Origin of the sequence: Planomonospora corallina (genome assembly GCF_042650625.1) — a bacterium.
In the GTDB taxonomy this organism is placed as follows: domain Bacteria; phylum Actinomycetota; class Actinomycetes; order Streptosporangiales; family Streptosporangiaceae; genus Planomonospora_B; species Planomonospora_B corallina.
Window position 1 is genome coordinate 604,504 of sequence record NZ_JBHSBM010000011.1, and the last position, 82,727, is coordinate 687,230.

An 82,727-nucleotide genomic window follows, 5' to 3' on the forward strand; every position below is an offset into this window, starting at 1 on the left:
CCCCCGCCCGGCCCATGCCCGGCCCGTGTCCGGTCCGCCGGCCGGCCTACGCACGGTCCCCGTGTCCGGTCCGCCGTCCGCCGCCCGTGTCCGGTCCGCCGCCCGTGTCCGGTCCGTGCCCGCTCACCGCCGGGCGGCCGGGGAGTCCTCCGCGTCGGGGTCGCCGCGCCAGGTCCACCAGGAGTAGGCGGCCGGGACCACTCCGGACAGGACGGCACCGGTGATGATGACCGGGACCAGGGCGGACAGGGGGAGCAGGAAGGCGAAGGCGAGCAGGAGCAGGCCGAAACCGACGAAGAGCCATCCGGCCAGCCGGTGGGTGCGCCGCCAGGACCGCTCGCTCTGCAGCGTCCAGGGGGTGCGCACGCCGACGACCCAGTTGGCGCGCGTCTTGGGCAGGTAGTTGCCCAGCACCACCAGGAGCAGGCCCACCCCGGCGATGGCGATCCGGGGGGTGGGGATCCCGCCGCCCGTGGCGTTGATGATCTCGGCCGCGTGCAGGCCGGTCATCAGGACAAGCACGCCGAGCCAGGCCGCGGTGTAGGCGCGCGCCGAGCCCGCCAGGCCCTTCTGCCGGGGCAGGACGAGCGGCAGCACGGCCATGAGCACGCAGATCCCGGCCATGACCAGCGGAAGCGTGAGGAGGGCCTCCGTCTTGCTTCCGTAGCGGTCCACCTCCCCGGCGCCGTTCCAGTGCATCGGGATGCGCGCGCCGTCGGGGATCGTGCTCCAGCCCCAGACGGACAGGCCCGCCGAGACGAGCAGCGCGACGGCGCTGCCGATCAGTCCGGGGCGCAGGTCGATGCGCTTGTCGCCAGAGGTGTCAGAGGTGTCATAGGTGTCAGAGGTGTTCGCCGTCATCGGTCGTCGTCCTTCCGTTTCCGGTGGGGGCGGAGGGCGGCGAGGGCTGGACGGGGTCGTCCGCCGCGGCCTGGCCGATCTTGAAGAGGTCGAGCAGTGCGCCCAAGGACTCCTCCAGCAGGGACAGGTGGAGGTGGTAGACGATCGAGGTCCCGTGGCGCTCGCCGTACACCAGGCCGGCCTCGCGCAGGATGCGCAGGTGCCCGGAGAGTGTCGGCTTGGCGATGTCGAAGTGCGCGGCGATCTCACCCGCCGGCAGGTCGCCCTGCCGGAGCAGCGCGAGGATCCGGCGGCGCGTCGGGTGCGCCAGTGCCTCGTAGACCCCGTTCATCATTCATTCCTTAATTAGCTAATAACCGAATTATAGGACATGACGGTCGTAGGCGTTGATCACCACCGTGGTGGGCGTCGCCGGGCTCGCCGTCACGGCGGCCTCGCCCGCGGTCTCCGACGGCCTTCCGGGCGTCCGGGCGCGGTGGTCCCGCTGAACGCCCGCCGGACGGGACTCAAGCCTGGGTCAGGCGGGTGCCGCGCTCGGTGCGCAGGTGCAGGGCCGTACGGCCGTCGCGGCGCGTCGTCACCAGGCCCGCCTGGCGCAGCGCGCCCAGGTGCTGGGAGACCGCGCTGGCCGTGATGCCCAGGTGCCGGGCCAGCTCCCCGGTGGGACGCGGCTCGCCGAGCGCCTCCAGCAGCGCAGCCTTCGTCCGGCCCAGCACCGCGGCCAGGCCCTCGGGCAGCGGTTCCGCGGGCTCCCAGAGCGTGCCGAGCCCGCGGGCCGGGTAACGCAGCGACCCGGCGGCCAGCGGCGCCATGTCGATGCAGACGTACGGCCAGCAGAAGATCGTCGGGAAGAGCACCAGGCCGTGCCCGCCCAGGTCGAGGGTGAAGGAGCCGGGCTCGCGCCGCCCGCTCACCACCAGGTCGCCCTCCCGCCAGGTGATGTCCTCGTGCAGGGCGGCGAACAGGCCCTCGACGCCGTGCTCGGCGAGCGCGCGCCCGGTGCTCGAGGTCGGCGAGCAGGATCGCCCGCATCCGCCCCCAGTGCGGGGCGATCAGCCGGTCGTGGTGGCGCTCCAGCGCCCGGGCCAGCCGGTCCAGGACCGCCGCCGGGTCGGCGCGCAGGTCCGGGCGCATGCCCGCCCCGAAGACCCCGTCGAGTTCGGCGTGGAAGTAGTCGTGCGGGGCGTCGCGCACCCGCTCCAGCTCCTCGGCGAAGCCGGGCGCCGGGCCGTCCGGCGGCGGCAGCAGGAAGGCCGGCACGCAGGCGGAGACCAGTTCGGCCAGGAGCGGCAGGTCGGGATCGCCGGCCAGGGCCGTCCTGGCCCGGCGGGTCCAGCGGTGATGGGCCGCGTTGGCGCCGTCCCGCAGCAGCAGCTTGACGGCGAAGACCGTCTCGGCGAGCGGTGAGGCGGCGAACCGGACCCGTGCCACCTCCGCCCGGGACAGCGCGATGGTGACCGCCACGAGCCCTCCGACGTTGTAGAACCGGCTAAACAATAACTTCGCCGGCCCGGTACGGCGCAGTCTGTCCGGCATGACCATCGCTGACACCCCTGCCGGCCCTCCGGCCTCCGCCGGGGGCCCGCCCACTGAAGGTCCGCCCACTGGAGGTCCGCCCACCGAGGGCCGGCCTGCCGAAGGACCGCCCGCCGAAGGACCGCTCGCCGAAGGACCGTCCGCCGAGGGCCGGCCCACCAAGGGCCTGGGCCGGGACTGGCGCCACCTGTGGGGCTCCGGGGCCCTGTCCACGCTCGGTGACGGCGCGCTCGTCGCCGCCATGCCGCTGCTCGCCGCGGCGACCACGAGCGACCCCCTGCTCGTCTCCGGCGTCACCACGGCCGCCACTCTGCCCTGGTTGCTGCTCAGCCTCCCGGCGGGCGCCTGGGTCGACCGGTTCGACCGGCGGCGCCTGCTCATGGCCGCCCAGGCCGTGCACGTCCTCCTCATCACCGTGCTGGCGCTGCTGGTGACCCTCGGCGCGGCCCGGATCTGGATGCTGTTCGTCCTGGCCTTCGGCGTCGGCGCGGCCGGCCTGGTGGTCACGGGGGCGAGCGAGGCGCTGATCGTCTCCGTCGTGCCGAAGACGGAGCTGGAGACGGCGAACGGGCGCCGGGTCGCCACCGAGTCGGTCCTGCGGGAGTTCGGCGGCCCGCCACTCGGCTCGGCGCTGTTCGCGCTGGCCATGCCGGCGCCGTTCTGGCTGGACGCCGTCATGTTCCTGCTGGCGCTTCTGATGATCACCCGGATCCGGGCGGACGGCGCCGTCGGCCGTACCCGGCCGCGCGGGCCCATGCTCGCCGAGATCGGCGAGGGACTGCGCTGGCTGGCCCGCAACCGGCTGCCCCGCACCCTCGTGCTGATCGCCGGGGCCGGGAACTTCTGCGAGACCATGGCTCTGGCCACGCTGGTGCTGTTCGCCCGCGACGTGCTGGGCGTCGGGGACGGCGGGTACGGCGTGCTGGTGGCCGCCATGGCGGTCGGCGGCGTGGTGGGCGGCATGGTCGCGGGCCGTGTCGTCGCCCGGCTCGGCGGCCGGTCGGTCGCGCTGGGCATGCAGCTGGCCATCCCGCTGAGCTGGCTGGCCATCGCCCTGGCCGGCAGGAACGCCGTGACCGTGGTCGCGCTGTTCACGGTCTTCTCGCTGGCCGTGGCGCTGTGGAACGTGATGTCCTCCTCGCTCCGCCAGCGGCTGATCCCGGCGGAGCTGCTGGGCAGGGTCGGCGGAGCGGGCCGGATGATCGCGTTCGGCGCGATCCCCCTCGGCGCGGTCTGCGGCGGCCTGGTCGCCGACGCGTACGGACTGGTCGCGCCCTGGTTCGTCTGCGCCGTCCTGCGGCTGCTGGTCAGCCTGCTGGCCTGGCCCGCCCTGCGCCGCTGGGAGGGGTGAGGCGGGTCAGCCGCCGGTGCGCTCGGCGTAGGCGGCCTGGGCCTCGGTCAGCTTGGCGGCCATCCCGTCCAGGAAGTCCTGGGCGGGCAACTGGCCGAGCAGGACCTTCTGGAACTGGGGCTCCGCGTCGGTCTTGGTGATCGTGTTGAACTCCGGCAGGTAGTACGGCATCTGCACGACCTTGGTCGCCGGGTCGTTGAGCACCTTGACCGCGGTGGAGATGTGCTGCAGGTCTCTGAGCCAGGCTTCGTCGTTGACCTCGACGTTGGCCGGCAGCAGGCCGGTCTTCTCCGCCCAGTAGCTGTTCATCGCCTTGGAGGCGGCGAACTCGGCGAATTTGAAGGCGGCCTCCTTCTTCTCGCCGGCGGCGAACAGCGCGATGCCGGTGACCGGGTTCGACAGGACCGTGTGCACCCCGCTGCCGGACTTCGGCAGGGCCATGGCCGCGACCTTGTTCCTGCCGAGCGTCTTGACGTGGTCGTTGTACGAGCCGAGATTGTGCTGCATCATCCCGATGTTGCCCCCGTCGAACTGGGCGACCATCTTCACGTAGTCGTTGCCGACGTCGGCCCTGGGCGTGGCCTTCCGGTAGAGGGCCACGTACCTCTCCAGCGCCGCCACGTTCCTCGGGTCGTTGACCGTGGACCGGCCGGAGGCGTCGAAGATCTCGGTGATGCCGGACTGCGCGTACAGCACCTCCAGCAACTGCGCGATCGAGCCCGCGCCGCCCCTGATGGTGTAGCCGTAGCGCTTCCCGCCCGCCTCGGTCAGCCTCTCGGCCGCGGCGTAGAAGTCGTTCCAGTTCTGCGGCGGTTCCAGGCCCGCCTCGGCGAACCAGTCCGTCCGGTACCAGATCACGCCCAGGTTGGTGGCCTGCGGCACCATGTAGATCTTGCCGTCCGGCACGGTCGCCCTGACGGTGTTGACCACCTGCTCGTTCAGCTTGCCGCTCAGCGCGCCGTCGGAGATCTGGTCGTCCACCGGGTCCAGGGCCTCCTGCGCCACCAGGCCGGCCAGCATCGCGGTGGAGACGCCGCCCACGTCGGGCAGCTCGCCGCCGGCGATCGCGGCGTCGTACTTCCGCTGGGCCTGGGCGATCGGGATGCTGACGTACTTGACCTCGATGGTCGGGTTGGCACGCTGGAACTCGGCGATGATGTGCTGCCAGACGGGGGTGCGGGCCGGGCCGCCGTTGTCGTCCCAGAAGGTGATCACCGTCTTGCCGTCGATGCCGGAGCCCGGCTCGTCGGAGCCGCACGCGGCCAGGGCGGTCCCGAGCACGACCGCGGTGGCGAGGGCCGTCAGGCGCGTGGAGCGCGTGGTCATCGGTTCGTACCTCTCTGTCCTGGCCCGCGTCCTGGCCCGCGTCCTGGCCCGCGTCCTGGCCCGCGTCCTGGCCCGCGGCATCGCTGTGCTCGTGAGTCCGCGGGGCGCCGCGCGGCCCCCCGGCGGCCCGCCGGGTGCGGGGGCGGAGCCGATCGGCACGGGGAGGCAGGGCATCGCGATGACGTCCGGTGCGGCCAGCGGATAAGGTGTCCGGGCCGCACGGATCCGACGGCGGCGCATCCGGGGATCCGCCGTGGTGGGTGCCATGACCGGCCACTCCTCAGTCCGTGGTGGATGTCTGCAATCGGTTGCGTGAAACATGGCGGAAATCACAGCGGAACGTCAAGTGCTCAATTCGGTAAAGGTTCGGCAACCACCGGCTCACCGAAGATCGCTGACGCTCCGTGCCGGGGTCGCTCCGCGACCCCGGTGGGACTCGGCAAAGCGGCGTTGACAAAATTGCAACCGCTTGCAGTAACCTGCTCCAAGGCCCGGTGAAGGACCCGGACGAAGGAGCGGACGGGAGCGCAGTGGCAGCGACGATCAAGGATGTGGCGCAGGCCTCGGGGGTGCACGTCTCCACGGTGTCCCGCACTTTCTCCGCGCCCCACCTCGTCAACCCCGAGACGCGCAACCGCGTGCTCGCGGCGGCCGAGGACCTCGGCTACCGGCCCAACCGGGCGGCGCGGGCGCTGACCACCGGCCGGACCCACAACCTCGGCCTGATCGTGGCCGACATCTCCAACCCGTTCTTCCCTCCGCTGATCAAGGCGGCCCAGGCGCACGCCAGGACCCGCGACTACTACGTGTTCGTGGCCGACACCGACGAGGACCCGCAGGTGGAGGAGGAGCTGATCAAGGCCTTCACCAAGCAGGTCGACGGGCTGCTGCTCTGCAGCCCGCGGTTGTCCAACCGGACCATCGAGCGGCTCCGCGCCGAGGTGCCGTTCGTCGTGGTCAACCGCGAGGTCAAGGGCATGCCGACGGTGCTGATGGACGTCGGCCAGGGCGCCCGGCTGGCGATCGAGCACCTGGCCGGGCTCGGCCACCGCCGGATCGCGCTCATCTCCGGGCCGAGCGGGTCGTGGACGAGCAAGCAGATGCGGGAGGCCGCCGCCGCGACGAGCGGGGTCGACCTGGTCTTCCTCGGCCCCAACGCCCCCACCGAGCAGGGCGGTCTCGCCGCGGCCGCGGAGGTGACCGCCTCCGGGGCGACCGGGGTGCTCGCCTACAACGACCTGGTCGCCATGGGACTGATCGAGGGGCTCCACGAGCGCGGGGTCCGGGTGCCCGCCGACGTCAGCGTGGTCGGCGTCGACGACATCGTCCCCGGCCGGCTCAGCCGGCCCAAGCTCACGACCGTCGCCATGCCCGCCGCCGCAGCCGGGCGCATGGCCGTGGACCTGCTGCTCCAGTCGGTCGGCGACGGCGGCACCGCCACCCTGGCCACCCTGGCCACCAGCCTGGTCGTCCGCGAGTCCACCGGGCCCGCTCCGCTGTAGCCCCGCCCCGCGGTCCCCGCGACCGCGGTCTCCCCCCCCGTCCGCGGGCCCCGCCTTCTCCGGGGCCGGCCGCTAGCTACCGGGACGTGTACCACAGATCGATCATGTCGATGTCGGAGGCCGGCCCGTCGGCGAGGACCCGGACGGTCTTCCCCGACAGGTCGAGCATCACGACCTCGGAGGTCTTCTCCCCCCGGCGGACCGCCATCAGATGCTCCGCGCCCAGCCAGCCGCGCACCTCGGTCCGCTCCCCGGTCCGGATCCGGGCTCTCCGGGTGCCCGACGGGTAGTTCCAGACGCACGTGTCCCGGGGCGCGTCCGGGCAGGAGGTCAGGAACAGGCCTCCGCCGGGGGCGGTGACGGCGCCGCCCCGATGCAGGTCGCCCACCCCGGGCACCGTCCGCAGCGGCCGGCCGTCCAGCCGGTGCACCCGGACCGCTCCGCCGGAGCCCCGGTGCAGCACGGTGCCGGGCTCGACGCCCCACACGTAGGGGTGAGGACCGGCGGCGGGCATCCGGGTGATCCGCGCGGTGCGCGCGACCGGGTCCACGACCACGAAGCCGACGCTCGGCGCGTCCTTCCTGACCTCCGCGTAGACGGTGAGCAGGATCCGGGTGCCGTCGTCGCTCCAGGAGGGGTTGAAGGTGATCAGCGGCCGGTCCACGGTGCGGATGTCGTAGGAGGCTCCGGAGGTCCGGTCCGTGATGGTGATCCGGTCGTAGTCGGACGCGACCACGCTGGAGTTCGAGAGCGACGCGGCCAGGCGGCCGCCCGGGGCCGCCACCGTGACCCGCAGCGCCCCGGCGCGCTGGAAGGCGCCCGTGCGGGGATCCCGCAGGAACCCGGGCAGGGCTTTCGTCTTCCCGTCCGGGTTGTCGCGCCAGTCCTGGTAGGAGGAGACCCAGATCTCGTCGGCGGGGTTCTCGCGCAACGTGATCCCGGTTCCGGCGAGGCGGGTCTCCGTCGTCGAGACGGCCGCCATGGTCGGCGGGGCGAGGGGGACGGGCGGGGAGGACGGCACGGGGGAGGGGGCGGGCGGGCCGTCCGCGGGCAGGAGGCGGAAGGCGAGCAGGCCTCCGGCGAGCAGCCCGGCGGCGGCCAACGCCGCCGTCCACCCCCGCCGGACGCCCCGCCGCGCCCGCCCCGGGGCGTCCGGTGACCCGGCCGGGCTCCTTCCGGGCGGGGTCCGCGGTGCGGTCGGATCTCCCCCGGGCGGGAGGTCCGGCGCGGCCCGGCGGCTGCCCTCCGGGAGGATCTCCCGCGCGGGCACCCGGCTGCCCAGCAGGCGCATCAGGGCGCCCGCCGCGGTGGGCCGCCGGGCGGGGTCCTTGTCCAGACAGGCGGTCACCAGCTCGCGCAGCTCGCCGTCCAGCTCCGCCGCCTCGCCCAGATCCGGCGGCGCGTTCAGGATCCGGTTGATCACCGCGGGCGTCGGCCCGGTCCCGAACGGAGGACTTCCGGTGGCCGCGCAGACGACGGTGGAGGCCCAGGCGAACATGTCCGCGGGTGTCCCGGCACCCGACCCGTCGAACTGCTCCGGGGCCATGTAGGGCGGCGTGCCGACCAGGTCGCCGGAGCCGGGGGCGGCGTCCAGGAGCTGGGCGATCCCGAAGTCGATCACCCGCGGCCCGTCCCGGCCGAGCAGCACGTTGGCCGGTTTGAAGTCCCGGTGCACCACTCCGGCCTGGTGCACGGCGGCCAGCGCGGTGAGCGTGCCGAAGACCAGCCGGACCAGCTCGGCCCCGCGCAGCGCGCCGCGCTCGGAGATCACCTGGGCCAGGCTCGGCCCGTCGACGTACTCGGTGACGAGGTACGGCAGGCCGTCGGCCACTCCGGAGTCCAGCACCTGGGCGGTGCAGAACGCCCGGACCCTGCGGATGAGTTCGGCCTCGGCGAGGAACGGGCCCAGGTCGCCCTCGGCGCGCCGATGGAGCAGCTTGATCGCGACGCGCTCGCCCGCGGCGGACTCCGCGAGGTACACCGCGCCCTGCCCGCCCGCGCCGAGCCTGCCGAGCAGGCGGTAGCCCTCGGGCGGCCGCGGATCCTCGGAGAGTGGAGGGCCGGAGAGCATCAGCGCGGCACGACCGGGTCGAACCTGAGCACGGCCTCTTTCGCCTTCGGCATGTCGACCAGCGTGCGCCCGACGGCGCCGAGGAGGTCCACGAGCCGGTAGCGGGTGCCCTTCTTGTGCGGGACCCGCACGATGACGTGCTGCTCGTTGAACCAGCCGTGCCACTCCGCCTTCGGCGGCAGCGTGACGGTCGCCCGCCGGTCGCCCGAGGCGGTGCTCCAGACGCAGAGGGTCCCGTCGCCCCTGGGGCAGAGGGTGGCGAAGAGGGCGCCGGAGGGGGAGAACCAGGTGGTGTTCTGCGGGCTGCCCACCCAGTGCAGCGATCTGGCCACCCGCCCGGAGACGTCGTAGACGTTGATCCCGACCCGCCTGCCGTCCGAGAAAGCGCGGGCGACCCGGCCGTCGGGCATGAAGGTGAACGGCCTGCCCGCGTCGTCGAAGTACTCGGCCTCCACGGCGGTGGCGGTCCGGGCGGCCGGGTCGACGAGCACGAAACCGGTGATCAGTTTCTTCTCCGGGTCGAGGATCGACATCAGCAGCCGGGAGCCGTCGCGCGACCAGACCGGGAACATCGTCTGCAGGGGCTGCTCGACCGTGGCGACCGTGAACTGCTCCCCGGTGGACAGGTCGTTCAGCCGCACGTGGTCGTGGTCGGAGTCGGCGAACTTCAGCCACGGGTTCAGCGCCAGCCACCTGCCGTCCGGGGACGGTGCGGGCTCCTCCGCGGTGCCGACCTGACGGAAGCTCCCGGACCGCTCCCGCAGGTAGGACGTGTACGGCTGCTTGGCCATCAGGTAGGCGCTGAGCTTGACGGGGTCGGACGGGTGCTCGTGGACGGTGACGGAGGTGCCGGCGAGCTCGACCTCCGCGTTCGGCTTCTCGACCTTCGACCAGAACGCGGCGGTCGGCGAGGCCGTCACGGCGGGGGCCGGGGCGGTGCCCGCCGGGGCGGGCGAGCCGGCGGGCGGGGAGGGCGACGCTCCGGCGGCCCGCCCGCTCTCCGCGGGTCCCGGCGACACCGCCAGGTACACCGTCGTGCCGGAGACGGCCGCCGCGGCGAGGAGGGCCCCGGCCATGAGCAGGGCGCGCCGGCCGCGTCCGCCGGACGGCGCGGTGGGCCGTGTGGACGCTTCCGCGGGCGCGACGGAGACCCGGCCGGTGGCGATGGCCGTGGCGGCCTCCAGGAGCGAAGCCTCGCCGACCAGCCGGAGCAGGACCGTGCCGGCGGTGGGCCGGGCGGCGGGGTCCTTGGCCAGGCACTGCGCCAGCACCGCGCCCAGCTCCCCGGGCACGGTGGACAGGTCGGGCTCGTCGCGCAGGACCCGGTTGATCGTCTCGGCCACCGTGCCGCCCGCGAACGGGGCGGCGCCGGTCGCGGCGAAGGCCACCGTCGCCGCCCAGGCGAACACGTCGGCCGGCGGGGCGGGCGCGGCACCGTCCAGCAGCTCGGGAGCCTGGTAGGCGGGGAGGCCGACGGGCCTGGTCGGTGCGCCCTCCACGGCCGCCAGCGCCGCCACGAGGCCGAAGTCGGTGACGACGGGGCCGCCGGGACCGAGGAGGACGGTCTCCGGACGGATGCCGCCGTGCACGGCGCCGGCCCGGTGGACGGCGGCCAGCGCGGCCATCGTGCCGATGGCCAGCCGGTCCAGGGCCGCGCCGCCCAGCGTGCCGTCCGCCGCGACCGCCTCGGCCAGGGTCGCGCCCTCGACGTGCTCGCTCACGAGATAGGGCCGGCCCTCGTGGACTCCTCCGCCCAGCACCTGTGCCACGCCGAACGCCGAGACGCCGCGCAGCGGCTCCACGGCGTTCAGGAACCGGTCGGGATCCGCTCCCGTGGGCAGCAGCCTGATCATCACCTGGGCGCCGGAGGGATCCTCGGCGAGGTAGGCGTCCTGAGGCCGGGCGTCGTCGAACCTGCCGATGATCCGGTGTCCCGCCAGCTCAGATGGGTCGGACGGGGTCAGTGGTGCGGCACGTGACATGGGATGTCCCGTTCTCGGGGGAGAAGCCGTAGATCACCCATTATGGGTGTGGCTGGTACGGGGGAGAAGGTCGTTCCCCGATCATCCGCCGGGGTTCCCGGACGCGCCGGACGGCTTCCACGCCGGGTGCGGAGGCGGGTTCCGCCGGACCCGCGGGACGGGACGGCCGTCGCCGGGCCGTGCCCGGCCGCATGGAACGGCCGGGCGCGGGCAGGGGCGGGAGGACGGCGGCGCGCCCCGGAACAGCCGGGCGCAGGCCGGGAACGGCCCGGCCTGGCCCGGCCTCCGGGAAGCCGGGCGGAGAGGAGGCCTGCCATGCCCGCACGCGGTGAGCCCTCGGTCGCGGCCTCGGGCGAGTGGGTGGACGAGAACGGCGTGCGCATGCCCGCGGGCGAGGTGCACGCCTGGCGGCCGGGGACGAATCAGACCCTGTGCGGCCTGGCGCTCAGCAGGTCCCGGTTGTACCGGTTCCACCATGTGCGGTGGCCGGACACCTTCCCGGAGTCGGGCGGTTCGGCCGCCGAGGTGCGCGAGGTGTGCCGCAGGTGCCAGGGAGCGACCGGCCGATCCAGCCGGGGCTGGAGCAAGGGCTGGACCCGCGTCTCACCCCGTCCCTGAAGCGGCGGCGCGCTCGCCGGTGAGCGCGGTGACGGCACCCAGGCCGAGGTAGACGGCGCCGCTGGTGACGTCCAGACGGCGGCGGGCGCGGGCGGAGCGGCGCAGCCGGCCGGCCAGCGCGGAGGCGAGCAGGGCGAAGGCGCCGTCGCTGGCCATGCCCAGGATGATCCAGATCACGCCGAGGAGCAGGATCTGCGGGGCGATCGGACCGGCGGCGGGGTCGGCGAACTGGGGGAGGAAGGCGAGGAAGAAGATCGCGGTCTTCGGGTTGAGCACGTTGACCACGAAGCCCTCCCAGAACACGCGGCGCCTGCTCGCGGCGGGCGGCTCGACGGCCTCGCCGCTCTCCGCCCGGGCCATGAGCTTGCGCAGGCCGAGCCAGACGAGGTAGGCCGCGCCGAGGTACTTCACGAGCGTGAACGCGGTGGCGGAGGCGGCGAGCAGGGCGCTGACACCGAGCGCGGCGGCGGCCACGTGGACCACGGAGCCCGCGTGGATGCCCAGCACGGAGACCAGCCCGGCGCTCCGGCCCTGGGCGACGCTCCGGGTGACGATGTAGACGACCGCGGGGCCCGGCACGACCAGCAGGGCGAGCGTCGCGGCGGAGAACAGGGCGAGCGTTGCGAGATCCGGCATACCGGGGAGCGTAGGTCCGCCCCGGCTGTGATCGCCTCCGATTTTCCGGCGGGACCCGTGCCGGAACGGCGGCGGCCCGGGCGGCCGGGATGCACGACGGCCCGGGAGGCCGGGGTGCCGGGACCGGCGGCGCGCGGGGTGCACCGAGTCGCGCCGGATACGCGCCGGATACGCGGTGGATGCGCGGTGGCTCGGGCCACCGGGACCGGGGAGGCCGGGAGGACCGCGGGCACGCGGAACCGTGCGATGTCGAAGATGTATCGCTTTATCTATGGATTGGTGGGCAAACAGGCATTGGACGTCGCAGGTCGCCGGGCGCACGCTGGAGGGATGGGAACGACGACACTCGCCCGTCCCGGCCTGGCGGAGCTGGTGGCGGGCATCCGGGAGGTGACGGCCCGGACCGCCGGGCCGCGTGAGACGGCCCTCGCCGTCGCGGGCGTGCTGCGCGAGCGGCTGCCCTCACCGGAGATCCTCACCGAGCGGGAGCGGGAGGGCTCCCCCGAGACCTACACCCGCCACACCCTCCACACCGAGGCGGCCTTCTCGGTGGTCGGGATCGTCTGGCGGGCCGGTCAGGGGACCCGCATCCACGACCACGTCGCCTGGTGCGCGTTCGGCATCCTGCAGGGGGTCGAGGACGAGACGCTCTACCGCGACCGCGGCGACCACCTCACCGAGGTCGGCCGGGCGCTCAACCGGGCGGGCGACGTCAGCGGCTTCGCCCCGCCCGGAGACATCCACCGGGTCCGCAACACCGGCGCGACCACGGCCGTCTCGCTGCACGTCTACGGAGTCGACCTCAGCCGCCACCCCAGCAGCGTCCGCCGGGACTACGACCTGCCCGTGCGCTGACCGGGCCCGCCGTGCGGCGGTGCCGTCGTGCCTCCCCGGACCCGCCGGGGAGGCACGACCGTCGCTCAGCCCGCGGTCGCGGAGCCGTACTCCTGGAGGAAGAGGGCCTCGGACACGATCGTGCGCCGGAGCTCCTCGATGACCAGCCGCTCGTTGGGCGCGTGGATCGAGGCGCCGTCGTCCTCCGCGCCGAAGAGCAGGACCTCGGCCGCCGGGAACTGCCGCACCAGCGTGGAGACCAGCGGGATCGAGCCGCCGGCGCCGACGTCGCGCGGCGGGCGGCCGTAGGCGCGCTCCATGGCCCGGTTGAGCGCGGAACGGGCCGAGCCGGCGGTGTCGGCGAGGAAGCCGGAGCCCATCGTGTAGTCGGTGAAGTCCACCTGCACGCCCCAGGGGGCGGCCTGCTGGAGGAAGTCCACCACGGCCTCGATGGTCGTCTTGGGGTCGCCCGCCGGGGGCACGCGCACGGTGACGCGGGCCCGCGCCATGGGCTGGACCGCGTTGATCGCCCCGGAGACCGTCGGCACGTCCAGGCCGGTGACGGTGATGGCGTAGGACGCCCAGAGGCGGTCGGCCAGTGAGCCGGAGCCGACCAGGGAGACCCCGTCCAGCACCCCGGCCGTCTCGCGGAACTCCTCCTCCGTCGGCCCGACCCCCAGGAAGGTGCCGCGGGGCAGGCCGGGGACGCGGATGTCGCCGTGGTCGTCGTGCAGCGCGGCCAGCATCCGGATGAGCGCCGCGAGGGCGTCCGGGGCGGCGCCGCCGAAGGAGCCGCTGTGCAGAGGCTCCTTGAGCGTGCGGACCTCGACGGTGAACGCGCCCATGCCGCGCAGCGAGGTGGTCACCGACGGGTCGCCCACCCTCGGGTTGCCGGTGTCGGCGATGACCATCGCGTCGGCCCGGACCAGCTCGGGGTTGCGCTCGACGAACGCCTCCAGGCGCTCCCCGGCGTACTCCTCCTGGCCCTCGATGATGACCTTCACGCCCACCGGGAAGCGGCTCCGGAAGACACGGAGCGCGGCGACGTGGGAGATGACACCGGACTTGTCGTCGGCGGCGCCCCGGCCGTAGACGGCCCCGTCGATCTCCGTCGGCTCGAAGGCGGGGGTCCGCCAGAGCGCGGGGTCGCCCGCGGGCTGGACGTCGTAGTGGGCGTAGAGCAGCACGGTCGGCGCGCCGGGCGGGGCGGGGGCCTCGGCGTAGACGGCGGGGAAGCTGCCCTCCACCGGGATCTGCTGGACGTGCGGCAGCCCGGCGTCGCGCAGCAGCTCCTCCGTCAGCGCGGCGGCCGCCCGCACCGGCTCCTCCGGGTGGCCGGGGAAGGCCACCGAGGGAATGGAGACGAGCCGCTTGAGGTCATCGATCGCCCGGGGCAGCTCCGCGGCGACGGCGCCCTCGATCTCGTCAGGAGTCAACGCTCTCCCCCGCATCTCGACAGCTGGTTCCCCCCTATTGGAGCACAGCCGCCGACCGGCCGCGCTCTCCGCCGTCTCCGGCGGGCCGCTCCGCCGCGGACGGCCAGGCCACCGGAAGGTGTCGCTGATTTCGTTGTACTTGGATTGATGGGGTTCGGATTCCAATGTCATCCGGATCTGTGTCAACGCTTTCACTTGTCAAGACCCTCTCCGGATGTGCACACTGTGGGCAGCCCAGCTCACCGAGGGAAGATGGCGATGACGCACCCCGAGAACACCGACGTGGCGTCGATCATGAAGGCCGCGCAGGAGAACCTGTGGCTGCACTTCACCCGGCACGGTCCGTACGCCGACGCCGACGTGCCGATGATCACGCGGGGTGAGGGCGCCTACGTCTACGACGCGCGCGGCAGGCGCTACCTCGACGGACTGGCCGGGCTCTTCGTCGTGCAGGCCGGGCACGGCCGCAGCGAGCTGGCCGAGGCCGCCGCCAAGCAGGCCCAGGAGCTGGCCTTCTTCCCGCTGTGGTCGTACGCGCACCCCAAGGCGGCCGAGCTCGCCGGGCGCCTGGCCGAGCAGGCCCCCGGCGACCTCAACCGGGTCTTCTTCACCACCGGCGGCGGTGAGGCCGTGGAGACGGCCTGGAAGCTCGCCAAGCAGTACTTCAAGATCACTGGCAGGCCGCTCAAGCACAAGGTCATCAGCCGCCAGATCGCCTACCACGGCACCACCCAGGGCGCCCTGTCGATCACCGGCGTGCCGGCCTTCAAGCAGATGTTCGAGCCGCTGGTGCCGGGCTCGGTCCGGGTGCCGAACACCAACCACTACCGCGCCGACGAGATCACCGGCGTGCCCGGCATGACCCCGGAGCAGTACGGCCACTGGGCCGCCGAGCGGGTCGCCCGCGCCATCGAGATGGAGGGCCCGGAGACCGTGGCCGCCGTCTTCGTCGAACCGGTGCAGAACGCCGGCGGCTGCTTCCCGCCGCCGCCCGGCTACTTCCAGCGCCTGCGCGAGATCTGCGACGCCTACGACGTGCTGCTCGTCTCCGACGAGGTCATCTGCGCCTTCGGCCGGCTGGGCACCATGTTCGGCGGGCAGAAGTTCGACTACGTGCCCGACATCATCACCTGTGCCAAGGGCATGACGAGCGGCTACTCGCCGATCGGCGCGATGATCGCATCCGAGCGCCTATTCGAGCCGTTCAAGAACCCCACCGAGATGTTCGCCCACGGCTACACCTTCGGCGGCCACCCCGTCTCCGCGGCCGTGGCCCTGGCCAACCTGGACCTCTTCGAGCGTGAGGACCTGCTCGGCCACGTGACCCGCAACGAGCCGGTCTTCCGCGCGACGCTGGAGCGCCTGCTCGACCTGCCGATCGTCGGCGACGTGCGCGGCTCCGGGTTCTTCTGGGGCATCGAGCTCGTCAAGGACAAGGCGACCAAGGAGACGTTCACCGCCGCCGAGTCCGAGCGGATGCTCCGCGGGTTCCTCTCGCAGGCGCTCTTCGAGGCGGGCCTGTACTGCCGGGCCGACGACCGGGGGGACCCCGTGATCCAGCTCGCCCCGCCGCTCATCTGCGGCCCGAAGGAGTTCGACGAGATCGAGTCGATCCTCCGCTCCGTGCTGACCGAGGCCTGGCGACGGCTCTGACGGGCACGGTGCTGACCGGAACTGCTCTGACGGGCACGGAGCTGACCGGCACTGCTCTGACGGGCACGGAGCTGACCGGCACTGCTCCGGCAAGCGCGGTGCCGCCGTGCGCGGACGGGCTACGCCGGCGCGGGAGGGATGAGCCGCACGGGCTCCGCCGGATCCGGCGTCGCCGCGCCGGGCCCGCGGTCCGGATCAGTCCGCCGCCAGACGGGCCCGCAGCTCACGGGCGGTGACCAGGACGTGCTCGACCTCGGCCGGGGTCGGCCAGGGCGCGCTGCCCGGCCGCAGAAGCGTGGCCCGGACCGAACCGAGGTGCTCGACGGAGCCGCGATGCAGCCCGCTCCGCTCGGTCAGCCACGCCACGACGCAGGTGTGGTCGAGCAGCGGCCGGGTGACCAGGTCCCAGGTGCCGAGGATCTCGGTCAGGTCCTCGGCACGGAGCTCGGGGCCGCCCCGGCGGGCCGTCGCCGCGGCGGTCAGCTCCGCCCGCGCGACCAGCTCGGGCTCGGTGGCGCGGTTCCACGGCAGCGGCGCCGCCGCCTGCGGCCGCGGCTCGCCCGGGCGGGGGCCGCAGGGCTCGGGCGCCGCCCCGGTCGCGGAGAGCAGCGCCTCCAGCTCCGCCGCGGCCTGCCGGTGCCCGGCCAGCGCCGCCTGCCGGAGCCAGTGCCGTCCGCCCTCCAGGTCGGCCAGTTCGGCGACGAGCAGCAACCCGAAGTTGAAGGCGGACTCCGCGTCTCCGCAGGCCGCCGCCCGGCCGAACCAGTGGGCCGCGGCCTGCGGGTCGTCCAGCCCCACGCACACGAACCCGGCCGTCCGCTGGTCGCCGACCCGCCCCGCCTGCGCCGCCTGCTCGAACCAGGCGCGGGCGGCGCGCAGGTCCCCGCGGGACAGCGCGATCGCGCCGAGCCGGGAGGCGGCGCCGGGCTGCTCCTGCTGGGCGGCCAGCCGGTAGAACACCTCGGCGCCCTCCGGATCCCGGTGCGCGGCCAGGAGCAGGCCGAGATGGTAGGCGGCTCCCGCGTGGCCGCCCCGGGCGGCGGTCTCCCACCAGCGCAGCGCCTCGTCCTCCTCCCCGCAGGCGTAGGCGAGGAACCCCAGGTCGTGGGCGGAGGCCAGGTCGCCGTCGAGCGCGGCCCCGCGGTGCCACTCCGCCGCCTGCCGCGTCTCGCCGGCGTCCTCGCAGATCAGGGCGAGCCGCCGGGCGGCGGGCCGGGAGCCCGCGCGGGCCGCCGCCTCGAACCACCGCCGGGCCGCCGCCAGGTCCCCGTGCTTGTCCAGCAGGAGCGTCGCCAGGTTCAGCGCGGCCTCGGCGTCGCCGGCGCCCGCGGCCAGCTCGTACCAGCGCACCGCCTCGTCGAGGCCGCCGTGTTTGTCGTGCCACACGCCGAGGTTGTAGGCGCTGTCCAGGTTGCCCGCGGCCGCCGCCAGCTCCCACCAGTACCGCGCCGCCGAGCGGTCACCGCGCTGCGCGTGGCGGCGGCCGAGCAGATGCGCGGCCTGCGCGTCGCCGCGCTGCGCGGCCAGGATCAGGGTGGTCTCGTCTTCGCTTCCGAGCTCGTCGCGCCCTGGGTCCTCGCGCCTGAACTCCTCGCGCCCTGGGTCCTCGGGCCCTGGGTCCTCGCGCCCTGAGTCCGCACGCCCGGGCTCCTCGCCGTCCGGCCGGTGACGGCCGCGGGTCTTCGGGCCGCGCCCGCGCCGTGCGCCGCCGTCACCGGCGGAGGCGTGGCCCGGGGCGCCGGTCACCGGGTCGCTCCCGCCGTCCCGTCCGCTGCCGTGCTCGACGCCTCGAGGGGCGGGCACCGGGGCCGCCGTCGCCATCTCCGGATCGTCCGGCCACCACCTCATGTCGTCCTCCCCGTCGGCTCCTCGCCGACAAGGCACAGATTCGCATGTGGCCGATTGTAAGCGGAGCGTAATCAGGGCTTCCGTGCCGGGGATTTAGCCGACGAAGTTAACGAAGCCGGTGTACATCCCCATGGAGCAGACGTAGCGCAGCGATCCCGGACCGCGTGGGGCGAGCCGTACGGTGGCGGGGAGGACCACGTCCCGGCCGTCGAGGGTCAGCGTCCGGGTGCAGCCCGGTGCGCCGGTGAGGCGGAAGACGAGTTCGACGGGCGCTCCCGCGCGGGCGGTGACGACCCCGGGCCGGTAGCCGCGGCCGGTGGCCCAGATCTCGATCCGCTGGACGCCGCTCGCGCCTGCCGGCCCTGCCGTCGGCGCGGCCGCGGCCGGAGCGCCGGGGGAGGGGAGCCAGCCGCCCAGCCGGAGTCCCGAGCCGGCCGTCCACAGGCCGGTCACCAGTACGGCCACGCCCGCCAGCGCCGCCAGCCGGGTCGAGGCCAGCCGCCGCAGCGCCAGTCCCAGCAGCGCGAAGGCGGGTGCGCTGCCCAGGGCGAATCCGGCCATGACGGCCGCCCCGCCCGCCGCCGAGCCGGTGGACACCGCCGCCGCCTCGGCGCTGAGCGTGACCCCGCAGGGCATAAGGATCGTCACCGCGCCCAGCAGCAGGGCCCGCGCCCCGCCCGGTGACGCGCCGCCCGGCGGCGCGTCGGCTCCAGGAGCGTCGGTTCCAAGGCCGGAGCCCTCAGGACCCGCGCTCTCGGGAGCGGGGGCGCCGGAACACCGGGTCTCCGGGGCGGCTCCGGGATCGGCCGGCACGCGCGGCGGGCGGGGCGCCCGCCTGCGGACGAGCATGCGGAGCCCGAAACCGGCGACGGTGATCCCGGCGGCGACGAGCAGCACGGCGCGTGCCGAGGGCCCCGGCCGGACGGCGGAGCCGAGCAGGCCGAGCAGGGCCCCGGCCGCGACATGGGAGGTGAACCGCCCGGCCAGGAACAGGGCCACGGCCTTCGGGCCCGACCGGTCCGCAGGCGCGTGACAGCCCGAGCCGCGGCTCCGGGACGCCCTGAAGACCGCCTGGACCCGGGGCGCTTCAGGAGCCTGCCGGGTCGGGGATGATTCAGGGAACTGCTGGTTCGGAGGCGCTTCCGGGGCCTGCCGGGTCGGGGGCGTCTCAGGGGTCTGCCGGGTCCGGGCCGTCCGGAGGGCCGGTCGGGTCCGGGCCGCGCCCGGAGTCAGCCCCGCTCTCGGCGTCAGCCCCGCCAGCAGCCCGCCCTGCACCGCCGTGCACGACGCGGTGCCCGCCACCAGCCCGGCGGCGAACCCCCCGGTGAACAGCGCGACCGCTCCCGCGCTCAACGAACGCCCCCCGCCCAGGTGCCCACGGCCCGAACGCTAACCTCCTCCGGAGAGCGCGAACAGTCACTTTTCACTCACCCAGGGTTATGTTCGTGTGTCCGGGCTCACCGGGCGGGTCCGCCTGGAGGCGGCGCGGGGACCTACCCGAGGGCTTTCTCCAGGACCGCGGTGTCCAGCGTGAAGTCGACGGGTGCGGGGAGGTGGAGGGGGTCGCCGACGGCGACGCGCGAGACGGTCCGGTAAGCACCGTCCCGGGGGTTGCTGAAGACCGTCACGGTCGCGGGACTGGCGACGGGGTCGACGAGGAGCATGACGGGGATCCGCCCCGTCGCGTAGATCCCGGGCTTCCTCTCCCGGTCGTTGGCGACGCTGCCGGGGGAGACGATCTCGGCGACCATGAACAGCCCGGAGGAGAGCAGTTCGCGCTCACCCCACCGGGGGCAGTCGGCCGGAGCCAGGACGAAGTCCGGCTCGACCGGGTCGCGCGGACCGTCGATGCAGACGTCGACGTTGCCGACATATGCGCGCCAGTCACGTTCCATGACCAGTGACTGGAGGGCGTGGTAGAGCAGTGTGGCGGTCCAGCCGTGCTCGGGGGTTCCCACCGGACTCACTATCAGGCTCCCGTCGATGACCTCGGCCCGCAGTCCGGGCAGCTGCGGGAGCGCGTCGAACAGTTCGCGCGCGGTGCTGGGCAGGGGCTGGGACGCGGTCTCGGGGGTGGGCCGCAGATCGGCGGGGCGCCGCGGTGACGTCATGGCCATGATCACGTGTCCCTTCGTGTTCTCGTGAACACGGCGAGTATCGCAAACACCCGGTCGAGCCGCGAGCTTTCAGGCCCAGCCGGGGCGGACCAGGCCGGACTCGTAGGCGATGACGACGAGCTGGGCGCGGTCGCGGGCGTGGAGCTTCGCCATGGCGCGGCTGACGTGGGTCTTGGCCGTGGCCGGGCTCATGAACAGCTCCTGGGCGATCTCGTCGTTGGTCATGCCGGTGCCGACCAGGGCGAGGACCTCGCGCTCGCGCTCGGTGAGCACGGATACGTCGAACGCGGCGGAGGGCTCCTTGGCGCGGCTGGCGTACTCGGCGATCAGCCTCCGGGTGACGCCGGGGGAGAGCAGGGCGTCACCGGCGGCGACGACCCGGACGGCCTGGATCAGCTCGGCGGGCTCGGTGTCCTTGACCAGGAAGCCGCTGGCGCCGCCGCGCAGGGCCTCGAAGACGTACTCGTCCAGCTCGAACGTGGTCAGGATGACGATCCTCGGCCCGGGGGGCATGCGCCGGGTGGCGGCCAGCCCGTCCAGGCCGGGCATGCGGATGTCCATCAGGACCACGTCCGGGTGGTGCTCGGCGGCCAGGACGAGGGCCTCGGCGCCGTCGGAGGCCTCGGCGACCACGGTCATGTCGGGCTGGGCGTCGAGCAGCGCCCGGAAGCCGGCCCGGACCAGGGCCTGGTCGTCGGCGAGGACGATCTTGATCACTGTGCCTCCTCCGGTGCGGGGGCCGCGGCGCGGCGGACGGTGTTCCTCCCGGGTGCGGGGGAGGCGGTGTCCCGTCTGGTGCCCGCCCCGGGGGCGGGAGGCGCGGCGCCCGCACCGGGAAGGGCGGACGTCTCCGGCACGGGCAGCCGGGCCTCGACCCGGAACCCCCGCCCGCAGGGACCCGTCGTCAGCGTGCCGCCGAGGGCGGCGGCCCGCTCCCGCATGCCGGGGATGCCGTTCCCGCCGCCCAGGACCTCGTCGGGGCTCGGCACCGGGGGGTCGCCGCCGGAGTCGGTGACCCGGATCAGCAGCTCGCGGGGACCGTACTCCAGCAGGACCGTGACCTCCGCGCCGGGAGCGTGCCGGCGCGCGTTGGTGAGGGCCTCCTGCACGATGCGGTACCCGGCCCGGTCCACACCGGGCGGGAGCGGCCGCACGCGGCCGGAGGTCTCCACGGTGACGGCCAGGCCGCTCCGCTCCACCAGCTCCTCCAGCCGGTCGAGCCCGGCCGTGGGGGAGCGCGGCGCCCCGTCGCGGAGCACGCCGATCACCGAGCGCATCTCGGTGAGCACGTCCTTGGACGCGTGCTTGATGGTGGCGAGCGCGGTGCGGGCCTGCTCGGGGTGGTCGTCGATCAGGTGCAGCGCAGTGGATGCCTGCACATGGATGAGCGAGATGTTGTGGGCGAGCACGTCGTGCAGCTCCTGGGCCATGCTCAGCCGCTCCTCGCTGGCCTGCCGCCGGGCCTCCTCCCGCGCGGTCCGCTCCTGCTCGGCCCGGTGCTCCGCCTCGGCGCTCCTGCGCTCGGCCTCGCGCTCCCGCCGGACCCGGACGAACTCGCCGGCCGCCATCAGGACGCCCATGACGGCCGCGATCGCGATGGAGTGCCACAGGCCGGGGCTGGGCACGGGGGCCAGCCAGGTGGTGTGCACGAGGAAGAACACGTAATCGGCGGCCGCGGCGGTCCAGGCGGCCCGCCGGTGGCCGCGCAGGAGAGCGTTGAAGAGCGCGACGGCCGGGCTGAAGAAGATCGGCCCGTAGGCGTGGCCCCGGCTGACGAAGACGACCATCGTGGCCATCGTGAGGACCAGGGTGAGCACCGGGTGGCGGCGGCGCAGGGCCAGGGCGAGCCCCCCGGCCAGCAGCAGGGCGTTGCCGAACAGGTCCGCCGGGACGCTCTCCGGCTGGTTCCGCTCGGCCCCGGCGTTGGTCGCGACCTGGACCGCCCCCAGGATCAGCGGGAGCAGCCGGTCGGTCCAGCGGGGTCGGGTGCGCACGTCAGAACCCTACGTCCGCCCGTCCGGGCCGCACGTCCACCGGGTGGCGGAAGGGGCGCTACATCCCCGGCGGTACAGGTGCTGACAACCCTGACAAGTTGGGTAAAGCTCAGCGCGGGAGGACATATGATCACTCATCGCTCTGTCGTACCGCTCGTCGGGGTCCTGCTGGCCGGCTCCGCCGTACTCGTCCAGCCCGCCGCGGCGTCGCCGCCCGCCCCGCCCGCCCCGCAAGGCGCCACCCCGCACGACGCCGGGACCGGCAAGTCCGGCGGCCCCCGCAAGACGGCCGTCGCCGAGGGGTACGGCGGCGCGGTCTCCACCGTGGACCTCGACGCGAGCGAGGCCGCCCTGCGGGTGCTGCGGCGCGGCGGCAACGCCGTGGACGCGGCGGTCGCGGCGGCGGCCGTGCTCGGCGTCACCGAGCCCTACTCGGCCGGGCTGGCCGGGGGCGGGTTCCTCCTCTACTACGACGCGCGGCGCGGGAAGGTGCACACCATCGACGGCCGCGAGACGGCCCCGGCGGCGATGACGGCGACGTCCCTGGAGGGGGTCCCGTTCGAGGAGGCCGTCACCAGCGGCCTGTCGGCGGGCGTGCCCGGCAGCGTGGCCCAGTGGGAGCTGGCGCTGCGCCGTTTCGGCACGCTCTCGCTCCGCCAGGCGCTGCAGCCCGCCATCGAGGTCGCGCGCAAGGGCTTCACCGTGGACCAGACCTTCCACGACCAGACCGCGGCCAACGCCGCCCGCTTCGCGGACCTCACCTCCACCGCGAAGCTCTTCCTGCCCGGCGGCGCGCCGCCGAGGGTCGGCTCCACCTTCCGCAACCCCGAGCTGGCCGAGACCTACCGCCTGCTCGGCCGGTACGGCCCGCGCTGGTTGTACGGCGGGCGGCTCGGCGAGGAGATCGTGGCCACCGTGAAGAGGCCGCCGGTGACGCCCGGCTCCACCCGCACCGTCCGGCCGGGCCTGATGGAGCTGTCGGACCTGAGGTCCTACCGGGCGCTGGAGCGGCCGCCGACCAAGGTCACCTACCGGGGCATGGACGTCTACGGCATGGCGCCCCCGTCCTCCGGCGGCTCCACGGTCGGCGAGGCGCTGAACATCCTCGAGGCCCTGCCGGAGGCCGGCGTGCACGAGTACCTGGAGGCCTCCCGGCTCGCCTTCGCCGACCGTGGTAAGTACGTCGGCGACGTACCCGGCGTCCCGCTGGGGCAGCTGCTGTCCGACGGCTTCGCCAAGGAGCGCGCCTGCCTGGTCACCGGGCGGGCGATGGCGCACCCGGCCCCGGCGGGCGAGCCCGACGGGGAGTACGGGCCCTGCCCGGCGGCCTCGCCGGCGGACACCGTGCGGGAGGCGCCCGAGGGGCCGGAGACCACCCACCTGGTGGTGGCGGACCGCTGGGGGAACGTGGTCGCCTACAACATCACCATCGAGTCGACCGGCGGGAACGGCGTCGTCGTGCCCGGCCGGGGCTTCCTGCTCAACAACGAGCTGACCGACTTCACCTTCGGCCCGGCCCCCGGCGACCCGAACCTGCCCGGCCCCGGCAAGCGGCCCCGCTCGTCCATGGCGCCGACGATCGTCCTCGCCGGCGGGAAGCCGCTGCTCGCGCTGGGCTCGCCCGGCGGGTCCACGATCATCACGACCGTGCTGCAGATCCTCCTCAACCGCTGGGAGCTCGGCATGTCCCTGCCGGAGGCCCTCGCCGCGCCCCGGGCCACCCAGCGCAACACCGCCCAGACCCAGGCCGAGCAGGCGTTCATCGACCGCTACGGCGCCGAGCTGACCGGGCGCGGGCACACCCTGGTCCTCAACCCGGAGATCGGCGCGGCCACCGCGGTGGAGTTCCTCGGCCGCGGCAGGCTCCAGGCGGTCGCCGAGCCCTCGCGCCGGGGCGGCGGGAGCGCCCTGGTCGTCTCGCCGGTCCGCTGACCGCGGCGCGCCGCGACGTCTCCCGGACCGTCCGGCCCGGGGGACGTCCCCGTCCGGGCGGCCCGCGCCGGAAGGTCAGCGGATGAGCTCGTAGTCGCCGGGCTTCACCCTCCGGGTGCGCGCCCAGTACTCGAAGGTGAAGCCCGGCCAGGTGGTGCGGTTGACGCCGCGTTCGTCGAGGTACCAGCTGCGGCAGCCGCCCTCGTTCCAGACCAGGGCGGACAGGCGCCGCTGCAGGCGGTCGTTGAAGGCGCGCTGGGCCCCGGGCCGCACGTCCAGCGCCCTGGCCCGGCTCCTGGAGAGCAGCCGCAGGCACTCGAGCACGTAGTGGACCTGGGACTCGATCATGAAGACGACCGAGTTGTGGCCCAGGCCGGTGTTGGGGCCGAGCAGGAAGAACAGGTTGGGGAAGCCCGAGACGGTGACGCCGTGGTAGGCCTCGACCCCGTCCTGCCAGGCATCCTGGATCTTGAGGCCGCCCCGGCCGGTGATGTGCTGCTCGTTCAGCGCGTCCACGACCTTGAAGCCGGTGCCGTAGACGATCACGTCGGCCCCGGTCCGGCGGCCGGTGGCGTCGACGACGGAATCCTCGCGGATCTCGGTGATCCGGTCCGTCACCAGGTCGACGTTCTCCCGGGTGAGCGCGGGATAGTAGTCGCTGGAGAGCAGGATGCGCTTGCAGCCGATCGTGTAGTCGGGGGTCAGCTTGGCGCGCAGCTCCGGGTCGGCGACCTGCCGCTCCAGGTGGCGGCGGGCCAGCGCCTCGTGCACCCTCATCAACCGGGGGTCGACGGCGAAGCCGACCGCGCGGGTCTCCAGCGCCCAGTAGATGGCGCCCCGCAGCGCGCGGGCCGCGCCCGGGAGTTCGAGCAGCCTCTTGGCCCGTTCCGGGAGGGCGAAGTCGGGCTTGGGCTGGATCCAGGGGGCGGTGCGCTGGTAGACGGTCAGGTGCGCGGCCCGTTCGGCGATCTCGGGGACGAACTGGATCGCCGAGGCCCCGGTGCCGACCACCGCGACCCGCTTGCCCGTCAGGTCCACCGAGTGGTCCCACCCTGCGGAGTGGAAGGCCGGGCCGCGGAAGCGCTCCCGTCCCGGGATGTCGGGGAACGACGGGATGTGCAGCGCGCCGATGCCTGAGACGACCGCGTTGGTGGTGAACGTCTCACCGTCGGCGGTGCCGACCCGCCAGTGCCGGGCGGCGTCGTCGTACTCCAGGGAGACGACCTCCTTGCCGAAGCGCAGGTGCGGGCCGAGGCCGTGCCGGGCCGCGCAGGCGCGCATGTAGTCCCAGATCTCCTCCTGCGGGGAGAACATCCGCGACCAGCGGGGGTTGAGCTCGAAGGAGAAGGAGTACATGTGGGAGGGCACGTCGCAGGCGCAGCCGGGGTAGGTGTTGTCCCGCCAGGTGCCGCCGAGCTCGTCGGCCTTCTCCAGGATCACGAAGTCGTGGTAGCCGGCTTCCTTCAGCTTGATCCCCGTGCACAGCCCGGCGAAGCCGGAGCCGATGATGGTGATCCCCGGACGGGTCTTCATCCGCTCTCCCCTTATTGGACTCATGGTCCAATGTAGCTACCGGGCCCGCCCGCGTCCATCCCGCCACCACGGAGACCGTCCGGTCGGTATGCGTCCGTGCCCGGGCATGCGAAAAGCGCCGAAGGCGAAACCGTCGGCGCTGGCGGACACGGGGCGGCGGCGGGGCGGCCGGCGCCCCGTCAGATGATCAGAGGATCAGGTAGGCGGCGACGGCGGCGACGATCGCCACCGCGAGCACGGCGACCACGATCGGCACGATGGGGGAGCGCCGCTCCTGCACCGCCTCCTCGGGGTCCTTCCGCTGCGCGAACGCGCGGAACTGCTGGGTGTTCCCTGCTGGATCGATCTGGGGATCAGACATGGATCGACTTTAGCGACAGATGACGACTTTTCAACACAGGCTTGAGGTCGCGCCGCCGGTGGAACCGTACCGGGAACGCCGCCGGAACGGGCCCGCACGGCCCGTCCGCGGCCGCCGGCAGCCGTCGTGAAGGGCGGCGGCCGTCGCGGAGGGCGGCGGCGGCCGGCGACACGGCGTGGCGAGGTCCTGGGGACGGGACCGCCGTCACGGGCGGATAGCGTTGTGGCATGCTCCGGATCCTGCTCTCTCCACGCGTGATGGTGCTCCACCTTCTCGCGATCGGAGCCCTCGCCGTGTGTGGGCTGCTCGGCCGCTGGCAGCTCGGGGTCTTCGAGGACTCCGGCAGGCCGCAGGCCGCCCGGGACCCCGCCCCGGTCGCGGTGGGCACGCTCACCCGGCCCGGCGAGCACCTGACGAGCGACCTGGTGGGCCGCCGGGTGAGCGCCGAGGGCGTCTACGACGCCTCCCGGCAACTCCTGGTGCCCGGCAGGGACGAGGGCCTGTGGATCGTCACCGCGCTCGACCTGGGCGACGGCACCGCGATCCCGGTCGTGCGCGGCGCCGTGTCCGCCCCCGGCGACCCGGCGACGGCCGTGCCGGAGGGGAAGGTCGCCGTCACCGGCCGCCTCCGGGCGTCGGAGGGGACCGACAGCGTGCCGCGCCGGGTCCGGCAGCTGCCGGAGGGCCAGGTGCTGACCGTGTCCTCGGCGGAGCTGATCAACCTCTGGCAGGGCGTGCGGCTGCGCGACGGCTACGTGGTCGCCACCTCCCAGTCTCCCGCCCCGGCGGTCGCCCCCGAGCCGGTCGCGGCTCCCGCGCCGACCGAGTCGGGCGTGCTGACCTGGCGGAACCTCGCCTACGCCGGCCAGTGGTGGATCTTCGGCCTGTTCGCCGTCTTCATGTGGTGGCACTTCGTCCGCGACGCCGTGCGGAGCGGGAAGGCCGCCTCCGCGGCGGGCGCGGAGCCCGGGGGAGAGCCCGGCGGCGAGCCCGGCCCGGACGCGGGCCCCGGCCCCGGGGAACGGTCGCGACCGGCCGCCGTCTGACCCCGCATATCGTTGAGATCCCGACCCCCACCCCACCCAGACCCGAGGTAGATGACCGTGGAATCCGCCCTCAAGCCCTTCCGAGTCATGGCGTACATCGTCGGTGTGATGCTGCTCGTCCTGACCGTGTGCATCGTGCTCAGGTACGGCTTCGGCATCGAGGGGCCGTCGAAGATCGTCTCCCCGATCCACGGCTTCCTCTACATGGTCTATCTGGTGACCGCGATGAACCTGGGGATGAAGGCCCGCTGGACGTGGCAGTACATCCTCGGCGTGATGCTGGCCGGCACCGTGCCGCTGCTGTCGTTCGTGTTCGAGCGCAAGGTCACCCGCCGCGTGGAGGGCGAGATCGCCGAGGCCGCCGCGGCCTGACCGCCGCGACCGGCCGCCTGGCCGTCCGGCTCACGGCCAGGTCTCCGGCCCGTCCTGCACCCGGCCCGTCCTGCACCGGCCCGTCCTGTTGCCGGTCCGTCCTGTGCCCGGCTCGGCCCGCAGGCCGCCGGGCCCGGCCCGTCGCGCGCCCGCCGGGGCCGTGCCCCCGGCGGCTGAGGGCCCGCTCCCGGAATCCACCGCTCCCGGGGCGGATCCCTCCGCGCCGCTCGGCGGCCGACGTCCCCTCAGCGGCCGATGCCCCTGCGGCGGGCGCGCCTGAGCCGCTCGCGCTGCGACGGGTCGAGCATCATGTAGCCGACGACCGGGGCGGCGACGACGCCGAGGACGACCAGCAGGGCCAGCCAATTCGGCAGGAAGATCAACGAGAGCACTACGGCCGCTCCGGCGCCGATCGCGTACTTCTGGATGGGCGACATCCTCAACATCCTCCGAACGCGGAGCGCACGCCCCGCCTGGTGCCATTCTGCGTCGCCCGTCCAACGAACGGTCCCCCCACCCGGGTTCCATTCGCGATATGTCGCGGCGATGACCTCGTCGCTCAGCCCTCGTTGCTCAGTCCTTGTCGCTCAGCCCTGGGCCTGCAGCGCGTCGGCGACCCAGCGGGCCGCCTGCGTGGCGTTGCGCGCGACGCGGCCGTCGGTGTCCTGCGCGACCCCGCCGCGCTTGTACTGGACCTCAGCGACGAGGTTGCTGACGCGCAGGACGATGGTGACCCGGTAGGACTCGCCGTAGACGTCGATCTTCTGGTGACCGCCGGCGATGAAGGCCTCCTCGCCGACACCCTTCAGGTCCTGCGGCGGCAGCGCCCCGTCGGTGGCGGCCTTGTCCGCGGCGTCCTTCTTCTTGCCGGCGAGATACTCCTTCGCCCGCTGGACCTCCGAGCCGTCCTGTTCCTGGGCGACCAACCGGACCACCAGGTCGAACTTCTCCGAGCTCGGCGAGCGCCAGTCACTGGTCAGCCAGTTGCACTCGGCGGTCTCGACCTCGGAGCTGTTGAAGGCGGGGACGGCCTGGGCGGCCTGCTCGTCGGTGAGCAGGCTGCAGGCGCGGGGGGCGGTGGCGAAGCGGCCCCTGGTCCCGGAGGGGGCGGCGGCGCCCTCCTCTCCGCCGTCGAGCACGGGGACGAGCAGGACGCCGATGGCGGCCGCCATGCTCACCAGGATCACGGCCGTCAGCACCACGATCGAGCGGGGCACCAGCACGCCCTGCCCGGAGCCGCGGCGCGCGGGGCGTCCCGCGGAGCGCACGACGGGGTCCATGGCGGGGTCCATGGTGAGGTCCGCGGCGGGGTCCATGGTGAGGTCCGCGGCGGGGTCCGCGGTGGGGTTCACAGCAGGGTCCACGGCGGGCTCCTGCCCGGGGCGGACACGGGCGTCGTCCACCGCGGGCGGAGGGCCGGCCTGCGCCGCCGGAGGAGGCGGGGGCGCGGAGGGGTGCGGGACCGGTCCGGGGGCGGCGAGTGCCCCGGCCACCGGGGCGGCTGCTCCCCCACCGGGTCCTCCATCGGGTCCTCCGGTGAATCCCCTGCCGGGTCCTCCGGCGGGCCCTTCCGCGGGCGTGCCGGTGGGGAGGGACGCGGGTACGGGTGCGTCCGGGAGGGAGCCCTGGCTCCGGAACGGCACGGTCATGTCGCGGCCGTCACGGTGGTCCCGCCCCTCCGGCGGGACGGATCCGGGATCGGGCAGGTCGCTCCCGGGGGCGGGCGGGACGGGTCCGGGCAGGTCGCTCCCGGGAACGGGTGGGACGGCCCCGGGAACGGGTGGGACGGGTCCCGAGGTGGGTGAGGCGGATCCGGGGACGGGCCACGGCGCGGGCGCGGGAGGCAGCGCCGGGAGCTGCGGGGCGGAGAGCCGGGCGGCCTCGGCCAGCAGGCCGCGCAACTCGGCCGGGCCGGGGCGGAGCGCGGGGTCGCCGGCCAGCAGGCGGATCAGGACGGGGCCGAGCGGGCCCGCCTTGTACAGCGAGGCGCCGGGAGCGGGCGGCCGGCCCTCGACGGCGGTGAAGAGGGTCGCGCCCAGGGACCACAGGTCGGCGGCGGGGCCGGTGACGCCCTCCGGGGCGGTGAAGACCGGATCCCGCAGAGACGGCGCGGCCAGGGTCACCTGATCGTCCGGGCCGACGAGCACCGAGCCGGGCCGGACGTCGCCGTGGGGCGTGCCGTGGTGGTGCACGGCCGTGAGCCGGTCCAGCACGGCCAGACCGACCAGCGCGGTCCGGGCTGGCGGCAGCGGGCCGTCCCGTCTGATCAGCAGCTCCAGCGAGGCCGGACCCGGGTTCCGGGGGCCGAGCGGGTCCTGCCCCCACGTGCCGGCGGCCGGCGCGGGACCGGCGTGCCTGCCCTGCGACCGGGGGTTGTCTGCCTGGTTCATCCCGCTGCCCTCTGCTTGTTCAACGCGTCCGCGACCCAGGTCGCGGCGGTGTGGGCGCCGCTCTGGATGGCGGGGCCGTCCTTGCTGTCGTCCACCACGGCGTAACCGACCTCGATGACCAGGTTGTCGACGCGGAAGGTCACGTAGCTGTGCTCGAGCCCGTCGGTCCTGCGGTTGTCGTAGAGGTCGTGGCCGAACGCCTCCTCCCCGACCGGCTTCACCGTCAGCGGGCCGGTGCTGCGGGCCGAACGGACCGCGGCGGAGATCTCCGGCCACTCCCAGGTGAGCTGGCCGCTGGGGATGGTGGAGTTGCGCTGGTTGACGAACCGCTCGTGGGCCTGACGCGGGCTCTTGCCCCACTGCTCGCCCTGACCGGCCAAGGTGACGGACAGTCCCTGGCCGCGGGTCGTCCACTCGCAGCCGCCCGCGTCGGTGGGCTTGCCGCCGCCGGTCAGGGCGGGAAGGAGCTGCTCGGCCCTCTCCTGCGGGATCAGCCCGCACAGGTCCACGGGAGCGGTGAAGGCGCCCGGCTTCTCGCTCAGCCGTACGGGCGGGGGCGGTTCGTCGCCGGTCGAGACGAGGTGGCCGACGCCCAGGGAGACGCCGATGACCGCCGCGATCCCGCCCACCTCGGCCGCGGCCCACAGCAGTGCCCGGCTGCTCCGGGGAGCCCGGGCCGTCCGCCCGGGGGAGGCGGCGGCCGGCGCGGACCCGGAGTCCTCACGCGTCCACCGGCTCGGAGGGGGCCCGGCAGGCTGCGGCCCGGCGGATTCCGGCCCGGCGGGCTGCGGGACGGCGGGAGCGGGCGGAGCGTCCGCGACGCCCCCGGCGGCTCCTCCGGCCTCTCCGGCGATCCCCCCGGCGTCTCCGGGAGAGAAGCCCGGCACGGGACCCGCGGGGAGCGGGGGGAGGGCGAACTCCGCGGCGGTACGGCCGAGCACGGCCTCCTCGAGCATCCGGAAGACGGCGTCGAACGCCGGCCGGGCCACGGGGAGGGGGGCCAGCATCGCCATCAGCACCGGGCCCAGCACGCCGGCCCGCTCAGGTGTGCGGGGCGGTCCGGCGAGCACCCGGCCGACCACCGCGGCGGGCGTCTCGGCGGGGTGCGGGGGCACGCCCTCGACGGCGAAGTAGAGCGTGGCGCCCAGCGACCACAGGTCGGAGTACGGGCCGTCGCGCTCGCCGCGCAGCCGTTCCGGGGCGATGTAACCGGGGGAGCCGGCCGGGGAGCCGGTGCTCGTGACGTCGTTCTCACCCTCGGCCACGGCGATGCCGAAGCCGGTGAGCACGACCTTGCCGTCGGGGGCCAGGAAGACGTTGCCCGGCTTGACGCCCCGGTGGACGACCCCGGCGGTGTGCACGGCGGAGAGCGCCTCCAGGAGGCCGAGGCCGACCCGTGCCGCGCGGGCGGGCGGGAGCGGGCCGCCGGAACGGACGGTCTGCTCCAGGGACGCCCCCGGCAGCAGCTCCATGACGATCCACGGGCGGCCGTCGTCGACGACCACGTCATGGATGGTGACGATGGACGGGTGCTCGATCCGGGCGGCGATGTTGGCCTCGCGCAGCGCGGAGGCGTAGAGCCCCTGCCGCCGCTGGGGCTCCACCCCGGGAGGGAGCATCAGCTCCTTGATCGCCACCTCGCGGCGGAGCGCCTCGTCGGCGGCGCGCCACACGGTGCCCATCCCGCCCTCGGCGAGGGGGTTGAGCAGGCGGTAACGGCCCGCCAGCACTCGCGTGTCGATCCTGCTCACCTCGTTCACCGTCATGTCGCGCAAAGAAACATAACCATTTAGCCGGACATGGACCAATGAGCAGGGCGTCCTCACCGGTGCACTGTGACCACCCTGTGCCCTTGCGGGTGGAGGAACGGGCCGCGCGATGATCCATTGACGTCGGTGCGGACCGTTCATTACGTTGATCATCAATTGCGAGCGGAAGGAGGTGAGGAGCGGATGACCACCATGACGACGCGCTCCCGCCTCGGGCGAAAGGCCGCCTGAGACCGGAGAGCGCACAGCTTTTCCGGAGAGTCACTTGACTGACCTGATCTTCCGTCCGCTCGGCGCGGACGAGCTCGACCTGTTCCTCGGCCACGGCTCCACCCCGGCCTCCGGTGTCGGAGCCCGGACCCTCCCCTTCGAGCAGCTCGGCTACCACCGGCTCGACTGGCTCTGGATCGCGCTGCGCGGCGACACGGTGGTCGCGCGGGCCGCCTTCTGGGGGCCGGAGCGCTCGCCCCATCCCTACTGCGTCGACTGGTTCGACCCGGGCACCGGCCCCGACCGGATCGAGGTGGGCGCCGCCCTGCTCCGGGCCGCCTACGACGTGCTGGCCCCCGCCGGCTACTCGACGCCGGTCGGCGACCGGCCGGAGTACCTGCTGTTCCTGCCGGGTGACTGGCGGGATCGCCCCGACGCGCTCGCCGACGCCACCGACCGGATCACCGCCGCCGAGCGGGCCGGGCTGCGGCAGAAGGTCGAGCGGCTGAACCTGCGCTGGGAGCCCGGCTACGGCCTGCCGCCCCGCTCGACCCGGCTCACCTTCACGCCCGCCGCGGACGACGCGGTGGTCGTGGACCTGCTGGGCCGCATCGCGGTCGGCAGCCTCGACGACTCGGACCGGCGCACACTGCCGGTGAAGGGACCGGAGGCGACCGCCAAGGAAACCCTCGAGGACGTGGCGTCCATGCCCGGCGGGCGCGACCGCTGGCGCCTGGCGTACGACGCCTCCGGCGCGCTGGCCGGCATCGTGATGCCCACCCGCAACGACGGGTCCGCGACGATCGGCTACATCGGCGTGGACCCGGCGCACCGCGGGAACGGCTACAGCGACGACCTGCTCGCCGAGGCGCTGCACATCTTCAGCGCCGAAGGGGAGCCCCAGGTCACCGACAACACCGACGTCGGCAACGCCCCGATGGCCGCGGCGTTCGACCGGGCCGGCTACCGCATCACCGGCCGCACGCTGGTCCTCGGGTGAGGGCGTCCCGGTGAGCCTCCCCGGGTCCTGTGGCCGCGCCGGCGCGGCCACAGGACCCGGGTGCTCGCCGGAAATCCCGCCGTGATCCGCCGGGGGCCCGACGGGTCCCCGTCCCGTCCGAACAGGACAGGGGCCGCCGGACCGGTCGGCCGGGCCCAGCCCGTGGATCGCGGTCCCGCCGGCCGTTAACGTCGCATAGGTGATTCGGCGATCTTCCACACCCTCACGCGGCCGAGCGCGTCACGCGGTGGAGCGTGTGCGATGACCGTCCCGCCCACACCGCTGCTGGTGCTGTGGGACATCGATCACACTCTCATCGACTCCGGCACCGTCTCTCAGCAGGTCTACGCCACGGCCTTCCAGAAAGCGCTCGCGGCCGAAATGGGCGACCGTGCCGCTGCCATGTCCGCCGAAGGGCGTGTCCTGCCCGGCGCGGTCGCCGCCCTGACCGCCCTGGGCGCCGTCCCGGGCGTGTACCAGTCGGTCCTCACCGGCGATCTCCGCGCGATCGCGGAACTGAAGATGCGGGCGTTCGGCCTGGACGGCCATGTCGACTTCCGGCTCGGCGCGTACGGAGAGGACGCCTACGAGCGCACCGGCCTGCCCGCCCATGCCTTCCGCAGGACCGAACGGCATCTCGGCCGCCGCCACAGCGGCGCCGACACCGTCATCATCGGTGACACGCTGCGCGACATCGCCACCGCCCGTGCCGCCGGGGCCGGGATCGTCGCTGTCACGACCGGATCCCACAGTGCCGCGGAGCTCCGGGCCGCAGGCGCGGACGTCGTTCTCACCGACCTGTCCGACACCGCCGCCGTCCTGCACGCGGTGACGGGAGGGCCGCTGCGCACGCGGTAGCCCGGACAGCAGGGACGAGAACAGCGGGGACGAGAACAGGGCGCAGGGCCTGGCCTCGCGGTGAACGGCGGCGGTTCCTCCGGAGCCCGCTCCGAGGTGCGCGGAATCTTCACAATTCACCACAAGGCGTCTGCACAGGCCGGCTCTAGGCTCCCGGGGTATGGCGATTCCCCAGCAACGACGTGTCCTCGTGGTGGAGGACGACGAGACGATCGCGCGGGCGGTACGGCACCGCCTCGCAGCCGAGGGCTTCGACGTGCGGGTCACCGGGGACGGGGCCGAGGCCCTCGCCGCCTACGCCAGGGCCGAGCCGGACGTGGTGATCCTCGACAGGCTCCTGCCCGGCCTCGACGGACTGGAGGTCTGCCGGCGGATGCAGGCGGCCCGGCCGGTCCCGGTGCTCATGCTCACCGCACTGGGGGAGGAGACCGACCTGCTCGTGGGGCTCGGCGTCGGGGCCGACGACTACATGACCAAACCGTTCAGCATGCGCGAGCTGGTCGCGCGGGTGCACGCGCTGCTGCGGCGGGTGGAACGCGCCTCCCAGCTGGCCGTGGAGGACTCGGTCGTCCGCGTCGGCGACGTCGAGATCGACACCGCCGAACGGCGGGTCTACGTGAGGGGCGAGGAGGTCCGGCTGACCCGGACCGAGTTCGACCTGCTGCGGCGGCTGGCGGAACGGCCGGGGCAGGTCTTCGAGCGGGAGCGGCTGCTCGCCGACATCTGGGGCTTCTCCGAGGCCGCGGCCACCCGGACGGTCGACAGCCACGTGCGGGCCCTGCGCCGCAAGCTCGGTCCCGGCGTCGTCCGGACCGTCCACGGGGTCGGTTACGCCCTCGTCCGGGACTGACGGCGATGATGCGGGTGAACGCCTCCGGTGAGGTCTGACCCGGCGACCGGCCGGCCCCGGGTCCTCGAGCCGATCCGCCGGCCCCGCCCGGGAGACGCTCCGGCGGGAGGTCCGCCGTCCCGTCGTCTGCCCGGTCCTGCCGTCCCCGCGCGGGCCTGTCATCCGTCCGAATCCGTATCCGGGCGAACCGATCGCCTCCATCACCACTCGAACACTCCGGAATGCGACACATCATGAGACCCAGAGCCGGGACCACCGGAGGGGGAGCAAGCCCTTCCCGGGTCCCCTCTCCCTCCGGAGAGGGCGGCGCCCGCCCGTCCTCCGCCCCGCGACGGCAGGACGCCCGGCCGACCGCCCCGGATCGGCCGGGAGACCGCCCGTCCCGGAAACCACGCGGAGCGCTCCGCCCGCTGGACTTCCTCGGCCGGATCAAGATCAAGCTGGGCGTGGTGATCCTGCTGGCCGTGGCGGCGGCGTTCCTCGTCAACGAGGTCGGCATCAACGCCGGATACTCGCGCAACACCCGGATCGCGGTGGCGGTCGCGCTCGCGCTCGTCATGGTGCAACTGCTGGCCAGGGGGATGACCCGGCCGCTGCGGGAGATGGCCGCCGCCGCGCAGACCATCGCCAAGGGTCGATACGGCCTGCGCGTCACGGCCACCTCGCGGGACGAGGTCGGCGAGCTCGCCCGGGCCTTCAACGCGATGGCGGCCGACCTGGGCGAGGTCGACCGGCAGCGGCGGGAGCTGGTCGCCAACGTCAGCCACGAGCTCCGTACGCCGATCACCGCGCTCCGGGCGGTGCTGGAGAACGTGGTGGACGGCGTCTCCGAGCCCGACCCGGTGACGCTCGGCACGGCGCTCGCCCAGGCCGAGCGGCTGGGGCGGCTGGTCGCCCAGCTGCTCGACCTGTCCCGGCTGGAGTCCGGGGCGCGGCTGATCGAGCCGGACGACGTCGAGCTCGGCCCGCTCTGCGACCAGGCGCTGCGTGAGGCCGTACTGGCCCGGGAGGGGGTGACGGCCCGGTGCGAGGTGCCGGACGGGCTGACCGTGCGGGCCGACGCCGACCTGCTGGCGCAGGTGCTGGCGAACCTGCTCGACAACGCGGTGCGGCACAGCCCGGAGGGCGGCGTGGTGGTCCTGTCCGCCCGGCCCCAGGGCTCCGGGGTGCGGCTGCGGGTGACCGACCAGGGGCCGGGGATCAGCCGCCAGGACCGGGCCCGGGTGTTCGAGCGCTTCTCCCGCCTGGACGCGGGCCGGGCGGCGGACGGAGGCGGCGCCGGGCTGGGCCTGGCCATCACCAAGGAGATCGTCGAACTGCACGGCGGCTCCATCCACGTCGAAGACGGTGCCGGCTGCCGGATAGCGGTCGACCTTCCAGAAAGGATCTCGATGACCAGTCCCGAATCCCCCGGGACCCTCGTCCCCGGCGGCACTCCGGCGGACGCCGCCGCCTCCGGGGTCTCCGGCCCCGGCGATTCCGAAGGGGAGACCGGTCTCTCCTCCGAGGCGTCCTCCGTGCCGGCCGGGGCGGATCCCGGCCCCGGTCCCGGCCCCGGTCCCGGCCCCGGTCCCGGCCCCGTTCCGGGCACCGGTGCGGCGGAGCAGGAAGGAGAGGCCGGGGAGAGGCCGGCGCCCCATCCGGTGCCTCCGGCTCACCTGGTCTCTCCGGCTCACCCGGCGCCTCCGGCCCCGCAGGGCGCGGCGTGGCCCGTGAGGCCGGGAGCCGGCCCCGGGGGTGCGGGGAGCGGGCATCCCTCACCGGCCCCGGCCCGGCGGAACTGGGCGGGGGCGATCGGCGGCGTCCTGATCGGCGGCGTGCTCGGGGTCATCGCGGGAGTGCTGCTGGGACTGGTCGTCGGGGCGTTCTCCGCGGCGCTCGGGGTCCTGACCGGGCTGGGCGTCGCACTGACCGGGGCCTTCGTCGGCACGGTCATCGGGGCCACCCCGCCCGGCGGGACGGGGCAGGCGCGGTACGGCGCGGGCCCGGTCCCCACGCGCCCGATCTCCGCGGGCGGGGCGCCCACCGCGGCGGCTCCCACGGGTCCGGTCTCGGGCGGGGCGCCCATCGCAGCGGCTGCCACGGAAGCCGCTTCCACCGGAGCGGCGAGAGCAGAGGCGGGAGCGGGGGGCGCTCCCGGGACGAGGCCCGCGGCCGGACCGGCCGGCGCGGTGGACGGTCCCGCCGGCCGGACCGCCGTCGCCCTGCCGCCCGGCGGATACGTGGCGCCACCGGTGTTCCCGCGTCCGGAACTGCCGGACACGCCGCGGTGGCTGCTCGCCGCCTGTGCCGCAGTGGGCCTGCTCGCCGCGGTCGCCCTGCCGTACAGCCCGGTGGGGCTGGGGTTCGCGCTGGTGGCGGCGGCCGCCGGGATCGCGGTGCTGCCGGCCGCCCGCAGGCGGATCACCCCCTGGTCCGCGGTGATGGCACTGATCGCCTACGGGCTGGTCGCGGTGGCGCTCCTCCGGGACGCCGACTGGCTCGTCGGGCTGCTGCTCGCCGCGGGGGCGGCGCTGGCCGCGCTCGCCCTGTCGGGGGCCGGGCGCGGCTGGCTCGGGGTGGCCCGGGGCGCGGCCTCGGTGGTGCTGGGGCTGCTGCCGGCGCCGTGGTTCCTGGCGGCGTCGGTGAAGGGGCCGGCGAAGAACCTGACGGTCCGCCGGGTGGTGCCCACGCTGGCCGGGCTCGGGCTGACCGCGGTGCTGCTCGTCGTCTTCGGCGCGCTGTTCGCCTCGGCGGACGCGGTGTTCGCCCGGACCGTGGAGCGGCTGCTGTCCTCCCAGGACTGGGTGGAGACGCTGCCGCTGCGCGTGGTGGTCTTCGCGGTCGCCGTGGCCGTGGTGGCCTCGGCGGTCCTGGTGGGCCTGCGGCCGGTGGCCGAGCCGGAGGGGCCCGGCCTGCGCCTGCGCGTCGGCCGCGGCCTGTGGGTGACCCCGCTGACGGCGCTCAACCTGCTGTTCGGCACGTTCGTGGCGATGCAGCTGACGGCGCTGTTCGGCGACGCCGACTGGGTGGTGTCCACCACCGACCTCACCTACGCCGAGTACGCCCGCTCCGGCTTCTTCCAGCTGGTCGTCGTCAGCGTCTTCGTGCTGGCGATCGTGGCGCTGGCGGCGGGGGCGGTCGAGACCTCCGGCCGCGACCGCTGGCTGATGGCCGTCCTGCTCGGCCTGCTCTGCGCGCTGACCATGGTGATCCTGGCCTCCGCGATGTACCGGCTGGACCTGTACGTCGACGCCTACGGGTTCACCCGGCTCCGCGCCTCCGTCTGGGCGGCCATCTGGTGGCTCGGCGGCGTCTTCGTACTGGTCCTCGCCGCGGGCGCGCTGCGGCTGCTGCGGCGCGGCACGTCGTCCTGGCTGCCCCGGGCGGTGGTCGTGATGACGGGCGCCGGGCTGCTGGCCTTCGGCGTGTGGAACCCGGACCTGCGGGTCGCGGAGTCCCAGCTCGCCGTCCGGGGGGTGGACCGGCTCGACCACGCCTACCTGGGCGGCCTGGGCGCGGAGGCCGTGCCCGCCCTGGACCGGCTGCCCGAGCCGGCGCGCACCTGCGTGCTGATCGAGGTGAGCTCGGCCAACCGGCTCGGCGAGCCGGACCCGTGGAACGGCTGGAACCTGGCCCGGGAACAGGCCAGGGACCTGCTGGCCGCCAAGCCCGTCGTCCCCCAGGGGGACGCCTGCTTGCAGGACCCCTCGCCGTCCCAGCGCATCTTCGAGGACTGACCGGGCGGGGCCGGCCCGGCCGTGCGGGTCGGCCGGGGCCCGATGGGAGGGCCGGGTGCGACGTTCCCGGCCCTCCCGGCCGCTCCCGACCGCGCGCCGCACTTCGGCGTACGCCCTCGCCCCGCGCTCCCCGGAGGCCCGGCCTGCCGGGGGTCCGGCGCCCGCCCCGTTCCCGGCGGGTGCCCCGATCCCCCGGGGCGGATAGGGTCTCCTGCGCAGGACAGGCACGACAGGCGTCGCACACGCGGTGGGGGAGCGGATGAAGGGGATCGTCGATCTCGACGCGGCCGTGGGGTCGTCGCTGTTCGGCGGGGCGTTCACCTTCCCGGTGATGGCCGCCCGCCGCAGTGCGCTCCGGCACAACATCGACACGCTCGCGGCCTTCGCACGCGACCACGGCATGCTGCTCGTCCCGCACGCCAAGACCACCATGTCGCCCGAGCTGGTGGCGGCCCAGCAGGAGGCGGGCGCCTGGGGGTTCACCGTCGCCACTCCGAGCCAGGCGCTCATCCTGCGCTCCTTCGGCGTCCAGCGGATCCTGATCGCCAACCAGGTCTTCGACCCGGCCGGGCTCGACGCCCTCGCCGCGCACCTCGCCGAGGACCCGGAGTCCGAACTGCTCTGCTTCGCCGACTCGGTCGCCGGGATCGAGACGCTCTCCGAGCACGCCGGGCCCCGCCCGTTCCGGGTGCTGGTCGAGCTCGGCCACACCGGAGGGCGGGCCGGGTGCCGGACCCTCGCGGACCTGCTGGAGGTCGCCGCGGCGGCCCAGGCCGCGCCCGGCGTGGAGCTCGCGGGCGTCGCCGGCTACGAGGGCACGCTCGACACGGCGGACGAGGTCCGGGCCTTCCTGCACCGGCTGCTGGAGGCGCTGGAGCACCTGCGGGTCGCGCGGCCGATCCTCTCGGTGGGCGGCAGCCAGTGGTTCGACCTGGTCGGCCGGGAGCTCGCCGCCTGCCAGGCGACCGTCATGCTCCGCAGCGGGGCCTACATCTCCCACGACGACGGCATCTACCGGGAGCGCACGCCGTACAACCGGATCGGCGGCGAGCTCCGCCCGGCGCTGGAGGTCTGGGCGCACGTGCTCTCCGTGCCGGAGCCGGGGCTGGTCGTCGCCGGGCTCGGCAAGCGCGACGCCCCGTACGACGAGGGGATGCCGATTCCCCGGGGGCCCCTCGCCGGCGCGGAGGTGGTCAAGCTCTACGATCAGCACGCGGTGCTGCGGGTCGCGCCGGAGACGCCGGTGCGGCCGGGAGACCTGGTGCCGTTCGGGATCTCCCACCCGTGCACCGCCTTCGACAAGTGGCGGGTCATCCCGGTGGTCGACGACGACCACGTGGTCGTCGACCTGATCCACACCTGTTTCTGAATCCCCGAGACTCCCGGAACCCCCTGGGACACCCCTGAGACGAGGACGGTTGACATGAGCGAGAAGCTCGAACTGCGGACCGACGAGGGCGCCGCGCCGGTCGGGGCCTACTCGCAGGGCCTGGTGGTCGGCGACTTCGTCTACACCTCGGGCATGGGCCCGCTGGACCCGGCGACCGGCGAGGTCGTCGGCGCCGACGTGGCGGAGCAGACCCACCAGGTGATGCGCAACCTCGGCGCGATCCTGGCCGCGCACGGCCTGGGCTTCGACGACGTGGTCAAGTCGACGGTGCACCTGCAGCACCTCAAGCGCGACTTCAGCGCCTACAACGAGGTCTACAAGTCCTACTTCACCAGGCCCTATCCGGTCCGCACGACCGTCGGCTCCGACCTGATGGACATTCTCGTCGAGATCGACTTCGTCGCCTACAAGGGGCGTTAGAGCCCGACCGGCTGCGCGGGGGGAGGCGGTTTGGACAGCTCTGTCCACGTCCACGTCGAAGACGTCCGGGGTGAGGGCCTGGAGCCGGTCCTCGACCGGATCACCGGATACGGCGTGACCGGCGTGACCGTGGCCGCGGCCTGCCGGCGCACCCGCGACGTCACCCCGCACGGGGCCTCCCGGATGACCGTCCGGGGCGAGGGCGTGCACTTCACCCCGCCGGCGGATCTGTTCGGCGAGTCGCGCCTGGTCCCGCCGGTCCAGGACGGGGCCGGGCAGGAGCCTCTGGCCGCCCTGCGCCGCGCCACCGCCGAGCGGGGGCTCCGGCTGCACGGCTGGGCCCCCTTCCTGTGCGGCTCCGCCCTCGGTGAGGCCGGCCCCGGCGTGGCCGTGCGCGACTGCTTCGGCGACCCCGGCGCGACCACCGACCTGTGCCCGTCCCACCCCGACGTCCGCCGCTACGCGGTCGCGCTGGGCCGGGCCGTGGCGCGCCAGGGCGTCGACAGCGTGGTCGCCGAGGGCCTGCACTTCGGGCCCTTCCCGCAGGGCTGCCCGCACGAGCGGAGCTTCGTCCCGCTCGGCCCGATGGACGCCTTCCTGTTCGGGCTCTGCTTCTGCGACTTCTGCCTGGGCCGCGCCGCGGACCTGGGCGTCAACGCCGAGGCCGCCCGCCGGGAGTGCGCCCGGATCGTGGGCGGGGTGCTCGACGGCGACCCGCCGGCGCAGGGGGAGGTGACCCGGGCGGCGCTGACCGCCTACGCCGGGCCCGAGGTGGTCGCCTACGCGCGGGCCCGCTCCGAGACGGTCACCTCGCTGGTCTCGGAGGTCTCGGCGGCCGTCGCGGACGAGGGCTCCCGGCTGGTCTTCCTGGACGGCACCGGGGCGGTGAAGGGGCACGCGGACGGGCTGCCCTCGCCCGGTCTGGCCGCGCACGACGCCTGGCAGCTCGGCGTGGACCTGGTCGCCCTCGGCGACCTGGTGCCCTCGCTCGGCGCGTTCGCCTACGCCCGCGACCCCGCCAGGATCGCCGACGACGTGGGGGCCTACCGCCGCTCGACCGGCAAGGACCGGGACCTGCGGGTGGTGCTCCGGCCGGGACCGCCCGACACCGACTCGGCCGACCGCCTCGCCGCCAAGGTCCGCGCCGTCCGGGCCGCCGGGGCCGGAGCGGTCGACTTCTTCGCCTACGGGCTCCTGCCGTACCCGGTGCTCGACCGGATCCGCGGGGCTCTCGCGTCCTGACGGCCCCTGAGGGGTCCTGACGGTTCCCGGAGGCGCGGTCCCGGAAGTTTCCCCATGTCCCGAAGGTTCCCCGTGTCCGGGGAGTTCCGTGGACACAGGGAGTTCCGCGGTCCCGGGCCCTCTCAGGCGGGCTCCGCCGGGCGCCGGGCCGTGCCGTCGAGGACGGCGCGCACCGCCTCGGCGGCGAAGTCCTCACCGAGGGGAAGGCCCCGGAAGACCGTCCGCAGCCACACCGCGCCCGCCAGCAGGTCCATGACCAGCATCGGGTCGGCGCCGTCGACGAGTTCGCCGCGCCGCCCGGCCCGCTCGAAGACCCGCTTCTCCCCGGCCAGCCGGTCGGCGAAGAAGCGCCGGGCGACCTCCGCCAGCTCGGGGTGGTGCACGGCGGCGCCGAGCGCGGCCACCGCGACGTCCGCCGCCGGGGGCCGGGTGAGCAGCGCGGCGATCTGCGCGACCAGGGACTCCAGGTCGCCGCGGAGGCTCCCGGTGTCCGGCGGGTCCAGGGCGAGCACCTCCGACTCGGCCAGCGCGGCGGCCAGCAGCGCCGCCTTCGACGGCCACCACCGGTAGATCGTCGTCTTGTTCACCCCCGACCGCTCGGCCACCCCCTCCACGGTCAGCCCCTCGTACCCCTTCTCGGCGAGCAGGGCGAGCGTCGCCGAGAAGATCTCCTGTCCCTTGCGCGGTGCCATGCGGGCAAGGATAGCAACGCAACGGTGCGTTGTGCTTTAATCGGGGTATTCCGCTACGGGCCGGGAGGTCAGTCATGGTGCCCATCGTCTTCGTCCACGGGATCCGGGTCAGCGCGACCATGTGGGGTCCGGTCACCGCTCTCGTCGACCGGCCCTCGGCCGCGGTGGACCTGCCCGGGCACGGGAGCAGGAGAGGCGAGCGGTTCACGATGGAGGCGGCCGCGTCGGCCGTGGCCGAGGCGATCGACGGCCTCGGCGGACGAGCCGTCGTGGCCGGCCTCTCCCTCGGCGGCTACGTCGGGATCGCCACCGCCGGACGGTTCCCCGAGCGGGTGGCCGGGCTCGTCGCCATGGGCTGCACGGCCCTGCCGGGCCGCCACGCCGGGGTGTACCGGTTCGCGGCCTCCCTCGCCGCGCGCGACCCGGAACTCGCCGGCCGGATCAGCGCGTACGGCCTGCGCCGCCTGCTGCCGGGGCCGCCGGGCGAGGCGCTCGTCGCGGGAGGGCTGGCGTGCGAGGTGATGCCCCAGGCCGTCGAGGCCGTGGCCGGGCACGACCAGCTCGCGGCGCTGGCCGCCTACCCGGGCCGGGTGTGGCTGGTCAACGGAGCCCGCGACCCGTTCCGGGCGGACGAGCGCGCCTTCCTGCGGGCCTGCAGGGACGGGCGGCTGATCCACATCCCGCGCCGCGGCCACCTGGGGGTGCTGGCCGCTCCCGGTCCGCTGGCCCGTCTGGTGGGGGACCTGTGCGACCAGGTGGATCCGGCGCCGCGGGACGGGGAAGGCCGGGCGGCGAGTCTCGTGTGACGCGGACGGCGGCCGGGCCGGACGGTGCTTCCCGTGCGGCCCGGCCGGTGGTCAGGCCGGGCGGCCGGAGAACGCGGTCGCCAGGCCCAGGCCCAGATAGACGACACCGCTCACCCGGCCGAGCAGCCCGGCCCGGTTCCGCAGCCGCCGGCCCAGCACCCCCGCTCCCGCGGCGTAGACCAGGTTGGAGCTCAGGCCCAGCGTCAGCAGCGTCCCGCCCAGCACCGCGACCTGGAGCGGCACCGATCCCGCCGCGGGGTCCACGAACTGCGGCAGGAACGCCAGGAAGAACAGGATCACCTTCGGGTTGAGCAGGTTGACGGCCATCGCCTCCAGGAAGACCGCGCGCAGCGGCTGCGGGGGCGTCTCCACGGCCCGCACCCCGCCGCCGCCCCTGAGCGCCCGGACCCCCAGGTAGACCAGGTAGGCCGCCCCGGCCCACTTGATCGTCTCGAACAGGGCCGCGGACCGCGCGACCACGTAGGAGAGCCCGGCCGCCGCCGTGGCGATGTGCACCAGCGTGCCCGCCTCCACCCCGAAGGCGCTCGCCAGGGCGGCGGCCCTGCCCTGGGAGATGCCCCGGGCGGCGATGTAGAGGTGGTTCGGGCCGGGGACGAGGACCAGCACGAGGGAAGCCGCCGCGAACAGCAGGAACGTCGACATCGAGACCATGCCCCGACCATAGGCGGGGGCCGGGGCCCGGCAGGAGGGCCAATCGCACGCGCTCTCCGTGGACCGATCCGGTCCCCGTCCCCGGCCCGGGGCGGCCCCGGCTCGATCCCGGCACGGGCCCGGTGCGGGCCCGGGTGTGGTCCGGGCCTGGTTCCGGTGCGGCTCCGGCCTGGTTCCGGTGCGGCTCCGGCCCGGTTCCGGTGCGGCTCCGGCCCGGTTCCGGTCCGGTTCCGGTCCGGTCCCGGCTCCGGTTCCGGTTCCGCGGACCGAGCCGTTTCCGGGTGGCGCCGTGGCATACTCGCCGACGTGGAGCCGCAAAAGGTACAAAGCGTGCTGGTGGGGCGATTGGTGGAGCTCGACCGGCTGCTCGCCGTACTGCGCTCCGCCGCCGAGGGAACCGCCGGAGTCGCCCTGGTCGGCGGCGACGCCGGCATCGGCAAGACACGGCTCGTCACCGAACTGGCCGAACGGGCGCGGGCCGACGGCTTCGCCGTACTCGTCGGGCAGTGCGCCGAACTCGGCGACGCGCTGCCGTACCTGCCGCTGGCCGACGCGCTGCGCGGGGTGGAGGGAGAGCTGCGCGAGGCGCTGGAGGCGCGCCCGGTCCTCGGCAGGCTGCTGCCCGGCGGCGTCGACGGCGGGCCGGAGAGCGCCTCGCGCCTCACCCAGCAGCAGCTGTTCGGCTCGGTGCTCGGCTTCCTGGCGACCCAGCCCGTCCTGCTCATCCTGGAGGACCTGCACTGGGCCGACCAGTCCACCCGCGACCTGCTGGTCTTCCTCAGCCGGATGCTGCAGGGCGAGCGCGTCTGCCTGGTCGGCACCTACCGGACCGACGACCTCCACCGCCGCCACCCGCTCCGCCGCGTCCTCGCCGAACTGGGGCGCCTGCCCGCGGTGACGTCGGTGGAGCTGAGCCCGCTCGACCGCGGTGAGATGGCCGACTACGTCGCACTGCTCGGCGGGACCGACGCCCGGATGATCGACGAGGTCGTCGACCGGGCCGAGGGCAACCCCTTCTACGCCGAGGAGCTCCTGGAGGCGGCCGTCGAGGGCAGCATGATGACCGACGGCCTCGCCAGCCTGCTGCTCTCCCGCGCCGAACAGCTCTCCGACCCCGCCCAGCGGGTGCTGCGCGGCGCCGCCGTCGCCGGGCGGAAGGTCGACCACGGCCTGCTCCAGGCGGTCTCCGGCCTCGACGACCTGGCCTTCGAGGAGGCCATGCGGGAGATCGTCTCGCGCGGGCTCATCCGCCCGTCCGGCGAGTACGGCTACGCCTTCCGGCACGCGCTGCTCCAGGAGGCCGTCTACACCGATCTGCTGCCCGGCGAGCGGACCCGCCTGCACGCCGAGTTCGCCCGGCTGCTGGCCGGACAGGGCGGCAGCGCCGCCGAACTCGCCCACCACTACCTGGCCGCGCACGACCTCGCCGGGGCGCTGGCCGCCTCGGTCGAGGCCGGGCGCCGGGCCGAGCGCCTCGGCGCCCCCGCCGAGGCCCACCGTCACTTCGAGCGCGCGCTCGGCCTCTGGGAGCGCGTCCCCGACGCCGAGGCGCTCACCGGGACCGACCACGCCGGCCTCGCGCTGCGCACCGCCGCGGCCGCGGCGGACATGGGCGACAACCAGCGGGCCGCCGCCCACATGCGGGCGCTGCCCCCGTCGGCCGAGGTCTGCGAACGGCTGGCCTACTACCTCTACGACGCCGGGCAGGAGAGCGAGGCGGTCGCCGCCGCCGAGGCCGCGGTCGAGGCCGGTCCCACCGGGCCGCTGCTGGCCCGGGCCCTGGCCACCTTCGCCCGGACCGTCTTCTGGACCGCGCGGCACGCCGAGGCCGGGCCGCTCGCCGAGCGCGCCCTGGAGGTGGCCCGCGCCACCGGGGCCCGGGACGCGGAGAAGAGCGCCCTGATCATCCTCGCCTCCTGCGCGGAGTACACCGGCGACCGGGAACGGGCGGAGCAGCTGTTCGCCCGGGTCGCGGCCGAGGACTCCGGAGACCTCGCCATGGACCTGCGCGGGATCTTCCACCACGCGCGCATCCAGGCGGAGGGAGGCGCCCTGGCCGCCGCCGCCGCGACCGCCGACCGCGGCATCCGGCTGGCGGCCGAGACCGGTCTGTCCTGGAGCACGTACGGCACCGACCTGCGCTTCCTCCGCTACATGATCGACTACACCGTCGGAGAGTGGGAGCAGGCCCGGGCCAGAGGGTTCGGCAGGCGGGTCGGGACGATCCCCGAGGCGGTCCTGTCCTCGTTCGCGCTCTTCGTCGAGGTGGCCCTGGGCCTGCCCGAGGTCGAGGAACGGCTGGCCTGGCTCCGGCCGTTCTGGCCGGACACCATGGTGGCCTACATGTCCCGGGGGCTGGCCGCCGAGCACGCCCTCTGGCAGGGGGACCCCGGACGGGCGCTGGAGCACGTCACCGCGGTGCTCGACGTCCTGGAGCCCACCGACAGCGGCAGCATCCGCGTCGCCGCGGTCGGGCTGTGGGCCCTGGCCGAACTGGGCCGTACCGACGGGGCCGGCGACCTGCTCGGCCGGGCGCGCGACGGGGCCCGGGCCGGCCTGGGGCGGGAGGGGAGGGCCTGGCTGCTGCGGGCGGAGGCCGAGTGGCACCGCGTCCACGGCCGTCTCGACGCCGACGCCTGGCGCGCGGTGGTGGAGGCCTTCGACTACGGATTCGTCTACGAGACCGCGCGCTCCCGGTGGCGGCTGGCCGAGGCGCTGCTGGCCGCCGGCGACCGCGCCGCGGCGCACCGGGAGTGGGAACAGGCGGTCGAGACCGCCGACGCCCTCGGTGCGCGGCCGCTCGGCGAGGCCCTCGCCGAGCTGGGCCGCCGGGCGCGCTTCGGCCCGGTCCGCAGGGCGGAGCCCGCCGGTCCCGCGGGTCCTGCGGCTTCCGCTTCCGCCGGGAGGCCGGGCCCGGGACGGCGGCCGGGCCGGGCCGACCGGGAGAGCCGGTCCCCGGCGGTGGCGCTCACCGGCCGGGAGCGGGAGGTGCTCACCCTGGTGGCCGAGGGGCTGCCCAACCGCGAGATCGGGGAGCGGCTGTTCATCGCCCCGAAGACGGTCAGCGTGCACGTCTCCAACATCCTGGGCAAGCTCGGCGTCTCCTCCCGGACCCAGGCCGTCGCCGCGGCCCGCAGGGCGGGCCTGCTCTGACCGCTCCGCCGTACGGTGACCACGGTGACCGGGTCCGCCGGGCCGTACGGTTGCCGGGCCCGCCGGGGCCTACGGCGGCGGGCTCCCGGCGGTGCCGCACGGCGGCCGGGGTTCCCCTCGGAAGCCGGAAGGGACCGCGTCCCCGCCGGGAGCCGGTAGAGCAGGCCGGCTCTTCGCGGGAAGCCCGGAGGGAACGGGGTCAGCTCCTCGCGGGGAGCAGGTCGCGGACGACCTGGATGAGCTCGGCCGGGTCGAACGGTTTGGGCAGGTAGGCGTGCACCCCGATCTCCTCGCCGCGCCGCTTGTCCTCCTCCTGCGCACGGGCGGTGATCAGGACGACCTTGATGTGCCCGGTATCCGAGCCGCTCCGCAACCGCGAGGCGGTCGTCCAGCCGTCCAGCCTCGGCATCATGACGTCCAGCGTGACCACGTCGGGTTTCACGTCGAGCACCCGGTCGAGGCAGTCCTGCCCGTCGGTCGCGGTCTCCACCTGGAACCCCTCCAGGGTCAGGTTGACCGCGATGAGCTGCCGGATGACCTCGTCGTCGTCGACGACCAGTATCTTGCCCAGAACCTCGTCCACGGCCGCCAAGCTAACCCGTCCGGAACGATCATGCGAGGCTTTCGGCGGATACGGGCCTCCGACGGATCACGGGCTCCCTGACGGGAGACAGGGAGCGGCCCTTCACGGGCGGACTCCGCTCCCCACGGAGTTCGTCCCGGTCCCCCGTCCACAGACGGGCGGGTCGTCCGTCGGCGGTCCACAGAACCCGGCTCGGCCCCATGATGATCACCCCGCTCTGCGGATCCTGAGGCCTCGACCACCCCTGTCGAGCCCGAGGAGGTCCGCAGATGATCGCCGCTCTCGCCGTCGCCGTCGCCCTCACCGCAGCACCCGCGGCAGGCCCGGAGGCCTTCCGGGTACGGCCGGCGTGCCCGTCCTCACCCCACGGTCTCCCCGAGCAGCTCCGGCACTGGATCCCCCAGGAGGTGTGGACCATGATCACCGCCTTCTGCGGGAGCGGGGAAGCCGCGCACGGCACCGGCGCTTCGCGGAGGTGGGAGCCCGCGCTCCGGCCCGGACGCGTCCCCGATCCGGAAGATCCGCCCCGGTCCGGGGGTGCGTCAGGCCAGGGAGCACCGAGCGGCCCTGGGGGCATGGCCGGCTGGGGAGAGCCGAGCGGCCCTGGGGGCACGACCGGCCCGGGAGAGGGTGGTCGGCCATGGGATGAGGAAGGGGGAGCGCCACCAGGGCTCCGGCCCGGGGCCACATCCGGAGGTGAGCCCGGGCCCCGGCCGGACCCGCGTCCCGGACAGGGGAGGCACCCGGAGGCGGGCCCGTCCGAGCCGGGACCGGCGCAGCCGCCGGAGAGGCCGTCCGGGTCCAGGCCGTCACGGCCACCGCAGGGACCCCCGGTGCCGAAGCAGCGGGAGCTCCGGCCGGAGGAGGGGACGGCCACGCCCGGGCAGCGGGAGCCCCGATCCCCGGAACGGCCTCCCGCGATCCGGAACCGCCCCTCACCCGGCCGGACGGCGGTGGCGGCCGCACTCCGCCGGGTCGGCACGCCGTACGTGTGGGGCGGCGGATCGAGCGACGGCCCGACCCGGGGCGGCTTCGACTGCTCGGGCCTCGCCCTGCACGCCTGGGCCAAGGCGGGCGTCAAGCTCACCCACTACACCGGAAGCCAGTTCCGGCAGGGCCGCCGCGTGCCGTTCTCCCAGCTCCGTGCCGGTGATCTGGTCTTCTTCGGAGGCGGCACCGGAGACCCGACCCACGTCGGCATCTACGTGAAGGACGGCGTCATGGTCCACGCCCCCAAGGCCGGTGACGTCGTCAGGACCGTGAACTTCGCCGACTCCCCCTACTACCGCGCCCGCTACCGCGGAGCCGTCCGGCCCTCCACCGGCTGACCGGCCCATCCCCTGAGATCATCCGATGGGCTTCCGAGTTGCCGGTTCACCGCAGAATGCTGGTAGCCTAATCACTCGTTGGCCCCCTTAGCTCAGGGGATAGAGCACCGGCCTCCGGAGCCGGGTGCGCAGGTTCGAATCCTGCAGGGGGCACCAACGCAGGACCAGCGGGATCACGCCGCTGACCTGCACGAAGGACGCCAGAGCGGGCGGGACTCCAGTCTCACGGAGTCCCGCCCGTTCTCATTGGCGCTCGCTGTCTGTGGACCAGTTGCGGACCAGCCCGCACGAAGATCCAATCAAAATCACGGCTGGTTGGTTTGATCATGAGGCGGGTGGCGAAGAGCTGTCTGTCAAGCAGGTTACTCAGACGCAACTCACCAGAGATCCACTACAACGACCCTCAGGGCTTGCACCACCCCGCCACGTGCAGACTCAGGCAAACCATGCGATTTTGTTACTGACGCATGGGTGTTTGCCCGGTATTCTCCGAACCGTGCTCTCCGTAGACGCTAGATCTAGCCTTGAGAAAGATGGCTGGTTAGTCCTAGAAGGAGTAGGTTCCTGTGACGGCATGCAGCTTGCCGCTCAGCTAGGTGTTGTTCGCCAGAGGCAACCGCAGATGCTTAAGGCGCGAAGCCGAGAGGAAGCTTCCGCTTGGAGTCTGTCTGGAACATATGGCCGGGGCGCCTTTCCGTGGCACACAGACGGTGCAGTATCGGAAAAACCGCCACGGTACATAATAATGTGGTTAGCGGAATCTAGTGAAGATCCAGTACCGACGGAGATCTGCAACCCGTTTCTGCAGCTCGACTCGGAGATTTCTGGAATTGCTAGGCGTGCAATTCTCCGAGTTCGGTCCCAGGCGGGTCGGATTTCTTATCGCTCAATGGTAGAGAGTGGATCGCCTGGAGAACTTATGCGATGGGATCCCCGAACTTGCTTGCTGAGTCCTGGAGATTATAAGTTGCAGAACGCGATGGATAAACTTACTCCAGATGTGAGAATTTCCTGGAATTCTTCTCGAATACTCATAGTCGACAATTGGCGCAATGTGCACAGGCGTCCTGCGATTGAAGAGTCTGCCAGTCGTACGTTGTTTCGTATTTATTCCTACACGTAAAGGCGGAATGCATGTGGTCTTATATTGACTTCACGGCCAAGGCGAAGCTTTATTTCCGCAGGGCGGGTGAACATGACAGGGTAGATGAGGAGTTTTCGATTTGGCTACTTCTCGGCCTGGAGTTTCTGTTGCGCGCACCGTTGGCGCGAGCTAACCCTGTGCTATTGGCCGTTCCGGAGGGGCCTAGCGTGCTGCATGCAGCAGGTTTTGAGGTGGCAAACCAAGCGCCACGATCTATCCCCTATAAGACCGTATGTGAACGACTCAAGGTCGTTGTTCCGGACTTTACAAAAGTATTCGATGATGCGATGTACCTCGCGAATGTCAGAAACGAGGAGCTCCATACCTCGGCGGCGACACTCGCAAACCTCGATAATAGCTCGTGGATGCCTAAATTTCTTCGAGTTGTGGAAGTGGTATCGGACCATCTTCAGATCGATCTGGGAGATTTCCTGGATCCGTCGATAATTGAGCATGCGAGAGCTCTCGCTGATGCAGAAGATGTGAAAGTTAAGCGAGCCGTAGAGCTAAAGGTAAAGGAGTCGAAGGAATTTTATTTGAAGTTGCTTCCGCTTGAGGTGCAGCAGCGCCTCTCTGCGGCGGCGCCGGCTGGACATTATGAGAAAGTGCCTTGCCCTGCTTGCGGGCAGGAGGCGCGCGTGTTTATGAAGACTGTCAGGGAAACCCGGGAGCGTATCGAAGAAGACGACATCCTCACTGAAGAGGTGTCTGTCGGAACTGACTATGAGTGTCAGGTGTGTGGCCTTAAACTGACCGGTGTTCCTGAGCTTAAGGCTGTTGGTCTGCTTATAGAAAAAGTTCACACAATGGTTGCCGATGCAAGTGATCGGTTTGAAATTGATCACTATGATGGATATGAAGACTATGGGAATGATTGAGTCCAGCAAGAGCGGGCTATGCCGTCCATTGATCATTATTTGATGGCGGCTCATGGCTGGGTTTAATGGATTTGTCTCTTGCTGGATGATGACCCCAATGCCGTTTAGATAGGCATTTATGCTGGTAGCGTCCGCCGGGTGACGGAGTGGATCAAGGGTGCTGGGCCGGGCCGGCTGACGGATCTGGTGGGGCTGGGGGCGTTGACGTCGCTGGTACCACGGCAGCTCCTGGACGGGGCGATCGAGCTGCACGGATGCCGCGAGGAGCGGGTCCGGAAGCTCCCCGCGCATGTGACGCTCTACCTGCTGATGGCGTTGTGCCTGTTCGCGGACGACGACTACGAGGAGGTCGCGGAGAAACTGACCGGCTTGCTCACGGCGATGCCGGGAGTGCGATGGGAGCCGCCAACGCGGGGCGCGGTCACCCAGGCCCGGCAGCGGTTGGGGGCTGAGGTCGTTCGGGAGGTGTTCGAGCGCCTCGCCCGTCCGGCCGCGACGGAGGCGACCTCAGGAGCGTGGCTGGGGCGGTGGCGGTTGATGGCGATCGACGGGTTCATCCTCGATCTGCCGGACACGGCGGCGAACCTGGCGGAGTTCCCCAACGACAGCGCGGGCGGGCACGAGACGGTGTACCCGCAGGCCAGAGTGGTGGCGATCAGCGAGTGTGCCTCGCACACGATCGTCGCGGCGGACACCTCGGGTTGCTGGGACAGTGAGCAGACCCTCGCTTATTCGTTGTACGGGCGGCTCACGCCCGAGATGCTGCTGACCGCCGACCGCGGCTTCTACAGCTTCCGCGCCTGGCAATACGCCTCCTCGACCGGCGCTCAACTGCTGTGGCGTGTCCAGGCCGGCCTGCACCCGTACCGGCTGGAAGACCTGGACGACGGGTCCTGGCTCGCGGTCATCACCAAGCCTGCCAAGCTGCGCCGATCGCAGAAGGACCGGCTGCGAGAGGACGCCCGCCGTGGCCGTGAACCGGATCCGGACCTTGCGGCGATCGTCCGGGTGATCGACTACACAGTGCCCGACCGCAGGGGTGAGCGCATCCGGCTCATCACCACCATCCTCGATCCTGCGGAGGCGAGCGCGCAGCAGCTCGCCGCCTGCTACCAGGAGCGCTGGGAGGCCGAAACCGGATTCGCTCAGCTGAAGATCCACCTGCGCGGTCCCGGCAGGGTTCTGCGGTCGCGGACCCCGGATCTGGTCCGCCAGGAGATCTGGGCCTACCTCCTCACTCACTGGGCTCTGGCCACTCTGATCTGCACCGCAGCCACCGCGGCCGGGGTCGACCCAGACCGGATCAAGTTCCTGGCCACGCTCCGGATCGTGCGCCGCTCGGTCACCGACCGGGCGGCCTTTCCCCCTGAACCCGACCACGACCTGTGGTTTAGGACCGTTCATCACGTTGGACGGCCCCGCAACCGCAATCCCGAACGCCGCCACCGGACCTACCCCCGCTCCGTCAAGCGCACCCGGCGCAGCAGCTACCGCGAACGACGTCCCAGCGACAAGGGCATCCGTCACACGGGACCTCCCACCGTCCAGCTCCTTACGCTGACAGGCCCACAACCAGCACGATGACCTATCTAAACGGCATTGGGGTTGTACAAGACCGAGCTGATCCACCGGAAAGGCCCGTGGAAGGGCTTGGACGACGTGGAGATCGCCACGATGGAGTGGGTCGACTGGTACAACAACCGGCGGCTGCACAGCGCCTGCGGTGACCGTCCACCGGCGGAGTTCGAAGCCCTCTACCGAACGAATAACGGCCCGGTTATTCTCGCCGGAGCCAGGTAACCCGGCTGGTGTGCCCCTGGTCTTGTGGAGGCGGATTCTTGGATTCTTGTGCCACTCGTTGAGAGGAGAGTGGCATGGGACGAAGCGGCTACCCGCTCGAGTTCCGGCGCAAGGTCCTGGATCTCGTCGAGGCGGGACGCAACGTCACCGACGTCGCCCGTGACCTGGACATCAGCAGCCAGACGATCTACTCCTGGCGGCGGCAGGACCGCATCGACCGCGGTTTGGAGCCGGGCCTGACCAGCAGCGAGAAGGCCGAACTGGCCGCGGCCAGACGGCGCATCGCCGAGCTGGAGACCGAACTGCGGGCTACCCGCCGCGCGATCGAGCTGGTGACAGACGTGGTGCCCCCAAAAGGCGGTTCGAAGCGGTCGCGGTGATGGCCGGCGAAGCCATCCCGGTCGAGGTCGCCTGCCGGATCCTTCAGGTGTCGGTCTCGGGCTACTACGCCTGGCGGGACCGGCCGCCCTCGCAGCGGGCGATCCGGCACGCCTGGCTGACCGACCTGATCATCCAGGTGCACACCGACTCCCGCGGCACCTACGGCGCCCGTCGCGTACACGCCGAGCTGCGGCTGGGCCACAGCGTGCCGGTCAGCCACGGCGCGGTGGAACTGCTGATGCGCCGGGCCGGACTGGCCGGGGCCGCCGGCCGCCCCACGTGGCGGCGCAGCAAACCGGACCAGATCGCCACCGATCTGGTCGACCGCCAGTTCTCCCGGACCGGCCCGAACCAGCTATGGGTCACCGACATCACCGAGCACCCCACCCGCGAGGGCAAGGTGTACTGCGCGGTGGTGCTGGACGCCTACTCTCGCCGAGTGGTCGGCTGGTCCATCGACGCCTCTCCCACCGCCGCACTGGTCACCAACGCGCTCGGCATGGCCATCCAGTCACGCATCCCACCGGCTGGCACGATCATCCATTCCGACCAGGGCGTGCAGTTCGCCTCCTGGGCCTTCACCGAGCGGGCCAAGGCCTCCGGCCTGGTGCCCTCGATGGGCAGCGTCGGCGACTGCTACGACAACGCCATGATCGAGGCGTTCTGGTCCCGCATGCAGGTCGAGCTACTGGACCGTCAGCGCTGGAACACCCGGATCGAGCTCGCCAACGCGATCTTCGAGTACCTGGAGATCTGGCACAACCGGCAACGACGGCACAGCAGCCTCGGCATGCTGACCCCGATAGAGTTCGAGAACACGACCATCGTGGCATGACAATCCAGAAACGCGACTCCACAGGACCCGGGGCAGACCACGGCCTCCACGAAACTCGGCGCGGTTCACTCGCCACACCACTGAAGTGAGTTCATAGCCCCGAGGTTCGGTGGTTTATAGGAGAGTGGTGGCCGTGCGGGTGGTCCATGCGGTGTGAACTGCGCGGATGGCCTGTGCTGCCCGAATCCCCTTGCGAAGTCATCCCGCATATGTCCCGCACCCGCCGGGGCCAGCCATCACGTCACCCGGTGGCAAGACCCGACGGAGGAGGGCCGTGGCAGCCGATCACCCAGCCACAGCCAGCGGTCGTCACAGCCTGAGAACCCTGATTGCCTGGAAACCTCGTCGAACCACAGGCGTCCGCTGAAGTCACCTTGTTCGGCCTGCTTGTGATGTGCATCCTCCCACACTTGTTTGTCGGATAGCCCAAGGGTGTTGCGTTGGTGGGAGTCATCAGCGCCTTGTAGATGTCGGCGAGTTCCCTCAATCAACCGTCGGGACCGGCGTGGCGCAGCTCTTCAGCTTCCTCAGCGAGCTTGGCCGTCAGTGCGGGAACCGACTCTGCCTGATTGAGGAAACGGATCGTGGCTGTCCAGTCGGCGGCTCCGATGATCTTCGGATCCGGTCACAGATCAGCTTGACGTGGGCGATCCTCTGCCTATGGCTCAAAATGTAATCCTTCTGGGCGATACTGCCCAGGAGGATTACCGATGGATCTCGGCCAGTTGTCGAAGGGTTACATCAATCCGTAGAGCCGGTCGATCTTCCTGTCCAGGTCCCCGAGAATGCTGGACAGTACATCGGCGGCGCTCTTTAGTGACGAGGCCGCACGCGAGACGTCCGTCGTGGAGAGCACATCGGCGGCATACGAGAGCGACGAAGCCGTGCTCGAAAGATTCTGTACAGACAGCAGGTCGGCGGCATAGACCAGGCTGCTGGCGGTCCGCGCATCTGGACCTGGTGGATTTTCTTGCAACACTGCGATGATCCGGCGTAGTTCCTCAAGGGAGCCCGCCGTAAGCTCGCCCGTTTGTTCGAGTTGGTCGGCGATTGCCTCAAGTCGGGTGATCGGGGTCGTAAAGTACGCGCTGAGAAGATTGCCGAACTGCTCCTCGCTCATTGGAGCCAGGCGGGCGAGGGCTGGACCGTGTTTGCCTTCGTGCTTGCTTTTCCATTCACGTAAGAGCTCGGGCGGGTAGAGGCGTTCGCCGTCCTTCTTATCGTCGATGGCGGCGTGGTGGGCGAGACAGACGAGTATGAGGTTGGTGAACGCATCTCGTTGTTGCCGCTCTTCGTCGGTGGTGCATGGACGATAGCGAGGAGCGTTCGGTTTGACGGCGTGGATGTGGGCGATCTGGGCATTCTTTTTGAAGACGCCTGGCCGTACCTCGTAGACGACGGGGAAGGGGCATCCGGGAGCGTAACAGTAGCCGCTGCTAAGCGCCCAGAGTGCAGCCTGAACAGCGGCGGGAATCTCGCGTCGCGGTTGCGGAGTCACGCCATGATGATACGATGGATGATCTCCCTAATCAAGATGAGATGGGCGCTGCGATAAAAGTATTAAGGCCTGCATTAGTCCTGTAACAACAAGTACTGCCGCTGCTCTCGGGAATGCCCCTCTTGTGGGCGGGAGCCTCCGCTCTGGGTGCTCTTAGATGGTAACTGTCGTGGCTGATTCCGCCAAATCATTCTTCGGGTACCTGGATATATGGCACAACTTCCAGCGATGGCGCAGTGACCTCAGCGTGCTGATCTATGTGGCGTTTGAGAATAAGTTGACCACGGTTCCGGTCTCGTTCAACGGCGCTACGTCGTAATGGGGTTCGAATTGGTCGATTTCACAGAATACGTGCACTGTCGCCCCCAGTGGTCCGTATTATCGTCCGTGTGGCAGGTCATTCAGTTCCTTAATAACAAGGCCTGGCAGCTTCCTATCGGAATCATCTGTGTGTGCCTTGCCATACCCCGTGTGAGGGGCGTTGGCCGCGGCCAACTGAAGAGTCGCAGCGTGGCCAAGTTGCTGCCCTTGAAGCTGTGAAGGTAAGTCTCATTCGAGCATGGGACGAGGTCTGTCAGGCTGTTGGGCATGGCCGTGACGCAGCAGCTCGCCCGGATTTCGGGGCGGTGGTTGGACGCCTGCCGGACGTCGGTCGATGAGCTGGTCCTGCTGTGCTCGTTCGGGATGGCTCCTGCGAAGGACCATCTTGATCTGGACTGGGCACCCGGGCCGTTGCTGCGTATCGGCGAGCTGGTCTGTGTCGATCCCGATGCCCTGGCCGCGTTCCGTTGTGCGTTGGACGGGGACGAGGAGGTGAACCCGGCCTACCGGGACCATCCCCAGACCGTGTGGGAGCATCCGGTCACTGCGTTGGAGCCCGCCGCCGTCGCGGTGGTGGCGCCGCTGCTGCGCCGGGTAGGGGCGGCGATGATGACCGCTCTCGCAGCGTCCGACGGGGAGATCCTGGCTGCGGTCCGCGAGCTGCTTCCGGACGTGGAGCTCCCCCGGGAGTACATGCTCCGGCACCTCACCGCGTTGCTCGACTTCTACGACGGGGCCGCGGAGCGCGGACTGGCCGTCGTCCTGTGGTGGGACTGATGGGACGCACCTCAGGTGAGGGGTGCTCGGTCGCCGGCACCGGTGTGTGACTCCGCTCGAGACCGGTCCTGGGAGGCGGGTGCATCCGCTTGATGGGCATGGGCGACGAGCCGTACGCGGGCCAGAAAGTCTGGAGAGCGGAAGAAGCCGCAGGTCAGCGGGCGATCGGGGAGGGGCCTCCGGAGCCGGGTGCGCAGGTTCGAATCCTGCAGGGGGCACCAACCGAAGGCCAGGGCAGGCATCGTCTGCCCTGGCCTTCCGCTTGCTCCGGCGCCGGCCTGGCGGACCTCTCCGCACTCGCCCGGTCACCCGACCCCTTGGGGAGCATCACCGCGCGCCTCCGCTCACCCATCACGCTCAGCACGACCGTCGCCAGTGTGATCCACCCCCAGGCGGCCAAGGCGACTGTTGGCGATGGAAGTCCGCCTCTGGTCCCACATCGCCACGCAGGACCCGCCGGGTGGTTGCCGAAGGCCCAAAGTCCCTGGAAGTGGCACCCTACTGCTCTGCCCGACCCCGGCGCGGCGGCGGATCATCGGGATCCCGAGATGAGGAGCCGACATGTCCGCGGTGATCGTCGATGGACTGCGCAAGCACTACGGGCCGCTGCACGCGGTCGACGGGGTGAGCTTCACCGTCGCGGAAGGCGAGGTGTTCGCCCTGCTCGGGCCGAACGGCGCCGGCAAGACCACCGTGGTGGAGATCCTGGAGGGTCACCGCGACCGGGACGGCGGCGCGGTGTCGGTGCTCGGGCTCGACCCGGCCACCGGCGGCCGCGCCTACCGTGAGCGCATCGGGATCGTGCTGCAGGAGGCCGGCTTCGAGGAGGAGTTCACCGTCGCCGAACTGGTCCGGCTGTACGCGGGCTTCTACCCGCACCCACGCCGTCCGGACGAGGTGATCGAGCAGGTCGGCCTGGCCGACAAGCAGGACGCCCGGGTCCGCACCCTGTCCGGCGGGCAGAAACGCCGCCTGGACCTGGCGCTGGGCCTGGTGGGCCGGCCCGAGCTCCTGTTCCTGGACGAGCCGACGACCGGCTTCGACCCCTCCGCCCGGCACCGCGCCTGGGAGCTGATCGACGGCCTGCGCGCCCTGGGCACCACGATCCTGCTCACCACCCACTACATGGACGAGGCCCAGCACCTGGCCGACCGGGTCGCGGTGCTGCGCCAGGGACGGCTGGTGGCCGTCGGCGCGCCGGACACCCTCGGCGGGAGCGGGCGGGGCAGTGTGCTCTCCTTCCAGTTGCCCGAAGGCACGACTCCGGCCGACCTGCCCGTGCTCAGCGGGACGGTCGAGGCGCACGGCGCGGCGGTGGCCGTACGCACCGGGCAGCCCGCCCGTGACATGCACACCCTCACCGGGTGGGCACTGGAGCGGGGAGCGGAGCTGACCTCGCTGACGCTGTCGCGGCCGAGCCTGGAGGACGTCTACCTCGACCTCATCGAGGAGGCCGGCGGACGGTCCGGCCCGCTGCCCGGGCCCGGAGCCGCTTGCGGGCCCGCAACCGGGAAGGCGCCGGTCACCGAGGACACGCCCGCACCCGGGAGGCGGTCATGAACGTCAAGCTGGTCGCCCGCCTGGCCCGGCACGAGACGGTCTCCTTCCTGCGCACGCCGGTCGCGGCGTTCTTCACCGTCGCGATGCCGCTGCTGATGACGGTCATCGTCGGCGCGGCGGTGGGCGACGGGACCGTCGATCCCGCCTCCGGCGTGCGCGTGATGCAGTTCGTCGTCCCGGTCATGACCGTGTTCGGCATCGCCCAGGGGTGCTTCGGCGCTCTGGCCATCCACCTGGCCGACCTGCGCGACCGCGGCTACCTCAAGCGCATGCGCGGGACCCCGGTCCCGGCCTGGGCGGTGATGGCCGGTCTGGCCGGAGCGTCTCTGGTGATCGCCGCGGCGACGGCCGTCGTGCTGCTCGGGGCCGGGCTGGTCCTCTACGACGTGCAGCTGGTCTGGCGCACGCTGCCGGCGCTGCTGCTCACCCTGCTGCTGGGCACGCTGTGCTTCACCGCGCTCGGCTTCGCCGTCGTCGCGCTGGTGCGCGACGCGGGGGCGGTGCAGCTGATCGGCACCGGGCTGCTGCTGGCGCTGGCGTTCATCTCCGACATCATCCTGGTCGGCGCCCGGATGCCCGCCTGGCTGGAGACCGTGGGCTGGATCTTCCCGCTGCGCCACTTCGCCGAGGCCGTACGCGATGACTTCAATCCCTTCCTGCACGGAGCGGGCTTCCACGGTGACCATCTGGCCGTTCTGGCCGCCTGGGGTCTCGGCGCCGCCGCCGTGGCGGTGTGGCGTTTCCGCTGGGAGAGGCCGCGGACGAGCGTGAAGGCGGGGGTGGCGCGGACGGCGTCCGGTCCCGGATTCGCGGGGGCGGTGTCCGGTCCGGGATCCGCGGGGACGGCCCCCGGTCGCCCGCCGCGTCCGGAGGGCCGCCCCCCGGCCTGGCGGCTGATCGCCGACCAGACCGCGCACGCCGCGCTCAGGCTCCGCCGGGACCTGTCCACGGCCTTCTTCACCGTGGTGCTGCCGGTTCTGCTGCTGGTGCTCATCTCGCTGGTCTTCGGAGAGACGCGGGTGGAGGGGGTACGGCTGCCGCTGTTCATGCTGGCCGCGATGATCACCTATACGGTGGGGGTGTCGGCCTACGTCAACCTCGCCGAGGCCGTCACCGGGGACCGGGAGCGGGGCGTGGCCAAACGGCTGGCCGGCACGCCTCTGCCGGGCTGGGCCTACCACGCGGGCTGGATCTCCTGTGCGCTGTGGGTCACGCTGGTCACCGCCGTCGTGCTGTCGCTGGTCGCGACGTCCGGCTACGGCGTGCGGATCGGGCTCTCGGCGATCCCCGTGATCCTGGTGACGGTGCTGCTCGGGGTGGCGTGCTTCGCCGCCCTGGGAGTGCTGGTGGCGACGCTGGCGCCCCGCGCCCCGGCCGCGAACGCGATCACCCTGGGCACCTTCCTGCCGCTGGCCTTCGTCTCGGACGTGTTCGTCGTCGGCGGCCCGCTGCCCGGCGTGCTGGAGACGGCCGGGGACCTGTTCCCCCTCAAGCATGTCTCGCACGCGCTGCTGGCCGCGCTGGACCCGGCGGGCCGCCCCTGGCCGTGGGCGGATCTGGCGGTCGTGGCCGTCTGGACGGCGGGCGGCGTCCTGGCGGTCGCCGTCGCGAACGGCCGGCGGGTGAGAGGCGGTGTGTCGGCATGACGGAGACGGGTGAGAGGCGGTGTGTCGGCATGACGGAGATCCGCAGGACGGAGAGCAGCCGGAGGACGGGCACGGGAAGGAGATCGTCCGCGGGTTCGCCCGGCGTGCCCGCGCCGGGCCGGCGCCCGCGCCGAGTCGTGGACCGGATGCAGACGCGCCTGGTCGATCCGCTGGTGCGCCGAGTGCTGCGCACCCCGTGGCATGACCTGATCTCCCGGTGGGTCGTCCTGCTGGCCTTCACCGGCCGGCGCAGCGGCGCCACCGTCCAGGTCCCGGCGCAGTACGCCCAGGACGGCCGGATGCTGACGCTGGTCAGCAAGCGGTCGCGGGTGTGGTGGCGGAGCCTGGAGGGCGGTGCCCCGCTCCGGCTCACCCTGCGGGGCGTCGAGCGCACCGGGTGGGCGGATGTCAGCCGCGACCCTGAGCGGGTGCGCCCGGCGCTGCTGGCGGTGGGGCGGGCCATCGGCCGCGACGAGCCGGTCATGCCCGTGGAGGAGGCCGTCGCGGTCACCGTACGTCTCGATCCTCTTGATCCCGAGGCCGCCGCGGAGCCGCGACCGGCGGATGGGCGGTTGTGGCGACGCTGGTTCGCCGCGGTCACCCTGGGCGAGATCCTCGGCTTCGCCGTGCCCGCGCTGATCGCCGCCGCGGTGACCGCGTCGGACGCCGGGCCGTTGTCGCAGGCCGCCGCGATCGTGGCGGCCGGCACGGTCGAGGGCGCCGTCCTCGGTCTCGCCCAGGCGTACGCGCTCCGGACGGCACTGCCTGCGGTGCCCACCCGCGACTGGGTACGGGCGACGGCCGGGGGAGCGGCCGTCGCCTGGCTGATCGGATGCCTGCCGTTGGTGGCCGGTGACCGGTTCACGCAGTGGCCGCCCGTGCTGCTCGTGCTGCTCGGCACGGTGCTGCTGGCCTCCATGGGCGTCCTGCAATGGCGGGTGCTGCGCCGCCAGGTGAGCGGGGCCGCGTGGTGGGTGGCGGCGACGGCCGGGGCCTGGCTGGCCGCGCTGGGAGTGTTCGCCGCGGTCACCACGCCGCTGTGGCAGGAAGGCCAGCCGGCCTGGCTGGTCGCGGTCATCGGACTGCTCGGCGGTGTGACCATGGCGGCCACCGTCGCGGCGCTCACCGGGCTGGCGATCCTGCGGCTCCTGGTCGCCGGCCAGGGAGTACGCCGGCATGCACAGCCGCAGCAGGGTCAGGGTGACCACCGAGGTGGTGCCGCGTGAGTGCCTGGATCCCCAGAGCCGGCCGTCCCGGCCGAGGCGGCCGGCAGACCCCGGCCGCCTCGCGGCGGGCCTCCAGGCTCTCGCCGTCCGCCTGCGGGAGGGCCGGCACGCGGCGTACCGGGTGAGCGCCCACGCCGGCCGGAGCGAGGGGAGCAGCGGGGGGCGTCGGCCTGCGGACTGTGCTCATACAGCTCGACCGCCCGGGTGGCGTTCGGCGTCATGCGCTCCCATGCGGAAGAACCCGAGTTCCTACCGATCATTCTGAACCGATCAGGTTTTCCTGGAAGCCCCGTCGTGTCCCCGATCCCGGGGGAGCCGCAGGTTCGCCGTGAGACGTGTGGAGCCGCATTCCGCCCGTCGCGGAGAAGTGCGGTCCGGCCGGCGGGCGGGTGCTCTCAGTCGAGTTCGCTGAGGGCCGCGATGACGTAGCGGTGGATGCGGTCCTCCACCGGCTGCGGGACGTCCGTGAACCGCAGGCCGATCTCCATGGTGTTGTCGTGCGCCCGCTGGTGGACGATGGTGGCCCGCAGCGTCAGGGGCCGCTCTCCCGGCAGCGGGATGTCGACCTCGACGGGATCGCCCTGACCGAGAGGGGTGCTCCGCCGGGTGGAGCAGTGGGCGCCGGTCGTGCTCACGTCGATGATCTGCACGGTGTGGGCGCTGCCGGCCGACCGGATCAGGGTCTCGCCGCTGATCGGCGCCCGGGGGGCGTTGCGCCGCTCGAGCTGCTCGCTCAGCCGCGCCATGGTCGTGATCCGCCGGATCGCCCGGTCGAGATACTCCTTGAGCAGGTGGACGCTGGAGTGCTGCTCCCGGGTCATGGCGCCGACCCGGGAGGTCGCGTCGTCGAGGGTGCCGACGCCGCCGGTCACGTCGGTGAGCGCGCTCGTCATGGCGGCGGCGTTCTCCTCCAGCGAGCGGATGACGGCGGTGATCTCGCCGGCCGAGCGGTTCGTCGCCATGGCCAGTTCCTTGACCTCGTCGGCCACGACGCCGAACCCTCTGCCCGCCGCGCCCGCGTGGACGGCCTCGATCGTGGCGTTCAGCGCCAGCAGGTGGGTCTGGGCGGCGACGCCTGAGATGATCTCCGCCATCCCCTCCACCTTGCGGAGGCTCTCCTCCAGTTGCTCGACGGTGCCTCCGGCCCGCTGTCCCCGCTCGACGACGCGCCGGCTGAGGGCGTCGGTCGCGGTGACCCGCTCGTCGATGTCGTCGGCGATGGTGCGCAGTTCCTCGGTCTTGTCGGCCACGACCTGCAGTTCGTCCATGATGGCCGAGATGCTGCTATTGATCATCTTCTGGGCGCGTTCACGGGCGTGCTGCTCGTTGAGGCGCCGTTCGGCGTACGTGGCGTGGAGCTGCTCCTCCCGCTCGGTGGAGAGCCGCACCAGTTCCGCGCTCTGGGCGGCGATCGTGTCGAGCATGCCGTCCATGACGCGGCCCAGCTCGCCGATCTCCCAGCCGTGTCCGGAGCCGATGCGCGCCTCGCGGTCGCCGGCGGCGAGCACGGCCTCGGCGGCCTCCCGGAACGACCGGATCCGCCGGTGCTCCCGCCGCTGCGTCAGGAGCACCGCCGCTCCGCTCAGGGATGCCGCCACGGCCACGGCGACGAGGGACCGCTGCTGAGCGGCGAGGCCGAGCGCGATGGCGACCAGGACGACGGGACCGAGGAGGGAGAGGGCGGTTCGCCGGGGGGCATGGCTCATGGTGCCTCCATCGGCAGGTGCCGCCGGGTCCTTAGGCCGGTCATCGGTCCGGTCATCAACCTGGTCGTCGGTCCGGTCATCAGCCTGGCCATCGGCCCGGTTGTCAGCCTGGTCATCGGCCCGGTCTCCGGCGCCGGTCGCCGCGCCGGTCTGCGGCGGGTTCGATGCCCCGCGGCCCGCGGGCGTGCGCGGTGAGGACGCCGCCGCCCGACCGGCGACACCCTTGGCTACCTTATTTTCCTCAAACTAACCTGTTGTTCCCTAAAGATGAGGAATATAGAGTATTTTCATGACAGGCAGCTTCTACTCCGTGGAACAGGTCGCCGAACACCTGGGACTGCACGTGCGGACCGTCCGCAACTACGTGCGGGACGGCCGGCTCCCCGCGATCCGCATCGGCAAGCAGTACCGGATCGCGCACGAGGATCTGGAGGCGTTCACCGGCCGCCCGGTGCCCGCGCCCCGACGTGACGCGCCCCGGCGTGACGCGGCCGGGCGGCAGCGGCACACCGAGGTGTCGAGCATCGTGGAGATCGACGCGATCGGCCCCGAGACGGCCGACCGCCTGGGCACCCTCCTCGTGAGCTCGGCCACCGGCCACCGCCCGGGCGGCCAGCGGCTGCGGATCGAGACGGTCTACGACGCGGAGAGAGGCCGGATGAAGATCGTCATCCTGGGGGGCCTGAGCGAGACGGCCCGGCTGCTCGACTACGTGGAGGGAGTGCTCGGGTCATGAGCACGATCTACAGATCCGAGGCCGGCGCGGACGAGATCCGGCGGCGCTACCAGGAGGCGCTGAGCGCCTGGCCGGTCCCCGCCGAGCACGTGCGGGTGCCCACCCGCGAGGGCGAGACCTTCGTCGTCGTCTCCGGCCCGCCGGACGCGCCTCCCGTGCTGCTCCTGCACGGCTCGGGGACGAACGCGGCGATGTGGCGGGGCGACGTCGCCTCCTGGGCACGGCACTTCCGCGTCCACGCCGTCGACCTCGTCGGCGAGCCCGGCCTGAGCGCGCCGTCCCGCCCGCCCCTGGACACGGACGCCCTCGCACTCTGGCTGGACGACGTGCTGGAAGGGCTCGGCGTCACGACCGCCTCGATCGTCGGGGCCTCCCTCGGCGGCTGGCTGGCGTTGCACTACGCCACCCGCCGCCCGGAGCGGGTCAGCCGCCTGGCGCTGCTCTGCCCCGGCGGCCTGGGCCGCCAGCGCACGGGCTGGATGGTCAAGGCCCTGCTGCTGCGCCCGTTCGGACGCTGGGGACTGCGCCGGTCGGCGCGGCTCGTGGCGGGCCTGCGGTCACCGCGGGACCGGCCGGTCCTCGACCACGTGGTGCTGACCTTCGCGCAGTTCAAACCGCGCACGGAGCGGCTGCCCGTCTTCCCCGACGAGGTGCTGCGCGGCCTGACCATGCCCGTGCTGGTGATCGTCGGCGGCCGCGACGCCATGCTCGACTCCGAGGAGACCGCCCGGCGGGTGCGCCGGTGCGTCCCGCACGCCACCGTGCGCCTCCTGCCCGAGACCGGGCACACGATCCTCGGCCAGACCGAGCCCGTCGCGGCGTTCCTGCGCGGCGCCGTGCCCGGCGGCGCGCCGCCCGCCCCGGAGGCCGGCGACGCCTGACGGGATGCGGGACCGGGACGGAGCGCGGCGGGTGCTTGTCGGACCCGGTTGAGAGGATGCCGGGCATGACAGGATCTGACCCGAAGACGGACCTTCACCACTACCTGCGCAGCGCCCGCGAGGCCCTGCTGTGGAAGCTCGACGGGCTCTCCGAGTACGACGTCCGCCGCCCGCTGACGCCGACCGGCACCAACCTGCTGGGGCTGGTCAAGCACGCGGCCGGCGTCGAGCTGGGCTACTTCGGCCTCGCTTTCGGACGGCCCGTCGAAGCGCCGGCCTGGTTCGCCGAGGACGCCGAACCCAACACGGACATGTGGGCGACCGCCGAGGAGTCGCGCGAGGACGTCGTCGGGTTCTACCACCGGGCGCAGGCGCACGCGGACGCGACGATCGAGGAGCTGGACCTGGACGCGGTCGGCCGGGTGCCGTGGTGGCCGGAGGGCCGCAACGAGGTGACGCTCCACCGGATCCTCGTCCACGTGACCGCCGAGTTGCAGCGGCACGCCGGCCACGCCGACATCGTGCGGGAGCTCGTCGACGGCGCCGCCGGGCTGCGGGAGGGCAACAGCAACCTGCCGGAGCAGGACCGGCAGTGGTGGCAGGCCTACCGCGACCGGCTGGAGCGGGCCGCCCGGGAGGCCGGACGGAGCTGATCCCGCGCCCCTGCGGTGCGGTGGGAGGACCGGGAGGGCTTTTCGGCCGGTCCACGACGGACCTCCTCGCGTTATGCGATCATCCCGTCATTTTCCGTGATGGTGTGATGGAAGGCGTGACGTGGCGCGGGAACTCCACGGCTTCGAGATCGAACCCGGAGTCCGATGGGGGCGACCGGTGACCGAGCCTGACCGGTCTCCGGAGGACCGCGGCGTGGGCCGGTCGACCGGCGGCTACTTCTCGATGATGTCCGTCAGCGGGAGCGGCCGGTTGAGGTTGGCGGGGGCGTTCCACTTCTGCAGTTCGGAGCTGCCGCAGGCGGCCACCTTCGCCTTGCTGGTGCCGTCGCTGTGCGTGTCGGGCTTGAGCGCGTCCAGATCCGTCGGGGTGAGGCAGTTGCCGTAGGCGTCCATGATGCGGTAGCTCGTGGTGTAGTCGCCGGTGTCGCCGTACACGGTCCAGGTGAGGTTGGCCGGGAGCGAGCCGGTGGCGTTGCAGGCGGTCAGCGTGACGTACTGGTTGGCCGCGGTGGAGTTGGGGCTGCGCAGGCAGTACCCGGTGTTGCTGTCGTTGACGGTGCGAATGCGGCCGGTGGCGCTGATCGCGGGCGCGGTGACCTTGGGGAACGACCACTTCTGGTTCCAGCGGACGTTGCCGTCGGGTGCCTGCTTGCAGAACCAGACGATCATGTACGGCCGGCTCACCTGGAAGTCCGTGACGTCCAGGCAGCGGCTGAACTGCTTGAAGTTGACGAGCTGCCCGGTGGCCACGCCCGCCATGCCCGTGCCGACACCGGCCTGGGGGCGGAAGACGTTCCTGTCGAACGCCCTGCCGCACGAGCCCAGCACGACGGCGCTCCCGGCCTGACCTGGGCTCTTGAGGCTGAAGCAGTAGCTGTTCATGGTGACGCCGTTGCTCGTGCCCTGGAAGCTCGAGTTGTCGTTGAGGCTCCACTGCTGGCGCGGCGTGCGGCGGTCCTGACATGGCTGGAACTCCACGGCCGCGTTCGTCCGCTGTGACTCACCCGCGTCCAGGCACATGCCCAGCGGTGCGTCGTCCGGCCTCTCGGAGCCGACCAGCTTCAGGCCCAGGTCCTCGGTGTAGACGAACTGCTGCTCGCCGGCGCCCGGCTTGCACGGCTTCATGAGCAGGTCGGTGCCGTCCGCGGGAGAGGTGGCGGGGCCGGCGTCCATGCAGAGCGGCGTGGTGGTGGGCTGGGCGACGGGGATCGCCCCTCCGGCGATGTTGGCGTTGGTGGTCTGGAAGGCGTACGTCGCCTCGATCGTCCGGGTGCCCGCGGTACCGGGTCCGACAGCGGTCTCCGCGGTCTCGGCGCCGGTGGAGGTCAGTCGCGCGGTGGCCGGCACGTCCAGCGGGGGGCATCCCAGGTCGGTGCCGTCGACGTCCAGATAGGCGATCTTCACCTGGTAGCGGAGGGAAGTCTCCCCGCTTCCCGGCAGGCCGCCGGAGAGCTCGCACGAGGGCAGCCGCTCCACCAGGCCGTTGTTCTCTTTGTCCTTGGCGGCGCGGATCTGCCCGAGCGCGACGTCGATGCCGGTCTGGGCGGCGTGCAGCGCCTGCACGCGCTCGGAGACACCGCGGGTGGCCGACATCTGGTTGAGCACCACCGGCACCAGCAGCGCGCTCAGCGAGATCCCGATCAGGGTGAGCAGCAGGGCCACCGGCATCGAGCCCCGCTCGGAGGCCCGAGAGGAAAGGGAGACCCGGGCGCGGGCACTCCACGGCGAACGGCCGCGCATCGGCATACGGGTCACGACGGTCTCCCTTCGGAGCACTTGTGGGTGGCGGGGGTGTCCCGGGAGGTGTTCAGGGCGGTGAAGGAGACGTCGAGGTTCGCGGCGCCGGACTTCTCCCCGGTGCCCACCCGGGCGGTCAGGTGCAGCTCCAGCCGCTGGAAGTCGGGGGCGAAGTCGGCGCCGACGGCGCTCCCGTTCCCGCGGTCCGGGGTGGATCCGGCCTTCTGCAGCGTGAACGGCGGCTCGGCGCCCCCGGAGGGGGGCTCGGCGGCCAGGCCGTCGGTCGCGATGTACGACGCCAGCGTCTCGCCCGGCGCGCGTTCCGCGGGCGGCGAGCCCGCCTCCCAGCGGCGCAGCTGCAGGACGCCCCGGTCGAGGTCCAGCAGGAGCTGCCCGCACCGGGTCTCCTCCTTGGTGACCGGGTCCTTGGCGGCGAACTCCACGTACCGGCGGCCGCGGATCGGGCGGCTCGGCTCGGAGATCCAGGAGGCGTAGCGGATCTCCTTGTCCAGGCGCTGGAAGGCGACGTGCAGCTGGGACTGGGCCGAGGCCACCGCCTCGGTGGTGTCGACGGCGCGGTAGACCTGCAGGACGCCGGCCGTGAAGACCGCCATGAACACGCCGAGCACGCTGAGGGAGACCATGACCTCGACCAGCGAGATGCCGGCGTCCCCTGCGGGCCGGGCCCGCAGGGGGAGCGGCCCACCGGTCCGGGTGCGGGACACGGCCGGCGCCGCGGGCCGGAGCCCGGACGGCCGCCCTGCCCGCGGACGGGACACGGCCGGCCGTCCGGCCCGGAACCAGGAGGGGTGCGGTACGGCGCGCATCACTGCACCGTCCAGGTGAACATCAGCGTCGCCGCCTTCTGGGGTGAGTCCGTCACGGTCAGCGTGACGGTGTAGGTGCCCGGGGTGGTCGGCGTTCCGGTGATCTTTCCGGTGTGCCTGCCGGTGGAGTCGATGGACAGCCCCGGCGGCAGACCCTCCGCCGACCAGACGTCGTAGCCGCTGTTGCTGCCGCCCGCGGCCTCCAGCGAGAGCCGGAGCCACCGGTCGGCGGTGCTGACCTGGTCGGGGTCGTCCGGGTCGGGGAGCACGATGGTGAGGTCGTTCGGCTGCCGCGGCAGGACCCGCCAGAGGAACGTCGTGGACGCCTTCTCCCCGCGGCGGTCCCTGACGTGGACCGTGGTGAGGTACCGGGCCCCCTGCCAGACGGTGCCGTAGATCTCACCGGTCGAGGGATCGATCCGCAGGCCCTCCGGCAGGTTCTCGGCCGACCAGGTGTACGGGCCGGTGCCGCCGATCGCGGTGAGCTTGAAGCCGGCGACCCAGTCCCGGATGTAGTTCGTCCGCGTCCCCGCGGCGGCGAACCTCGGCGGGTCCACGACCTCCCAGGAGAAGGTCACGGTGTCGGTCTTGCCTCCCCTGTCGGTGACCTTCACGGTCACCGTGGTGGTCTGCCGGGTCGTCGCGGTGCCGGAGATCGTCCCGGTGGCCGCGTCGATCGACAGGCCGCCGGGCAGGCCGGTCGCCGACCAGGTCAGCGGAGCCCGTCCGCCGGTCGCCGTCGGTTTGAGGGTGGCCTTCTCACCGCGGAAGGTCTTCTGGTCGCCGGGGCCGGCGATCTCGGGCAGGGCGTACACGGTCCAGGAGAACTGGGTGCTGTCGGCGTCCTTCACCCGGTCGGTGACGGTGGCGGTCACGGTGGAGGTCCCCGCCTTCGCCGGCGTGCCGGTGATCAGGCCGGCGGGGGAGACGCTCAGACCGTCGGGCAGGCCGGTCGCCGACCAGGTCAGCGGGAGCCGCCCGCCGGTCGCGGTGAGCTGCAGGTCCACCGGATCGCCGAGGTAGTCGTGCCGGGCCTCGGGGTCGGCCGCCGCGGGCGGGGGCCGCTTGATGTTGAAGATCGCATCGGCGGACGCGCTCGTCAGGGTCGAGGTGACGTACGTGCACCCCTCGGCGGGGCAGCCCTTCTGCTGCCAGGAGACCGCGACCACCACCCGGAAGAACGGAACGTCCGCCTTGCCGGGAGCGGGGTCGGGGGAGTCGGGGTGCTCGCAGGACACGCCTGTCGTGTCCCCGGCCTGCTGGCGGCAGCGGCCGACGTACCAGGAGCGGGCGTAGTCCAGCCCGTTGACCGTGGTGGTGTCGGGCGAGGTCGGCAGCGGCGCGGAGACGCCCGCGGTGGAGCTCTCGGGCAGCATCGGGTCCCAGTCCGGCTTCATCGTCCGCAGGTAGGGGTCCACGGCGTCCGGGGCACTGTCCTGTTGCGCCGTCGTGGCGAGCTTGCTCCGGCCGGACAGGACCGTCGACCCGGTGAGAGCACGCACCCGGTCGACGCCGTCGGCGGCCAGCTGGATCGCGACCTGCCGGGTGCGCTGGCGGCCGGTGAAGTCCAGCGAGTTGGTGAAGAACACCGTCAGCGCGGACATGACGATGCCGATCACCACCAGGGCGGCCAGCATCTCCACCAGGGTGAAACCGGCGTCACCGCGCACGGCGGCACGGCGCGCGGCCAGGCGGTCCGCGACCGTGCGACGCGTCGCCGTACGGCACACGGGCGCGGGGCTGCCGCCGGCGGCGGGGGCGGCGGGCGTGTTCCGCGCCCCGGCCGCCCGGCTGCGGGCTCGGCCGGCTGGCATCACGCCTCCTGGTCTCGGTCTGGTTCCCGTCACGGGTCTGCCGGCCGTCACGGGCTCTGCTGGTCGTCGTGGGCGCGGTGGGCGGTGGGCGGTGGGCGCCCGCCGCGAGGGCGGGCACCACTGCCAATCGGCCGGGACGTGCCGCTGTTTAGGGGTGCCGCTGTCCGGGGGACGCCTCAGGAGCCCTGCGCGGCGGTGTCCGGCGAGGCCGTCTCCGCAGGGGCGTCCGCCGCCGTCTCGGCGGGCACCTGCGAGGCGACGAAGATCTTCAGGTTGACGACGGTGCTCTGCCCGTCGGCGAGCGTCCCGCCGCCGGAGTCCTCGGCTCCGTCCCCGCCCCCGTCCTCGGCCTGGGCGGTCAGGCTGGTGACCAGCACGGCCCGCGGCTGGTCGTGCTGGATCTCGTCGAGGAACGCCTCCACTTCGGCGGCGCTGCCGGTGACGGTCACCGCGACGGGCAGGTAGTGCATCTGGGCGCCGGAGGCTTCGGTCTGGACGGGATCGCCGACGTTGACCCCCTGGACGAAGGCGTCCGTCGCCTCGCCCGCCTGCTGGAGCTGGCGCAGGAACTTCTCCGAGTCGGCCGTCGTGGGCAGCGCCTGGCGCGCCGTCGCCAGCTCGGCCCGGTAGCGGGGGAGGTTCTCGTTCTCCCGGCGCAGGTCGGCGAGCTTGCTGCGCAGGGTCGCCATCTGCACCTGCATGGTCTCGGCGTCCGCCTGCAGGCGGTCGGCCTCGTCCATCTCCGGGCTGATGAGGACGAACCAGCCGGAGAGCAGGAGGAGGACGGCGGCGAGCAGGCCGCCGATCATCCAGAGCCGGTCCTTGCGTCCCGAGATCATCAGTTCCCCTCCCCGGGCTCGGTGGTGTACCGGCCGCCGAACGCGGCGTCGGTGATGTCGACGCGCACCGCGAACTCCACCCCGGACTCCTGCTCACGCGCGTCGGTGAGCAGCGCGTTGCCCAGGCCGTCGACCCCTCCGAGGGCGTCGACGTAGCGGGCCACGGACTGCTTGCCGTCACCGGTGCCGGTGATGCTCAGCTCCCCGGCGATCTTCTCGCCCGAGGTGTTCAACCTGCTCGGGTCGGCCGAGGCGTCACCGCCGGCGGCCCGTTCGTTGATCTTCGCGCTGATGCTGGCGACGCCCACCCCGTCGGGGGCGGCCCGGCGGACGGAGGCGAGCAGACCGGCCCAGTGCGTGTCGTCGGCGAGCAGGACGGACAGCTGCGTGTCGATGCTCTCCGCCTGCGCCCGGGTGGTGACGAGCTCGGCGAACTCCTGCTGCTGCCGGGTGAGGATCTGCACGTCGGCCTGGGCGGCGGCCGCGTCCTCCTCCATCCGCATGGTCTGGTAGCGGACCGAGCCGTACCAGCCGGCCATCAGCAGGACGAACACCAGCAGGACGGACAGGACGATGGAGCGGACCCGGCGGTCCCGCCGGGCGGCCACGATCTCCGGCGGGAGCAGGTCGGCCGCGACGGAGAGCATCCGGAACGGGTCCTGCGGGGCCGGCTCGGCGACGGGTAGGGTGAAGGTCTCGGTGGTCATCAGGCTGCCGCTCCCAGGGCGAGGCCGATCGAGACGGCGGAGGCCGCGTAGAACCGGTCCAGGTCGTCGTGCTTGTCCCGGCGGCTGCGGCGGACGCGCACGGTGGGCTGGGTGCGCACCACGTCGACGCCGAGCTGCGTGTGCAGGCTCTCGTCGAAGCCGGGCATCAGCGTGCCGCCGCCGGAGAGGGCCACCCGGGCCGGCCGCTTGCCGGAGCCGAGGTAGGTGAAGGAGCTGCGGATCTCGCTGATCAGGGGCCGTACGGCCTCGCGGACCACATCGGCGTTCTCGGCGTCCGGGCCCTCGAGGTCCTCGCGCACGCCGACGCGGCGCTTGAGCTCCTCGGCCTGGGCCAGGTCGAGGCCGAGCCGGGTGGCGACCGCCTGGGTGACCTCCGTACCGCCCCGGGGGAGGGTGCGGACGATCAGCGGCACGCCGTCGTTGTGCACGACGAGGCTCGTCGCGCTGGCGCCGATGTCGACGATGGCCTCCACCTGCGCGTCCAGGCACGAGATGGCGCGCAGCAGCGCGAACGAGGCGAGGTCCACACGGGCCACGTGCAGTCCGGCGTCCTCGACGGCGCGCACCATGCCGACGACGGCCTCCTTCGGCGCGGCGATCAGCAGCCCGCGCACCGTCTCGTCGCTCTGCTCCTCCAGCGGGAAGAAGTCGAGCAGCGACCGGTCGGGCGGGAGCGGCAGCGCGTCGCGCACCTGGAACGGCAGGGACGCGCGCAGCTCGCGGGCAGGGAGGTTGTTCAGGGACATCTCGCGGACCACGGTCTGCGGGTTGGTCACGCCGAGCACGACCTTGCGGGTGTGGAACTTCGTCGCCGACCAGAGCCGCTTCAGCTCGGCGGTGAGCGGTCCGGGGTCGTGGACGGTGCCGCCCTGCACGACGCCCGGCGGCAGGGAGGCCATCCCGGCGCGGGTGACGAACGGACCGTCCTTGCCGCGTGAGGTCTCCACCGCGCGGATCGACGTCGAGCCGATGTCGAGTCCGATGGGGGTGACGGTGGCCATCAGGTGCTCCTCTTCGTGGTCGTGGAGGGGGGGTCAGGCGGACGGCGCCAGGAGCCCGCCGTACCAGGCGGCGATCGGCCCGGCGGCGAACAGGGCGAGCAGGGCGCCGGCGAGCATGGCGGGACCGAACGGCACGGCGGTCTTCCGGCCGGCCCGGCCGGTGACCAGCAGCGCCGCCCCGGCGAGCCCGCCGAGCAGGAAGGCGGCGAACGTGCCGACGACGACCGCGCTCCAGCCGAGCCAGCCGAGGTAGAGGCCGAGCAGACCGGCGAGTTTCACGTCGCCGAAGCCCATGCCCCCCGGGTAGAACCAGGCGAGCGCGAAGTAGAAGGCGAACAGCACGGCCATCGCGACCAGGGCGCGCAGGGCCGGTGTCCAGCCGGCGCCGGCGGCGGCCGCGGGGGCCAGCAGCAGGGCGCCGACGGCGTACGACGGCAGGACGATCACGTCGGGCAGCCGGTGCACGTCGAGGTCGATCACGGACAGGGCCACCGCGACCGCCGCCAGGTAGAGGTAGGCGGGCAGTTCGGGGGCCGTGCCGATCCGGGCGGCCACCGCGGCGAACAGCAGCGCGGTGGCCAGCTCCACCAGCGGGTAGCGGGCGCTGATCGGCTCCCGGCAGGCGGCGCACCGGCCGCGGAGCGCGAGCCAGCTCAGCACCGGGACGTTCTGCCAGGGGCGGATGGGGGTGGAGCAGGCGGGGCAGTGCGAGCCGGGCCGCAGCAACGACTCGGCCCGCGGGACCCGGTGGATGACCACGTTGAGGAAGGAGCCGACGAGCAGGCCGAGCAGTCCGGCGAGGACGGTCACGAGCGTGTCCATCGGGGGTCTCCTTCCTGGTCCGTGGTCTTCGGGGAGGGTGGCGGGGCGGCGTGCGCCGCCCCGCCGGGCGGGTGGTGCGTCAGCCGGCGGCCGGGGTGGTGGCGGCGGCGCCGGCGGCACCGCAGGCCTCGACGGTCACACCGGGAGCGGCCTTGACCGCGCCGCCCTTGGCGCTGTCGTACTGGTACACGGCGCCGGTGCCGCTGCCGTTCTTGGCGCAGATGCGGTAGGTGTTGGTGCCGGTGTCCTTGACGTAGGTCAGCGTGGTGCCCTCGGAGACGGCCACCTGCTGCGTGGCGGCGCCGGTGCCCAGAGAGAAGCCCTTGTCCTGGTTCGTGGCGCTGTCCGGGTACTTGTTGCCGTTCATCGTGTAGTAGCTCTCCACGGCGGTGATGGCGCTACGCACGTCGGACTGGGCGGACTTGTCCGCGGCGCCCTTGGTGTAGTTCATGTAGACCGGGATCGCGATGGCGACGAGGACGCCGATGATCACGACGACCACCAGCAGCTCGATCAGGGTGAAGCCGCGGTCGCCGTGCGCGCGCTTCTGCAGGCGCTGGAGCGCTGCCTTCATGGTGTTACTCCTGTGACTCGTTCAGATGGAAGGTGCGGCCGGGCGGTCACCCGGCACGGGCCCGGCCTCGGAGGGCCGGTCTTTTCCGTGGCGCGCACGGAAAGCCTGTGAGGGCCGGTCAGCCCTGGACGTTCTGGTAGATCGTGAACATCGGCAGGTAGAGGCAGAGGACCATTCCGCCGACCGCGACGCCCATGACGATGACCATGAGCGGCTCGATCGAGGCGGTCAGCGACTCGGCTGCCGTGTCGACCTCCCGGTCATAGAAATCGGCAACCTTGTCGAGCATCTGACTGATTTGGCCCGACTCTTCTCCGACCTCGATCATCTGCGCGACCATGCGCGGGAAGATCGGGTGCCGGCTGAGGTGCGTGGACATGGGCAGGCCGTCGCGGACGGCCGCCTGGAGCTCCTTGGTCGCCTCACCGATGACCGCGTTGCCGGTGGTGGCGCCGACGACCTCCAGCGCCTGCATCACCGGCACGCCGACCCCGAGCAGGGTGCCGAGGTTGCGGGTGAACCGGCTCAGCGCGATCTTCGTGAAGAGCTTCCCGAAGACCGGCAGGCGCAGTTTGAACCGGTCGAAGGCGAGCCGGAACGCCGGGCTGGTCCGCAGCGATCTGCGGAACATGACGGTCGCGCCGATGACCGCGCCGACCACCAGCGGCCCCGACCAGGCCAGACTGCGGCTGGCGTCGACGAGGATCTGCGTCGGCAGCGGCAGCTCGCCGCCGAACTGGGCGAACATGCCCTCGAAGACGGGGACGATGAAGGCCAGCACGGCGGCGACGAGGACCGCGGTGAAGATGAGCACGATGACCGGGTAGGTCATCGCCGACTTGATCTTCCCGCGGAGCGCGGCGTCCTTCTCGAAGTTGACCGCGACGCGCTCCAGTGCGTTGTCCAGGAAACCGCCGGCCTCGCCGGCCCGGACCATCGCCACCATGATCGCCGGGAAGACCTTGGGATGCCGCCCGAGCGCGGCCGAGAGCGAGAGGCCGGCCTCGATGTCCGTCCGGACCTCGCCGACCGCCTTCTTCAGCGGCGCCTTGGTCGCCTGGTCCTCCAGGACGCCGAGGGCGCGGATCAGCGACATGCCGGAGGCGGTCATGGTCGCGAACTGGCGGGCGAAGACGGCCAGGTCCTTGAGCGTGGTGCGGCCGCCGAAGCCGGGAACGGTGAGCTCCCGCTTGAGCAGCGAGCCGCCCTCGGTGACCGAGACGGGGACCAGGCCCTGGTGGCGCAGCTGCTGCACCGCCGCGGCCTGGTTGGCCGCCTCGATCGTGCCCTTGGCCCGTTTCCCGTCACGGCCGACGGTCTGGTACTCGAAGGTCTTGGTGATGGGCACCGTCACAACCTCCCGACGAGGCGATTGAGATCCTCCGCCGAGTGGCAGACGTCCAGCGCGTTCTCGAAGCTGACGATCCGGTTCCGGACCCGCTCGGACAGGTGCTGGTCGAACGTGATCATGCCTTCGCCGGCGCCGGACTGCATGAAGGCCGGGATCTGGTGGTTCTTGCCCTCGCGGATCAGGTTCCGGATGGCGGGGGTCGCCATCATGATCTCCGCGACGACCGCGCGGCCGTAGCCGTCCATCCGGGGGACCAGGGCCTGCGTGACCACGCCCTGCAGCGCCATGGACAGCTGTGTGCGGATCTGCTGCTGCTGGTGCGGCGGGTAGATGTCGATGACGCGGTCGATGGTCTGCGCGGCGCTCTGCGTGTGCAGGGTCGCCAGGACGAGGTGGCCGGTCTCCGCCGCGGCCAGCGCGGTGGAGGTCGTCTCCAGGTCGCGCAGCTCGCCGACGAGGATGATGTCCGGGTCCTGGCGGAGCGCGTGCTTGAGGGCCTCGGCGAACGAGAGGGTGTCCGCGCCGACCTCGCGCTGGTTGACGATGCAGCGCTTGTGCGGGTGGAGGAACTCGATCGGGTCCTCGATGGTGATGATGTGCCCCGAGCGGGTGCGGTTGGCCAGGTCGACGAGACCGGCCAGCGTGGAGGTCTTGCCCGAGCCGGTGGGCCCGGTCACCAGCACCAGCCCGCGGGGCAGGTGGGCGAACTTCGCCACCGCGTCCGGCAGGCCCAGCTCCTCCAGCGGCCTGATGTCGTGCGGGATGGCCCGGAAGGCCGCGCCGTACGAGCCGCGCTGCCGGTAGAGGTTGGCCCGGAACCGGGAGACGCCCTCGATGCTGTAGGCGACGTCGAGCTCCTGGTCGCGCTCGAAGCGCTCCCACTGGGCGGGGCTCACCGCCGTGCGCAGCAGCGCCTCCGTGTCGGCGGGGGCGAGGCGGCCGTACTCCTTCAGCTGGAGCAGGCTGCCGTCCACGCGGATCGCGGGCGGCGCGCCCACCGTCAGGTGCAGGTCGGAGCCGCGCTCCTCGACCAGGGAGACGAGCATCGCGTTGAGGGCCGCGCGCGCGTCACCGAGCTCGTCTCTCGGACGGCCGAGCGAATGAACTGACTCCATCGGGGATCTCCTTGACATCACTTGTTCCGGGTCCATCGGCGGGATGGGCCCGCGGCTGAGCCGTTCCGCGTGGACGGCGACGCCGGCGCGTCACGGCTCGGGGCGGGGGCGCCCGCGCGCCATCTGACGCGCGGGACCTCCTGAGGGGCGAGGGCGCCCGCGCGTCAGATGGCGACGCGCAGGACCTCCTGGATCGAGGTCTGGCCGGCGGCGGCCTTGGCCAGGCCGTCGGTGCGCAGCGCGAGCATGCCCTGCTCCTCGGCGACCCGCTGCACCTCGGTCGCGGAGGCGTGCTGGACGGTGAGCCGCTCGATCTCCGGCGTCATCGGCATGACCTCGTGCAGCGCGATCCGGCCGCGGTAGCCGGTGTTGGCGCAGTTGCGGCAGCCGGCCGGCCGCCAGAGCGTCTCCGGCCGGGGCAGCGTGCCGTACGGCCAGCGGGCGCCGGTCAGCTCGTCCTCGCCGGGCACGTACTCCTCCTTGCACCAGTCGCACAGCCGCCGCGCGAGCCGCTGGGCCAGCACGCAGTCGACCGAGGAGCCGACGAGGAACGGCTCGATGCCCATCTCGGTCAGCCGGACGACCGCGCTGGGCGCGTCGTTGGTGTGCAGGGTGGACAGCACCAGGTGGCCGGTGAGGGAGGCCTCGACGGCGATCTGGGCGGTGGCCCGGTCCCGGATCTCACCGATCAGCACGACGTCGGGGTCCGAGCGCAGGATCGCCGGCAGGACGGCCGCGAAGGTCAGCCCGGCCTTGTGGTCGACCTGCACCTGGTTGATGCCGGGCAGGCGGTACTCGACCGGGTCCTCGACCGTGATGATGTTGACGGTCGGGTTGCTGATCGCCGCGAGGGTGGCGTAGAGCGTGGTCGACTTGCCGGAACCGGTCGGCCCGGTGACCAGCACCATGCCGTGCGGCTTGGTGAAGGAGGCGGAGAAGCGCCGGTGGTTGTCCTCGGTGAAGCCGAGGCTGTCGAGCCTGAGGTTGATGCCGCCGGTGTCGAGGACCCGCAGCACGATCTTCTCGCCCCACACGGTGGGCAGGGTGGCGGTCCGCAGGTCGACCTTCCGGCCGTTGATCATGACGGTGATGCGGCCGTTCTGCGGGACGCGGCGCTCGGTGATGTCGACGTTCGACATGATCTTCAGTCGGGAGATGAGGGCCGACTGCACGTGCCTGGGGACGGTGTCGACCTCGTGCAGCACGCCGTCGATGCGGTAGCGCACCCGCATGTCGTGCTCGGTCGGCTCCAGGTGCAGGTCCGAGGCGCGGTTGGCGATGCCCTGCTCCAGCAGCGAGTTGACGTACCGGACGATCGGCGCGTCCTCCTCGACGGAGTTCAGGTTCGACACCGTCTCGGTCTGCTGCTGCTCGGCGCGGAGCGCCTCGGCGATGTCGCCGAGGTCGTTCTCCTCGCGCTTGAGCCGGTCCATGATGCGGCGCAGGTCGCTGCGGGCCACCACGACGGGCCGGACCGTCATCCCGGTCGCCGCGCGCACGTCGTCGAGGGCCAGCACGTCACCCGGGTCGGTGATGCCGACGGTGATCTCGCCTGCCTCCTCGTCCAGCGAGAGGCCGAGGACGCGGTGGCGCAGCACGAGGGGGAGCGGGATCCTGGTCATCGCGGCCGGGTCGATCGGGTAGCCGACCAGGTCGACGCTCTTGATCCCGTACTCGATGGCCGAGGCCTCGGTGAGCTGCCCCTCGGTGACGACGTTGTCGTTGATCAGCACCGCACGCAGGGAGCGCCCCGTCCGCTCGGCCTCCTCGGCCGCCCGCTCCAGCGCCTGCGGGTCCACACCCAGCTGCTTCAGCGCGTTGAGCATCGGAGAGAACAGTTGGTTCATGTCACCCCTCGGAAACGGCGTCGCGGATGCGGATGCCTGCCACGGGACACCCATCGGCCGCGGGGAGCGCCAGTTGAGTCCCTTTGCGGTCCTCGCCCGGGTCCCCGGTGTGCGTGCCGTGCCGTACGGCGTGCGCCGTCCGGGGCGGGTGCTTGCGTGCGCGGAGGCGGGGTAGGGCCCCGACGAGGGACCTCGGGCGGCCCGGGAAGGGGGCGCCCGCCAGGGGGTGAACGTGATGTTCGTCGACCGTCGTGACGCGGGGGCACGCCTGGCAGAGCGGTTGCGGGGACACCTCACAGGCGCGGACGCGGTCGTGGTGGGACTGCCGCGCGGAGGCGTGCCGGTGGCGTTCGAGGTGGCGCGGGTGCTCGGCGCGCCGCTGGACGTGATCGTGGTGCGCAAGCTCGGTGTGCCGTCCCAGCCGGAGCTGGGATTCGGCGCGATCGGGGAGGGCGGTGTCCGGGTCGTCAACGACGACGTGGTGCGGGCCGCCTACCTCACCGCGGAGGACATGGCCGAGGTGGAGGAGCGCGAACGGGCCGAGCTGGAGCGCCGGGCCCGCCGGTTCCGCGGTGACCGCCCCGCGGTGGACCTCCGGGGGCGGACCGTCGTCGTGGTGGACGACGGGATCGCGACCGGGGGCACCGCCCGCGCGGCCTGCCTGGTCGCCCGGGCGCACGGGGCGTCGCGGGTGGTGCTGGCGATCCCCATCGGGGCGCCGGACGCGGTCGAGAGCCTGCGCGAGGCCGCCGACGAGGTGGTGTGCCTGCACACGCCCGCCGACCTGTTCGCCATCGGCGCCTGGTACACCGACTTCGACCAGACCTCCGACGCGCAGGTGGTCGAGCTGCTCCGGCGGGCCGACTCCGTCTCCGTCTCCGTCTCCGCCTTCGCCGCGGACGTCGAGGTGGAGGCCGGACGGGTCCGGCTGCCCGGGCGGCTCGCCGTACCGGAGGGGGCCGCCGGGACGATCGTGTTCGTGCACGGCAGCGGGAGCAGCCGGCACAGCCCGCGCAACCGCCAGGTCGCCACCGCGCTCTACCGCGCGGGCCTGGCCACGCTCCTGTTCGACCTGCTCACTCCGGACGAGGAGCTCGACCGGGAGAACGTCTTCGACGTGCCGCTCCTGGCCGACCGGCTCATCCGGGTGACCGGCTGGCTGCGCGGCCGCCGGGAGGTCGCCGGTCTGCCGGTCGGCTACTTCGGGGCCAGCACCGGGGCCGCGGCCGCGCTCTGGGCGGCGGCCGTGCCGGACGGCGACGTGGCCGCGGTCGTCTCCCGCGGCGGGCGGCCCGACCTGGCCGGGGAGCGGCTGCCCGCCGTACGGGCCGCGACCCTGCTGATCGTGGGCGGGCACGACGAGGTGGTGCTCGACCTCAACCGGGCGGCGCAGCGGCGGCTGCAGTGCGAGAAAAGTCTGCGGATCGTCCCTGGCGCCACCCATCTGTTCGAGGAGCCCGGCGCCCTGGAGACCGTCGCGGAGTTCGCCCGCGACTGGTTCACCGCCCACCTCGCCCCGGTCGCGCACCGGTGACCCCGCCGTACGGCGGGAGCGGTGCCCGCCGTACGGGCCGCGGCCGGTAGGTCATTTCGGCGACGCCGCTGCGTTCCCGGGCGACCTCGTAGTTCTGTAGGACGGCGATGGCCTTGCACAGGTACCCGGCCTTGCCGGGGCTGCAGCGGAGCCGCCGGAGGATGCGCCAGCTCTTGAGCTGGGCGTTGGCGCGCTCGCCGGGACCGCGTAGCCGGGCGTGGGAGCGGTTGGCCTGCTTCTGCCTCCAGGCAGGCACGTAGAGCGAGCGGAAGAGGACCGATCACCTGCTCCGCCTCTAGATCATCTTCCGTGGGCAACTGCCGGATTCGACCAGGGAAGGCGAAGGCACAGCCGGCCGCAGTCAGCCGCTCCACGATCACATCAACGTTGACCGCCACACATCGCACGGTCTCTCTCGCGACATCTTCGGCATCCTCCTGGAGAGCTTCGGGGACACCGTCCGGACCGTACGCCCGAAGCTCGTCCCAGACGAGGAAGCACTCGCCCGCGCGATATCTCGCGCTCCATGACGCCATGACCAGCGATGCCAGCCGGACCATTAATCAGGGTGGCGAGGGGGCGACCACGGTCACTCATGACCGGCCCGATGCCCAGGTCAAGTGTCGCGATCTGCGTGACGTCCAGCCGCTCAGCGATGGCGACCACGGACACATCCGCCGGATCAAGACGCGCGTCTTCGTAGAGCCGGACGAGTTCGGCCATGCGCCGCACGTCAGCAGGGCAGAGATCGACCAACTCGAACTCTTCCGTCACGAGATCAAGGAACTGGGCGTGTACGGCCGCCCCCATGTGCCTGTTGATCGTCCAACCGGCTTCGATGAGCACCGTCGAGGGCAGCAGCAACGGCCCCTCCAGTTCCTCCAGGAGACGTACGCATGAGGCGTGGTGCTTGTCATCCCGGTCGACGGCGGCGATCAGAGGGCCGGTGTCCAGAATCGTGGCGGTCACACCGACCGATTGAACCGCTCCGCCAGAAGGTCTTCGACCCGTTCCGACAGATCCCCTTCACCGGACGCACCGATCCCCGCGATCGACAACCTACGGCGCCGAACCGGCTCATCGGTCTCTTCGTCCACGGTCTCAGCCAGCTCCGGATCCGTCTTCACCAGACGCAGCAGACGACGCGCCTGGTCCGGAGAAAGCCGATCGACCAGATGGCGGAGCTCCTCGTGCGCCTGCCCGGCAGTCATACCCCTGAGTCTACGTAAGCGTCTGCGCGTACCCCAGCCCAACCGCCGTATCAGCCGTGTCCCTACATCAAGACTTCGTGCCAGATGCGGGCCAGAACAGGCGGGGAGCCATGAACACCCATGGGGCTCACCGTCACTCGGTCCACCCTGATTCGAACTGCGCGGGTCTCCTGCTCGCCCACGACCAGTCGCGTCACCGCGGCCGGTAAGTCTTCCACCGCATGCGGAGGGAGGTGCGACACGGTGACTTCCACCTGCGCTCGATCATCGGCAACCGTGCAGTCGGCCCATCCTGATCCCATCAGCTTCCAGGTCAGCGACATCCTGGACACAGCCGCTCCCGTCTTCGCTGCCCGGTCAGGCGATGGTTCCCCGTCTGATCAACGAGTAGAAGCATGACGTACCCAAGATCCATGCTGGCAAAAGCGTCCGAGCGTACTGCCGAATTGTTCAACGCCGCTGCGTTTGGCGGTGTGGGCGGGACGCAAGCCCTTCCTTCATGATCATGACCTCGGTGTGCAGGGTGCAGGCCCGCGTGGTCGTGGGGTGCTTGCCGAAGTTGGGGAGGTACTTGCTGATGATCTTCGGGCTGCGAGTCCGGAGGTGCTGACGCCGCCGGGCGGGCAGCGGCCGCGTCCGCCGCTGAACGGCTCCGGTTTCTTCCAGAATCCCGCCCATTAGGGCGAAGCCCACGGTCTGGGTCGGCTCGCCCAGGCGGCCTGGTGTGAACGCGCCCGCGGCCGCAGCGCGTTGATCGTTTCGGTTGGTCCAGATCTTGGGTCAAAATTTTTCCAAATTTCCGTTATGTGAGGGCGCCTTCCCGGGTCTGCCAAGTGAGGGCCTCATGTGACAGGAGAGGCCCGTGAGGCGATGACCCGAGGTGACGAGCACGTATGAACCGGTCATATGACACCGCGACGGTGGCCGCGGCGCGGAGCGGAGACCCCCAGGCGCTGGCAGTCCTGATCAAGGACCACCTCCCGCTGGTGTACAACGTCGTCGGCCGGGCGATGAACGGCCACCACGACGTGGACGACGTGGTGCAGGAGACGATGCTGCGGGCCGTGGCGGGCCTGCCCCGGCTGGCCGACCCCGCCGCCTTCCGCTCCTGGCTCGTCTCCATCGCGATGCGCCAGGTCTACGACCGCCGGATCGCCTGGCAGGCGATGCCGGCCGCGGGACTCGACGAGGTGCCCGAGCCCGCCGACCCGGGGGCCGACTTCGTCGGGCTGACCATCCTCCGGCTGGGACTGTCCGGCCAGCGGAGGGAGGTCGTGGAGGCGACCCGGTGGCTGGAGGCCGAGGACCGCGAGCTGCTCTCGGTGTGGTGGCTGGAGGTCGCCGGCGAGCTGACCCGCGCCGAGCTGGCGGCCGGGCTCGGCATCGAAGAGCGGCACGCCGCCGTGCGCCTGCAGCGCATGCGCGAGCGGCTGGACGCCACCCGGATGGTGGTCCGCGCCCTCTCGTCCGCCCGCTGCGCCGGACTGGAGACGATCGCCCGCGGCTGGAACGGCAGGCCCGCGCCGCTCTGGCGCAAGCGGTTCACCCGGCACGCCCAGGAGTGCGTCGTCTGCTCGGCCGAACGGGAGGGCCTGGTCCCGCTGGACCGGCTGCTGGGCGGCCTCGTGCTGCTCCCGCTCCCGCTGGGGATCTCCGCGGACTCCCTGCTCGCGGCCTGCGCGCAGGTGCTCCGGGACGCGTCCGCGCAGGCCGCGCCGGCGGCGCAGCCCAACCCGCCCGGCGCGGTGGAGGCGGGGCCCACCTCGTCCGGCGCCGCCGCGTCCTCCGCCTCGTCCGGTGCTCTCACGGCCTCCGTAGGCCGGGCCGCCCAGGTAGGCAGGGGACACCGGGCGGGGCGGGCAGGCGGTCGCGGGCGCCGGGCGGTGGACCTCGCCGCGCAGGCCACCGCGAAGCCGATCCTGCTGGCCGTGGCGGGTACGGTCGTGGCGCTGGGCGGGGTCACGGCCGTCTACGCCGTCCAGGCCGACCCGGTGGCCTCCAGCGGACCGGTCTACCGGGCGGCCGCGGAGACCGCGACCCCGGCCCCCGCGGCCACGTCCGGGGTGCCGGAGCCGGAGGCCGGGCCGGAGCCGTTCGAGGCCCCCTCTGCGGACCTCCCGGAGGACTTCAGTCCCTCCCCCCAGGCGGAACCGCGCCGTGGCGGGACGTCCCCCCGCGCGAAATCGACGGGCCGCCCCCGGAACGCGAAGGAGCAGGAGAAGGTGTTCCCCGGGGAGTCGGGCACCGTGACGGGCCCCCTCACGACGGCGGAGCCGTCCACGCAGGCGGGGCCGTCCACGGAGGCCGAGCCCACCCGGGCCGCCCGGAGCGCCCGCTCCTCCGCGGCCCCCCGGGATCTCCGGGCCGCCCGGCCGTCCGGCCCGGCGCCCACCTCCTCCGCCGCGAACCCGAGCACGCCGGCTGCCGAGCCGAGCGCGCCCGCCGCGAAGCCGGGCACGGGCACGCCGTCCCCGGCGGCGAGCAGCGCCAAGCCCTCCCCGCCCGCCTCCGCCCCGGCGAAGCCCGCGCCTTCTCCGACGAAGAGCGCCCCGGCGAAGCCCGCGCCCTCTCCGGAGAAGAGCGCCCCCGTCCAGGGGGACCGGGACGCCGAGTTCCGGGCGCTGGAGGACGAGGTGGTCCGCCTCACCAACGTCGCGCGCGCCGACGCCGGATGCGGGCCCCTCCGCAACGACGAGAAGCTCCGCCAGGCCGCCCGCGGCCACTCGACCGACATGGCGGTGCGGGGCTACTTCGACCACACCTCCGCCGACGGCCGCTCGCCGTGGGACCGGATCAGGGCGGCGGGCTACGACTCGCCGGCCGCCGAGAACATCGCCGCAGGGCAGAGCACGGCCGCCGCGGTCGTCAACAGCTGGCTCAACAGCCCCGGCCACCGCGCCAACATGCTGAACTGCTCCTACAAGGCCATCGGCGCGGGCGTCTACTACAAGGCCGGCGGGACCAGGTACTGGACCCAGAACTTCGGCCGGAAGTGACCTCCGGCCGGTGGGGGCGGTACGGCCCGCCCCCACCGGTCCCGTCCTCGCGCGTGCCCCGGCCGGGAGGTCCCGCCGCGTGCCCCGGCCGGGAGGTCCCGCCGCGGAGCACCTGGGCGGCCCAGCGCAGCGACTCCTCCAGGAAGTCGGCCGCCTCGAACATCGCGTCCGCGACGC

The 82,727-nt window shown here is 72.7% G+C and carries 67 protein-coding genes, 1 tRNA gene and 3 pseudogenes; 34 read left to right on the plus strand and 37 right to left on the minus strand.

What is annotated here, in order from left to right; genetic code table 11:
- Positions 1-123 precede the first annotated feature (123 nt).
- From ACFOWE_RS07580 to ACFOWE_RS07590, 3 genes are all read right to left on the minus strand, one after another.
- Positions 124-861, minus strand: coding sequence for an SdpI family protein (locus ACFOWE_RS07580; protein ID WP_377286338.1), 738 nt, complete (start codon positions 859-861; stop codon positions 124-126).
- The gene (locus tag ACFOWE_RS07585) at positions 842-1,192 is read right to left on the minus strand and encodes a metalloregulator ArsR/SmtB family transcription factor (RefSeq protein ID WP_377286339.1); all 351 of its coding nucleotides are present in this window, start codon (positions 1,190-1,192) and stop codon (positions 842-844) included. The genes ACFOWE_RS07580 and ACFOWE_RS07585 overlap by 20 nt, the downstream gene beginning before the upstream one ends.
- 175 nt (positions 1,193-1,367) lie before the next feature.
- The gene (locus ACFOWE_RS07590; RefSeq protein ID WP_377286340.1) at positions 1,368-1,775 is read right to left on the minus strand and encodes an ArsR/SmtB family transcription factor; all 408 of its coding nucleotides are present in this window, start codon (positions 1,773-1,775) and stop codon (positions 1,368-1,370) included.
- Positions 1,776-1,860: 85 nt separating this feature from the next.
- Between ACFOWE_RS07590 and ACFOWE_RS07595 the strand changes: the two genes are divergently transcribed.
- Both ACFOWE_RS07595 and ACFOWE_RS07600 read left to right on the plus strand, forming a co-directional pair.
- Positions 1,861-2,268, plus strand: coding sequence for a hypothetical protein (locus ACFOWE_RS07595; protein ID WP_377286341.1), 408 nt, complete (start codon positions 1,861-1,863; stop codon positions 2,266-2,268).
- Positions 2,269-2,395: 127 nt separating this feature from the next.
- Positions 2,396-3,748 carry an MFS transporter gene (locus ACFOWE_RS07600; protein ID WP_377286343.1) on the plus strand — a complete coding sequence of 451 codons (1,353 nt, stop codon included), beginning with the start codon at positions 2,396-2,398 and terminating at the stop codon, positions 3,746-3,748.
- A 6-nt stretch (positions 3,749-3,754) separates the two neighbouring features.
- On the opposite strand, the gene ACFOWE_RS07605 is transcribed toward ACFOWE_RS07600, so the two are convergent.
- A complete protein-coding gene (locus ACFOWE_RS07605) occupies positions 3,755-5,074 on the minus strand; it encodes an ABC transporter substrate-binding protein (RefSeq protein WP_377286345.1) in 1,320 nt (439 codons plus the stop codon).
- A 530-nt stretch (positions 5,075-5,604) separates the two neighbouring features.
- Here ACFOWE_RS07605 and ACFOWE_RS07610 point away from each other — a divergent pair.
- Positions 5,605-6,576 (plus strand): LacI family DNA-binding transcriptional regulator, encoded by a 972-nt coding sequence (locus ACFOWE_RS07610; protein WP_377286346.1) that lies wholly within the window; start codon positions 5,605-5,607, stop codon positions 6,574-6,576.
- A 76-nt stretch (positions 6,577-6,652) separates the two neighbouring features.
- On the opposite strand, the gene ACFOWE_RS07615 is transcribed toward ACFOWE_RS07610, so the two are convergent.
- Both ACFOWE_RS07615 and ACFOWE_RS07620 read right to left on the minus strand, forming a co-directional pair.
- On the minus strand, positions 6,653-8,647 hold the full coding sequence (locus tag ACFOWE_RS07615) for a serine/threonine-protein kinase (RefSeq protein ID WP_377286347.1): 1,995 nt from the start codon (positions 8,645-8,647) through the stop codon (positions 6,653-6,655).
- Positions 8,647-10,629 carry a protein kinase domain-containing protein gene (locus ACFOWE_RS07620; RefSeq protein WP_377286349.1) on the minus strand — a complete coding sequence of 661 codons (1,983 nt, stop codon included), beginning with the start codon at positions 10,627-10,629 and terminating at the stop codon, positions 8,647-8,649. The genes ACFOWE_RS07615 and ACFOWE_RS07620 overlap by 1 nt, the downstream gene beginning before the upstream one ends.
- A 315-nt stretch (positions 10,630-10,944) precedes the next feature.
- Between ACFOWE_RS07620 and ACFOWE_RS07625 the strand changes: the two genes are divergently transcribed.
- The gene (locus ACFOWE_RS07625; RefSeq protein ID WP_377286351.1) at positions 10,945-11,247 is read left to right on the plus strand and encodes a hypothetical protein; all 303 of its coding nucleotides are present in this window, start codon (positions 10,945-10,947) and stop codon (positions 11,245-11,247) included.
- Here the strand turns inward: ACFOWE_RS07625 and ACFOWE_RS07630 are convergent.
- The gene (locus ACFOWE_RS07630) at positions 11,233-11,883 is read right to left on the minus strand and encodes a LysE family translocator (RefSeq protein WP_377286352.1); all 651 of its coding nucleotides are present in this window, start codon (positions 11,881-11,883) and stop codon (positions 11,233-11,235) included. The genes ACFOWE_RS07625 and ACFOWE_RS07630 overlap by 15 nt on opposite strands.
- A gap of 330 nt (positions 11,884-12,213) precedes the next feature.
- Between ACFOWE_RS07630 and ACFOWE_RS07635 the strand changes: the two genes are divergently transcribed.
- Positions 12,214-12,738 (plus strand): cysteine dioxygenase family protein, encoded by a 525-nt coding sequence (locus tag ACFOWE_RS07635; protein ID WP_377286353.1) that lies wholly within the window; start codon positions 12,214-12,216, stop codon positions 12,736-12,738.
- Between the two features lie 65 nt (positions 12,739-12,803).
- Here ACFOWE_RS07635 and ACFOWE_RS07640 read toward each other — a convergent pair whose 3' ends face one another.
- The gene (locus ACFOWE_RS07640; RefSeq protein WP_377286354.1) at positions 12,804-14,153 is read right to left on the minus strand and encodes a M20/M25/M40 family metallo-hydrolase; all 1,350 of its coding nucleotides are present in this window, start codon (positions 14,151-14,153) and stop codon (positions 12,804-12,806) included.
- Positions 14,154-14,411: 258 nt separating this feature from the next.
- Between ACFOWE_RS07640 and ACFOWE_RS07645 the strand changes: the two genes are divergently transcribed.
- Together ACFOWE_RS07645 and ACFOWE_RS07650 are read left to right on the plus strand one after the other, a co-directional pair.
- Positions 14,412-15,806, plus strand: a complete 1,395-nt coding sequence (locus tag ACFOWE_RS07645; protein ID WP_377286355.1) for an aspartate aminotransferase family protein — start codon at positions 14,412-14,414, stop codon at positions 15,804-15,806.
- A gap of 8 nt (positions 15,807-15,814) precedes the next feature.
- Positions 15,815-16,042, plus strand: coding sequence for a hypothetical protein (locus ACFOWE_RS07650; RefSeq protein ID WP_377286356.1), 228 nt, complete (start codon positions 15,815-15,817; stop codon positions 16,040-16,042).
- Here the strand turns inward: ACFOWE_RS07650 and ACFOWE_RS07655 are convergent.
- From ACFOWE_RS07655 to ACFOWE_RS07675, 5 genes are all read right to left on the minus strand, one after another.
- Positions 16,002-17,654: a sel1 repeat family protein gene (locus ACFOWE_RS07655; RefSeq protein WP_377286357.1), complete on the minus strand. Its 1,653-nt coding sequence runs from the start codon at positions 17,652-17,654 to the stop codon at positions 16,002-16,004. The two genes, ACFOWE_RS07650 and ACFOWE_RS07655, sit on opposite strands and share 41 nt — an antisense overlap.
- Positions 17,655-17,747: 93 nt before the next feature.
- Positions 17,748-19,007, minus strand: coding sequence for an urease accessory protein UreH domain-containing protein (locus ACFOWE_RS07660; RefSeq protein WP_377286358.1), 1,260 nt, complete (start codon positions 19,005-19,007; stop codon positions 17,748-17,750).
- 140 nt (positions 19,008-19,147) lie between these two features.
- Entirely contained in the window at positions 19,148-19,771 is a 624-nt protein-coding gene (locus tag ACFOWE_RS07665) for a Uma2 family endonuclease (protein WP_377286359.1), read from the minus strand.
- Positions 19,772-19,840: 69 nt separating this feature from the next.
- Positions 19,841-20,488, minus strand: coding sequence for a response regulator (locus ACFOWE_RS07670; protein ID WP_377286360.1), 648 nt, complete (start codon positions 20,486-20,488; stop codon positions 19,841-19,843).
- Positions 20,485-21,765, minus strand: coding sequence for a sensor histidine kinase (locus ACFOWE_RS07675; RefSeq protein ID WP_377286361.1), 1,281 nt, complete (start codon positions 21,763-21,765; stop codon positions 20,485-20,487). Before ACFOWE_RS07675 ends, ACFOWE_RS07670 begins: the two co-directional genes overlap by 4 nt.
- 126 nt (positions 21,766-21,891) lie before the next feature.
- Here ACFOWE_RS07675 and ACFOWE_RS07680 point away from each other — a divergent pair, with 126 nt between their 5' ends.
- Complete coding sequence (locus tag ACFOWE_RS07680) at positions 21,892-23,697, plus strand: gamma-glutamyltransferase family protein (RefSeq protein WP_377286363.1); 1,806 nt, start codon at positions 21,892-21,894, stop codon at positions 23,695-23,697.
- A 75-nt stretch (positions 23,698-23,772) separates the two neighbouring features.
- On the opposite strand, the gene ACFOWE_RS07685 is transcribed toward ACFOWE_RS07680, so the two are convergent.
- Positions 23,773-25,230 carry a flavin-containing monooxygenase gene (locus ACFOWE_RS07685; protein ID WP_377286365.1) on the minus strand — a complete coding sequence of 486 codons (1,458 nt, stop codon included), beginning with the start codon at positions 25,228-25,230 and terminating at the stop codon, positions 23,773-23,775.
- Between the two features lie 187 nt (positions 25,231-25,417).
- Positions 25,418-25,591, minus strand: a complete 174-nt coding sequence (locus tag ACFOWE_RS07690) for a hypothetical protein (RefSeq protein ID WP_377286366.1) — start codon at positions 25,589-25,591, stop codon at positions 25,418-25,420.
- Positions 25,592-25,818: 227 nt separating this feature from the next.
- Between ACFOWE_RS07690 and ACFOWE_RS07695 the strand changes: the two genes are divergently transcribed.
- Both ACFOWE_RS07695 and ACFOWE_RS07700 read left to right on the plus strand, forming a co-directional pair.
- Complete coding sequence (locus ACFOWE_RS07695; RefSeq protein ID WP_377286367.1) at positions 25,819-26,637, plus strand: SURF1 family protein; 819 nt, start codon at positions 25,819-25,821, stop codon at positions 26,635-26,637.
- A gap of 51 nt (positions 26,638-26,688) precedes the next feature.
- Positions 26,689-27,009, plus strand: coding sequence for a DUF3817 domain-containing protein (locus ACFOWE_RS07700; protein ID WP_377286368.1), 321 nt, complete (start codon positions 26,689-26,691; stop codon positions 27,007-27,009).
- Positions 27,010-27,254: 245 nt separating this feature from the next.
- Here ACFOWE_RS07700 and ACFOWE_RS07705 read toward each other — a convergent pair whose 3' ends face one another.
- From ACFOWE_RS07705 to ACFOWE_RS07715, 3 genes are all read right to left on the minus strand, one after another.
- Positions 27,255-27,446, minus strand: a complete 192-nt coding sequence (locus ACFOWE_RS07705) for a hypothetical protein (protein WP_377286369.1) — start codon at positions 27,444-27,446, stop codon at positions 27,255-27,257.
- A gap of 150 nt (positions 27,447-27,596) precedes the next feature.
- A complete protein-coding gene (locus ACFOWE_RS07710) occupies positions 27,597-29,399 on the minus strand; it encodes a hypothetical protein (RefSeq protein ID WP_377286370.1) in 1,803 nt (600 codons plus the stop codon).
- Positions 29,396-31,165, minus strand: a complete 1,770-nt coding sequence (locus ACFOWE_RS07715; RefSeq protein WP_377286371.1) for a serine/threonine-protein kinase — start codon at positions 31,163-31,165, stop codon at positions 29,396-29,398. The genes ACFOWE_RS07710 and ACFOWE_RS07715 overlap by 4 nt, the downstream gene beginning before the upstream one ends.
- Positions 31,166-31,433: 268 nt before the next feature.
- Between ACFOWE_RS07715 and ACFOWE_RS07720 the strand changes: the two genes are divergently transcribed.
- From ACFOWE_RS07720 to ACFOWE_RS07750, 7 genes are all read left to right on the plus strand, one after another.
- Positions 31,434-32,378: a GNAT family N-acetyltransferase gene (locus tag ACFOWE_RS07720; protein ID WP_377286372.1), complete on the plus strand. Its 945-nt coding sequence runs from the start codon at positions 31,434-31,436 to the stop codon at positions 32,376-32,378.
- Between the two features lie 261 nt (positions 32,379-32,639).
- Positions 32,640-33,236, plus strand: coding sequence for an HAD hydrolase-like protein (locus tag ACFOWE_RS07725; RefSeq protein WP_377286373.1), 597 nt, complete (start codon positions 32,640-32,642; stop codon positions 33,234-33,236).
- Between the two features lie 160 nt (positions 33,237-33,396).
- Positions 33,397-34,086 carry a response regulator transcription factor gene (locus ACFOWE_RS07730; protein ID WP_377286374.1) on the plus strand — a complete coding sequence of 230 codons (690 nt, stop codon included), beginning with the start codon at positions 33,397-33,399 and terminating at the stop codon, positions 34,084-34,086.
- Positions 34,087-34,319: 233 nt separating this feature from the next.
- A complete protein-coding gene (locus tag ACFOWE_RS07735) occupies positions 34,320-37,805 on the plus strand; it encodes a DUF4153 domain-containing protein (RefSeq protein ID WP_377286376.1) in 3,486 nt (1,161 codons plus the stop codon).
- Between the two features lie 259 nt (positions 37,806-38,064).
- Positions 38,065-39,174 carry an alanine racemase gene (locus ACFOWE_RS07740; RefSeq protein WP_377286378.1) on the plus strand — a complete coding sequence of 370 codons (1,110 nt, stop codon included), beginning with the start codon at positions 38,065-38,067 and terminating at the stop codon, positions 39,172-39,174.
- A 54-nt stretch (positions 39,175-39,228) separates the two neighbouring features.
- Complete coding sequence (locus tag ACFOWE_RS07745; RefSeq protein WP_377286379.1) at positions 39,229-39,615, plus strand: Rid family detoxifying hydrolase; 387 nt, start codon at positions 39,229-39,231, stop codon at positions 39,613-39,615.
- A 30-nt stretch (positions 39,616-39,645) separates the two neighbouring features.
- A complete protein-coding gene (locus tag ACFOWE_RS07750; protein WP_377286381.1) occupies positions 39,646-40,857 on the plus strand; it encodes a hypothetical protein in 1,212 nt (403 codons plus the stop codon).
- A 122-nt stretch (positions 40,858-40,979) separates the two neighbouring features.
- Here the strand turns inward: ACFOWE_RS07750 and ACFOWE_RS07755 are convergent, their stop codons facing one another.
- Positions 40,980-41,549: a TetR/AcrR family transcriptional regulator gene (locus ACFOWE_RS07755; protein WP_377286383.1), complete on the minus strand. Its 570-nt coding sequence runs from the start codon at positions 41,547-41,549 to the stop codon at positions 40,980-40,982.
- 74 nt (positions 41,550-41,623) lie between these two features.
- Here ACFOWE_RS07755 and ACFOWE_RS07760 point away from each other — a divergent pair, with 74 nt between their 5' ends.
- Positions 41,624-42,355: an alpha/beta fold hydrolase gene (locus tag ACFOWE_RS07760; RefSeq protein ID WP_377286384.1), complete on the plus strand. Its 732-nt coding sequence runs from the start codon at positions 41,624-41,626 to the stop codon at positions 42,353-42,355.
- A 51-nt stretch (positions 42,356-42,406) separates the two neighbouring features.
- Here the strand turns inward: ACFOWE_RS07760 and ACFOWE_RS07765 are convergent, their stop codons facing one another.
- Positions 42,407-43,027 (minus strand): LysE family translocator, encoded by a 621-nt coding sequence (locus tag ACFOWE_RS07765; RefSeq protein WP_377286385.1) that lies wholly within the window; start codon positions 43,025-43,027, stop codon positions 42,407-42,409.
- A gap of 336 nt (positions 43,028-43,363) precedes the next feature.
- Between ACFOWE_RS07765 and ACFOWE_RS07770 the strand changes: the two genes are divergently transcribed.
- The gene (locus ACFOWE_RS07770) at positions 43,364-46,180 is read left to right on the plus strand and encodes a helix-turn-helix transcriptional regulator (RefSeq protein ID WP_377286386.1); all 2,817 of its coding nucleotides are present in this window, start codon (positions 43,364-43,366) and stop codon (positions 46,178-46,180) included.
- A gap of 199 nt (positions 46,181-46,379) precedes the next feature.
- On the opposite strand, the gene ACFOWE_RS07775 is transcribed toward ACFOWE_RS07770, so the two are convergent.
- Entirely contained in the window at positions 46,380-46,742 is a 363-nt protein-coding gene (locus ACFOWE_RS07775; protein WP_377286471.1) for a response regulator transcription factor, read from the minus strand.
- 854 nt (positions 46,743-47,596) lie between these two features.
- Here ACFOWE_RS07775 and ACFOWE_RS07780 point away from each other — a divergent pair.
- The 6 genes and pseudogenes from ACFOWE_RS07780 (at position 47,597) to ACFOWE_RS07805 (ending at position 53,129) form a co-directional block, all read left to right on the plus strand.
- On the plus strand, positions 47,597-48,091 hold the full coding sequence (locus tag ACFOWE_RS07780) for a C40 family peptidase (RefSeq protein ID WP_377286388.1): 495 nt from the start codon (positions 47,597-47,599) through the stop codon (positions 48,089-48,091).
- Positions 48,092-48,172: 81 nt separating this feature from the next.
- Positions 48,173-48,247 (plus strand) — tRNA-Arg (locus ACFOWE_RS07785).
- Between the two features lie 978 nt (positions 48,248-49,225).
- Entirely contained in the window at positions 49,226-50,113 is an 888-nt protein-coding gene (locus ACFOWE_RS07790) for a hypothetical protein (protein WP_377286389.1), read from the plus strand.
- 138 nt (positions 50,114-50,251) lie between these two features.
- Positions 50,252-51,697 (plus strand): IS4 family transposase, encoded by a 1,446-nt coding sequence (locus ACFOWE_RS07795; RefSeq protein ID WP_377286390.1) that lies wholly within the window; start codon positions 50,252-50,254, stop codon positions 51,695-51,697.
- Between the two features lie 9 nt (positions 51,698-51,706).
- Positions 51,707-51,913 (plus strand): annotated as a pseudogene (locus tag ACFOWE_RS07800) (integrase core domain-containing protein); the annotation flags it as partial.
- Positions 51,914-51,987: 74 nt separating this feature from the next.
- Positions 51,988-53,129, plus strand: a pseudogene (locus ACFOWE_RS07805) (IS3 family transposase).
- A gap of 736 nt (positions 53,130-53,865) precedes the next feature.
- On the opposite strand, the gene ACFOWE_RS07810 reads toward ACFOWE_RS07805, so the two are convergent.
- A complete protein-coding gene (locus ACFOWE_RS07810) occupies positions 53,866-54,627 on the minus strand; it encodes a hypothetical protein (RefSeq protein ID WP_377286391.1) in 762 nt (253 codons plus the stop codon).
- A gap of 588 nt (positions 54,628-55,215) precedes the next feature.
- Here ACFOWE_RS07810 and ACFOWE_RS07815 point away from each other — a divergent pair.
- The 4 genes from ACFOWE_RS07815 (at position 55,216) to ACFOWE_RS07830 (ending at position 60,157) form a co-directional block, all read left to right on the plus strand.
- Positions 55,216-55,725, plus strand: a complete 510-nt coding sequence (locus tag ACFOWE_RS07815; protein ID WP_377286392.1) for a hypothetical protein — start codon at positions 55,216-55,218, stop codon at positions 55,723-55,725.
- Positions 55,726-56,286: 561 nt separating this feature from the next.
- Positions 56,287-57,285: an ABC transporter ATP-binding protein gene (locus tag ACFOWE_RS07820; RefSeq protein ID WP_377286393.1), complete on the plus strand. Its 999-nt coding sequence runs from the start codon at positions 56,287-56,289 to the stop codon at positions 57,283-57,285.
- Positions 57,282-58,931 (plus strand): ABC transporter permease, encoded by a 1,650-nt coding sequence (locus ACFOWE_RS07825; protein ID WP_377286395.1) that lies wholly within the window; start codon positions 57,282-57,284, stop codon positions 58,929-58,931. The genes ACFOWE_RS07820 and ACFOWE_RS07825 overlap by 4 nt, the downstream gene beginning before the upstream one ends.
- 146 nt (positions 58,932-59,077) lie before the next feature.
- Complete coding sequence (locus ACFOWE_RS07830) at positions 59,078-60,157, plus strand: hypothetical protein (protein WP_377286396.1); 1,080 nt, start codon at positions 59,078-59,080, stop codon at positions 60,155-60,157.
- 395 nt (positions 60,158-60,552) lie between these two features.
- On the opposite strand, the gene ACFOWE_RS07835 is transcribed toward ACFOWE_RS07830, so the two are convergent.
- Complete coding sequence (locus ACFOWE_RS07835; RefSeq protein ID WP_377286398.1) at positions 60,553-61,863, minus strand: methyl-accepting chemotaxis protein; 1,311 nt, start codon at positions 61,861-61,863, stop codon at positions 60,553-60,555.
- 289 nt (positions 61,864-62,152) lie between these two features.
- On the opposite strand from ACFOWE_RS07835, the gene ACFOWE_RS07840 reads away from it, so the two are divergent.
- The 3 genes from ACFOWE_RS07840 (at position 62,153) to ACFOWE_RS07850 (ending at position 64,133) form a co-directional block, all read left to right on the plus strand.
- Positions 62,153-62,599, plus strand: coding sequence for a helix-turn-helix domain-containing protein (locus ACFOWE_RS07840; RefSeq protein WP_377286399.1), 447 nt, complete (start codon positions 62,153-62,155; stop codon positions 62,597-62,599).
- Positions 62,596-63,480, plus strand: coding sequence for an alpha/beta fold hydrolase (locus ACFOWE_RS07845; protein ID WP_377286401.1), 885 nt, complete (start codon positions 62,596-62,598; stop codon positions 63,478-63,480). The genes ACFOWE_RS07840 and ACFOWE_RS07845 overlap by 4 nt, the downstream gene beginning before the upstream one ends.
- Before the next feature lie 65 nt (positions 63,481-63,545).
- Positions 63,546-64,133, plus strand: a complete 588-nt coding sequence (locus ACFOWE_RS07850; protein ID WP_377286403.1) for a DinB family protein — start codon at positions 63,546-63,548, stop codon at positions 64,131-64,133.
- A 234-nt stretch (positions 64,134-64,367) separates the two neighbouring features.
- On the opposite strand, the gene ACFOWE_RS07855 is transcribed toward ACFOWE_RS07850, so the two are convergent.
- From ACFOWE_RS07855 to ACFOWE_RS07905, 11 genes are all read right to left on the minus strand, one after another.
- Positions 64,368-65,900, minus strand: coding sequence for a ricin-type beta-trefoil lectin domain protein (locus ACFOWE_RS07855; RefSeq protein ID WP_377286472.1), 1,533 nt, complete (start codon positions 65,898-65,900; stop codon positions 64,368-64,370).
- A 5-nt stretch (positions 65,901-65,905) separates the two neighbouring features.
- Positions 65,906-66,616, minus strand: a complete 711-nt coding sequence (locus ACFOWE_RS07860) for a PilW family protein (RefSeq protein ID WP_377286405.1) — start codon at positions 66,614-66,616, stop codon at positions 65,906-65,908.
- Positions 66,617-66,717: 101 nt separating this feature from the next.
- Positions 66,718-68,532 carry a putative Ig domain-containing protein gene (locus tag ACFOWE_RS07865; RefSeq protein WP_377286406.1) on the minus strand — a complete coding sequence of 605 codons (1,815 nt, stop codon included), beginning with the start codon at positions 68,530-68,532 and terminating at the stop codon, positions 66,718-66,720.
- A 176-nt stretch (positions 68,533-68,708) separates the two neighbouring features.
- Positions 68,709-69,371 carry a type 4a pilus biogenesis protein PilO gene (gene pilO / locus ACFOWE_RS07870; RefSeq protein WP_377286408.1) on the minus strand — a complete coding sequence of 221 codons (663 nt, stop codon included), beginning with the start codon at positions 69,369-69,371 and terminating at the stop codon, positions 68,709-68,711.
- Complete coding sequence (locus ACFOWE_RS07875) at positions 69,371-70,078, minus strand: hypothetical protein (RefSeq protein WP_377286410.1); 708 nt, start codon at positions 70,076-70,078, stop codon at positions 69,371-69,373. Before ACFOWE_RS07875 ends, pilO begins: the two co-directional genes overlap by 1 nt.
- Complete coding sequence (pilM, locus tag ACFOWE_RS07880; protein ID WP_377286411.1) at positions 70,078-71,100, minus strand: type IV pilus assembly protein PilM; 1,023 nt, start codon at positions 71,098-71,100, stop codon at positions 70,078-70,080. Before pilM ends, ACFOWE_RS07875 begins: the two co-directional genes overlap by 1 nt.
- Positions 71,101-71,133: 33 nt before the next feature.
- Positions 71,134-71,922, minus strand: coding sequence for a prepilin peptidase (locus ACFOWE_RS07885; RefSeq protein WP_377286412.1), 789 nt, complete (start codon positions 71,920-71,922; stop codon positions 71,134-71,136).
- A 79-nt stretch (positions 71,923-72,001) separates the two neighbouring features.
- On the minus strand, positions 72,002-72,496 hold the full coding sequence (locus ACFOWE_RS07890; RefSeq protein ID WP_377286413.1) for a prepilin-type N-terminal cleavage/methylation domain-containing protein: 495 nt from the start codon (positions 72,494-72,496) through the stop codon (positions 72,002-72,004).
- 118 nt (positions 72,497-72,614) lie between these two features.
- On the minus strand, positions 72,615-73,844 hold the full coding sequence (locus ACFOWE_RS07895; RefSeq protein ID WP_377286414.1) for a type II secretion system F family protein: 1,230 nt from the start codon (positions 73,842-73,844) through the stop codon (positions 72,615-72,617).
- A 2-nt stretch (positions 73,845-73,846) separates the two neighbouring features.
- On the minus strand, positions 73,847-74,962 hold the full coding sequence (locus ACFOWE_RS07900) for a type IV pilus twitching motility protein PilT (RefSeq protein WP_377286416.1): 1,116 nt from the start codon (positions 74,960-74,962) through the stop codon (positions 73,847-73,849).
- 164 nt (positions 74,963-75,126) lie between these two features.
- Positions 75,127-76,809, minus strand: a complete 1,683-nt coding sequence (locus tag ACFOWE_RS07905) for a GspE/PulE family protein (RefSeq protein WP_377286417.1) — start codon at positions 76,807-76,809, stop codon at positions 75,127-75,129.
- 235 nt (positions 76,810-77,044) lie between these two features.
- Between ACFOWE_RS07905 and ACFOWE_RS07910 the strand changes: the two genes are divergently transcribed.
- On the plus strand, positions 77,045-78,343 hold the full coding sequence (locus tag ACFOWE_RS07910; protein ID WP_377286419.1) for a phosphoribosyltransferase family protein: 1,299 nt from the start codon (positions 77,045-77,047) through the stop codon (positions 78,341-78,343).
- A gap of 85 nt (positions 78,344-78,428) precedes the next feature.
- On the opposite strand, the pseudogene ACFOWE_RS07915 reads toward ACFOWE_RS07910, so the two are convergent.
- The 3 genes and pseudogenes from ACFOWE_RS07915 to ACFOWE_RS07925 form a co-directional block, all read right to left on the minus strand.
- Positions 78,429-78,584: pseudogene (locus ACFOWE_RS07915) on the minus strand (transposase family protein); the annotation flags it as partial.
- Between the two features lie 140 nt (positions 78,585-78,724).
- Positions 78,725-79,312 carry a type II toxin-antitoxin system VapC family toxin gene (locus tag ACFOWE_RS07920; protein WP_377286420.1) on the minus strand — a complete coding sequence of 196 codons (588 nt, stop codon included), beginning with the start codon at positions 79,310-79,312 and terminating at the stop codon, positions 78,725-78,727.
- Positions 79,309-79,554 carry a hypothetical protein gene (locus ACFOWE_RS07925; RefSeq protein WP_377286421.1) on the minus strand — a complete coding sequence of 82 codons (246 nt, stop codon included), beginning with the start codon at positions 79,552-79,554 and terminating at the stop codon, positions 79,309-79,311. Before ACFOWE_RS07925 ends, ACFOWE_RS07920 begins: the two co-directional genes overlap by 4 nt.
- Positions 79,555-80,447: 893 nt before the next feature.
- Here ACFOWE_RS07925 and ACFOWE_RS07930 point away from each other — a divergent pair.
- Entirely contained in the window at positions 80,448-82,550 is a 2,103-nt protein-coding gene (locus ACFOWE_RS07930) for a sigma-70 family RNA polymerase sigma factor (protein ID WP_377286422.1), read from the plus strand.
- The last annotated feature ends 177 nt before the right edge of the window (positions 82,551-82,727 follow it).

Excerpts from the sequence above, each read along its gene's own strand:
- ACFOWE_RS07580 (WP_377286338.1), bottom strand. The coding sequence starts at position 861 with ATGACGGCGAACACCTCTGACACCTATGACACCTCTGACACCTCTGGC.
- ACFOWE_RS07585 (WP_377286339.1), bottom strand. The coding sequence starts at position 1,192 with ATGAACGGGGTCTACGAGGCACTGGCGCACCCGACGCGCCGCCGGATC.
- ACFOWE_RS07600 (WP_377286343.1), top strand. The coding sequence starts at position 2,396 with ATGACCATCGCTGACACCCCTGCCGGCCCTCCGGCCTCCGCCGGGGGC.
- ACFOWE_RS07605 (WP_377286345.1), bottom strand. The coding sequence starts at position 5,074 with ATGACCACGCGCTCCACGCGCCTGACGGCCCTCGCCACCGCGGTCGTG.
- ACFOWE_RS07615 (WP_377286347.1), bottom strand. The coding sequence starts at position 8,647 with ATGCTCTCCGGCCCTCCACTCTCCGAGGATCCGCGGCCGCCCGAGGGC.
- ACFOWE_RS07620 (WP_377286349.1), bottom strand. The coding sequence starts at position 10,629 with ATGTCACGTGCCGCACCACTGACCCCGTCCGACCCATCTGAGCTGGCG.
- ACFOWE_RS07625 (WP_377286351.1), top strand. The coding sequence starts at position 10,945 with ATGCCCGCACGCGGTGAGCCCTCGGTCGCGGCCTCGGGCGAGTGGGTG.
- ACFOWE_RS07630 (WP_377286352.1), bottom strand. The coding sequence starts at position 11,883 with ATGCCGGATCTCGCAACGCTCGCCCTGTTCTCCGCCGCGACGCTCGCC.
- ACFOWE_RS07635 (WP_377286353.1), top strand. The coding sequence starts at position 12,214 with ATGGGAACGACGACACTCGCCCGTCCCGGCCTGGCGGAGCTGGTGGCG.
- ACFOWE_RS07645 (WP_377286355.1), top strand. The coding sequence starts at position 14,412 with ATGACGCACCCCGAGAACACCGACGTGGCGTCGATCATGAAGGCCGCG.
- ACFOWE_RS07655 (WP_377286357.1), bottom strand. The coding sequence starts at position 17,654 with ATGAGGTGGTGGCCGGACGATCCGGAGATGGCGACGGCGGCCCCGGTG.
- ACFOWE_RS07665 (WP_377286359.1), bottom strand. The coding sequence starts at position 19,771 with ATGGCCATGACGTCACCGCGGCGCCCCGCCGATCTGCGGCCCACCCCC.
- ACFOWE_RS07680 (WP_377286363.1), top strand. The coding sequence starts at position 21,892 with ATGATCACTCATCGCTCTGTCGTACCGCTCGTCGGGGTCCTGCTGGCC.
- ACFOWE_RS07685 (WP_377286365.1), bottom strand. The coding sequence starts at position 25,230 with ATGAAGACCCGTCCGGGGATCACCATCATCGGCTCCGGCTTCGCCGGG.
- ACFOWE_RS07690 (WP_377286366.1), bottom strand. The coding sequence starts at position 25,591 with ATGTCTGATCCCCAGATCGATCCAGCAGGGAACACCCAGCAGTTCCGC.
- ACFOWE_RS07695 (WP_377286367.1), top strand. The coding sequence starts at position 25,819 with ATGCTCCGGATCCTGCTCTCTCCACGCGTGATGGTGCTCCACCTTCTC.
- ACFOWE_RS07700 (WP_377286368.1), top strand. The coding sequence starts at position 26,689 with ATGACCGTGGAATCCGCCCTCAAGCCCTTCCGAGTCATGGCGTACATC.
- ACFOWE_RS07705 (WP_377286369.1), bottom strand. The coding sequence starts at position 27,446 with ATGTCGCCCATCCAGAAGTACGCGATCGGCGCCGGAGCGGCCGTAGTG.
- ACFOWE_RS07710 (WP_377286370.1), bottom strand. The coding sequence starts at position 29,399 with ATGAACCAGGCAGACAACCCCCGGTCGCAGGGCAGGCACGCCGGTCCC.
- ACFOWE_RS07715 (WP_377286371.1), bottom strand. The coding sequence starts at position 31,165 with ATGACGGTGAACGAGGTGAGCAGGATCGACACGCGAGTGCTGGCGGGC.
- ACFOWE_RS07725 (WP_377286373.1), top strand. The coding sequence starts at position 32,640 with ATGACCGTCCCGCCCACACCGCTGCTGGTGCTGTGGGACATCGATCAC.
- ACFOWE_RS07730 (WP_377286374.1), top strand. The coding sequence starts at position 33,397 with ATGGCGATTCCCCAGCAACGACGTGTCCTCGTGGTGGAGGACGACGAG.
- ACFOWE_RS07735 (WP_377286376.1), top strand. The coding sequence starts at position 34,320 with ATGAGACCCAGAGCCGGGACCACCGGAGGGGGAGCAAGCCCTTCCCGG.
- ACFOWE_RS07740 (WP_377286378.1), top strand. The coding sequence starts at position 38,065 with ATGAAGGGGATCGTCGATCTCGACGCGGCCGTGGGGTCGTCGCTGTTC.
- ACFOWE_RS07745 (WP_377286379.1), top strand. The coding sequence starts at position 39,229 with ATGAGCGAGAAGCTCGAACTGCGGACCGACGAGGGCGCCGCGCCGGTC.
- ACFOWE_RS07755 (WP_377286383.1), bottom strand. The coding sequence starts at position 41,549 with ATGGCACCGCGCAAGGGACAGGAGATCTTCTCGGCGACGCTCGCCCTG.
- ACFOWE_RS07760 (WP_377286384.1), top strand. The coding sequence starts at position 41,624 with ATGGTGCCCATCGTCTTCGTCCACGGGATCCGGGTCAGCGCGACCATG.
- ACFOWE_RS07765 (WP_377286385.1), bottom strand. The coding sequence starts at position 43,027 with ATGGTCTCGATGTCGACGTTCCTGCTGTTCGCGGCGGCTTCCCTCGTG.
- ACFOWE_RS07790 (WP_377286389.1), top strand. The coding sequence starts at position 49,226 with ATGTGGTCTTATATTGACTTCACGGCCAAGGCGAAGCTTTATTTCCGC.
- ACFOWE_RS07815 (WP_377286392.1), top strand. The coding sequence starts at position 55,216 with ATGGCCGTGACGCAGCAGCTCGCCCGGATTTCGGGGCGGTGGTTGGAC.
- ACFOWE_RS07820 (WP_377286393.1), top strand. The coding sequence starts at position 56,287 with ATGTCCGCGGTGATCGTCGATGGACTGCGCAAGCACTACGGGCCGCTG.
- ACFOWE_RS07825 (WP_377286395.1), top strand. The coding sequence starts at position 57,282 with ATGAACGTCAAGCTGGTCGCCCGCCTGGCCCGGCACGAGACGGTCTCC.
- ACFOWE_RS07830 (WP_377286396.1), top strand. The coding sequence starts at position 59,078 with ATGCAGACGCGCCTGGTCGATCCGCTGGTGCGCCGAGTGCTGCGCACC.
- ACFOWE_RS07835 (WP_377286398.1), bottom strand. The coding sequence starts at position 61,863 with ATGAGCCATGCCCCCCGGCGAACCGCCCTCTCCCTCCTCGGTCCCGTC.
- ACFOWE_RS07840 (WP_377286399.1), top strand. The coding sequence starts at position 62,153 with ATGACAGGCAGCTTCTACTCCGTGGAACAGGTCGCCGAACACCTGGGA.
- ACFOWE_RS07845 (WP_377286401.1), top strand. The coding sequence starts at position 62,596 with ATGAGCACGATCTACAGATCCGAGGCCGGCGCGGACGAGATCCGGCGG.
- ACFOWE_RS07850 (WP_377286403.1), top strand. The coding sequence starts at position 63,546 with ATGACAGGATCTGACCCGAAGACGGACCTTCACCACTACCTGCGCAGC.
- ACFOWE_RS07855 (WP_377286472.1), bottom strand. The coding sequence starts at position 65,900 with ATGCCGATGCGCGGCCGTTCGCCGTGGAGTGCCCGCGCCCGGGTCTCC.
- ACFOWE_RS07865 (WP_377286406.1), bottom strand. The coding sequence starts at position 68,532 with ATGCCAGCCGGCCGAGCCCGCAGCCGGGCGGCCGGGGCGCGGAACACG.
- pilO (WP_377286408.1), bottom strand. The coding sequence starts at position 69,371 with ATGATCTCGGGACGCAAGGACCGGCTCTGGATGATCGGCGGCCTGCTC.
- ACFOWE_RS07875 (WP_377286410.1), bottom strand. The coding sequence starts at position 70,078 with ATGACCACCGAGACCTTCACCCTACCCGTCGCCGAGCCGGCCCCGCAG.
- pilM (WP_377286411.1), bottom strand. The coding sequence starts at position 71,100 with ATGGCCACCGTCACCCCCATCGGACTCGACATCGGCTCGACGTCGATC.
- ACFOWE_RS07885 (WP_377286412.1), bottom strand. The coding sequence starts at position 71,922 with ATGGACACGCTCGTGACCGTCCTCGCCGGACTGCTCGGCCTGCTCGTC.
- ACFOWE_RS07890 (WP_377286413.1), bottom strand. The coding sequence starts at position 72,496 with ATGAAGGCAGCGCTCCAGCGCCTGCAGAAGCGCGCGCACGGCGACCGC.
- ACFOWE_RS07900 (WP_377286416.1), bottom strand. The coding sequence starts at position 74,962 with ATGGAGTCAGTTCATTCGCTCGGCCGTCCGAGAGACGAGCTCGGTGAC.
- ACFOWE_RS07905 (WP_377286417.1), bottom strand. The coding sequence starts at position 76,809 with ATGAACCAACTGTTCTCTCCGATGCTCAACGCGCTGAAGCAGCTGGGT.
- ACFOWE_RS07910 (WP_377286419.1), top strand. The coding sequence starts at position 77,045 with ATGTTCGTCGACCGTCGTGACGCGGGGGCACGCCTGGCAGAGCGGTTG.
- ACFOWE_RS07925 (WP_377286421.1), bottom strand. The coding sequence starts at position 79,554 with ATGACTGCCGGGCAGGCGCACGAGGAGCTCCGCCATCTGGTCGATCGG.
- ACFOWE_RS07930 (WP_377286422.1), top strand. The coding sequence starts at position 80,448 with ATGAACCGGTCATATGACACCGCGACGGTGGCCGCGGCGCGGAGCGGA.